Source organism: Actinomadura spongiicola (assembly GCF_003432485.1).
GTDB lineage: Bacteria > Actinomycetota > Actinomycetes > Streptosporangiales > Streptosporangiaceae > Spirillospora > Spirillospora spongiicola.
In genome coordinates this window covers 910341-994235 of record NZ_QVNQ01000001.1, presented here as the reverse complement: position 1 = coordinate 994235, position 83895 = coordinate 910341, and the positions used below count along the sequence as shown (strand labels likewise).

General features: G+C 68.9%; 76 protein-coding genes and 2 pseudogenes (1 of these 78 cut by a window edge). 38 read left to right on the top strand and 40 right to left on the bottom strand.

What is annotated here, in order from left to right; genetic code table 11:
* Nucleotides 1-639: 639 nt before the first annotated feature.
* From D0T12_RS04670 to D0T12_RS04645, 6 genes are all read right to left on the bottom strand, one after another.
* Nucleotides 640-1284, bottom strand: a complete 645-nt coding sequence (locus tag D0T12_RS04670) for a DUF4360 domain-containing protein (RefSeq protein ID WP_117397959.1) — start codon at nucleotides 1282-1284, stop codon at nucleotides 640-642.
* Between the two features lie 30 nt (nucleotides 1285-1314).
* Nucleotides 1315-1968 (bottom strand): DUF4360 domain-containing protein, encoded by a 654-nt coding sequence (locus tag D0T12_RS04665; protein WP_117397958.1) that lies wholly within the window; start codon nucleotides 1966-1968, stop codon nucleotides 1315-1317.
* A gap of 367 nt (nucleotides 1969-2335) precedes the next feature.
* Nucleotides 2336-2776 (bottom strand): hypothetical protein, encoded by a 441-nt coding sequence (locus D0T12_RS04660; protein WP_117397957.1) that lies wholly within the window; start codon nucleotides 2774-2776, stop codon nucleotides 2336-2338.
* A complete protein-coding gene (locus tag D0T12_RS04655) occupies nucleotides 2773-3552 on the bottom strand; it encodes an ABC transporter permease (protein ID WP_117397956.1) in 780 nt (259 codons plus the stop codon). The genes D0T12_RS04660 and D0T12_RS04655 overlap by 4 nt, the downstream gene beginning before the upstream one ends.
* A complete protein-coding gene (locus D0T12_RS04650) occupies nucleotides 3549-4958 on the bottom strand; it encodes an ABC transporter permease subunit (protein WP_117397955.1) in 1410 nt (469 codons plus the stop codon). The genes D0T12_RS04655 and D0T12_RS04650 overlap by 4 nt, the downstream gene beginning before the upstream one ends.
* The gene (locus D0T12_RS04645; protein ID WP_233525839.1) at nucleotides 4955-5902 is read right to left on the bottom strand and encodes an ABC transporter ATP-binding protein; all 948 of its coding nucleotides are present in this window, start codon (nucleotides 5900-5902) and stop codon (nucleotides 4955-4957) included. Before D0T12_RS04645 ends, D0T12_RS04650 begins: the two co-directional genes overlap by 4 nt.
* Nucleotides 5903-6012: 110 nt before the next feature.
* On the opposite strand from D0T12_RS04645, the gene D0T12_RS04640 reads away from it, so the two are divergent.
* The 6 genes from D0T12_RS04640 (at nucleotide 6013) to D0T12_RS04620 (ending at nucleotide 9936) form a co-directional block, all read left to right on the top strand.
* Complete coding sequence (locus D0T12_RS04640; RefSeq protein ID WP_117398057.1) at nucleotides 6013-7275, top strand: sensor histidine kinase; 1263 nt, start codon at nucleotides 6013-6015, stop codon at nucleotides 7273-7275.
* Nucleotides 7263-7910, top strand: coding sequence for a response regulator transcription factor (locus D0T12_RS04635; protein WP_199487279.1), 648 nt, complete (start codon nucleotides 7263-7265; stop codon nucleotides 7908-7910). The genes D0T12_RS04640 and D0T12_RS04635 overlap by 13 nt, the downstream gene beginning before the upstream one ends.
* Nucleotides 7911-8569: 659 nt before the next feature.
* Nucleotides 8570-9037 carry a transposase gene (locus tag D0T12_RS35805; RefSeq protein ID WP_199487278.1) on the top strand — a complete coding sequence of 156 codons (468 nt, stop codon included), beginning with the start codon at nucleotides 8570-8572 and terminating at the stop codon, nucleotides 9035-9037.
* A 9-nt stretch (nucleotides 9038-9046) separates the two neighbouring features.
* Nucleotides 9047-9229, top strand: a complete 183-nt coding sequence (locus tag D0T12_RS35800; protein WP_199487277.1) for a hypothetical protein — start codon at nucleotides 9047-9049, stop codon at nucleotides 9227-9229.
* Nucleotides 9230-9349: 120 nt separating this feature from the next.
* Nucleotides 9350-9748: a hypothetical protein gene (locus tag D0T12_RS04625; RefSeq protein WP_147339377.1), complete on the top strand. Its 399-nt coding sequence runs from the start codon at nucleotides 9350-9352 to the stop codon at nucleotides 9746-9748.
* Nucleotides 9745-9936 carry a helix-turn-helix transcriptional regulator gene (locus D0T12_RS04620; RefSeq protein ID WP_117397952.1) on the top strand — a complete coding sequence of 64 codons (192 nt, stop codon included), beginning with the start codon at nucleotides 9745-9747 and terminating at the stop codon, nucleotides 9934-9936. Before D0T12_RS04625 ends, D0T12_RS04620 begins: the two co-directional genes overlap by 4 nt.
* Before the next feature lie 115 nt (nucleotides 9937-10051).
* On the opposite strand, the gene D0T12_RS35245 is transcribed toward D0T12_RS04620, so the two are convergent.
* The 6 genes and pseudogenes from D0T12_RS35245 to D0T12_RS04600 all read right to left on the bottom strand — a co-directional run bounded on the left by D0T12_RS35245 (nucleotide 10052) and on the right by D0T12_RS04600 (nucleotide 16667).
* On the bottom strand, nucleotides 10052-10342 hold the full coding sequence (locus D0T12_RS35245; RefSeq protein ID WP_158581413.1) for a hypothetical protein: 291 nt from the start codon (nucleotides 10340-10342) through the stop codon (nucleotides 10052-10054).
* 404 nt (nucleotides 10343-10746) lie between these two features.
* A complete protein-coding gene (locus tag D0T12_RS35795) occupies nucleotides 10747-11259 on the bottom strand; it encodes a GNAT family N-acetyltransferase (protein WP_233525849.1) in 513 nt (170 codons plus the stop codon).
* 309 nt (nucleotides 11260-11568) lie between these two features.
* Nucleotides 11569-12099, bottom strand: a pseudogene (locus D0T12_RS36365) (class I SAM-dependent methyltransferase); the annotation flags it as partial.
* Nucleotides 12096-12665, bottom strand: coding sequence for a GTPase RsgA (gene rsgA, locus D0T12_RS04610; RefSeq protein ID WP_117397950.1), 570 nt, complete (start codon nucleotides 12663-12665; stop codon nucleotides 12096-12098). The gene rsgA and the pseudogene D0T12_RS36365, both read right to left, overlap by 4 nt.
* A 966-nt stretch (nucleotides 12666-13631) precedes the next feature.
* Nucleotides 13632-15221, bottom strand: a complete 1590-nt coding sequence (locus D0T12_RS04605; protein WP_158581412.1) for a tannase/feruloyl esterase family alpha/beta hydrolase — start codon at nucleotides 15219-15221, stop codon at nucleotides 13632-13634.
* 237 nt (nucleotides 15222-15458) lie between these two features.
* Complete coding sequence (locus D0T12_RS04600) at nucleotides 15459-16667, bottom strand: MFS transporter (RefSeq protein WP_199487276.1); 1209 nt, start codon at nucleotides 16665-16667, stop codon at nucleotides 15459-15461.
* A 173-nt stretch (nucleotides 16668-16840) separates the two neighbouring features.
* Here D0T12_RS04600 and D0T12_RS04595 point away from each other — a divergent pair, with 173 nt between their 5' ends.
* From D0T12_RS04595 to D0T12_RS04565, 7 genes are all read left to right on the top strand, one after another.
* Entirely contained in the window at nucleotides 16841-18535 is a 1695-nt protein-coding gene (locus D0T12_RS04595) for an AMP-binding protein (RefSeq protein WP_117397947.1), read from the top strand.
* Nucleotides 18532-20070, top strand: a complete 1539-nt coding sequence (locus D0T12_RS04590; protein WP_117397946.1) for an FAD-dependent monooxygenase — start codon at nucleotides 18532-18534, stop codon at nucleotides 20068-20070. Before D0T12_RS04595 ends, D0T12_RS04590 begins: the two co-directional genes overlap by 4 nt.
* A 44-nt stretch (nucleotides 20071-20114) precedes the next feature.
* Nucleotides 20115-20807: a TetR/AcrR family transcriptional regulator gene (locus tag D0T12_RS04585; protein ID WP_117398056.1), complete on the top strand. Its 693-nt coding sequence runs from the start codon at nucleotides 20115-20117 to the stop codon at nucleotides 20805-20807.
* 129 nt (nucleotides 20808-20936) lie between these two features.
* Entirely contained in the window at nucleotides 20937-21692 is a 756-nt protein-coding gene (locus tag D0T12_RS04580; RefSeq protein WP_117397945.1) for a maleate cis-trans isomerase family protein, read from the top strand.
* Between the two features lie 29 nt (nucleotides 21693-21721).
* Nucleotides 21722-22399 (top strand): VOC family protein, encoded by a 678-nt coding sequence (locus D0T12_RS04575; protein ID WP_117397944.1) that lies wholly within the window; start codon nucleotides 21722-21724, stop codon nucleotides 22397-22399.
* A 2-nt stretch (nucleotides 22400-22401) separates the two neighbouring features.
* Nucleotides 22402-22647 (top strand): hypothetical protein, encoded by a 246-nt coding sequence (locus D0T12_RS04570; protein ID WP_117397943.1) that lies wholly within the window; start codon nucleotides 22402-22404, stop codon nucleotides 22645-22647.
* A complete protein-coding gene (locus tag D0T12_RS04565; RefSeq protein ID WP_117397942.1) occupies nucleotides 22644-23900 on the top strand; it encodes an alpha/beta hydrolase in 1257 nt (418 codons plus the stop codon). Before D0T12_RS04570 ends, D0T12_RS04565 begins: the two co-directional genes overlap by 4 nt.
* A 195-nt stretch (nucleotides 23901-24095) precedes the next feature.
* Here D0T12_RS04565 and D0T12_RS04560 read toward each other — a convergent pair whose 3' ends face one another.
* The 3 genes and pseudogenes from D0T12_RS04560 to D0T12_RS04550 all read right to left on the bottom strand — a co-directional run bounded on the left by D0T12_RS04560 (nucleotide 24096) and on the right by D0T12_RS04550 (nucleotide 27380).
* Nucleotides 24096-25964 carry a CocE/NonD family hydrolase gene (locus tag D0T12_RS04560; RefSeq protein ID WP_199487275.1) on the bottom strand — a complete coding sequence of 623 codons (1869 nt, stop codon included), beginning with the start codon at nucleotides 25962-25964 and terminating at the stop codon, nucleotides 24096-24098.
* 198 nt (nucleotides 25965-26162) lie between these two features.
* Nucleotides 26163-26291: pseudogene (locus tag D0T12_RS04555) on the bottom strand (4a-hydroxytetrahydrobiopterin dehydratase); the annotation flags it as partial.
* A gap of 597 nt (nucleotides 26292-26888) precedes the next feature.
* Entirely contained in the window at nucleotides 26889-27380 is a 492-nt protein-coding gene (locus D0T12_RS04550) for a VanZ family protein (protein WP_233525838.1), read from the bottom strand.
* Between the two features lie 413 nt (nucleotides 27381-27793).
* Between D0T12_RS04550 and D0T12_RS04545 the strand changes: the two genes are divergently transcribed.
* The 3 genes from D0T12_RS04545 (at nucleotide 27794) to D0T12_RS04540 (ending at nucleotide 29142) form a co-directional block, all read left to right on the top strand.
* Nucleotides 27794-28102, top strand: a complete 309-nt coding sequence (locus tag D0T12_RS04545) for a hypothetical protein (protein WP_117397939.1) — start codon at nucleotides 27794-27796, stop codon at nucleotides 28100-28102.
* A gap of 141 nt (nucleotides 28103-28243) precedes the next feature.
* Complete coding sequence (locus tag D0T12_RS36965; RefSeq protein ID WP_267900386.1) at nucleotides 28244-28378, top strand: hypothetical protein; 135 nt, start codon at nucleotides 28244-28246, stop codon at nucleotides 28376-28378.
* A 20-nt stretch (nucleotides 28379-28398) separates the two neighbouring features.
* The gene (locus D0T12_RS04540; protein ID WP_117397938.1) at nucleotides 28399-29142 is read left to right on the top strand and encodes a class I SAM-dependent methyltransferase; all 744 of its coding nucleotides are present in this window, start codon (nucleotides 28399-28401) and stop codon (nucleotides 29140-29142) included.
* 89 nt (nucleotides 29143-29231) lie between these two features.
* Here D0T12_RS04540 and D0T12_RS04535 read toward each other — a convergent pair whose 3' ends face one another.
* Nucleotides 29232-32468, bottom strand: a complete 3237-nt coding sequence (locus D0T12_RS04535) for a BTAD domain-containing putative transcriptional regulator (RefSeq protein ID WP_117397937.1) — start codon at nucleotides 32466-32468, stop codon at nucleotides 29232-29234.
* A 158-nt stretch (nucleotides 32469-32626) separates the two neighbouring features.
* On the opposite strand from D0T12_RS04535, the gene D0T12_RS04530 reads away from it, so the two are divergent.
* Nucleotides 32627-33217, top strand: coding sequence for an NADPH-dependent FMN reductase (locus D0T12_RS04530; RefSeq protein WP_117397936.1), 591 nt, complete (start codon nucleotides 32627-32629; stop codon nucleotides 33215-33217).
* 37 nt (nucleotides 33218-33254) lie between these two features.
* Complete coding sequence (locus tag D0T12_RS04525) at nucleotides 33255-34706, top strand: MFS transporter (RefSeq protein WP_117398054.1); 1452 nt, start codon at nucleotides 33255-33257, stop codon at nucleotides 34704-34706.
* Between the two features lie 120 nt (nucleotides 34707-34826).
* Here D0T12_RS04525 and D0T12_RS04520 read toward each other — a convergent pair whose 3' ends face one another.
* Nucleotides 34827-35210 carry a hypothetical protein gene (locus D0T12_RS04520; protein WP_147339375.1) on the bottom strand — a complete coding sequence of 128 codons (384 nt, stop codon included), beginning with the start codon at nucleotides 35208-35210 and terminating at the stop codon, nucleotides 34827-34829.
* Nucleotides 35211-35496: 286 nt separating this feature from the next.
* Nucleotides 35497-36081, bottom strand: a complete 585-nt coding sequence (locus tag D0T12_RS04515) for a carbonic anhydrase (protein WP_117397934.1) — start codon at nucleotides 36079-36081, stop codon at nucleotides 35497-35499.
* Nucleotides 36082-37490: 1409 nt separating this feature from the next.
* Between D0T12_RS04515 and D0T12_RS04505 the strand changes: the two genes are divergently transcribed.
* Nucleotides 37491-37958, top strand: coding sequence for a hypothetical protein (locus D0T12_RS04505; RefSeq protein WP_147339374.1), 468 nt, complete (start codon nucleotides 37491-37493; stop codon nucleotides 37956-37958).
* Nucleotides 37955-40345 carry a trypsin-like serine protease gene (locus tag D0T12_RS04500; protein WP_158581411.1) on the top strand — a complete coding sequence of 797 codons (2391 nt, stop codon included), beginning with the start codon at nucleotides 37955-37957 and terminating at the stop codon, nucleotides 40343-40345. Before D0T12_RS04505 ends, D0T12_RS04500 begins: the two co-directional genes overlap by 4 nt.
* A 316-nt stretch (nucleotides 40346-40661) precedes the next feature.
* Here D0T12_RS04500 and D0T12_RS04495 read toward each other — a convergent pair whose 3' ends face one another.
* A complete protein-coding gene (locus D0T12_RS04495; RefSeq protein ID WP_117397931.1) occupies nucleotides 40662-41156 on the bottom strand; it encodes a hypothetical protein in 495 nt (164 codons plus the stop codon).
* A 342-nt stretch (nucleotides 41157-41498) separates the two neighbouring features.
* Between D0T12_RS04495 and D0T12_RS04490 the strand changes: the two genes are divergently transcribed.
* Nucleotides 41499-42095, top strand: a complete 597-nt coding sequence (locus D0T12_RS04490; protein ID WP_199487274.1) for a class I SAM-dependent methyltransferase — start codon at nucleotides 41499-41501, stop codon at nucleotides 42093-42095.
* Nucleotides 42096-42211: 116 nt separating this feature from the next.
* On the opposite strand, the gene D0T12_RS04485 is transcribed toward D0T12_RS04490, so the two are convergent.
* On the bottom strand, nucleotides 42212-44815 hold the full coding sequence (locus D0T12_RS04485; protein ID WP_158581410.1) for an ATP-binding protein: 2604 nt from the start codon (nucleotides 44813-44815) through the stop codon (nucleotides 42212-42214).
* Nucleotides 44816-44988: 173 nt separating this feature from the next.
* On the opposite strand from D0T12_RS04485, the gene D0T12_RS04480 reads away from it, so the two are divergent.
* Complete coding sequence (locus D0T12_RS04480) at nucleotides 44989-45333, top strand: hypothetical protein (RefSeq protein ID WP_147339373.1); 345 nt, start codon at nucleotides 44989-44991, stop codon at nucleotides 45331-45333.
* A 14-nt stretch (nucleotides 45334-45347) separates the two neighbouring features.
* On the top strand, nucleotides 45348-45689 hold the full coding sequence (locus D0T12_RS04475; protein WP_117397928.1) for a hypothetical protein: 342 nt from the start codon (nucleotides 45348-45350) through the stop codon (nucleotides 45687-45689).
* 272 nt (nucleotides 45690-45961) lie between these two features.
* On the opposite strand, the gene D0T12_RS04470 is transcribed toward D0T12_RS04475, so the two are convergent.
* Nucleotides 45962-46423: a nuclear transport factor 2 family protein gene (locus tag D0T12_RS04470; RefSeq protein WP_117397927.1), complete on the bottom strand. Its 462-nt coding sequence runs from the start codon at nucleotides 46421-46423 to the stop codon at nucleotides 45962-45964.
* A gap of 98 nt (nucleotides 46424-46521) precedes the next feature.
* On the opposite strand from D0T12_RS04470, the gene D0T12_RS34720 reads away from it, so the two are divergent.
* Nucleotides 46522-46896, top strand: coding sequence for a hypothetical protein (locus D0T12_RS34720; protein WP_147339372.1), 375 nt, complete (start codon nucleotides 46522-46524; stop codon nucleotides 46894-46896).
* Between the two features lie 110 nt (nucleotides 46897-47006).
* Nucleotides 47007-47654 carry a CGNR zinc finger domain-containing protein gene (locus D0T12_RS04465; RefSeq protein WP_117397926.1) on the top strand — a complete coding sequence of 216 codons (648 nt, stop codon included), beginning with the start codon at nucleotides 47007-47009 and terminating at the stop codon, nucleotides 47652-47654.
* Between the two features lie 86 nt (nucleotides 47655-47740).
* Here D0T12_RS04465 and D0T12_RS04460 read toward each other — a convergent pair whose 3' ends face one another.
* From D0T12_RS04460 to D0T12_RS04410, 10 genes are all read right to left on the bottom strand, one after another.
* Nucleotides 47741-48445, bottom strand: coding sequence for a hypothetical protein (locus D0T12_RS04460; protein ID WP_147339371.1), 705 nt, complete (start codon nucleotides 48443-48445; stop codon nucleotides 47741-47743).
* A 112-nt stretch (nucleotides 48446-48557) separates the two neighbouring features.
* A complete protein-coding gene (locus D0T12_RS04455) occupies nucleotides 48558-49397 on the bottom strand; it encodes a VOC family protein (protein WP_158581409.1) in 840 nt (279 codons plus the stop codon).
* A gap of 178 nt (nucleotides 49398-49575) precedes the next feature.
* Complete coding sequence (locus D0T12_RS04450) at nucleotides 49576-51084, bottom strand: CocE/NonD family hydrolase (protein ID WP_117397923.1); 1509 nt, start codon at nucleotides 51082-51084, stop codon at nucleotides 49576-49578.
* Nucleotides 51085-51400: 316 nt separating this feature from the next.
* The gene (locus D0T12_RS04440) at nucleotides 51401-52942 is read right to left on the bottom strand and encodes a carboxylesterase/lipase family protein (RefSeq protein WP_117397921.1); all 1542 of its coding nucleotides are present in this window, start codon (nucleotides 52940-52942) and stop codon (nucleotides 51401-51403) included.
* Complete coding sequence (locus D0T12_RS04435) at nucleotides 52924-53742, bottom strand: ABC transporter ATP-binding protein (protein ID WP_117397920.1); 819 nt, start codon at nucleotides 53740-53742, stop codon at nucleotides 52924-52926. Before D0T12_RS04435 ends, D0T12_RS04440 begins: the two co-directional genes overlap by 19 nt.
* A complete protein-coding gene (locus tag D0T12_RS04430) occupies nucleotides 53739-55748 on the bottom strand; it encodes a dipeptide/oligopeptide/nickel ABC transporter permease/ATP-binding protein (protein ID WP_117397919.1) in 2010 nt (669 codons plus the stop codon). Before D0T12_RS04430 ends, D0T12_RS04435 begins: the two co-directional genes overlap by 4 nt.
* The gene (locus D0T12_RS04425; protein ID WP_117397918.1) at nucleotides 55745-56686 is read right to left on the bottom strand and encodes an ABC transporter permease; all 942 of its coding nucleotides are present in this window, start codon (nucleotides 56684-56686) and stop codon (nucleotides 55745-55747) included. Before D0T12_RS04425 ends, D0T12_RS04430 begins: the two co-directional genes overlap by 4 nt.
* 39 nt (nucleotides 56687-56725) lie before the next feature.
* A complete protein-coding gene (locus tag D0T12_RS04420) occupies nucleotides 56726-58330 on the bottom strand; it encodes an ABC transporter substrate-binding protein (RefSeq protein ID WP_147339370.1) in 1605 nt (534 codons plus the stop codon).
* A 157-nt stretch (nucleotides 58331-58487) separates the two neighbouring features.
* Nucleotides 58488-59591 (bottom strand): ROK family transcriptional regulator, encoded by a 1104-nt coding sequence (locus D0T12_RS04415; protein ID WP_158581408.1) that lies wholly within the window; start codon nucleotides 59589-59591, stop codon nucleotides 58488-58490.
* Nucleotides 59592-60093: 502 nt separating this feature from the next.
* Entirely contained in the window at nucleotides 60094-60450 is a 357-nt protein-coding gene (locus D0T12_RS04410) for a MerR family transcriptional regulator (protein WP_117397915.1), read from the bottom strand.
* Between the two features lie 104 nt (nucleotides 60451-60554).
* Between D0T12_RS04410 and D0T12_RS04405 the strand changes: the two genes are divergently transcribed.
* Nucleotides 60555-61202 carry an SDR family NAD(P)-dependent oxidoreductase gene (locus D0T12_RS04405; RefSeq protein WP_117397914.1) on the top strand — a complete coding sequence of 216 codons (648 nt, stop codon included), beginning with the start codon at nucleotides 60555-60557 and terminating at the stop codon, nucleotides 61200-61202.
* 56 nt (nucleotides 61203-61258) lie between these two features.
* Here D0T12_RS04405 and D0T12_RS04400 read toward each other — a convergent pair whose 3' ends face one another.
* The 4 genes from D0T12_RS04400 to D0T12_RS04390 all read right to left on the bottom strand — a co-directional run bounded on the left by D0T12_RS04400 (nucleotide 61259) and on the right by D0T12_RS04390 (nucleotide 65555).
* Nucleotides 61259-61672, bottom strand: a complete 414-nt coding sequence (locus D0T12_RS04400) for a DUF3052 domain-containing protein (RefSeq protein ID WP_117397913.1) — start codon at nucleotides 61670-61672, stop codon at nucleotides 61259-61261.
* Nucleotides 61673-61949: 277 nt separating this feature from the next.
* Entirely contained in the window at nucleotides 61950-63548 is a 1599-nt protein-coding gene (locus tag D0T12_RS04395) for a DNA-processing protein DprA (RefSeq protein ID WP_158581407.1), read from the bottom strand.
* Nucleotides 63538-64161 carry a ComF family protein gene (locus tag D0T12_RS35240; protein WP_158581406.1) on the bottom strand — a complete coding sequence of 208 codons (624 nt, stop codon included), beginning with the start codon at nucleotides 64159-64161 and terminating at the stop codon, nucleotides 63538-63540. Before D0T12_RS35240 ends, D0T12_RS04395 begins: the two co-directional genes overlap by 11 nt.
* A 785-nt stretch (nucleotides 64162-64946) precedes the next feature.
* The gene (locus tag D0T12_RS04390; protein WP_199487273.1) at nucleotides 64947-65555 is read right to left on the bottom strand and encodes a helix-turn-helix domain-containing protein; all 609 of its coding nucleotides are present in this window, start codon (nucleotides 65553-65555) and stop codon (nucleotides 64947-64949) included.
* 111 nt (nucleotides 65556-65666) lie between these two features.
* Here D0T12_RS04390 and D0T12_RS04385 point away from each other — a divergent pair, with 111 nt between their 5' ends.
* The gene (locus D0T12_RS04385; protein ID WP_199487272.1) at nucleotides 65667-66545 is read left to right on the top strand and encodes an MBL fold metallo-hydrolase; all 879 of its coding nucleotides are present in this window, start codon (nucleotides 65667-65669) and stop codon (nucleotides 66543-66545) included.
* A 107-nt stretch (nucleotides 66546-66652) separates the two neighbouring features.
* Here D0T12_RS04385 and D0T12_RS04380 read toward each other — a convergent pair whose 3' ends face one another.
* Nucleotides 66653-67597: a LysR family transcriptional regulator gene (locus D0T12_RS04380; RefSeq protein ID WP_199487271.1), complete on the bottom strand. Its 945-nt coding sequence runs from the start codon at nucleotides 67595-67597 to the stop codon at nucleotides 66653-66655.
* Between the two features lie 411 nt (nucleotides 67598-68008).
* Here D0T12_RS04380 and D0T12_RS04375 point away from each other — a divergent pair, with 411 nt between their 5' ends.
* The 9 genes from D0T12_RS04375 to D0T12_RS04335 all read left to right on the top strand — a co-directional run bounded on the left by D0T12_RS04375 (nucleotide 68009) and on the right by D0T12_RS04335 (nucleotide 75191).
* A complete protein-coding gene (locus tag D0T12_RS04375) occupies nucleotides 68009-68347 on the top strand; it encodes a nuclear transport factor 2 family protein (RefSeq protein WP_158581405.1) in 339 nt (112 codons plus the stop codon).
* A gap of 100 nt (nucleotides 68348-68447) precedes the next feature.
* Nucleotides 68448-68999: a nuclear transport factor 2 family protein gene (locus D0T12_RS04370; protein WP_199487270.1), complete on the top strand. Its 552-nt coding sequence runs from the start codon at nucleotides 68448-68450 to the stop codon at nucleotides 68997-68999.
* 97 nt (nucleotides 69000-69096) lie between these two features.
* Nucleotides 69097-69774 (top strand): GntR family transcriptional regulator, encoded by a 678-nt coding sequence (locus D0T12_RS04365; RefSeq protein WP_117397909.1) that lies wholly within the window; start codon nucleotides 69097-69099, stop codon nucleotides 69772-69774.
* The gene (locus D0T12_RS04360; RefSeq protein WP_117397908.1) at nucleotides 69771-70583 is read left to right on the top strand and encodes a nitrilase-related carbon-nitrogen hydrolase; all 813 of its coding nucleotides are present in this window, start codon (nucleotides 69771-69773) and stop codon (nucleotides 70581-70583) included. Before D0T12_RS04365 ends, D0T12_RS04360 begins: the two co-directional genes overlap by 4 nt.
* The gene (locus D0T12_RS04355; RefSeq protein WP_117397907.1) at nucleotides 70580-71251 is read left to right on the top strand and encodes a DUF2848 family protein; all 672 of its coding nucleotides are present in this window, start codon (nucleotides 70580-70582) and stop codon (nucleotides 71249-71251) included. The genes D0T12_RS04360 and D0T12_RS04355 overlap by 4 nt, the downstream gene beginning before the upstream one ends.
* On the top strand, nucleotides 71251-72732 hold the full coding sequence (locus D0T12_RS04350; protein WP_117397906.1) for a 4-hydroxyphenylacetate 3-hydroxylase family protein: 1482 nt from the start codon (nucleotides 71251-71253) through the stop codon (nucleotides 72730-72732). The genes D0T12_RS04355 and D0T12_RS04350 overlap by 1 nt, the downstream gene beginning before the upstream one ends.
* Nucleotides 72733-72746: 14 nt before the next feature.
* Nucleotides 72747-73091 (top strand): cupin domain-containing protein, encoded by a 345-nt coding sequence (locus D0T12_RS04345; RefSeq protein ID WP_117397905.1) that lies wholly within the window; start codon nucleotides 72747-72749, stop codon nucleotides 73089-73091.
* A 16-nt stretch (nucleotides 73092-73107) separates the two neighbouring features.
* Nucleotides 73108-73650 carry a flavin reductase family protein gene (locus D0T12_RS04340; protein WP_233525837.1) on the top strand — a complete coding sequence of 181 codons (543 nt, stop codon included), beginning with the start codon at nucleotides 73108-73110 and terminating at the stop codon, nucleotides 73648-73650.
* Nucleotides 73651-73817: 167 nt separating this feature from the next.
* A complete protein-coding gene (locus tag D0T12_RS04335; protein ID WP_117397904.1) occupies nucleotides 73818-75191 on the top strand; it encodes an MFS transporter in 1374 nt (457 codons plus the stop codon).
* A 207-nt stretch (nucleotides 75192-75398) separates the two neighbouring features.
* Here the strand turns inward: D0T12_RS04335 and D0T12_RS04330 are convergent, their stop codons facing one another.
* Complete coding sequence (locus D0T12_RS04330; protein WP_117397903.1) at nucleotides 75399-76994, bottom strand: MFS transporter; 1596 nt, start codon at nucleotides 76992-76994, stop codon at nucleotides 75399-75401.
* A 166-nt stretch (nucleotides 76995-77160) separates the two neighbouring features.
* Here D0T12_RS04330 and D0T12_RS04325 point away from each other — a divergent pair, with 166 nt between their 5' ends.
* Entirely contained in the window at nucleotides 77161-80373 is a 3213-nt protein-coding gene (locus D0T12_RS04325) for an AfsR/SARP family transcriptional regulator (protein ID WP_117397902.1), read from the top strand.
* Nucleotides 80374-80478: 105 nt separating this feature from the next.
* Nucleotides 80479-81726, top strand: coding sequence for an MFS transporter (locus tag D0T12_RS04320; protein WP_158581404.1), 1248 nt, complete (start codon nucleotides 80479-80481; stop codon nucleotides 81724-81726).
* Nucleotides 81727-81882: 156 nt separating this feature from the next.
* Here D0T12_RS04320 and D0T12_RS04315 read toward each other — a convergent pair whose 3' ends face one another.
* The 3 genes from D0T12_RS04315 to D0T12_RS04305 all read right to left on the bottom strand — a co-directional run.
* On the bottom strand, nucleotides 81883-82248 hold the full coding sequence (locus D0T12_RS04315) for a hypothetical protein (protein WP_117397900.1): 366 nt from the start codon (nucleotides 82246-82248) through the stop codon (nucleotides 81883-81885).
* Nucleotides 82249-82560: 312 nt separating this feature from the next.
* Nucleotides 82561-83742, bottom strand: coding sequence for a serine hydrolase domain-containing protein (locus D0T12_RS04310; protein WP_117397899.1), 1182 nt, complete (start codon nucleotides 83740-83742; stop codon nucleotides 82561-82563).
* Nucleotides 83739-83895, bottom strand: the final stretch of a protein-coding gene (locus tag D0T12_RS04305; protein WP_199487269.1) for an alpha/beta hydrolase. The gene runs 1436 nt beyond the window's last position; the window shows 157 of its 1593 coding nt (coding positions 1437-1593); its start codon lies off the right edge, out of view; it ends in the stop codon at nucleotides 83739-83741. The genes D0T12_RS04310 and D0T12_RS04305 overlap by 4 nt, the downstream gene beginning before the upstream one ends.

Here is an 83895-nt window from a genome sequence, read left to right as displayed (position 1 = left end):
AAGCAGCACCGTGCGGTCGCGACCCGGTATGACAAGCTCGCCGTCCGCTACCAGGCCACCATCGAGATCGCCGTGATCGACATCTGGCTCCGAGCCATCACCAAGATCACTTACTAAACAGGCCCTAACCCGAACGGCAGCTCCCCGGACCTCCTGCTGAGCGTCACCCCGGGTTGGGCCATGAAGGCTCGACCATCGCCCAGGGGGCCTAACGGTAAGTCCTCCGCTCGCAGCCGAGATCAGGGCGAGCGGTCCAGGGGGCCTGGACGCGGGCCACCGTGTCGGCGCCAGGTGGCATGGCTCCGAAGTCGCTCCCTCGCTACGGGCTGATTTCAACAGTCCGAGCGCTGGACGCTGTCCCCTCGCGCCTAACCTGGCCGTTGGAGGAGCCGAGTGAAGCGCGGGTGGTTCACAACAAGATGATCGGCGCGGCCGGACGAGTGATCGTGTCTGCCTACGAACGTGGGCGGTGATGGACGCACCGAAACCAGAGCATGAATCAGCGACCTGGACACAAGCGAATTATGCGACGGATGGCGGAGGCACCCCCGAGGCGAGGAGCATCTTGCCTGAACGAGGAACCAGGCCGTGCCCCATGTGGGACATGGGGCACGGCCCGGCCATTCTGGGTCAGAGCACTCAGCACTTCTTCCAGGCGAACTGGTAGAGGGTCCTCACGCTGCCGTCGGCGGAGTCGAAGGAGATAAAGCTCGTCGCGTCGGGGTCCGAGGTTCCCTTCTCCACGCGCAGCTCGGTGTTGATGTTGAAGTTCCGGTTCTCACCGCAGGGCTTGTAGACGAGTTCGGCGACCGGGGTGCGGTCGGTGAACTGCCAGTTGTTAGAGAACTTGCCCTTGATGGTGTGGCTGACGGGCGTCGTCTGGGCCATGCCCTGGTGGTAGTAGCTCGCGCGCTCCAGCCCGGTGTCGCCCTTCGCCAGGTTCGCGTAGCCGCGGTAGTCAGCGCTGGCGATCGCGTAGGTGAAGCCCTGCGGAATTTGGACGGACAGGCTGAGCTGGCAGTTCTTGCGCATGTCGGTCGGGTTCGACTTCCCGCCGGCCTGGGCCGTGTAGTCGCTGTAGGTGACGGTGAAGGCGGTGTTGTCGCTCGACGGGGCCACGGCGGCGGTTCCGGCGCGGCAGCCGGAGCCGTTGACCGTGAGAACCTTCATGGTGATCTTGCCCGGGGGCGGCGGGTCGGCCGCGGCCGATGCCGTCGGGGCCACGCCCGCGGTCAGGGCCAGGCCGGACAGGCAGGCCGCCGCAGCGAACACTCCATTGCGCATGGATCGTTCTCCTTCATGGTAAGGGTGGGGTTAGGGGCAGCGCTTCCACGCGAAGTGGTAGGTCGTCTTGATGCTGCCGTCCGTGGAGTCCATGGCGACGAAGCTGACCTTCGACGCGTCCGATGTGCCCTTCTCGACGCGCAGTTCGGTGTTGATGTTGAAGTTGCGCTGTTCGCCGCACTCCTTCCAGACGAGCTGGGAGACCTCGATTTTGTCCGTGAATTGCCAGTTGTCGTCGTGCGGGCTCTTGATCGAGTGTGTGATCGCACCGGTCTGGGAGCTGCCCTGGAAGTAGTAGCTGGCCTTCTGAGTGGCCTTGGCACCCTTCACCAGATTGGCGTATCCGCGGTAGTCCGTCTGCGCGATGGCGTAGGTGAAGCCCTGCGGCACGTGCACCTTCATGGCGATCTGACAGTTCTTGCGGGCTTCGGTGGGCTTCGACGAGCCGCCCGTCTGCGCCAGGTAGTCGCTGTAGGTGACGGTGAAGGCTTCCTTGTCCTTCGAGATGGCGACCGCGGCGGTGCCGATCGGGCACCCGGAGCCGTTGACGGTGGCGATCTCGACCGTGACCCCATCAGGGCCGCGGGCGAGCAGCGGAGTGGACGCGCCGACAGGGGTGGCGGACACTGCGGTCAGAGCGGCCGCGGCCGCTATCGCAGCAGAACCTGCAATTCCTTTGCGCATGGCGTTCCTCTTTACTGGATTGGCCGCTTCCTTCAGCGGCCAGGGATGAAGATGCCCGACAATTTGGTTCCCAGAATCCCGGAAGTGGCCACAGCGCCAGGATCTGAATGGAGGGTAGCTATCACCTCCAGAAGTGTCAATCGCCACGTTTTTGCCTTTCTATGTTCGAATTAACTTAACAGGCGCACCGTGCAATCTTCGACGTCAGGATCGAAAATCGCATCACACAGGTATTCTTTTGACAAGGAACGTTCCACCGCCTGGTTTACATGACGGAGACCATCGGAATGGAGTCAGAGGATTACGGCACGTTGCGCCTCAGTGCCGCTCACGCCGCGTTCGGTGCGACATGGCGCCCACCACCTGGTTACGCCGGGTGGGTGAGTTTGCTAGGGCCCGGCAATGATGGCAGCGCCGCGGATCGGCCGTGATGACCGAGTACGAGCCTTGGGAACTTGACCCCGCCGTCATCGCAGAAGTCGCCGTCGGCGGCGACTGGGCGGCCTTCCTCGACGGATACGTCGAGATGCTGGCCGCGGTGAGCATGACCGGGCGCCGGCTGACAGCCGAAGAGCTCGGCACCCGGCGCGAGTCTTTTCTGCGGGTAGTACGTCATCCTCAACCCGAGTTCCCTGTAGAGATCCGTCTTGTCATGGGGGTGGGCGTCCGCAACGGCGCGAGCGAGTTCGCCGGTGCGGTGCGACACCTCCGCAAGCCCGTAACCGCTGATCGCCTGGTCGGCTGGGATGGCGCTCACCTCGCCTTCCAACCGGGCGCGTTCCTGCTCGGTTTCGTTGATCCATTTCATGTACGCGCGTCGCGGCGATGGAACAGGACGGCGCCGGCGGCCATCACGGCGGTCGCATACGCGGCGAGGACGCCCAGGCCGGCCCATGGGCCGATGGACTGGGCGGAAGGGTGGTCGGTGTTCTGGACGGCGAGTCCGGCGGACATGGGCGCGTACCTGTCCACCAGGGTGTTCCAGCGTTCGTCGGCGATGAACCGGGCGAGGATCCCGGGCATGTAGAGCAGCGCCAAGACGGTCGAAAGGGCTGTGGCGGTATCGCGTAGAGCGGCGGCCAGACCGAGGCTGAACAGCGCGATGAGGACGAGGTAGAGGAGGGTTCCGCTGGCCGCCCGCATCGCGGGCCAGGTGATCGGGACCAGTGGTGAGGACAGGTCGGCGCCGGGCAGCAGTACATGACCGGCGATCAGGCAGCCGGCCACGCTCATCAGACCGGCGCACAGCGCCGTCGCCGTCACGGTGATCGCCTTGGCCGTCAGGACGCGCAGCCGGCGTGGCTCGGCGGTGAGCGTCGGGACGATCAGTCCGGTGCCGTACTCGGCGCTCATGGTCAGGACGGCCGTGACAATGACGGCGAGCTGGCCCAGTTGGACTCCGGTGAGGCTGAGCCGGACGGGATCGCATCCCGTTGCGGCGCCGCAGGCGGTGGTGTCCGGCCCTGCGGTTCCGAGGATCGGAAGGCTCAGCGCCATCGTCAGGACGGCGGCCGTCCACGGGGTCCAGGCAGTGCTCCGCACGGTGCGCAATTTGGTCCATTCGGCGAGCAATGCGCGCCTCATGCGTCCCTCCGGCGCATCAGCAGCCAGCCCATGACGAGCGTGGCCGCCACATAGGCCGTCAAGATCGCCGGCCCGGTCCACGGACGGCCCGTCCACGGCAGCAGGAACGCGTCGTCGGTCTCCTTGACCTGCTGGATCGACAGCGCGGCCAGGGGCGCCAGCCGCTGCGGCCAGGGACTGCCGGACAACGGCGTGACCACCATCGGCGCGAGGGCCACGGCGACGGCGGCGGGCACGGCCGCCGCGGGGCGACGCAGCACCGCTCCGAGGCCCAGGGCGAACACCGTCATCAGCGACAGGAACGCGGCCGTGCCGACGAGCACTCGAAACACGGTCGGGTCGGCGATCGAAGGGTCCGGGAAGGTAGGCGGGCCGAAGCCCTGTCGGCGCAGCAGCGGCTGGCTCGCCAGGAACGCGGCGACGACGGCCACCAGCGTGGCGGCGAAGGTGACGCCGCCGAGCACGACCGCCTTCGCGGCCAGCACCCGGCCGCGCCGCGGGCTGGCGGTGAACGTCGTGCGGATCAGACCGTGCTGGTATTCGGAGGCGATGAAGGACACGCCCAACGCCAGTAGCGGAACCAGTCCCGCGATGCTGCCCGCTACCGCCGCGATGACCCGGCTTCCGTCGTCGGCCTGCCCGAGGATGTCTCCGGACAGGCCGGCCAGGGTGAAGGCGCCACCGTCGTCCGGCGGTCGAGCGGTGGCCGGGGGTTCCGGCGAATCCGCGCGGCCCACGTCGTCCACGCGCCACCGCGACCAGAGGGCGGGACCCGTCACGCTGATGTTGTCGAAGGTGGCCTTCGCGGGCCCGGTCTTCACCAGCGCCGGCCGCATGGGGACGGCGCGCTCCCCGCCCGGTGCTGTCGCGAACAGGCCGATCTCGGCGACCGGCGGCAGCCCGGGCAGGCTGACCGCGCCGACGCGGCGCCACGTGCGCCCGTCGGCGGACTCGTATCCGCTGATGGTGGCACCCGCCCGAACGAGCTTGAGCCAGCGCGGTGCGCGGTGCGCGCCGCCGGCGATGTCGGTGGTGAAACGCGCCTGCATCCGGACGCCGTGCCCGGGGGTGATCGCAACAGCCGCATACGGCGTCCCGGCGGTGGCGCTCTGCTTGATCATGACACCGGCCATGGCCCAGGGATGGGTGGCGTGCTGTTCGCGTACGCGGGTGACGATCGAGCCGTCGCCGGTGAGCGTCTGGTGCGCGAACCGGAACCGGTCGACGTAGGGCGTCTCGGCGTAGGTGCCCGGGTTCCCCGACGAGATCATGACGGCGAACAAGACGATCAGCCCCATCGCGGCGAGCAGCGACCAGAGGTTGGACGGCACCGACCGGAGCTTCGTCCACTCGGCGTGCATCAGACCGCCGAAGCCGGTGCCCGCCGTCCGCCATCCGGCCGTCACCGCCGCTCCTCCGTCGACGCGGTGTAATCGGTAGCCGCGCGGGTGAGGCGGAGATACGCCTCCTCCAATGAAGCCCGGTGCGCGGTGAGCTCCGAGAACGTCACCCCGGCCGCCGTGACCAGCGCCGCGATCCGGTCGGCGGCCAGGCCGGAGACGATCAGCGAGTCCGGGCCGGAGACGGTCACGGCGGCACCGGCGGACCGCAGCGAGCCGGCCGCCTCGGCCGGCCGCGGGGTCCGCAGGACGTAGCGGCCCTCCGAGGCGGCGTCGCATACGTCGCGCACGGCGGCATCGGCCAGGAGCCGTCCCCGGCCGATGACGACGAGGTGATCGGCGGTGTCCTCGAGCTCGCTCATCAGATGACTGGAGACCAGCACGGTCCGGCCCTGGGCCGCCAGGCCGCGCAGCAGCCCGCGGATCCAGTGCACGCCCTCAGGATCAAGACCGTTCACCGGCTCGTCGAACATCAGTGCCGGCGGGTCACCGAGAAGCGCGGCGGCTATGCCGAGGCGTTGTCTCATCCCCAGGGAGAAGCCGCCGGCCCGGCGCCGCGCCACCTGCGCCAAGCCGACCTGCTCAAGGACCTCCCGGACCCGCCGCACGGGCAGCCCGTTGCTGCGCGCCAACCACCGCAGGTGATCGTCGGCGCGCCGACCCGGATGGATCGCGCCGGCGTCCAACAGCGCCCCCACCTCGCGCAGTGGGGTACGCAGACCGCGGTAGGGACGGCCGCCGATGAGGGCGCTGCCCTCATCGGGCGCGTCCAGGCCGAGGATCAACCGCAGCGTCGTCGATTTGCCGGCTCCGTTGGGGCCGGCGAACCCGGTCACCCGCCCAGGCGGGACGGTGAAGGACAGGCCGTCCACCGCGAGGACACGCCCGTACCGCTTGCGGATGCCCTGGACCTCGATCGTGGGCGCGGCACCTCGTCGATTCGCGTTCACGGCAGCCATCAAAGCCAGCGCCGGAGCGTGGCGCAGGAGGCCGTGGCTCCATCTTGGCGGGAGGGCCAGCCCTACCGCCCAGCGGCGGCTACCCCCCTACCATGGCGGGCATGGCGGCCTCCGGCAGGACGAAGGTGACGACCGCGGCGGAGGCGATCCGCCATCGGCCGTTTCGGTTCGTCCTGTCGGCATGGCCGCTGCGGACGTTCGGCTATGCCGTCTCCGGTGTCCTGACCGGCCTGGCCACCGTGGTCTGGCTGCCGCCCGCGCTGCTGGCTGGAGGAGTGATCCTCACGCCTGAGCTGGTCCGGCCGCTGGTGGCCGTCGAGCGCCGCCGGGTGATGTTGCTCGGGGGCCCGGCCTTGCCGGACCCGCACCGCCCACCGGAACGGCCCGGCTTCGCCCGGTGGCTGCACGGCCGCTGCACCGAGGCAGTCACGTGGAGGGAACTGGCCTTCCTGGTGCTGAACGGCAGCGTCCTGCTGGTCATCAACCTGATGGCGTTGGTGGTCGGGCTCGCCCCGGCGCTGATCTTCGCCAGCGGAGCGGCCAGTTTCGTCGAGTCGGGAGCAGGCGACGGGACGGCGTCGGCGGGATCCGGCGCGAGCGCCGGATCGCCCTTCCTCGCGGGGGGAGCGGCCCTCGCCATCGCGGCCACCGTGATCCTGCTCGGCTACGCCACGGCCGCGGCCGCGATGCTCCAGGCGGAGCTGGCCCGGCTGCTGTTGTCCGCCGACGACGGGAGGATCCGGACGCTGACCCGCTCCCGGGCTCGGCTCATCGACGCCTTCGAGGTCGAACGCCGGCGGATCGAACGCGACCTCCACGACGGCGCCCAGCAACGCCTGCTCCAGCTCGGCATGACCCTCGTCAGGGCTCAGATGGAGCTCGACACCCACCCCGAGGCGGCCAGGTCCCTGATCGCCGAGGCCACTGGCGAGGCCAGATCCGCGCTCACCGAGCTGCGCGAGCTGATACGTGGCATCCATCCGCGGGTGCTCACGGACTTCGGCCTCCCGGCGGCGGTCGCCGAGCTGGCCGACCGGTCGCCGCTGCCGGTGGCCGTCGAACTGGACCTGCCCGGCCGACAACCCGCCGCCGTCGAGTCGGCGGCCTACTTCGTCGTCGCCGAGGCCCTCACGAACGCGGCCAAGCACGCCCGTGCGTCCCGCGTTGAAATCACCGCAACGCTGACCGGCCGGCTCCTGCGCATCGAGATCCACGACGACGGGACCGGCGGCGCGGACCCCGCCAAGGGCAGCGGCCTGACCGGGCTCGCCGACCGCGTCGACGCCCTCGACGGCACCCTGACCCTGACCAGCCCCCAAGGAGGGCCGACCACCGTCCGGCTGGAGCTGCCGTGCTCCGGATAGTGCTCGCCGACGACGCGGTCCTTCCCCGCGAGGGCCTGGTCGCCCTGCTCGACCGCTTCGGTCACCGGGTCGTCGCGTCGGTGGGCGATTCGGCGACGCTGGCCGCCGCCGTCGCCGAACACCGGCCCGATGTCGTGATCACCGACGTGCGGATGCCGCCGACCTTCACCGACGAGGGACTGCGCACCGCCGTCGCCCTGCGCGCCGAGCGGCCGGGCCTGCCGGTGCTCGTCCTCAGCCAGTACGTGGCGACCGCGTACGCCGCCAAGCTGCTGGAGTCGACCGACTCGGGCGGCGTCGGCTACCTGCTCAAGGACCGCGTGCTCGACGTCGGCGACTTCGTGGAAGGAGTCGAACGGGTCGCCGCCGGGGGCTGCGTCATCGAGCCGGAGGTGGTTCGCCAGCTGATCACGCGCCGCAACGATCCCCTCGGCCGCCTCACCCCCCGCGAACGGGAGGTCCTCGCCCTCATGGCCGAGGGACGCTCCAACGCGGCGATCACCAAACGGCTGATGGTCAGCGAGAAGGTGGTCGGCAAGCACATCAACGCCATCTTCACCAAACTCGACCTGCCCGCCGACAGCACCGAAGACCACCGCCGCGTCCGCGCCGTCCTCGCCTACCTCCGCGCATGACCCGTGTCCAAGCGGCGCTGTCGCGCGGATCGGTGATCGAGTTCGCCCAGGTCGTGATCGGCACCGCGTTTCGACCAGGCCACCCCTCGCGACCCCGGCCATGCCCGGACTTGGGTGGTGCTGGTCGACGGAGACCCACACCGGATCCATCTGCTCCAAGCCGAAGCGCCCGCTGCGGCGTGAGGATCCATATCGTCCGCGACCCGATCCACGTCCTGGAATACTGCTGGGCGCGCCGCCCGCTGCCTGCACACCGCTGACGATCCGGACGCTGAACAGCAAGCGCCCGCCCGGATGCGCGGCCTGCTGGCCGGCGACACCGAACAAGGTCTTCGACGACACGAACACCCGAGCCGCCGGGGTCGACTGGGCCCGGAGGTCGACGCCGCGGTATTCCAGATGACGGTGCCCGCGCGTTCGGATGGGGGTGATTCCCTACCCTCGGGCGCTGCCAAGCTCCGGGCCAGCTGTTGGTTCCGCCAACCGTCCAGCATCGCCGCGAACACCTGCTCGTCCGGGCCGAGCAGTCGCACCTGTCGGCCGGCTCCAGGGATCTCCCAGCTCACCTCCGGCCTGGGGCTTTCCGGTCAGCTGTAGACGCGGGGGCCGAGAGGCGAGCTGATCTTCAAACTGTACGGGATCCGGTTCACCGAGCCCGGGTGGGCAAGTGCCTCAAGTGGTGGGGGCCGACCCGTCCGGACAAGCGGGCGGTCGAGCAGGGTCCGGAGGCGGTCGACGTCTGGCGCGAGGCGATCTGGCTCGCAATCCGGATGGGAGCGAGGACGGAGAACGGCGATGTCCTGCTCGCCGACCAGGTCGGGGTCCGCTCAGGCCAGGTCACCGGCCGCGCCTGGGGTGGTGAGCAGGGAAATGCTCCGGTCGGCCGTCGCACCGGGAACCGGTTCTCCGTAAGCGGGATGTCCGCGATCAGCACCCGCGGCCGGATGCACTTCACCGAGTTGTTCGACGCGACGGTTATGTGCCGGTTCCTCGCCTGGCTCGTCGGGCGCTTCGACCGGAAGGTCCATCTGATCGTCGGCCGGCACTCGGCCCACCGCTCCAAGAACGTCCGGGCCTGGCTCGTCGACCACAAAGACGAAATCGAGCTGCACTTCTTGCCTTCGTAGTCACCCGTAGTGAGCCCCGACGAGCCGGTCAACTCCGACCTCAAACGGAGCCTGCCCCACACTCACCGGGGCAGGAACCAGGCCGAACTCGCCGCCGAACCCCGAAGGTTCTTCCACCGCCGACAACGCCATCCCCACCTCGTCACCGGCTACCCCAAAGCTCCGCACGTCCGCTACACCCTCGACAAGTGACCCCAGACGCTTCTGCCGAGGACTAACCAGACGGCGCTTGATGTCAAGGACACTTGACATCAAGGCGCGGCGCTTCGTAGCGTGTCAAGTGTCCTTGACACCGCACCGGAGGAGGGCACCGTGCAAGCGCGTAACGAGGCGAAGGCGAGCGCTCGGCTCGTGCTCTGGACACTCGCCTGGGCAGCGACCGTTGCCCTGGCCAAGTTCGGCCCGCAACTCCTATGGGATCCGCCACAGCGGGTGGCGAGCTGGGCCGCCGTTGCCGTCAATCTCGCCGTGGGCATCGGCTGGATCGTCACCTTCACGCGCTTTCTCCACGCGCTCGATGAGCTGCAACGGAAGATCATGCAGGATGCGCTGGCGGTCACCCTCGGCGTGGGGTGGATCCTCGGATTCACCTATGTCGTTGCGGACGCCGCCAGCCTCGTCACCCGCGACGTCGATATCGCTATCCTCCCCACGCTCATGGGAGTCGTCTTTCTGGTCGCCTTCGCCGTCGGCAAGCTGCGATACCGATGAAGAACCGCATCACAGACCTTCGCGCCGAACGAGGCTGGACGCAGGCCAACCTGGCTCAGCGTGCGGGCGTGTCCAGGCAGACGATCAACGCCATCGAAACAGGGAAATTCGACCCAAGCCTTCCCCTCGCCTTCCGTCTCGCCAAGCTCTTCGACCTGAGCATCGAGGAACTGTTCCTCTATGAATGAACCCGGCCCGGCTTCGACCAGCCGGTACCCGTACGGTGGACGGCCGCCGATGTGCGGGGTGGTGGTCTGGGACATCGCGGCCGTGGTGGACCGGACCCGACGTCTTGATCCGGGCTCACTCGCCCTTGCTGATGGATCCGAACGTCGACATGATCATGTCGTGGGCCTCGTTGGCCGGGTCGATCGGCCCGCCGACCTCCGGCACCCACAACGGCACGGCGGACCAGGGCTTCAGGAATGGCGCGAGTGGCTTACCACCCGCCGCGGCGAAGACTGCAACCATGGATGGCACGGCCAGGTCCGCCACATCGCCTTGCCCGCCGGCCCTCCGTGGTGAGGCCAAGCGCATCACGTTCGGCCGGCGGATCGTCGTGCACGGCAGGTACGGCGAGGTCTCCCTCGCCATCGCCGGGGCCTACCACGGCCCTTCCCACCTGTTCGCCGACCAGCGACTGGTCGCGCCCGCCGCGATGGACCGGCTCGACGGCACCAGCCCCTCGCCCGCCCACAAGGAAGGGGCGGGCGAGGGGCTGGTGAGGGCGCACCATTGGCGGCAGGGACCCGCGGCGGTGGAAGCGGTGCCAACCGACGTGAGCGCACCGCGCACCCGGATCTCGCCTTCCGCTGAGGACATGCGATACGGCGATGCCGGTCCACTCGCTCCTCGGACGGGCCGTCCTAGAGAAGCGAACAGGTGTGCTCCTTCGACGTGCCTCGGCTGCACCCGCCGTCGATTACCAGACCCGCCAGGCCGCAGGGGGCGGCAGCGTGGATCGCATGGTGGAACCAGGGGTTATCGCCGGAAGGGGGTCAGACGCCGAACGCCGCCGGGTAGCGGATGACGCCGCTCGGGACAGGTCGTTCAGGGGTGAGGGCGAGCGCCATCATGTACTTGTCCTCGACGTCGAAGGGCGGGCTGATTCCGAATCCGGAGGCCGGGGTGAAGCCGAAGCGCGGGTAGTACTCGGCGTGGCCGAGCACGAGCACCAGGTTCTCGCCCTGCTCGCGTGCGGCTTGCAGCGCGGCGCGGATGGCGGCGGAACCCGCGCCCTGCCGCTGATGTTCGGGCTTGACGGCGCACGGGCCCAAGGTGAGGGCGGGTGAGTCGCCGACGTGGCAGCGGGTGAGCAGTGCGTATCCGGCGAGCTCGCCGCCGGGGGCCTCGGCCAGCCAGGACAGGCCGGGCAGCCACGCCTGCGGGTCGGCCCGCAGCGCCTCGATGAGGTCGGCCTCGTGCGGAGTGGGGAAGGCGGCAAGGTTGATGTCGCGGATGATGGCGACGTCGTCGGCGCGCTCGGGGCGGGTGGTGAGGGAAGAGCTCATGATCGGGTTCGTCTCCTTGTCGTTCTGCGGGTCCAGGACGTAGCCGGTGTACTGGTAATCCGCGCCGTGCTCGCGGCGCATGTTGATCTCTTGCAGGGTGACCGCGACCGCCTCGCGCATCCCGGGGACGGTCGTGTCGGCGGCGTGGGCGCGCTCTGACAGTGGCGTGTAGTACTGGTCGAACCAGTCGCGGTCGGGGAGTGTGTGCTGCGCGACGACGGCGTACCCTGCGGCGTGCGCCGTGGCGATGTTGTGCTCTTGTGTGCGTAGCGGGTACGCCTGGTCCCAGAACACGCGGGCTTCGGCGGACGGGGAGTCGGTGCTCCATTCGCACTCGGTGACGACCAGCCGGCCGCCTGGGGCGAGCAGCCGCCGCCAGGAGCGCAGCGCGGTGGCGAAGCCGATGAAGTACGCGGATCCTTCGGCCCAGATCAGGTCGAAGCTCTCGTCCGGGAAGGGCAGATCCGCCATCGACGCTCGTATGGTGTGGACGGCGAGGCCCCGGTCAGCGGCGGTTCGTTCCAGTTGGTCGAGGTACGGCTGATGCAGGTCGACGGCCGTGACCTCGGCGCCGGCCTGGGCCAGCACCAGCGAGGAGCGGCCCGGCCCGCAGCCCAAGTCCAGGACGCGCGGGCGCTGCGCCAGCGGCCCGGCCAGGGACAGCAGGTGGCGGGTGGTCGCGTCGGAGCCGGGGCCTTGACGTGCCAGGTTGTCGTACAGGGTGAAGAACGCCGCCACTGTGGGGTCGCTGATCGGGTCGTACGGGCTTTCGGGCAGGGTGGTGCGGCCTTCCGGTGGATGATGAGCGGTCGGGGAGGCCGGTGGGACGCGGCCGGTCATGGCCGCTGGTCCTTAACCCTGTAGGTGTCGCCGAGGGTGGACTTGCCCGCGCCCGAGGGGCCGAGCATCTCGGTGGTGCCGTGCGGCGTCGCGGCCGGCACGTCGATGTTGTGACCGGTGTCGACGGTGGTGAGCAGGATGTCCACGCCGGGTGCCAGAGCTTCGGCCTCGGGGCCGTGGGCCGGGTCCGCCTTGGTCAAGGCGATCATCGGCTGTGCTCCGCTCGCCCAGGCCGGGGCGAGCTGCCGTTCCGGTTTGGCCGCGTCCAGGGACAGGGCCATGACGGCCGTGTCGACGTTGGCGGCGAGCGCCTGTCCGTAGGAGGACCTGGACGTCGACGAGCGCACGATCACGCTGTGCCGCGGCGCGGCCCAGTCGCCGGTGCAGGGCGTCAGGAGCGGGTCGGGCGGGCCCGACGTGGTGATCGCCGTGCACAGGCCGCGATCGACCCGGGAGTTCCGGGCCGGTGTGAGGTCCGCTGCGTAGTGCTCGGTGAAGGTTCGGTCGAATGTGCCGGTCCACCCGTACCGGGACAGGCCGGATGGATCGTTGTACGTGTTTGGCAACGTGAGAGACCCTTGCGGAGAAGGGGCCCCGACGAGACGCGGCCATCACCCCGCCTGGCGAGCCCGATGGCTCCAAGGCTGGGGGAAGAAGTAGGTCAGACCGGGGCCCGGGACGTGAGGTTGGTCCGGGCGCTGCGCATGGCAGCGGTCTTCACCGCGGTCATCAAAACTCACTCCCTCCCACGCCGATCTGATACCGAACGAACAGCAGCCTAGCACCCCGACCAGGTCATTCGTACCGCTGCCGTTCCCGCTCTTGTCCGCCGACGCCTCCTACCAACAACTGGACGCCTCCGACCGTCAACAACGTGAAACCGGACGACCGGGTGAAGGCCGAGCATGTGGCCAGGCGTGCCGACGCCTCCCGTTGCGCGCTGGCCACCGATCGTCTGCCGGGCAGCGGTCGGACCATATCGGATGATGGGTTGCGGTGCCCCTGGCTGCGCGTCTACCGGAATGTGCTGGATCGGGCGACCGCGACAGCGTCGCTGCCATCAGCCTGACAGTGCCGCCGGCTCGCCGCGGTTCCTGCCGGAGGACGAGCGGATCGTCATCGCCGAGATGCTCCAGGGCAAGAACTCCCCGCTTGCGATCGCTGAGAAGCTCTGCCGGCCCCGTCCACAATCAGCCGAGAGGTGCGCCCGCAACCGCGGTCCGCGCACCGGAAAGTACCGCCCATTCCCTGCGCACTGACGTGCGGCGGTGGGGCGGGCGCGTTCCAGGGACGGCGAGATCCGGCGCGACCCGGATGTGCAGCCCTTCGGCCATAGCTCCTCCAACCGAGGGCACAAGGCGCACCTTCCTAGAAGACTTGGCAGGGGTCTGTACGGTACAGACCCCTGCCCTAGTGGCCTCGCTGCGCGGGTGTTTCGACTCGGGGCCGGATTTCGATGCGTCCGGACGGCGGATCGAGCCGAACTTCGGCGCAGCGTTCTTTGACCGGATCCGCTGGCGGTGCCTCTCGGATCAGCGCCAAGAGGCGGATGTCACCGCGCGGTAACTGGCTGGATCCGCAGGGTCTCCCGTTCCGCGGTATTTGGGAACAAGCGGATAGGGATAGAGAGGAATCGCCTCGTTCGCGGCGTGCGGAGAGGATCGCCTGGCGACGATCTCCTTCGGCGGCGTTCCACGCTCGACCCAACTTTCCAGTGCAGACAGGGCGTCGAATCTGTCGTAGCCGGCTCCGCCGGAGCAGTGCGCCATGCCCGGTACCTGGAAGAGCCTCGCGAAGGATTGGGTTGTGGCCAAACCGCCACTGGCCGTGACGAGTTGCTTGTAGTAGTCGACGGTGGCTGCAAGTCCGATGCCTTCGTCGGCGGTGCCGTGGGTGATCAGCAATTTGCCACCGAGTTTCTCGAACCGGCGCAGGTCGGTGGCAGTGGAGTTGTAGACCTTTGCCATCGCCTCCATGTCGGCGGGGTCGTGGTCGAAGGTGAAGTTCAGGGCCGACTTGTTGTAGCCGTCGGACTGCCTGGAGTACGCCATGTATCTCAACCACTGGTTGGCGCCGTGTTCCACGAGTGGCGTGCCGGGCACCCCGGGCATCTCGGTGAGCCAGGGAGTGGCGTTCAGTTCCGACCCGGGTGTCTGCGCCGCGGAGTAGATCACACGCCCTCTGGAGTCCGACGGGAGTGCATACAGCTTCCGCAGAGCGTTGATCTGGACGTTCGAGAAGCACTTCTGTGAAGCCTTGGACGGCTTGCATGCCATGGCGGCGAAATCGGGTTTGCACGCGTCTGGGTCATTGAGGACGCCGTCCGCGCGTCCATCCAACCGGTCGCACTGGTTCAGGATGTACCCGTGGAGCACCGTGAGGTCGGCTGGGCTGAGAACTGCCTTCCCGTTCTTCTCGATCGCCTGAGCCTGCCACGAGAAGGAGGTGCTCAAGCGCCTCTGGTAGTCCAGTACCGGCGCGCTGGCCAGGATTCCATCGAAATCGGCGGGGTAGCGGGACGCGTACCGGACCGCGGAGTTGCCACCCTTCGAGCAGCCCGCCACGTAAGAGTAGTCGGCGGGCTTTCCGTAGTAGGAATTGACGATCTCCTTGGACAAGAGTGTGGCGACGTGATTCGCGCGATACGCGAAGTCGTGCCGCGCCGCGTTGTCGCCTTGAGCCCATGTGGCTTCAAAGCCAGGGGAGCCGGCGTGTCCGCCGTTCGTGGTCACCACCGCGTACCCCCGGGACAGACCCGGATTGCATCCGGATGAGCTGACCGACCCGCAGAATCCCGCGCACGCCACCAGCATGAACCGACCGTTCCACGCCTGAGGGTCCGGCATGCGCAGTTCGAATGCCACCTGCGGGGCGATGTACCCGGACACTTCGCAGTGTCGCGGAGTTGGGACGGTCTCGCCCTTCAGATTGGTCATGACGGCGCCACCGGCGTCTTCCGCTGAGATGGGCACGTCCCGGGCGGATACTTCTCGGCTCGTCAGCAGTTGCGCGTCGCCGGCATCATCCTTGATCCACTCACCGGCCATGGCGGCGCAGCTCGGCTTCTTCCCGCCGAAGAGGTTCTTGTAGGCATTCTTGCTCGCCGCGGCTTCGGCTTTCATGAGCGCTAGTTGAGGATCTTGAGTAGGTGGTGCCGCACCGGGTGTTCTGCCCGCGGCGCTCGCACCAGAACCTGACACCGTGAGCAGCGCGACGAGCACAGCAGTGGAGATACTGACGATCCCGCGCCACCAGTGGGATTTCATTCTTCTAGGTACATGGCTGGGAGAAGGTTTTTCATCTGACGTGGTTACAGCGATGTTCATCCGTGTTCTTCCTGTCGCATGTTGCGCTCTGTCTCAGTGGTTGATGGCGGTCGCGGCCGTGGCGGGTTCGACTCTCCGCTCTGTGCGACGTGCTGGGATGACCACGCAGGCCAGGCCGCCGAGAATGGCGATGGCGCCGAAGAATCCGAAGACCCAGGGGTTGTCGAGGCCGTTGGAGAGGAGGACGCCGCCGATGGTGGGTCCGGTGACGGCGCCGAGCCGGCCGATGCCGGTGGTGAGGCCCAGCGCTGTTCCGCGGACGTCGGTGTCGAAGTAGGTGGCCACGTAGCCGAAGACGATCATCTGGGTGCCGATCGAGCCGAAGCCCGCGGCCACCGTGGCGACGGCCATGACGCCGGTGGGCGGCGCGGACGCCATGACCGCGACCGCGACGGTCGCCACCAGGAACGTGATGGGGGCGACGCGTCGGGCCCCGAGCCGGTCGGCGAGGGCGGAGCCGCTGATCCCACCCACGACGGCTCCGAGGTTGAGGAGGAGCTGGAAGGTCAACGCCGAGGAGAGGTCGTAGTCGGCCTTGCGCATGAGCTCCGGCAGCCAGGTGTTGAGGCCGAAGACGAGCAGGAAGCCCGCGAAGTTGGCCACCGCGAAAAGCGCCAGAGCGAGGATCGCCCGCCCCTCGGTGAGCTCACGCAGGGGCGACCTGCCCGCCGTCGGGGTCTTGCTCGACGTGGTGGGGGCGGTTTCGGGGATGTAGCGCCAGGCGAGCGGCACGACCGTGACGAGAGCGATTCCGCCGAAGGCCCACATGCCGCGGAAGCCGACCTCGTCGAGGAACGTCAGCGCGGCGAGTGCGGCGAGTACCCCGCCGACGGGCAGGCCGGCGAGCATGATCGCGTTGAGGCGTTGACGTTCGTGCGGGCGTGCCACCTCCACGACCAGGGCGACGGCGACCGGCGCGACGCCACCGAATCCGAGGCCGGCGACGAACCGGAAGACGCCCAGGATCGCCGGGGTGGGCGCCGTCGCCGCCAACAGCATCATCGTCGAGTACAGGATCAGGCAGCCCAGCAGCACCCTGCGACGACCGAAGCGATCGGTGAGCGGCCCCGATGCCAGCGCTCCGAACATCATGCCCAGGAGCGCGTAGCTTCCGAGCGTGCCGACTTCGGCCGGCGTCAGCGCCCACTCCTCGTAGGCGAGCAGGGAGGGAACGGTCGACCCGTAAATGATCAGGTCGTAGCCGTCGAAGACGATCGCCGCGAAGCAGATGAACACCACCATGTACCGATTGGGTCTGCGGCTGGGTTTGGGGCCGAACACAGTCATGTCACCGCTCCGGAAGAGTGAGGCAGCAGGTGTGGTATGGGCCACACCATGGCGCATGTGCGACACGGATGTCAATATTTAGACGCTCACGTTGTGATGCGGGCTTCCAAGTCGCTATCGTGACTCACATGTCATCCCAGCCGGGGGAAACCGTCCCCACCGAAGACGGGCACGTGCCTTACGACGACGAAAGCGCCGAGCGCTACCGGAGGGAACGGTGGTGGTCGGGCCGGACTCTGCCCGCCGAGCTTGAGCACGCGGCCACGCTGCGTTCCGGCAACCAGGCACTGATCACCCCCGAGGTCGCGTGGACCTACGAAGAGCTGTTCGACAACGCGCGAGCCTTTGCCCGCGGGCTGGCGAACCTGGGTGTGCGGCCGGGCGAGGCAGCGATGTTCCAGATGGGCAACGTCGCCGAGACCGTGGTCAGCTACCTGGGATGCCTGCTGGCCGGCGTGCGGCCAGTGTGCACGCTGCCCCAGCACGGAACCCGAGAAATCGGCCTACTGGCCGATCACACGGGGGCCCGAATCCTGTTCACCCAGGGTGACTACGGAACCGGCCAACTGCTCTCGCAGGCGAAGGAGATGCTCGCCCAAGCGTCGGTGGAGAAGGTGGTGGTCGCCCGCGCACCGACGTTCGACGGCGCAACCGGCTACGAGGAGGTGTTGGCCGCGGGACGCGGGGACACCCCGTTGCCGTACCTGGACGTCGACCCGGGCGGCATCGCGGCCTTCCAGCTCTCCGGCGGCACGACCGGGCTGCCGAAGGTGGCACCCCGGCTGCATGAGGAGTACACCTACAACTCCCGCGCCTGGGCACAGGCGATGCGGTATTCACCGCGGACACGGGTGCTCTACCCGCTCCCAATCATGCACAACGCCGGCATCTCACTGGCACTCCAGCCGGCCGTCCTCGCCGGCGCCTGCCTCATCGTGGCACCCACCGCCGCGATGGGCGACCTGGTGGCGCTCATCGAGGAGCACCGCCCCGACGTGCTGCCCCTCATGCCCCCGGCCCTGGTGATCCGGCTCCTGGAGGCCCCGGGGGTGCGCGAAGCGGATCTTGGCAGCGTGCGCGACTTCGTGGTCGGCGGCCAGAAACTTCCCGTCAACGTCGCGGAGCGGCTCCGCGACGAGCTCGGCATCCGGGTGCGCCAGATGTTCGGCATGGCCGAGGGCATGTTCCTGCTCACTCCGGCCGGGTCGAGCGAGGCTGTCCGGCACCACACCGTCGGTGCCCCGATCTCCCCGGGCGATGAGGTCCGCATCCTGGCCCCCGGCAGCGAGGCCGAGGCCGCCGAGGGTGAGCTCGGGGAGCTCGCCGCCCGCGGCCCCTACACGATCCGCGGCTACTACCGTGCCGAGGCGCACAACACGAACGCATTCACCCGCGACGGTTTCTACCGGACGGGAGACCTAGCCCGGCGGCACGTCACCGAGGAAGGGGTCTTCTACTCCATCGAGGGCCGTATCAAGGAGGTCATCAACCGTGGGGCGGAAAAGATCCACGCAGAGGAGGTCGAGGAGCTCATCGTCCAGCACCCCGATGTGAGCACCGCCGCGTTGGTGGCGATGCCCGACCCGGTGCTCGGTGAGAAGGGCTGCGCATACCTGGTCCTCGAACCCGGAGCCGAGCCCCTGACCGTCGCCGGCCTCGGGGACCACCTCCTCGCCCTGGGATTGGCCAAGTACAAGCTCCCCGAGCGCGTCGAGATCGTGGACGCGTTCCCACTGACCAACGTCGGCAAGATCTCCAAAAAGCACCTGCGCGACGACATCGAGCACAAGATCGCAGCCGAGGCCGCACAGGAGGAGCGATGACCGGGACGATCGAAATCATCGGGGGCGGCCCTGCCGGCCTGTATGTCGCACGGCTGCTCAAGCTCAGGGAGCCCAGCCTCCAGGTCACGGTCCACGAACGCATGGGCGGCGACTCGGAGACCTTCGGCTTCGGCGTCGGCCTCACCGAGTCGACCATGCGCAACCTCGCCGCCGCCGACCCCGCCACGGCCGAGCACGTCCGCGCGGCCTCCTACGCCGGCCACGACCTCCGGTTGAAGGGACACGACGCGACCGTCACCCTCCACGGCGCCCGCAACCTGGCCATTGGTCGAGCGACGCTGCTGGAGATCCTCTCCGCGGCGGCCACCGAGGCCGGCGTGGAGATCCGGCGTGGCTGCGACATCGACGCCGCGCAACTGGACGCGGACGTGGTGATCGCCGCCGATGGGGTGCGCAGTGGCACACGTGAGAAGTACGCCGCCGAGCTGGGCGTACGCTCCAGCCTGGGACGGACCCGCTTCGTGTGGTGTGGCGCCGACTACGCGGTGGATTCGGCGTTCTTCTCCGCCGTCCAGCGCGGCGAGGAGCTCTTCGTCCTACACGCCTACCCCTATGCCGGTGACCGCAGTACTTTCCTCATCGAGGTCGACGACCGCACCTGGCACTCCGCCGAACTGGAGGATTTCGACGCCCAGGCGCCGACAGGAGAGACCGACCACGCCAGCGTCGCCCTCCTCGAGGACGTGTTCGCCCCAGAACTCCGTGGCCGCAAGCTGCTGACCAACCGGACCCGGTGGAGTCGGTTCACCAACCTGACCCTTGAGCGCTGGTCGATCGACAATGTGGTGCTGCTTGGCGACGCCGCGCACACCGCCCACTACACGCTCGGCTCGGGCACCAAGCTCGCCCTGGAGGACGCGATCATCCTCGCCGACGCACTCACCGGCGAATCGTCGACCGCGGCGGCGTTCACCGCCTACGAGGCGGCGCGGCGCCCACCGGTGGAACGCTTCACGAAGCTCGCCCATCGCAGCCAGGCATGGTGGGAAAGCTACCGCCTCCGCGCCCACCTGCCCGCGGAGCGGCTCGCCCTGTCCTACATGACCCGGTCGGGCAACCTCACCCTGACCGACTACGCCGCCGAGCAACTCGACAGCGCCAGGCGTGCGCTGGCCTGGCTGGGCGACGGCGTCCCGGACAACGCGGCGGAACTCGACGCGTGGGTGCTCTCACGCCCCCTGGCCGAAGCGGAGCTCGCCTTGCCTGCACGCCTGCTCACCCGGAACCGCCTGCCCACCGGCACCGCCCTGCACGAGGTCACCTGGGACGACCCGGACGTGTGGAGCGCACCGGCCGATGCCCTGATCGCCACCCTGACCGGTAGTGTCGGCCTCCCCGTGCTGCTCACCGGGCCACGGACACCCGAAGCGGTCGCCGCGCGCATCGACCTGGCCGAACGGCTTCGCTTCGAGGGCGAGCGTCCCGTCGGTGTGTTCCTGGACGGCGAGGATGGCCCCGCCGCCGCCGCTACCACGGTCGCGGCAGGACGTGCGGACTTCGTGGTGACGCCATGACCATCGCGTCCGGCACCCCGAAGACGACTCAGTACACTGCCAGCATGGCCCAGGCACCCGCCCCCAAGGAACCGCGCAGTGCCCTGAGTCGGCAACTGGTCACTTCCGAGCTTCTCGACACCGCCACGGCGCTGTTCGCCGAGAAGGGGTACGAGTCGACCACCCTCCTCGACATCGCCAAGGCGCTGGGGATCTCCCGGCCGGGGCTGTACAACTACGTCAGCAGCAAGGAAGAGCTGCTGACCATGCTGGTGGAGCAGGTCAGCCAGGGGCTGGCCGACGTGCTCGAGCGGCTCACGGCGCGCGCCGACCTGTCGCCCACCGAGAAGCTGCGCGACGTCGTCGCCCTTCTGGTGCGCCAGCGCGCCGAACACCCTGACCAGTTCCGGATCCTCGACCGTTCCGAGACGGTCCTGCCCGAACCTGTCGGCAGCGAGCATCGCGAGGCCAGGCGCAAGATTCTGCGCGAGGTCATGGCGATCATCGAAGCCGGCATCGACAGCGGTGAGTTCCGCCAGGTCGACGCCCGGACCGCGGCGTTGTCCCTGCTCGGCATGTGCAACTGGGTCGCCTGGTGGTTCTCCCGCGACTCCGACGTCGAGGAGACCGTCGCCACCGTCACCGACCTCGCCCAGAACATGCTCCTCGCCCAAGGGTCGGCGAGCACCTCAGCCGAGACCGTGCGCTCCGTCGAGGAGATCCGCATGATTCTCGACCGCATCGCACCCCGCCGCTGAATCCCGGCCACCGCGGCCCTCCTACCCGTCCCAGCCCTGCTGAGAGATCGATCTCGCACACCCTCCGCTGACATTTCTGTTGCAATATCGACAAAGCTGTTTGCCGGGTTGTGCGCAAAAGGAGACACCGTGTCCACACCCCACCGCGTCGGTCTCATCGTGCCGAGTACCAACGTCACCGTCGAGACCGAAATCCCCCGCATCCTGCGGCGGACGGGGATCGAATTCTCGTTTCACTCCTCCCGGATGCGGATGCACGCCGTCACTCGAGAGGAACTGCGCGCGATGAACACCCAGCGGGAGCGCTGCGTCCTCGAGATCGGCGACGCCGGTGTCGATGCGGTCCTCTACGCCTGCCTCGTCGCGATCATGGCGATGGGCCCCGGCCACCACCGCCACGCCGAGTCTCGCATCGCCGAACAACTCGGATCCGGCGGCTCCGAGACCAAGGTCCTGTCCAGTGCCGGCGCCCTGCTCAACGGCCTCGGGGCGCTCCAGGCCGAACGCGTGGCGCTCGTGATGCCGTATATGAAGCCGCTGGCCAAGCAGGTCGTGGCCTACATCGAGGCCGAGGGCGTCCAGGTCGCGGACTGGCGCGCGCTTGAGGTCGCCGACAACAGGGAGGTCGGGTGCATCCCGGGCGACCGGGTGCTCGAGGCCGCACGCCGCATGGACCTGACCGACCTCGACGCTCTGGTGCTCTCCTGTTGCGTGCAGATGCCCTCCCTCGATCTCGTCCAGGCCGCCGAGGACGAGTTCGGACTCCCGGTCCTCTCCGCGGCCACCGCCGGCGCGTACTCGATCCTGCGCAGCCTCGGCCTACCCGTCGAGATCCCGGCGGCCGGCTCGCTGCTGCGCGCCGACAGCGTCCCCGCCACCCAGTGAGCACCCGCCCGATCACCGAAGGAGATCACATGTCCCACGACCGCCCCGACCAGGCCAAGCCGGTCCACCGAGTGCGCGGCGTCGACCACGCGGCCTTCCCCACCTTCGACCCCAACGCCACCGTGCGGTTCTACCGCGACATCTTGCGGTTCCCCGTGGTCCACTCGATCTGCGCCGCCGGCTGGGGACCCGAAAGACACCCCGACTTCGTCCACTTCTTCTTCGACATCGGCAACGGCGACCGGCTCGCGTTCTTCTACTACTTCGGCTGGCAACCCGCCGGCGACCAGACCGCACCCGGCGACGCGTGGGCCAGGCTGCCCCACGACACCCCGCAGTTCTTCAAGAACTCCCGGCACATCGCCCTCAACGTGGCCGACGAGGAGGACCTGCTGGAGTACCGCCGGCGGCTTGACGAGTCCGAGTGGCCCGTGGAGATGCAGGTGATGCACGAGACCATCGAGTCCATCTACACCCACGACCCGAACGGGTACATGCTCGAAATCACTCGACAGCTGCGGCCTGTCACCCCCCAAGAGGACCTCGACGCCCAGCTCACGATCGCGGCGCTGTGCGACGTCACCGCCGGGGAAGCGCCCTCGATGGACAAGCTGCTCGCCCGCAAGGCCGAGCTGATCGTGGAACGTGCCGCCGCATGGGAGATCGAGCAGCCCGGCTGGTGCGACGACGAGAGGGAGCTGATCTGATCATGCCCCGCATGTACGTCCTCGGTGTCCCCGAGAACGAGGGCTTCCTCGACGTCGCCGAACAGGATGCCCGCCTCACCATCGACTCTGTCGGCCCGTACTTCCGGATCAGCTCTGCCGGGCCGATCCTGATCGACCGCCGCGCCACGGGGTGCCGCCACGCGGTCTGGTACAGCGCCGTCGCCGGACTCGAGAACGCCATCATCACCCAGCACGACAAGGACGCACTCCGCGTGGAGTCCCGATGAGCGACGACGCCGACCGCCTGGGCGCCGGCCGGTATCTGGCACCCGCCCAGGTGCCCGACGGTACCCGCACCACGGCCCACGAGCTGACCACCCACGACGGTGCCACTGTCAACGGGCTGCTCCGGGTCGTACCCGGGGCGACCACAGTGGCCTTCCTGATGCACCCACGTCAGGACTTCTCCCACCACGTCCTGGTGCCCGAACTGCTCGTCCGAGGGGTCGCCGTCTGGACCCAAGGCGCCCGCTCGCTCGGCAACGACCTGACCTTGCTGCACGAGCAGGCGCTGCTCGACATGGCAGCCGGTCACCTGTTCCTCCGAGACCGCGGCTTCGAGCACGTCGTCGCGATCGGGCACTCCGGCGGCGCCACTCTGGCAGCCTTCTACCTCCAGCAGGCCGGCCGGGAGCCCGGATCGCGCCTGGAGGCCACTCCCGGAGGCAAACCCGTCCCGCTCCGGGACGCCACCATGCCGCCGGCGGACGGCCTGGTCATGTTCGCCCCGCACCCCGGACAAGGCGCCCTGCTCCAGCGGATGATCGACCCCTCGGTCATCGACGAGGCCGATCCCCTCTCCGTCGACCCGGACCTCGACCCCTACAACCCGGCCAACGGCTTCGCCCCACCCCCGGAAAGCTCCAGCTACGCGCCCGAGTTCATCGAGCGCTACCGCCAAGCGCAACGTGCCCGGATCGGCCGCATCGACGCCGTCGCTTGGGAACGCGTCAACGACTCCATGACCGCCAGGAAGCGCTTCAAGGCCCACGACGACCCCCGCGATCGTCGAGCCTCACTCGCCACCGGAGTCATCGTGGTTCACCGCACCGATGCCGACCTCCGGTCGGTCGACCTCAGCATCGACCCCAATGACAGGCCCTACGGCTCTCTGTTCGGACGGCGACCCGACCTCACGAACTATGGCGTCGTGGGCTTCGGTCGGCTGACCACTCCCGAAGCATGGCTGTCGACCTGGTCGGCCAACGGTACCCGCGCCGACCTTTCCGCCTGTGCACCCGACGTCAACGTTCCCACCCTCATCGTCGAACTCACCGGCGACCAGGCCTGTTTCCCCGCTGACGCGACACGGTTCGCCGAATTGCTGCCTCACCCCGACGTCACCCACGTCCGCATCCCGGGCCGCCACTTCGGAGCGCCCCTGCATAAAGGCATGGTGTCCGGCGCCACACTCGCCGGAAAGGAGATGGCCCACTGGTTCGGCGAACGCTTCCCGATTGGGCCCCTCATATCGGCCTGAGCGCAACCTCATCGGATTCGAGGAGATTCGAAGTCATGACCGTGATTTAGGCCCCGAGAGGCATTCTGGAATACCCGCAAACACCTGGTTATGTACAAAGTGTGTGCCCGACCTCGGACACAAACCCTTTCCCCATATAGTGCGGGCCTCCGGCTGGCCCGCGGCGGGGGGCGCGGGCCAGCCGTTATGCCGGGGTCAGCGGACGGGCGTCGGAATGATCGGCAGCGTGATCGACGACGGGTGCTCCGGGTCGTGCAGGACGGTCTGCGACGCGGGCTGCGTGGTCGTGTCGGCGCCGAACTTCCCGCCCGTGTTCGGGTTCCGGTCGTACATCGGGAAGTTGCTGCTGGAGATCTCCAGCCGGATGCGGTGGCCCGCCTTGAACACGTTGCTGGTCGGCCACAGCTTGATCGTGTACTTGTAGACCTCACCGGGGGTGATCAGCTCCGGCTTCTCCAGCGAGACCCGGTACCGGGCGCGCTGGATGCCGTCCCGGACCAGCATCGAGGTGCCGTCGGGGGACACGTCGGTGAGCTTCGCCGTCCAGTCGGTGTCCTTCGCCGAGGACCTGGCGTACAGCGTGACTGAAATCGGGCCGGTGACCTCGGTGTCCTTGGTGAGCCGCGGGGTCGTGTAGACCAGCACGTCCTGCCGCTGCTCGACGGACCGCTGGTCTCGCGGGCCGCCGGGCACCGAGCTCTGGAAACGGCCGCCGACGCTCGGTACCGGGTTCGCCGGGTCGTACTGGTACTGGTCGGCCTTCTCGTTCGTCGCGGGCGCGGTGTTATCGAGCGTGCCGCCGCCGTTCGCCGTGTTCGCGTCGCCCTTGCTGTGCAGGTAGTACGTGGTGTCGACGGTGCCGGGGATCGGCCAGGAGTCAGCCGTGCGCCACTTGTTGGCGCCCATCACGAAGACCTTCACCGGCGGGTCCTCGTCCACGCCGTTGTCGATCCCCTTCAGCCAGTGGTCGAACCAGCGCATGTGCAGATCGCCCACCGCGACGACCGCCTCCGGACCGAAGTCGACGTCGCCCACCCTGCGGCCCGAGCCGCCGTGCGTCCACGGCCCGATGAGGAGCTTCGTGCCCTTCCGGGCGACCTCGGAGCCGCCCTGGGCGCGGATCCCGGCGAAGTTCTCCACCGTCCCGTTGAGGAAAATGTCGGACCAGCCACCGAAGTTCAGCGCCGGCACCTTGACCTGCGGATACCTCGTGCGGATGCTCCAGCGCTTCCAGTAGTCGTCGTCGCTCGGGTGCTCGATCCAGTCGAAGTAGTACGGCGCGATGCGGTTGTCGTTCGGGTACAGCGGCGGGAAGTTGTTCAGCGGCTGGTGCTTGTACCACTTGGCGTGCAGGTCCCGCGACGCCTGGGTCATTTCCGTCCGCAGCTTCGCGCCGTCCGGGAGCTTGCTGATGACTCCGCCGTTGAGGAAGCTCAGCAGCCAGTCCTGGATGAACGCCTGGTACAGCGCGCCGCCCTCGTAGGTCCATCCGTCGTAGATGTCGGAGGACGTGAACGCCGGGGCCATCGTGACCAGGTGCGGGGGCGTGAGGGTGGCGGGCAGCAACTGCGTGAGCCCCGGATAGGAGAACCCGTACATGCCGACCTTGCCGTTGGAGTGCGGCAGAGCGGCGGACCACTCGATCGTGTCGTAGCCGTCCTCGGCCTCACTCCGGTACGGGTAGAAGGTGCCGTCCGACTTGTACTCGCCGCGGACGTCCTGCACCACGACGATGTAGCAGGCCTTGGCGTAACGGTCGGGGGAGCCATAGACGAAGCTCAGGGCGCCCTCCTTGTTGTAGGGCAGCCGCATCAGGATGACGGGGAACTCGCCGTTGCCCTTCGGCGTGAACACGTTGCTGCGCAATACCGTCCCGTCCCGCATAGTGGCAGGGACGTCCTTCTGGACGCTGAATTCGCACTCCTCCGCCTTCGGCGGGGCGTCGGCCGCCACACCGGGCGCGGCGGCGACGCCACCCAGCAGCACCACGGCCGCCGCTACAAGGGACAGCCGCCAGCTGCGACTTCTTCTGTTCGCCCAGGTCATCCGCCGTCTCGCGCGCATCGCCGCAACTCCTTCCTGGCCGGGGCGACGGGGCCGCCCGGCGGCTGTTCGACGTCGTCGGGCGGAGCATCGCATCATCACGGCGGCTGGTCAGGAGGGCGGTCAGAGGCTGTCGGTCGAACGGTCGATCGGTGCGCCAAACGGTTTGTTTGTGGCGAGTTGCCGGAATCTATCGGACGCTTGAATTCGCCCCCTTCGTCAGTGCATCGCACCGCCCGTCCAGACCGGCTCGAAATCCTTCACGGTGATCCGGCCGCCGGCGTCGTAAGTGGTGATCGTGAACCTGATGCGCTGCCAGATGATGTGGCTGTCCGGGTGGTGGCCGACCTCGCGGGCCTTGGTCGTCCGTCAGCGGACACGGCTACCTCCGCGGTCAGACACCGGACGCGATGATCTCAGCCAGTTCCCGGCCGCGGGCTCGGCGTGGCGCGTTAGCCGTCGGCGGGCGGATCCTCCGCTGGCGCGCACGGCTCGCGGTACGCCTCGTGCAGCTCGGTCGCTCGTTCTCCACGGCGCGATGTTCGACCTCTCCGGTGGGCGACTGCCGCACCGTCTGCGGCGGCATCGCGCCTGCCAGGAATTGGCTCCGTGCGGGTCAGGGGGCCGTGCGGTTATTGCGGTCGCGCGGCGCCCAGGTGAAGGTGAGGCCGCCCGGCGGTGGCTGGAAGCGGCATGCGGGACACCATGGCGCAGCGCCACAACTGTCTTGTCGGTAATTGCGGGTGCGGCCGCCAGCAGGCCCAGGCGGATACCTCGATACACCGCGGTGTTCAGAGTGGCGGTGCTGACATCCTTGGCGGCTTCGGTCAACAGTTCCGGTGGCCTCGTCCAGCACCGCGACGGGCCCTCTACGCGCACGGCGCCGCGCAGGTCGCGTAATGGAAGACGTAAGGGTCGTGCGACGCAACGCGGACTTTGTCCGGATCAGTTCTTCCCGCGGATCAGGCGAGAGGCTCTGCGTCCGATCAGGAAATACGCGATGATCACGCCCGCCGTATTGAGGATGACATCGTCGATATCGAAGGCGCGGCCGGTGACCAGCAAGCCCTGCATCGTTTCGATCGTCAGCGACACCAGACCTCCGGCCAGGGTTATCCGTAGCGGTCCTCGCAGGCGGGTGAAGACGGTCGGGGCCAAGGCTCCCAGCGGCATGAGCAGGGCCACATTGCCGCCGATCTGGATCAGCGCCTCTCGGGCGGGCCGGTCGAGGTAGAAGCGGAGCGAGCGGCCAGGATCCGTGTTGCCACCGGCCTGTCCCTGGTCGTGAACAGAACTGAGCGTCAACTTCGCCGCATAATAGAAGAACACCGACAGCACGCCGATAACCAGTGTGACGGCGGCGACGCGCAACGGCTTGACATACCAGCGCGTCGTCTCGTCAGAGGGTGGAGGGCTCGTCTTTGACGGCGTCGTCACGAATACTCCTTGAGACGCGCTTGCTGCCATCGGGGGTACGCTCACATATGCCCACTCCCTTTGAGATAAACCTGCTTCTCCGGCCACAACGATGAAAATGCGGGCACACCCGGGCGCTGCGGCACTATCGTTACGGCTGACCTGCGAGAACGCACACACTGCGGGACGTGTCGTCCGGCCCCTTGAAGGCCCTGAGTCTCGGACCGGAATGGTGCCGATAAGAAGCTGGCGATGTGCCTAGTTGATCGCATCAGTGCCTGCGGGAGCGACCACCGCCCCGAACCCAGGGCCGACGTCGCCGTGGCAGCGACCGCTGACCGCTCGTTCCCTTGCGACGGCGGCGTCTCGGACGGTGCGCGCCGTCAGGCCGAGCCTGATCGTACGTAGGTCGTAGTGGATCGCCAGGGCTCCCGGTGCTCGCGCGGCAGCCGGTCGACGACGGCGATCCGGGCCGCACCGTGCAGTCCGGCCACCAGCTCGACGGGTACCGACATGGGATCTTCTTCTCGCAAATGAAAATCATTGTCGCTATCATCGTGTCGCGGTCGAGAGGAGATTCGATGACCCGCAACGACCTGCGCGGAAAGAAGGTGTCCTTGCCTCGAAGGCCCGTGAGCTGTCGGCGGCATGTCCGCAAGGCCACGGCGGAGGCTTGTGAACTGTGCGACTACACCATCCATGTCACCGAGGCGATTCCGCGCGCTCGCGGCGGCGTCGGGTGACGACTCACCATTGGAAAGCCATGTTCCGGCGGTTGGCGCCGCCGAGGCCGATCTGGTGGGGCCCCATGCTGTTCCAGGGCGTGCGGCGCGATCCGGCGTCCGGCGGCCCACGGCGGCTGGTGCTGCACACACCGAACTCCTATGCGCCGAGCGGCGACCGCCTGTGACCTGCTCGCCGTGCGGATACGCCCGGGCGCCCACCTGGCCGCCGAGGTGCTCGACACGCTGACGCCGCTGCGCGACGACGCCCTTGTCACCGGCGTCGAACTGGCCTGACTCAGGAAGGAACGCCACCAATGACGATCGACGAGGCCGGACGGGCGGACCGCGGCGAGGGATACGCCGTCAACGCCCCCTACTACGACCTGATCCTCCCGCAGGCCCACTGGGACTCCCTCGCCGCCGCCCTGCGCGAGCTGGTGCGCGACGCACGCGCGGTCGCCGAGGTCGGGGCCGGGACGGGTCACTTCACCGAGGCGATGCTGGGCTTTCTGGCCCCGGAAGCGGAGATTTTCGCGATCGAGCCCGCACGCATCATGCGGGCCGCGCTGGCCACCCGCCTGTCACGCCTGCCGGACGCCGAAAGCCGCGTGACCGTCCTCGCCGACGACGCGGCCACCGCCGAACCGCCCGTTCCCGTTGACGCGGTCGTGTTCTTCAACCTCATCATGCACTTCGCTCCGGACGAGCGGGCACGGCTGTGGAGCCGCTGGGCGGAGATGCTGCGGCCCGGCGGCGTGCTGGTCGTCGAGGCGCAGTACCCGCAGAAGGCCGAGCCGGTGCCGCCGTCGGTGGTCCCCGGGCGCTCTCTGGGACGCCGCCGGTACGAGACCGTCTCCCGGGCGGACGTCGTCGGTGACGAGGCGATCCGGTGGGTGAACGCGTACCGGACGTGGGAGGGCGACCGGCTCGTCTCCGAGGAGGTCGCCGAGTTCGACTGCCACGTCATCTCCGACGAACGGCTCGCCGAAGAGCTGTCGGCCGCCGGACTCACGCCGATGCCGGACGCTCCCCGGGGCGTGCGCGCATGGCGCCGTTAGGCGAGGACGCGGCGCAGCGCCGCGAGGACGGCGTGGCGCCGCGGCACCATTCTTGGCTGAGGCGGTGACCGTCCGATCCTGGACGGGCACTAGTGGTCCGCCCGTTGGTGCGAACCCTGGTGAGTGTGGACGGTCAGGCTGTGGCCCGTGGTGAACGCCGTGGTGAAGGCTTCGTCGCCGACGGCCGATCGTGCCGATTCCGTGATGCGGTCGACGTCCGCGCGTTCTTCGGGTGGCAAGGGCGCCCCCGCCGACTCTCGCAGGGCGGTCGCCTCGCCGAGGAGCCGTGCGGCGTCCGCCGGGGCGCCCGTGCGGGCCGCCACGCCGGCCAGTCCTTCGAGGGCCAGCGCGATCGCCCGGGGGTCGCCGGTGTCCCGGGCGACGGCGAGGGCCTCCCGGTGGAGTTCCGCCGCCGCCTCGGCGTCCCCGCGCTGCTCCGCGGTGAAGCCGAGCTCGGCCAGGGCGAGCGTGATGCCCGGCGCGAACCGCACCTCGCGTTCCCAGGCGAGGGCGGCGCGCATGTGGGACTCGGCCTCGTCGAGGCGGCCCGCCCGGCGGGCGGTGAGGGCAAGGCCGGTGCGGGCGAAGGCCTCGCCGGGGTGGTAGCCGTGCTCGGCGGCGAGGCTTCTGCCCCGCTCGTGGCGACGGTCCGATTCGGCGTGGTCGCCCATCAGCAGGGCGAGCCGGCCGAGCCCGGAGTGGAGCAGCGAGACCTGGAGCCACAGCCCGAGCTCCTCGGCCAGGCGGAGAGCCCCGCGGACGAGCGCGGCGGACCGGTGGTGGTCGCCTTTGATCTCCGCGAGCCTGGCGAGCAGATCGGTGGCCCGGACCTGCCCCCACCGGTCTCCCAACTCGACGAATATCGCGAGGCTCTCCGATCCGGCCCGGTCCAGCGTGCCGAGGTCGCCGCGGACGAGTGCCTGGTTGGCCTCGGTGGCGAGGGCCGCGGCGGTCGCCCAGCGGTCGCCGAGCCGCCGGAACACCGGCAGCGCCCGGCCCGTCAGGTCGCGGCTCTGGGCCAGATCCCCGGCGCCGAGGAGTACGTCGCTGAGAAACCAGTCCGCTCTGGCCCGCTCGCCCGGATCGGCGATGGCCTCCGAGGGCGTGTCGAGTTCTGTGGTCCGTTCGCCCAGAAGGTCCAGGGCGGTCTTCCATGCCTCGGCCCGTGCCCTCAGCGCGGTGGGCGCCCCGCCGTCGACGCCCAGCGCCGTCGCGAACGCGCGCCGCCCTTCGCCGATCCTGCCGCGCAAGTACCAGTACCAGGCCATCGCGTTGACCAGCCGCAGCGCGAGGTCCGCGCGGCGGCGCTGAACGGCCTCCTCCAGCGCCCCGCGCAGGTTTCCCTGCTCGACGTCCAGCCGCTGAAGCGCCCGCCGCTGGTCGGGCCCGCGAAGCCGCCGCTCCGACCGTTCGGCCAGTTCCGTGTAGAAGGTCAGATGCCGCAGGCGGAGCCGCTCGGTCTCCCCCGCCTCCTCCAGGCGGTCCAACGCGTACGCGGCGACCGATTCCAGCAGCCGGTAGCGGGTCCCGGCCGGGCCGTCGACCATCACCACCATCGAGCGGTCGACGAGGCGGGCCAGCAGGTCGAGGACGTCCTCGCGCGCCACGTCGCCGCCGTCCGCGCAGACCTCCTCGGCCGCCTCCAGCGCACAGCCGTCGGCGTGCACCGCGAGCCGCCGCAAGACGAGGCGTTCCGCCTCCGACAGCGGCTCCCAACTCCAGTCGATCATCGCGCGCAGGGTCCGCTGCCGCGCCGGGGCGCCGCGGTGCCCGGACGACAGCAGCCGGAACCGGTCGTCGAGCCGTTCCGCCAGGTCGTGGACGCCCAGCACCCGCAGGCGGGTGGCCGCGAGCTCCAGGGCCAGCGGGACGCCGTCCAACCGGCGGCAGATCGACGCGACCGCGCGGGCGTTGGTGGCGTCGATCTCGAACCCCGGCGCGGCGGCCGCGGCCCGCGCCTCGAACAGCCGGACGGCGCTGAACCGCCGGAGGGTCGCGGGCCCGTTGTCGGACGGGGAGTAGGGCAACTCCAGCGGAGGGACCGGCCAGACCGACTCCCCGGCGAGCCCGAGGGGCTCCTGCCCTGTGGCGAGGATCCGGACCCCCGGCGCCGCCCGCAGCAGCCGCTCGCTCAGCGCGGCGACCGCGTCGATCACGTGCTCGCAGTTGTCCAGGACGAGGAGCAACCGGCGGCCTCGCAGGACCCCGGCGAGCCGTTCGACCGGATCGGCGGGCGCGCCGGAACGCGGCAGGCCCGTCGCGGCGTCGTCACGGATGTCGAGGACGGCGATCACGGTCTCCGCCAGCCGGTCGCCCTCGCGGTCCCCGGCCGTGCGGTCGAGGCCGGCCAGCTCGACGAGCCACACACCGTCCGGATGACGGTCGATCGCCCCGGCGGCGGCCTCCAGGGCCAGCCGCGTCTTGCCGACGCCGCCGGGGCCGGTGAGCGTGACCAGCCGGGCGGACTCCAGCAGCGCCCGGACCCGGGCCACCGCCTCGTCGCGGCCGACCAGCTCGGTGATCTGCGCGGGGAGGTTGGTCCGCGGAGGCGTCCCGGACGCCGCGGTGAGGGCGGCGTCCTGGTCGAGGATCCGGCGGTGGAGTTCGGCGATCTCCGGACCGGGGTCCGCGCCCAGCTCGTCGCGCAGGCGAGCCCGGAGGTCGGCGTAGGTCTCCAGCGCCTCGCCCTGGCGTCCGTTGTCGTACAGGACGCGCATGTACGCGGCGCGGAGCCGTTCGCGCAGCGGATACCGATCGACCAGGTCGCCCAGCTCGCCGAGCTCGCTCGCCGGCACGCCATGCCCGCCGATCCGCAGGCTCGCCTCCGCCCGCTCCTCCACGGCCGTGAGTCGCTGCTCCTCCAGGAGAGCGATGGCGGGACGCGCGAACTCCTCGTCGGCGAAGTCGGCGAAGGCCGGTCCACGCCACAGTCGCAGCGCCTCCGTCAGCAGGCCCACCCGGGACCGCGGATCGGAGGCTTCGCGCGCTCGTGCCAGTAGGCCGGTGAACCGCGTCGCGTCGACGGCCTCGGCGTCCGTCCGGAGCCGGTAACCCAGTGCCTCCTCGAAGGACACCAAGCCCCGGGCGCCCGGCTCGGCGTCGTCCAGGATGCGGCGCAGCTGCGAGACCTTGACCTGGAGCGCCCCCGTCGGGTCGCGGGGCGGCGCGGCGCCCCACAGGTCGTCGATCAGCCGGTCCACGGGCACCGGCCGTCCCTCGTGCCCGAGCAGGACGGCCAGCAGCGTCCGGACCTTCGCCCCGCGCATCGCCACCGGGGCGCCGTCCGCCGTCCACACCTCCAGCGGCCCGAGCACCCCGAATCGCATATCCCCACGATAACGGTCGCTTTCCCAGGAACCGGCCCGGCTTTCCCCCGCCTACCGCCGGGGGAAAGCGCGCGGTAGGCGCCGGGTAAGCGCGCGTCGGCAGGCTCGGCTCACCGAACCGCACAGGACGGAGATCCGAGATCTCGAAGGGAGCGGCGATGACCGCGGCCGGACCCCTGAACATCGTCATCATCGTCGGAAGCACACGGCGCGGCCGGTTCGGCCCCACGGTGGCCGGATGGTTCGCCGGGGAGGCCGGTCGGCATCCCGACCTCGCCCTGGACGTCGTCGACCTGGCCGAGACCGATCTGCCCGGGGTCCTCACCACCGAGGCGGGCGCCCCCGACGCGCCCGCGCCGGTGCGCGAGCTGGGCGGGCGGTTGGCCCGGGCCGACGCGTTCGTGGTCGTGACACCCGAGTACAACCGCAGCTTCCCCGCCCCGCTCAAGGCGGCCATCGACTGGTTCGTGGACGAGTGGCGGGCCAAGCCCGTCGGCTTCGTCTCCTACGGCGGAGCCTCCGGCGGCCTGCGTGCCGTCGAACACCTCCGGCAGGTCTTCGCCGAGCTCCACGCCGTCACCGTCCACGACACGGTCAGCTTCCACTCCTGCCGGGACAAGTTCGACGACCACGGCCGGCCGATCGACGCCGCGGGCTGCGGCGCGGCGGCCGAGAGCCTGATCGACCAGCTCTCCTGGTGGGCGCGCACCCTGCGCGACGCCCGCGCCGCACGCGCCTACGCGGCATGACCCAAGCCTTGATCCCGACTCTGTGAAGGAGCCCGTCATGAACTCTCCTGAGAAGACCGCCACCGGCAGCCGGGCGCGCCTGGTCCTCGGCCTGCTGGCCTTCTCCAGCCTGATCACCTCCCTCGACTTCACCATCGTGTACGTGGCGCTGCCCGACATCGCGCGGGACGTCGGGCTGTCCGGCCACGCCACCCAGTGGGTGGTCAGCGCCTACGCCATCTTCTTCGGCGGTTTCCTGCTGCTGGGCGGGCGCTCGGCCGATCTGCTGGGCCGCCGCCGCATGTTCGTCCTGGGGATGCTGGTGTTCGGCGCCGCGTCGCTGCTGGGCGGCCTGGCGACGTCGCCCGCGATGCTGATCGCCGCGCGGGCGGCCCAGGGGGTCGGCGGGGCGGTGCTGTTCCCCGCGACGCTCTCGCTGGTCACCACCAGATTCACCGAGGGTCCCGACCGCGTCCGGGCGCTGGCCGTGTGGGCCATGGCCGGCGCGGGCGGGCTGAGCCTGGGTGCGCTGCTCGGGGGCGTCCTGACCCATGCGTTCGGCTGGGAGGCGGTGTTCCTGGTGAACGTGCCGCTGGTCGTCGCGGGCACCGCGGGCGCGTTCGTACTTCTCGACCCCGACGGCCCGCGGGAGCGGGGACGCGGCTTCGACATCCCCGGCGCCCTGACCGGAACGGCCGGGCTGACCCTGCTGGTGTTCGCCATCGCCCAGGGCCCGGAGACCGGCTGGACCGCGTCGCAGGTCGTCGCCTCCGCAGTCCTCGCGGCGGCGCTGCTGACCGCCTTCGTCATCATCGAGGCGCGCACCAGGAACGCGCTGATGCCGCTGCGGATGTTCCGCAACCCCAACCTCCGTGCCGCCCTGTTGGTGATCCTCACCTTCGGCATCTCGATGCAGAACCTCGTCTACTTCCTCAGCCTCTACCTCCAGGGCGTCCTCGACTACTCGGCGCTACAGGGCGGGCTGGCCTTCCTGAGCCTCTCGGTGGTGATCGGGATCGCCAACTTCGTCGCCGAACGGCTGATCCTCCGCATCGGCGCCCGGTCGACCCTGGTCATCGCGCTGCTGCTCGGCTCCGGAGGCGGCGCGATGCTGGCCGCCGGGATGCGCACCGACGGCTCGTACTGGACGATCCTCGCGGGCCTCATCGTCTACGGGATGGGCATGGGCACCATCTACCCGACCATGTTCGGCGCCTCCGGGACGGGGGTCGCCGACGAGGACCAGGGCGCCGCCGGGGGCATGGCCAACACCGCCCTACAGATCGGGACGAGCATCGGCCTGGCGGTCCTGGTCGGGGTCTCCACCTCCGGTCTCGGCGACCTGACCGGGGAGGCACTGCACACGGCCACGGCCAGTGGCCTGCGCGACGCGGTCTACATCGCGGCCGGGCTCACCCTGGCGGGCATCTTCGCCGCCCTGGCCCTCCCCCGGCACTCGGCCCCGTCCCCCACCCCCACCACGGAGGAGTCCGCCCCCGCCCTCCACTGAGGTGCGCGGACCCGACCGCCCGGTGGCCGAGCCGACGCACCGGGTACGCGTCGGCGGACGGCGGTCAAGCTTGGTGCAGGTCGGCCTTGTGGGCGGGGTCGGCGATACGGATGTGCTCGGTCATCCCGCGGGACGCGGTTTACGCAGGCGGCGACGCGCCAGGAGGTAACCGATCCAGCCCACGGCGGGAAGTGGCGCGTAGACCTGCCAGTATGCGCTCACCGGCATCTTGTAGGGACCGAACGGCCCCACACGGACCGGCACCTCTTCATCGATGTCGCGTGAACCGACCCCAGAGATGTGGCCGGACGATCGCGCCCCATCCGCGGTGACCCAGGTGCCCTCGCAGTCGGCTTGCAGCGAGCGGCTCCGGTCAGTGTTGGCGCAGTGCTCGACGACGGCTTTCGCCGGCTCTCCCACCGCCGCCGTGACGCCCACCAAAACCGGTCCCACCCCGAGCCCACTGGCCAGGAAGGCGAACAGCCCCAGGATCCACGCCGCCACGCCCACAGTGTTGGCGACCCGTCTCGCCTTGCCCCCTGTCAGGACGGGAGCCGCCTCTCGTTCAGATGGTGGCGGCTCACGTCCCGGCACGCGCACTCCTGGTCAAGCGTTGGGCGATCAGTTCAGGCGGCATTGTTCATGGTCCTTCGAGAGCACGGCAAGGGCCCGGTGTCGAGATCTCGCTCGGCACCGGGCCCAGCGCATTTGTTCGGCACCGTCCTCGGGTCGAGGGATCAGATGATCAGCAACCGTGCGTGCCCGTGTTCGCCGCCGTCCCAAGGCAGGTTCAATCGGAGACGGCGGCGCCCGCGGCGGTGGCGGACGGGACTTCGACCAGGAGGCCGCTCTTGACGTCGTAGATGTAGCCGTAGATGGGGATGCGGGACGGGACCAGCGGGTGGTTGCGGATGCGCCGGACGTCCTCGGTCACGCTCGTCTCCTGGTCGGAGATGGTGAGCCAGTCGATGTAGTCGCCCTCGGCCGAGCCGGGGCCGGTGCCGACGTCGTGGAAGCCGTCCGGGCCGAGCGCCGCGGTCTCCAGGCTGTTGGCGAGCAGGCCGCGGATGACCTCGTCGGTGAAGAACTCCATGCCGCAGTCGCTGTGGTGGATGACGAACCATTCTTTGGTGCCGAGCAGCTTGTAGGAGATGACCAGGGAGCGGATGGCGTCGTCGCTGGCCCGGCCGCCGGCATTGCGGATGACGTGCGCGTCGCCCTCGGACAGGCCCGCGTACTTGGCCGGGTCGAGGCGGGCGTCCATGCAGGTGAGGACGGCGAAGCCGCGGGCGGGCGGCAGCGCCAGCTCGCTCTTGTCGCCGAACTCGGCGGCGTAGTCGGCGTTGGCGGCGATGACCTCGGGCAGGACGGACATTGAGCTACTCCCTTTCCGGCGCGGCGTTCGGGGTCGCCATGAGCCAGGTGTCTCGGCATCGTGTGGTGGAGTCGGTGACGGTCCGCAGAACTTGCGATGCGTCCGGTGGCATGGGGAAGGCGCCGGCCAAGGCCTCAACAGCCGAGGCGACGCGGGGAGGCCAGGTTTCCTCCCAGCCGAGGATGTGGCCTCCTTCACCGCGCGAACCTTGTTTTCCTACTGAATAAGTAGACAATTGGCCTTGGGGGAATGTCAAGGACTCCTAAGCATCCCGCCTCGGCGTGCAATCGGAATGGCTGGTGCGGTCGGGCCGCTAGCTCACCTCGCCCGGCTGGGCCGCCGGCGGCGTGCTTCGCGATGCAGGGCACCGGTTTCGCCGCCGTCATGGTCACCGCCACCGAAACCGTCGTCGGTGACGCCCGCCCGGGCATGCCGGAATCGTCGGCGGACTCGAACAGACCGTCATGAACGTGGGTCCGACTCTCGGCATCGCCATAGCCGCCGGCTTGACGCAGACGGGAGCGTCCCTGTCCACCAGCCCGTCGTTGCACACGGCCTCGGCGTCCTCTCCCGCAGCAGATCAGGCGCTGCTCGCTCTGGCAGCGCTCGCGGCATTCGGACTTCTCGCCGCCCTACGGCCGCCCACACGACCGACTGTTCCCGTCCCCGCGTGACCACCAAAATCAAATCGCCGCCGCTCTGTCTCGGCGTCGCCCTGGAGATTGGTCACCAGAAGTTCCTCCAGTCCGTGCCTGATCGAATAACTGGTGTCCGGGGCGAGGGACTCGAGGACCTGAAATGAGGGCCGTCACAATCTCGGGTCATGGGTCGGGTGGTCGAGGTTTGTGAACGGCGCCGATCCGGCCGCCCGAAGCAAGTAGGGCGGCAAAATACACCAGCTGTCGAGCGCCGCCGGCGGTCGCCGTCTCAGCCGCCGATGTGCCAGGGTCAACCGCCAGGTACCGATGGATGGGCGAGCGCACCCTTGGCCTTGCCGGCGCTCGTTCGTCCGTCACGAATGACACGGCCACCTGTTCGCCGCGGTCACCTGTTACAAGAAGCTCGCTGCCCACCCGGCCCGGCACCTGATCAGAAGTTTGTATCTGGTGCGCGACGATTTATGCACTCATCGTGATCATCCCTGGGCGCGGCACGATTGAGTTGACGACATTTGGCGGTCTGTATGTCCAGTAATGGCCGACCGGGGACATCGCACGAGGAAGTGGTCGGGCGGGCGACACCTTGACGGGGACCTGTCATAGGTTCATGATCATGGTCAACCTTCCTGGAACTACCGTAGTCAGGATCTCGAAAACCCGTCGTCAGGAGATCTTATGTCTGGGCCTCGTACCCTCGGCGCCCCATCGTTGTTAAAGGTCGGTATCGTCGTCGTCCTCGCGGCTCTGCTCATGTTCGCCTGGCGGGCCGCCGCTTCGGCCGGCTCGACGCAGGAGCGGCGGGCGTCCGCTCCGCCGCCGGGGCAGCATGGAATCATCGAGACCGGCCTGCACCCCGACGGTCAGAAAATCGGCTCCGAGCGGGGCATCGAACTGGTCGGGGGCAACGGTCTCATCGAATACTCCGAGTGCGGACCGGGCGAACTGCTCCAGGTCCGCTCCTCCACCAAAGGTCTGCTCTGTTTCACCGTCCGGGCCTGGCCGGGCACTGACGGGTTTCTCCAGGTGAAAATCCCCGAAACCTACTACATCAAGGGTGACAGCGTTCGGCACCAGACGAAAGCGACCCTGATCACTGAGGGGGGAGACAAAAAGACCTACGACATCCGTCCGGACGAATGGACCCCCGTCGGCGAGGGCGCCGATCCCGACAACGGCCCGGAGACGCTGATCGAACTGCGCACGAAGGCGGCGTCATGACCGGCGGCGTGGCACGCCTCTCGCGCCGCTGGGTGGCCGTCCTGACCGGGCTGGTGCTCGCCGCGACGCTCGTCGCGCCCGCGCCCCCGGCACGGGCGATCGGCGGCGGGCAGGAGCTCACCGATCCCGACTTCACCGTACGCCTGGAGTTCGGCGCGCAGCGGGCCTGCAGCGGGGCCCTGGTGCGGCCGAACTGGGTGCTGACCGCCAAGTCCTGCCTTCCCTCCGCGACAGGGGCCCGTGCCGATCGCGGAGGCCGACGAGCCGAGGTGCCGGTGCCTGCGGCGACCTTTGCCACCGTGGGCCGTCACACCCTGGCCTCCGCTGCCAGCGGCCTCAGAAGACCGGTCCTGACGCTGGTCACGCACCCCGAGCGTGACCTCGTCCTCGCCGAGATCGACGGCTGGGCCGCCCGGCGTACCGTTCGGATCGCCGGTACGCCACCGTCCGCGGGCGAGACGCTCACCGGCTCCGGGTACGGGCGGACCAACACGGACTGGGTGCCGGACAGGGCACACGTCGCGAACTTCACAGTACAGAGCGTGAACGGTGCGACGGTCGGCCTCACCGCTGGCGGCGGAAAGGCCGCCATATGCGAGGGCGACGCGGGAGGGCCCGAATACCGTGTCCGTGACCGCCAGCCCGAGCTGGTCGCCGTGCACACCTCATCCGGGCTGCTCGGCTGTCACGGCGCACCCGAGGGCGCCACCGCCGAGGCGACCGGCACCCGCGTCGACGACCTCGCCGGATGGGTGGAGTCGTCCACCACGCGCACCTACCTGGACGCCAAGCACGACCGCTGGTGGGACATTAGCGCCGGCAAGGTCGTCTACCCCTGCTACAGCCCCAACGGCGGCGCACGTCTGCGCATGGGCGAAGGGCTCCTGAAGGTGCTCGACACCTCGATGACCCGGTACCGGCTCGCCGCCGCAGACACACCCCAGTACCTGCACTTTCACGCCGACGGCAACCTGGTCATATGGAAGGGTGGTAAACAGCTGTGGTGGTCGGGCACCAACGGCCATCCCAATGCCCGTCTCGAATGCCGTGACGACGGCGACGTCCGCATCACCGAAGGTGGAAGGCTGCTCTGGCGCAGCGGCACCGGCAACAGCCTGGAGGCGTCCACGGGTTACAGCCGTTCCTACAGCGACCGTTTCGAACCGCTGTGCATCAGCGAGAACAATCGCGAGTTCTTGTGGTGGTTCGAAGGCGGCCTCGTCGCCCGATCCGGCTGGCGGACCGAAGGCCACGGTCGCCACCACAGAGACTGGACGCTGCGGTTCGGCACAGACGGGCAGCTCGTGGTGGCCCGGGGTGACGGCACCGTACGGTGGGCCTCACCGACGAAGGGGCATCCGAATGCCCGACTGACCTGCAAGAACGACGAAAGCATCAGCATCGAGGAGCAGGGCGTCACGCTGTGGAGCAGCGCCGGCCATCCGACCGGGCTGCTCATGTCCTCCGCCGGAGACGGCTACATGTGCGCCCGCGACTTCGACAAGATCGGAACGCTGACTGGACGGTGCTACGGCGAGGCCGGGTTCAGGCTTCCCGGCACGGGCGGCCAGGGCCAGGTGCAGGCGCTGGGCATCGACGACAGGAACGTCTGCCTCCAGGTGGTGCCGAGCAGCCCGGTCAAGGACGGCGACAAGGTCACCGGCGGCGGCTGCGCGGCCAGACCCGAGACCACCTGGACGCACCGGGCCGACGGGTCGCTGTACAACCCGCTCACCAACCGATGCCTGGACGTTCCTGGTAACCAGGCCGTAGAGGGTGTTCAACTCCAGGTGTGGACGTGCAACGGCACCGGAGCTCAGAAATGGTCCCTGTGGAACGCATGGTGGGAGGGTCGCAAAGCCGACGTCGCCGCGAAGAGCGCCGGATTGCACGACCGCACCGCACGCACCGACCCGCCGAAAACCAATAAGCGGCGGTACACCGCGTACAACCCTTCGACACGAACGCGGCTCAACGTGGAGTGCACCTACTACATGCACATACCTGGCCAGTGGCACTGGTCGGAGTTCATGCTGACCGGCAGTGACACGGCGGCCCAAAGCGAGGTGACCTGCGACAGCGGATGGATCGACCAGATCAAGGTCGCCGCACGGCTGCAGTCGCAGAACCAGTGGGTCGGTGCGCAGAAGAGCGCCGAGTGCAACCGGCGCTGGTGTACGACTCTGAAAGTCCAGCAGCCGCATTCGTGCCGAGGCGCACCCCACGAATGCGCGGGCCGACAGTTCATGACCGGGATGATCAGCATAAGGATCGCCAAGGACAGCGATTGGATCTGGACACCGTTCGAGACCTGCGCCCTACGCCAGGAAAGAAAGCTGCTCGAATGCCCCGGAAACGAAACCTGGGTGTTCCCACCTGCCCTCTAGCGGCTCACCGTTGAACCCCCGGATGCGGACGCGCCCGGGGGTTCAAAGTTCTTGGCCAGATCGGCGGCGCGGAGAGCTGCGCCGCCCGAAATCGCACGAAACCCGATCCGGCACGAGACGGGCCCGCGCAGTCGCCGCGCTCAGGTCAGCCTGTCCGGCGTCCGGGTGCTGGGCGACTCTGCCGGCGGACACCCAAGCACCCGGTTCGAGGACGGAAGCGCCGAAGTAGCTCGTCAGGAACCCCACCAATGAGATCGCGAGCGCCAGGCCGGCCGGCGCGATGAGGAGCTTGCGGACGATGGCAGCCCCCGCGGCATCAGGTTTCCGGCCAGAACTGGATCAGATACCTCTCCTTGCCGGTGAGTCGCTGGTAAGCGGCAGCGAACTCGGGATCGGTGCGGTCGAAGTCGCTACGCTCACCGGCCTGCCGGTACTCGAGGGCGGTGGCTTGACGATCCCATGACGATATGCGCACCACGTAGCGGCCTGGAGGGATTCGAAAGACGTCGTGCTCGATCCCGCCGGCAAGCAAGGAGTGGCTGATCGAACCGGTTGGTAGAGCCACCGTGGAGATTTCGGTCATCTCATGGCCGTCCGGGTCGGGAGGTGGGCCACCGCAGTATTCAAGGCGGACTTCCTTCTCCGGCAATTCGGTGATGACCGAGATCATCAAGCCATGCTCTCCCCAGCCGATCCATGAGCCCTCATCGGGCAGCAGCTCCGACGAGCCAACGGTTTGCTCGTCCTCGAACCCGAACATGTAGTGGTCGGCAACGGTGAGCAAACTGGCGATCTTCAGTAGCTGGCTCATATCTTTCCCTTGTCAACAGGAGAGCACGAGGGCGAGCCCTGGAAGCTTGGTTGGCAGGCTCGTCGACTGATCCAATGCTTACCCTGAAGCCGTCCCGCATCGAAACCTGTCACCCGCGACGACATGAGAATTCATGGCATGAGCGCATGTCCTCCCAAGCGACCTCGGTAGCGGGGACAGGCGGCTGATGCAGGGTCGCACCGCCACCACAGGACAAAGCCCGGACGTCTCATGCCGCTTCCGAAGCATCTCGTCCGGCTATGCACTACAGTCCGTAGTACTATGGGTTGTAGTTGATGGCGGCAGGTGACCGGCGCGCGACCCCTGGCACGAGGAGCCTGGATGACGAACTACTCCCGTCTGTACCGTCTGGGGTACACCCCTTGGGAGCGCTATGGGAAAGCGGCCGCCACGAGCATCGCGGCCGTGTTGGACCGCGAGGAGGGCGACCGGTCGCGTCCCCTCGGTCGTGCGCTCGACCTCGGTTGCGGACGGGGGCAGTTCACCCCGGACCTCGCGCGGCGCGGTTGGGAGGCGGTGGGCATCGACTACGTGCCGGCCGCGATCGAGGCCGCCAAGAGCCGCGACACCGCGGGGATCACCTATCTCGTGGGTGACGTGACGGATCTGCGGTCGGCCGATCTTGGAACGTTCGATTTCTTCCTCGACATCGGCTGCTTCCAGGGTTTCGACTCCGGTCGGCGCAGTGCTGTGGGACGGGGAGTCTCCGCGCTCGCCAGGCGCGACGCCACCTTGCTGATCCTCGCCTTCGGCCCCAGCCGGATGCGCTCCCGCATAGGCGGGGTGTCCCAGGCGGAGGTCGAGGAGGCGTTCCCGCAGTGGGAACTGCTCACCGTCGACCCCGCGGAGACCGCGGGTCTGGGCTGGCCGATGAACAAGACCGAACCGCAGTGGTACAGGCTCCGCCACCGGGCCTGAAAGTGTTGCCGGACTTTTTGGCCGCTGGCAGAGTTCCCGAGATCGGCTCGTCCGTTTGCCGCGCTCATAGTTGTCGGGACTGCTCGGCGTTTCGAACGACGGCAGCGGGTTCCGGTTCAGGGCGTCTCGGCATGGGCGCCGTGCAGGGCGGCGGCCTCTCGGCGTGAGCGGACGCCGAGCTTGCCGAGGATGGCCGAGACGTGGTGGTCGACGGTGCGGACCGACACGACGAGTCGGTCCGCGATTTCGGCGTTGGTGAGGTTCTGTGCCAGCAGTCGCAGGACGTCGGCCTGCCGCTCGGTGAGGCCTGCCGGATGGGTGCGGGTGGTCACGGCCGGTCCGCGCGGCAACCGGGACACGCCGAGCGCGCGCAGCCGGGCCCGGACCTTGCCGGCGGCAGCGGTCGCGCCGAGGCCGCGCAGGATGTCCAGCGCCTCCAGGACCGGGCCGGGCTGATCGGCCTCGGCCAACTCCAGGGCGGTTTCGTACGGGTCTCCGATCCGTCGCCACGCCGCCGCCGCGCTCTGCCAGTCGCCTCGCAGGCCGCTCGCGTACGGTTCGGGACAGCCGGGGAAGCCGGTCTCGCCCGGGTCGATGCGCGCCAGGTACCGGACGAGCTCTGCCCGGAGCGGTGCGGCCCCCTGCCGTTCGGTTCGAGGTAGGAGGACGTCGCGGACCTGATCGGCGACCTCCGGCGCTCCGGCCAGCCACGCCCATTCGACATAGGCGATTCCCGCGTACGCGAGCCCGAGCAGCGACCGATGCCGCCGTGCCCTTGCCCACGCCTCGCCGAGCAGCGGCCCCGCCTGCTCATCTCCGCAGCGCGCCAGCAGCCTCGCGTACGGCGGCACGCTGTACAGGTAAAGCATTCCGGGATCGCCCGCGTCCTCGATAAGTCTGCGCAGTCCCTCCCGCGCGGTGTTCCAGTCCCCTCGTCGCATATGCAGCAGGCAGCGATGCGCTTCCAGGTTGTACGCGTGGGACCAGAAGCCGTGGTCGTCCACGAATGCCAGCCCTTCCTTCAGGGAGGCGTCCAGTTCGTCATAGCGTCCGAACCGATAGAGCAGTTCGCCGAGGTTCGTGTAGGCGCGAGCGGTGTGTTCGTGGTGACCGCCGCCCTTGGCCAGGGCGAGGCTTCCGCGCAGCAAGCGCAGGCCACCGTCCGGCCCGTACACCTCGGTCGCGGCCATTCCCAGGTAGTTGGCGGACAACGCGACGACATCGGTTCTGCCCGCGTTCGTGGCCTCCTTCATGGTCTGCCGCAACAGGTGGATGGCTTCCTCCGCCCGCTCGGTGAGAGCCAGGAACGCTCCGTGGTTGGCATGCGCCTGCGCCAGCGCGGACGGTGAATCCGCGTCCTCAAGCACTCGGACGGCTCGCACCACGGCCGCTTCGGCCTCCTCCGTGCGACCCGTCATGAAGATGTGCCGGGACAGCCTTACCAGCGCCTCCCCTAACAGCACCGGATCGCCCGGCCCCTCATACAAGGTGACCGCCTCGCTCGCGGCGAGGACGGCCTCGGGATAGCGATGGGTGTTGTAGAGCTCCCAGGCATAGTCGTCGACAAGCGCGGCCCTTTCCCGAAGGGAGAGTTCGCCCGCGTGTCGCAGCGCCGCCTCGTAGTGCGCGATCGCCTGCCGACGCGATCCGGCGCGGGCCGCCCGGCGCCCCGCCTCGGGAGCGAAAGCCAGGATGACGGCCACGTCGTCGGCCTCGACCGCATGGTGCACCAACCGGTCCAGGTCGGGGTTCTCCTGCTCGCGGAGCACCGCGACCACGGCTCGGTTGAGCTCGCGCCGCCGGAGTGCGGGAACGCTCTGCGCGATGGCCCGCCGCGCCAGTTCGTGCCGGAACGCGAGCCCTTCGTCCCGGACGAGCAGAATGCCTTGCTCCTCCGCCTCCGCCAGGACGTCGAGTCGTCCGCCGAGCAGGCCCTCCGCCAACGCGAACCCCACGTAGGTGGGCACCACGGAGAGTCGCTCCAACGCCGAGCGGCAGGCATCCCCCAGGCGCCGGAGTCTTGCGAGCACCGCATCGCTCACCGTCTCCGGAATCACTTCGGGAGGCACCGCCAACGCCTCGGTCACGTAGAACGGGTTGCCACCGGTCAGCTCGTGAACGGCCGCGCTGTCGCGTCCCGTCCCCTCAGCGAGCGCCTCCACGGCCGCGGGCGTGAGCGGCCGCAACGGCACGCGCCGTACCGCGACCCCGGCCAGTTCCCCGAGGAACTCCTGGAGGGGGTGGCCGGCACCGACCGCCTCGTTTCGGAACGTCAGGACGATCACGACCCTGAGGTCCACCAGCCGCCGCGCCAGGTATCGCAGCACGTCCAGTGTCCCGTCATCGGCCCAGTGGACGTCCTCGACGATGAGCACGGCCGGATCCGGCCCGCCGAACTCGGCCGCCGCGGCGGCGAAGACCTCCTCCCTCGGTCTCGCCCCGCCCAGCGCCCGTTCCAGCGGGCCACCCGTACCGCACGCGGCCTCCCGCAACGGCCCCAGTCCGCATGGCGCCATCAGGTCGTCGCACGCTCCCACCAGCACGCGCAACCCGTCGCGGTGCGCCTCCTGAAAGGCGCGGACGAGGCTCGTCTTGCCGATCCCGGCTTCCCCGGTCACCAGCACGATCGTCCCGCCCGCGGCGCTGTCGGCTCGCAGGCCCCGCACTGCCGCCGCGAGAACTCCCAGTTCGAAATCACGCTCGATGATGGCCCCCGCCATGTGCGCAATCGTGACACCCGGTCGCGTCCGCTCGCCATCCGTGAGAACCACGAACTCTGATGTAGGCACCCCGTACGCCGGCATATGGGCAACGCTCACCGATGCCCCGCCTCGCCCCCGGTCCGTAGACATGTGTCCGGCACATCGACACGACAGGAAGGTCCTCAATCGTGATGTCCAGAGTCAGGAAAGCGGCCCTGTCGGCGGCGGCGCTCAGCACGGTCGTCGCCGGCGCCACGGTGGTGGCGAGCCCATCCGCCGAGGCACGCACCTGCATCACGCGCAACAACCTCAAGCTCTTCCAGGGCGCGGTACTGGGCGACCGCTCCATCTACTGCAACCCGCCCGACGTGCTGTCCCCGCTGCCCACCACGATCCAGAAGAAGAGCGGCACGACCTGGGTGTCCGTCACGCCGACCGGCGATGGAGGTGCCAGCTACGTCTGCAAGGGCACCGCCACCAGCACCTACCGGCTCAAGGAAGCGCCCAGCAAACAGACCACCGTCCCCTGCTCCTGAAAGGACACCGACACATGTCACGCATCATCCGTACGGGACTCGCCACGGCCGTGCTCGGCACCGCCATCACCGGCATCGCCCTGTCCAGCGGACCGGCGCAGGCACGAGCCTGCTTCCTGTCGATCGAGCTGGAGCACTTCAACGGCTCCGTCGTCGGAGCGCGGTCGCGATACTGCGAGCCCCCTGGCGTGGACAACCCGTTGCCCACGACGATCCAGCGCAAGTCCGGCACTTCCTGGGTGAACGTGACCGCGACCGGCACCGGCGGCGCCGCCTACAAGTGCGTCGGGACGTCGAGCCGCACCTACCGGCTCAAGGAGACCCCGACGGCCGTCAAGACCTTCCCCTGCTCCTGAGAACCAGTGACCGGGTGCCCGAAGACATCGCCAGGGTCTTGGCGGCGCTTCGGGACACCCGGTCTCTGCGAGCCCGGACGTGGAGCCATCTCTCATCTTTGAGATCATTTGGCCGATCCCGGAAGCGACATATCATCGCGCTATCGTGATTGATTCTGATTTTGGAATGACATTCTTGAACGGGCCGGCGCCGACGGCAGGGGCCACCGGCTGACACGGGAGCGGGCGGCGTCATCTTGCCGGATGATCCACGGGGTCGCGCGGGTCGTCGGTCACTGGAGCGGGATCTCGCGGCCGTATTCGTTCTCGGCGCGGGGGCCGAACCAGCGACGCTCGTCCTCGGTGATGGCGACGTCGTTGATCGAGGCCTCGCGGCGCCGCATGAGGCCGTTCTCTTCGAACTCCCAGAGTTCGTTGCCGTAACTGCGGAACCACCGCCCTTCGGAGTCGTGCCACTCGTACTGGAAGCGGACGGCCATGCGGTTGTTGCGGAAACCCCACAGGCTCTTGCGCAGCACGTAGTCCAGTTCGCGCTCCCACTTGGCGGTGAGGAACTCGATGATCTGCTCGCGGCCGGTGACGAACGTGTCACGGTTACGCCACACCGAGTCGGGTGTGTACGCGAGGCTCACGCGGTCCGGGTCGCGCGTGTTCCACGCGTCCTCGGCGGCCTGCACCTTCTGTAGTGCCGTTTCTTCATCGAAGGGCGGGAACGGCGGGCGGCTCTCGGTCATCACTGGTCCTTTCGTTGTACGGAGCGGTCGCGCGGGTCAACGGGGGCGGCTCAGGCGTCGTGGGCTCGGAGGGGAAGGCGTGGGCCGGTGGTCTTGGCGTGGAGGTGGAATCGGACAAGCCGACCGGTGTGGACGTCGTCGCCGCCCGTCGCGGTCGTCTCCATGACGGCCCGTCCGGCCAGGTGCAGGGTTCGGCCGGTGGCGAAGTCGACGAAGAGGAGCGACGCGGTGGGGTCGGCGATCGGTCCGGCGTGGCATGCGCCTTCCTCCTTGAGCTTGTGCTGCTGGGTGCCGAGCGGACATGTCCGAGCGGTCCGGTGTCGGACGCGACCAGGCTGGCCGTCGTGTGTGGACTCGTCGCCGTTCCATCTCGGCGCCGGGTGTGTCTGTGCGGGCTGGACGGGTCAGGCTGCGTGTTCGCGCAGGCTCACGACCGGCCGGTCGTCGCCCCCTACATGGCTGCCTTCCCTTAGCTTTCTAATGGTTGCAAGCATCTTCACCCGTTAAGCATCATGCAGACCGACGTCCGGGTTGTCAAACGGGTAGACGCATCTCTTTCCGTTAGAACCAGTAGGATGTCGGTATGCCGACCGGCACTGCTACACGCGCGCCGCTCCTGGGCGAGCCCTTGGCGGTGGAGTTCATGAACACCGTCTGGGCCGAGCGTTCAGGGGTCCACGACGCCCTCACCACCGCTGACGAGGTCGCCGCATGGCTACGCGCGGCCCCACGGATTCCCGATTGCGCGGACCGCGAGCCGCACCGCTGGCTGGCGGTTGCGTCGACGCGCGACCTGGAGGAGACCGGGAAGCGGCTACGCGAGCTGCGCGACGCCGTACGCCGCCTCGCCGCGACCCAAACCGAGGACCCGCGAGAGCACGCCGCCTCAGCGGTCGCGGACCTCGTTCAAGCCATCAGCGTCATCAACCACGCCACGGCGCAAGCCCCTCACTGGAGCCGACTCGACTGGCGCGACGGTGTCGAGCCCAGGCGCCTCGTCCAGACCGGGTCGAAGACGCCAGCGGCGATCACAGCCGGTATCGCAGAGCAAGCGATCCATTTGTTCACCAGCGAGCAGCGTCACGAGCTACGCGCATGCCTGGCACCCGGCTGCGTCCTCTACTTCATCAAGCAACACCCGCGCCGGGAGTGGTGCTCCGCAGCGTGCGGCAACCGCGCCAGAGCCGCACGCCACTACCAACGCCACAAGGCAGGCGACCGCACACGTTGACGCGCCCCTGCGAGAGGTTCGTCTGCGGCAGACATTCGCCACGTCCGACTTAGGTGTTCGACCAACACCCACTGACTCCGCAGCGCTCAGAGGGCGACCGGCAGTGTTTCGATCCAGCAGTCGGTGAAGCGCGGCGCAAGCTGCTCGCGGGCGTCTTCGGCGTCTTGCGGGGTGAGGAAGACACCCGCCCCGGTGAACTCCGGGCCGTCCCGCATGTCCATTCGGGTCATGACGACATGGACGGTGCGGAATCGGTCTCGTCGTGCCGTTGTCGGCGACGAGATGGCGTTAATCAGGTCCTCTGCGGTGGCTTCGTTGAACCCCGGATTGACTCCGCCCAAGGGCTGGGTGGGCCAGTGTGGAGCCCAGGGACCGGCGTTGTTGAAGAAGCTGCGGCGGGTCGGACCGAGGATTCCTTCGCGCCAACCGACGGCCGCGCTGACCACATAGCCGGTCGTGTCACGGCTGTCGAGCAGGAAGACGCGGGCACTCGCCGACTTCAGGTCTTCGGCGAGCGAGGCTTTGATCTGCGCTTCCTCAGCGGTGGTGGCGCGGTGGATGACAAGCCCGTGGAAATCTGTTTCGACCTTGAGGGCGTCGACCGGCTTGAACAGGATGTCGATCGTCGTCCCGTCGCCTTGGCCGGGCCTTCTGTCGTCCCGGATGCTGCGCAGCAGCAATTGGCTGTGGCTTGCGGAGTACGCCTCCAGAGCGAAGCGGCGGTTGCTGCGGAAGATCTCCGTCCCTGGTGCCATCTGGTGTTCTCGGTTCAACCATGTCCCCTCGGTCATGGGCTAAAGGATCTCGACGAAGGCGAGTACCGGTCAATCAAGATCGGCTGGGCCTTACCGGGCGTAAGGAGCTGCGGGATCTTCGATGAGTACTCCGCCTCCGGCCTGCCAATCAGGCGGGTCGGCGAAAACCGTCCCTGACCTCGGGGTCGTTAGGTGTAATCAGACCCAGCCGGGCCCCGCGGGGGTCGCTCAGAATGGCGAACCGTCCGGGCGGGACGTCCGTCGGCGCTACCTGAACCGTGGCGCCGAGCGCGACGGCTCGGGCCGCGGCGTCGTCGCAGTCGGCCACCTCGAAATATGGCATCCAGTACGGCGCCGGCCGTTGCTGGTCCTGTGCCGCCGGCTTCTTCGGCCACAGTCCTCTGCGTCGCGGGCCTAGGGGTAGCAGGCCCGCCATCGGCTGCTCGCCGACCCTGAACTCGGTGTAACCGCCGCCGCGGTCCACGGGCCGCCAGCCGAACACCGCATGGTAGAAACGGCGAGCCGCGGCCACGTCGCGAGCGGCCAGTTCGATCCAGCACGGCGCGGAAGGCTCGTCCACCACACCGGCCCCGGCCAGATGGTAGGGGTTCCACACGGCGAAATCGGCGCCTTGGGAGTCGGCGCACAACGCGAAGCGGCCGAGGTCGGCGACGTCGTCGGGTTCGGCCAGTTCCAGTCCGCCCGCCGCCAGCACCGCGGCGATCGTGTCCTCGAGGTCGTCGCTGCGGAACCAGCAGGTCCACGACGCCGGTTGGGTGTCATCAGCCAGCGCCCGTGCGCTGGCGACCTCCGGGCCTTGGATGCCTCCCAGGGTGAAGACCTCCAGTTCGCCCTGGGAGGTGAGGGTGAGGACGTAGAAGTCCCAACCGAACAGGCGCCCGTAGAATTGCTGGGACTCCGTCAGGTTCGGCGTTGCCAGCTCGATCCAGCACGGCCACCTCTCAGGGTGCCCGCTCACCTGCGGCATCGCACCAGCCTCTCCCCCATCGCACACCTCAACCGTACGCGGCGCACGACACGCCAAAAATTCCTCCGCACCAAACATCGGTTGATCATTCTGCTGATTGATCTACTTCGCCCGGGAAGTCGCCGCCTGGAATATCTCATTTTCCCAGCGGCCCATTCTGGGTGCCAAGGCGCGGACGTCAGCCCTTCTCTGGTTCGGACACGCTGAGTGGGAGGAGGACGACGGTCTCCGGGAGGAGCATCGCGTCGACCGGGACGTCGCTGTCGTCGCTTCTGGTGAGGGTCAGCCCCAGCCGCAGCCGTTCTCCGGGCGCCAGTTGGAGGTAGATCGGGTAGATCTCGACCACGAGCCGCACCGGTTCGTCCTCCGGCACCGGTTCAGCCGCCTCGTGCGGGTGCCAGGGCAGGACGATCTCGCCGTCGGGCGCATGCTCGCTGCGATCCTCGTCGAGCGCGCGGTGCGATGCGCGGAGCCGCCCTTCGGTCAGTTGCCGGACGCCGCCGTCGGCCTTCACGATCGACAGTCGCGCGTTGAGGTCGAAGTCGGAGCAGCCCTTGGCGGCCAGCGCCGCGTGCAACGCCACCGGTCCGAGCAGGCGCACCGGCTCCTGGTAGGGCTCTGAGTCGAACGTGGTCGCCTCTCCCCATAGCCGGAAACCGGAGTTCGTCGAGACGTCCACCACCGGGTGAATCCGGGTGGGTGGCGGCGGTGGGACGCCGGCGGCGGTCGGCAGGATCGGCACGGTCGTCGGCTCGTCGACCGGCGCCCAGCGCCGCCACCCGATGTCGGAGGTGGCGGGCCATCCGCCATGAGTGTGGAACTCCTCCGCGCCGACGCACCACAAGACGGCGTTGGCCTCGGGCGTGCAGGGGTTGTCGCCGATGTCGCGCAGCCAGTAGCCGAGCCACCGCGACAACTCCTCCCGACGCTCTTCGGTGAGGAAAGGTTCGTGGCTCCACGGGCCGATCTGCAGGCGTTTCGGGCCGGAGAGCGATCGGAACGCGCGGATCGTGCCGGCCAGGAAGTAGTCGAACCAGCCGGTTCCGAAGAAGGCGGGGGTTCGGATCGACGCCAGATCGGGTGAACTGGCCCGGAAGAGCTCACCGTCGAGCCCGGTGCCGACGATGTCCCGATAGAACGCCTGGAGGATGGCCGCCTGAGCCTCCGGTCGCTGGCTGTTCAGGAACGTGCCGGCTCCCCACGCCGTGTGCGACGGGATGCCACCTCGCTTCCACATGTCGCGGTAGGTGTCGGCGGGCGCCACCCACGGCGCGATGCAGCGAAGGCCTCGGGGGGCGCGTTGTGCGATCAGCAGCTGGTTCAAGCCCGAGTAGGAGCCCCCGACCAGCGCGGTCCGGCCGGTGCAGAAATCGGCGGCGGCGATCCATTCCAGCAGTTCCACGCCGTCGTCGATCTCACGCGGCGACAGGACACCGCCGTAGGCACCGGTGGAGCCGCCGAAGCCGCGGACATCCGCCACGAGCACTTCGTAGCCTTCGGCGATGGGACGGGCGAGCAACTCCATGTGCAACGCCGTTTCCTTGCGATACGGGGTGATCACCACGACGGCCGGAGCCGGTGCACCGGTCGATGACGGATAGCGGAGCATCGAAAGGCGCGCTCCGTCGCTCATCTCGACCGTGAGCAGCAGCGGCCGGGGAATCTGACGGGACTGCGCGGTCTCCATCAACGCGAACCCTCACCTTCGATCGAAATCTCTCCACCAGGGGCCTCGCCCGATTTCTCGGCGAGGAACGCCCCCGTCTGCGCCATCTGGTCGTCCGCCCCGGGGACGATCGCGGGGCGGCTGTCCGCACCGCACCACGCAGGCGCGGGGTGGAACTGCTCGCTCTGCCCGACCGGGACCAACCGGTCCCCAGTTACCGGACTGGTGGCCTGGGCCGCGCTTAGCGCTGCGGGGGTCGCCGCACCAAGGAGGAGGGCGGACGGTGCCGCACCCGTGACCCACCGGGCACGCGGCGGTTCTTTTGTGAGTGCCCCGGTCATGCGCGGGACCTGGTCGGAAGGTCGTGCGGGTCCTGGCCCGTCTGCCGGCTCCAGGTGCTGTCGATGTGCATGGTCGCTCTGCTTTCCGGGGTGTAGGGCTCCCAGGTCGGAATGTCGGCATGCCCGGGTTCGCCGTTCCGCGCGAAGGACGTCCACGCCAATGCCATGCGTGTGGAGACTTCGCCACGGTCGCCGCGGTCGCCCGCGAACGGTGACAGTCCGGCGTTGTGGAAGACGAACGGCAGGTCGAGGCTGTGCGTCGCTCCGAGCAGCCCGCCGAGAATCGGCGTCCGGTAACCGAATTCGTAGCAGTAGACGGTGTGGCTCGCGGACAACTGCGTGGCGAGGTCGATCGCGGCAGGGGCGAAGGTCGTGTCGGTGACGATCCGGGCCAGGCGCAGCCGCGCCGGTTCGGGGCCGACGCGATCCTGGTAGGCGGTGGCGAGGGCGTCGGCGCTGATGTCGAACCGGCCTTCCGTCCAAGCGCGCAGTCGGGAATCGGAGAACGTCGCGTACTCCGGCGCGTTGCAGAGGATGAGCGAGGCGTCGTGGCTGGTGTGGCCGATGAGGACGGGGACCTCGGCGCCGTCCGGAGCGGGGGACGGGTCGAGGTGGGGCGCGAACGACGCCTGTGCCGCGTCCAGAAGGTCCTGGTCGAGGGTGAAGCCGCCCATCACGTCTCCGGTGAGGGTGCGTTGGAGTTCGAGGAGCGACCCGGTGTCCCAGGTGGTCAGCTCCCGGGCCCGGGACGGCTCCAGCCCGGCGAGGCGGACAGCCTTCGCGGCGAGGTCGTGGGCGGCGTCGGCCGATGTCGCCAGCGGGCCCGGCGAACTCTGGATGATCGCCTTGTGGAACAGGCCGGACGCGGACGGCATCGACATCAGGTTGCGTACCTTGTCGCCGCCGCCGGACTGGCCGAACACGGTGACGTTGCCGGGGTCGCCGCCGAAGCCGTCGATGTTGTCGCGCACCCATTCGAGGGCGAGCACGAGGTCGAGCAGCCCGACGACCCCGGCCCGCTCGAACTCCGCGCCGAGGAGCGCGTCCAGGGCCAGGTAGCCGAAGATTCCGAGCCGGTGGTTGACGGTGACGACGACGACGTCGCCGAGCCGGGCGAGGCGGTCGCCCAGGAACATCGACTCCGATCCGGCCCCGTGCTGGTAGCCGCCGCCGTGGAGCCAGACCATGACCGGCCGCCGTCCTGACGGCTTCGCGTCCGGGGTCCAGACGTTGAGGACCAGGCAGTCCTCGCCCATCGGGACGCCTTCGAGCGCCGAGCCGGTCCGCGGGTAGAGGTAGTCGATCGCCTCGATCCACGAGCCGGTCGCCGCCAACCGGATGTCGTTCTGCGGCGCGGCGCGGCCGAAGACCGTCGCGTCGCGGACGCCGAGCCAGGGCTTCGCCGGTTCCGGTGGCCTGAACCGCGCCGCGCCGCCGGTGGGCGCGCCGTACGGAACGCCGAGAAACGACGTGACGCCACGGTGCCGGACGCCGGCGACCTTCCCGGACGTGGTCTCGGCTAGGACTCGCTGCTGCATGAAGGGACTTTCTCGTTCGGGATGGTCTGCGCGGCCCTGGGAATCGCGGCGATGAGCCGCTTGGTGTAGTCCGCGCGGGGATGGTCGTACACCGACCGGGTGGCGCCGGACTCGACGACGCAGCCGTGGTACAGGACGACCACGTCGTCCGCGAGGTACCGGACGACGCCGAGGTCGTGCGAGATGAACAGGTAGGCGACGCCGAGATCGGCCTTGAGCTCGTTGAACAGGTTGAGGATCTGCGCCTGGAGGGAGAGGTCGAGGGCGCTCACCGGCTCGTCGCAGACGATCAGCCGCGGCCGCATGACGAGGGCGCGGGCGATCGCGATGCGCTGCCGCTGCCCGCCGGAGAACTCGGCCGGGTAGCGGTCCGCCGCCGTGGCCGGGAGACCGACGCGTTCCAGCGCTTCGAGCACCCGGGCCCGGACGTCGCGCGTGCCGATGGCCCGCTGGACGCGTAGCGGTTCGCTGAGCGTCCGGCCGATCGGTTTGACCGGGTTCAGTGAGCCGTACGGGTCCTGGAACACGACCTGGATCTGGCGGCTCAGTTCCCGGCGTTCGCGCCGTCCGGCCCGGGTGATGTCGCGGCCGTCGAAGGTGATCGAGCCGCCGTCCACCGGGACCAGGCCGAGGATCGCCTTGCCGAGCGTCGACTTCCCGGAGCCGGACTCTCCGACGAGGCCGACGGTGCGTCCGTGCCCGGCGGTGAGCGAGACGCCGTCCAGCGCGGTGACCGGCCCGCCGCGCCGCCGCGGGTAGCGGACGGTGAGGTCGTCGATCGAAAGCAGCGGGTCGGTCATGGTTTTGCCTCGATCATGTGCGTGGGCCGCGTGCGTAGGCAACGGCTGCGGTGGTCGTCCGTCCCCGCCACGGCGATCGGGTGCGCGATGCAGTCGTCGGTCACGTAGGGGCAGCGCGCGGCGAAGTGGCAGCCGGACGGCCATTCGCCCGGCGCGGGGACGCCGCCCGGCATGACGTGGAGCGGCATGCCCGGGGTGCCGAGCTGCGGGTTCGCGGCCAGCAACCCCTCGCTGTAGGGGTGCTGAGGCGCCGCGACGATCGTCGCGGTCGGCCCTGATTCGACGACCTGTCCCGCGTACATGACGAGGGTCCGCTCGCAGAGTTCGCCCACCGCGCCCCAGTCATGGCTGATCAGCAGGATCGCCATACCCGTCTCCCGCTGGAGCGTGCGCAGCAGCCGGAGGATCTCCGCCTGGACGGTGACGTCGAGCGCGGTGGTGGGCTCGTCGGCGATGAGCAGCCGGGGGCCGCCCGCGAGCGCGAGCGCGATGGCGACGCGTTGCGCCATCCCGCCGGACAGCTGGTGCGGGTACATCTTCGCGACGCGTTCCGGGTCGGAAATCCGGACCTGGCCGAGCAGTTCGACGGCCCGCCGCCGGGCCGGGGCCCGTCCGGCGCCGGTATGGACGCGGACGGCCTCGGCGATGTGGCCGCCCACGGTGAAGAGGGGGTCCAGGGCCGCCATCGGCTCCTGCGAGACGAACGCGATCGTCGAGCCGCGCAGCCCGGCGCGTTCGCGGCCGCCCATGGTGGTGGCGTCGACGCCGTCGATCCGGATCGAACCGCCGGTGATGTGCGCGCCGTCCGGCAGGAGTCCGAGGACGGCGCGTCCGGTCATCGTCTTGCCGCAGCCCGATTCGCCGACGATGCCCAGCGTCTCGCCGGCCCGCAGGTCGAACGACACGTCCTCGATCACCTGCGCCGGTCGCCCGCCGGGTCCGGGGACGGTGACGGTCAGGCCATCGACGCGCAGCAGGATCGGCGGGTTTTCCGCCGGGACGGCGTCGTCCGGCCGCCGGTCGCGAGCACGTCCCGCCGCGGCGTCGCGGGTCGGCCGGGAACGTGCGGGGGTGGCCGGGCGGGCCCAGCCCTCCGCCGTCGCGTCACGGACGCCATCGCCGAGCAGCACCAGTGCGATCACCGTGCCCGCGACGACCGCGCCGGTCGGGATCAGCATCCAGTTCTGCTGGTTCATCGCCGCGGAGGCGTCGGCGACCATGCCGCCCCAGCTGGCCTCCGGCAGGTGCACGCCCAGTCCGAGAAAGTTCAGCCCGGTCTCGGTGAGCAGGGCGGTCGCGGCGACGAGCGACAGGTTGACGAGGATCGGGCCGGTGATGCGCGGCAGCACGTGCCGCAGCGCGATGGCGAACCGGCCGAACCCGTACACGCGGGCGGCGGCGACGTACGGCTCCCCCGCCACGGTCAGCGCGGCGGCGCGCACGACGCGGACGAGGCCGGGCGCGGTGAGCACGCCGAGCGCCGCCATCGCCGCGAGGAGCTCCTGGTCGAAGGTGGCCAGCACCATTAGCAGCACCACGATCGCCGGGATGGACATGAGCAGGTCGACCAGCGGGGACACGATCCGGTCCGCGCCGCCCGACAGCGCCGCCGACAGCCCGATCGGGATCGCGATCACGGCCGCGACCAGAACGGTCACGAGCACGCCGGTCAGTGCCGGACGCGCCCCGAACATCAGGCGGGAGGCGATGTCGCGTCCCAGCGAGTCCGTCCCGAGCCAGTGGTCGGCCGTGGGGGTCGCGAGGACGCGGGTGAGGTCGGCCTCCTGCGGCCCGTACGGGGCGAAGACCGGCGCGAAGATCGCGAGCACGACGACGGCGGCCAGGTAGAGCAGCGCGCCAACCGCGAGCGGATGGCGGAGCAGCCGCCGCGCCAGACCGGGACGCCCGGACGGCGCGACGACGGGTTCGGCGCCTGGCGGGGCACCGGCGGGGTCCGCGCCGGTCAGTGCGCGGGCGGCGGGCTCCGCGCCGGACGGGGCGGTCATGACGCCCGCACCCGTGGGTCGATCAGCGCGTACGCGATATCGGTCAGGAAATTGGCCGCGACGACCAGTAGCGTGAAATACACGGCGACACCTTGAATCACTGGAATGTCCTTGGAGCCGGTCGCGCTGACCGCGAGGCCGCCCAGCCCGGGGAGCCCGAAGACCTGCTCGATCACGACCGAGCCGCCGAGCGCGCCGACGAGCAAGATGCTCGACATCGTGCAGATCGGGATGGCCGCGCCGCGCAGCGCGTGCTTGAACACGACGCGCCGCTCGGGGACACCGTTGGCCCGCAGATTGTCGATATAGGGACGGCGCAGGACGTCGAGCATCGCCTCTCTCGTCTGCTTGGCGATCGCCGTGACTCCGCCCAGGGCGAGCGCGCTGACCGGGAGCAGCAACGATCGCGCCCATCCGTCCGGCGAGTCCGCGAACTTGACGTATCCGGTGGCCGGGAGGAGCCCGAGCCGGACGCTCAGCAGCGAGATCAGCAGCAGGCCGAGCCAGAAACTGGGAATCGCGAGACCGCCGACGCTGAGCAGGTCGACCAGGCGTCCGGCCAGGGAGCCGGCCCTGCTGCTCGCGACGCCGAGGACGACCCCGAGGACGGTGGCGAAGACGGTCGCGCCGAGCACGAGGGAGAGCGTGACGGGCAGCCTCGTGCCCAGCGCGGTCGTGACCGCCTCCCTGTTCGTCAGTGAGGTGCCGAGCGAGCCGTGGAAGACGCCGTTGAGCCAGTGCCAGTACTGCGTCCATATCGGCTCGTCGAGGTCGAGTTGCCGCCGCAGCCGAAGGACGTCCTCCTGTGTCGCCTGAAGCCCTGCCAGTTGGCTCGCGGCGTCTCCGGGAATCAGCGACTGGAGAACGAAGACCACGACCGACACCACGAACAACAACGGCACGGACAGCAGGAGCCTGCGCATCAGAATGCGTTTCATCGAGCATCCCTCCCTTCACCTAGAAGGCGTCCCGAAAGGTCAGTGCTTGGCGGCGGTGAAGAACACCGGGTTCGGGTCGAGGGCCCGCGGTGCGGTCGTGACGCCCTGGAGCCCGGGGCGGGCGACCGTGACCTTGTCGATGCTCGCGAAGGGAACGAACCACGCCTGTTCGACGAGCACCTTTTGCAGCCGCTTGTAGATCGCCGGACGCGACGCGTCGTCCGCGGCGGCTCCCTCGCGCATCAGCTGGGTGATTTCGGGATGGGTGTTGCCGAACGGATTGAAAAGGCTGCCGGTGCTGAGCAACTGGTCGGCCACCAGATGCATCGGTAGCCCGCCGTACTCGAACATCTGGGCCTGGTACTTCTTGCCGGTGAGCCCGCTCGTGTAGGCGGTGATGCTGACCGGAACGTCGATCTTGGCCTTGACGCCGATCTTCGCCCAGTAGCCGGCGACGGCCTGGGCCGCGTCGGTCTCACCGGGCTGGAGGTTGTAGGCCGCCATGACCAGCGAGAACCCGTTGGGGTAGCCCGCCTGCTTGAGCAGACTCTTCGCCTTGGCGGGGTCGTAGGGGTAACGGCCGTTCAGGGACGGGTCGTATCCGTCCGCCTTGGGCAGGAGAATCTGGTCGCTCGGGGTGGCGTACTTGCCGAAAAGCGCCTTCGCCAGCGCCTTCCGGTCGATGGCGTAATTCAGCGCCTGGCGGACGCGGACGTCGCCGAGCGCCTTGACCTGCGCCCCACCGCGGTCGAGGAGCTGGATGTGGCCGAACAGGTACGGCCAGGTACTGACGTTGAAACCCGCCTTTTTCGCGGCGTCGGCGCCCTTGGTGTCGCTGATCATGTAGTCGACCTGCCCGGTGCGCATGGCGCCGAGGGCGGCGTTCGAGTCAGGGATGACCTTGACGACGATCTTCTTCCAGTTGATCGCCGCGCGATTCCAGTAATTCGGATTCGGGGTGAACACGTACGTCTGGTTGGTGACGCTCTTGCCGGTGTTGAGCACGTACTGGCCGGCCCCGGCGGTCGAGGTGCCGAGCCTGTTCGGGTTCTTGAGCCCGAGCGGGCTGATCACGTCGCCGATCGCGAAACCCTGGGTGAGGATGTAGGGCAGTTCGGGATTCGCGGATCTCAGCTCGATTCGCAGGCTGAGCGGTCCGGTGACGCTGACCTTTTCGAAGTTCTGAACGCGGGACGCGCCCAGACCCCCGGCCTTGGCGAAGTAGGCGAAGTAGTCCGCCACCCCTTGCGCGGTCAAGCTCGATCCGTCGGCGAACTTCACGCCCGGGCGCAGCGTCAGCTCGAACACCTTGTTGCCGGAGCCGACGAACTTCCACGCGGTCGCCAGACCGGGGGCGAGTCCTCCGTCGCTCTTGAGGTAGATCAGCGGGTCGTACGCGAGTTCCACCGGAATGATCAGCGGGTCTCCGTTGCCCGCCAACGCGGGATTCAGGCTCTGTGGCGGGGCCGCGACCGCGATGGTCAACGTCTCGGGATTCTGCCGCGCGGGCGTTCCCGCGGCTCCGCCGCCCGCGCCTCCGCAGGCGGTCGCCAGCGCGGCCATGAGCAGCGCGCCGCCCACAACGCCCGCCGGGCGGCTACGGCGCGGCGCCGCACCTCGGTGGATTTTCGGTGTACCGACCACGATCTCTCCATACTTTGAAGGTAGTCGATGAGTTCCTACACGCACATGACCGGGCCTGATGCTCCTGTCTGCGCTGGTAACTCACTGTTCGCACACCGTATGGCGCGTGCGGCGAAAACCGCAAGCTCTAAACTGATAAAAAGTCTGAACTAGCGCATCACTTCAAATTCTGAAGACAAAGGTCGCCGCCATCGAAGGCGTACCGCGCCGCCCCCCGCGCGATGGCATGGCCGCCCAGTTCGGCCAGGACGACGCTCCCGCGCCAGTTCCGCGGGCTCGCCATCCTCCGCATCCCGCGGCTGACCGGATCAAGCAGCGCGGGACCGGCGGCCGCCAGCTCACCGCCCAGGACGAAACGCTCGGGCGCCAGCACCGCGACGACGTTCGCCAGCCCGGTGACGATGTCCTGCGCCGCGTCCGTGACGATCCGGACACAGCCCGGGTCGCCGGAACGGGCCAGTTCGGCGAGCCGGCCGAGCGTGAGGTCGTCTCCGTGGAGGTCGGCGACGTGACTCAACAGCGCATCTCCACCGACCTTCGTCTCCAGGCAGCCGCGGTTCCCGCAGAGGCAGAGCCTGCCGCTCGTATCGGTGGACGAGTGCCCGAGCTCCCCGATCCCGCCCGGCCCGCCACGGTGCAGCAACCCGCCGAGCAGGATCGCGCCACCGACCCCCGAACTCAGGTGCAGATAGAGCACATCCCGGCAGCCGCGCGCCGCACCCCACCGCGCCTCGGCCAACAGGGCGGCGTCACCGTCGTTGATCAGCCGGACGGGAAGGCCGGTCTCCTCGCCCAGCTCACCCGTCACGTCGGCGCCGTACCAGGACGGATCGAACGCCGGCAGATGTCCGAGCCCCTCCGGGACGGTGTCCGAGACGGGGTCGATGGACACGCACAGCGCCAGCCCCACACCGGCCAGCGGCCGCCGCGACACCCCGTCAGCGGCGCGCACGGCCTCGATCAACTCCACGATCGTCGCCCGCTCTTCGCCATAGGGAGACTCCGGGACCCGCGGGCGTGACCGTTCGACCAGGACTGAGCCCCCGTGGTCGACCGCCGCCGCGGTGATCGCCTCGCGTGCGACCGTGACCGTCAGCGCCAACTCCCCGGCGGCCGCGTCCAGTTCGACCAGGTTGACGCTTCGGCCGTTCCGTCGTCCCTTCGAGAGTTTGACTCGATCGTCCTGGACGAGTACACGGACAAGATTCGAAACGGTGGCCTCCGACAGCCCCGTCACCCGCGCCAGCTCCGACTGCGACAACGTACCGCCCTGCCTCAGTGCGGAAACGACCTTCTCCAGGTTCGCACGTCGCAGCTCAGCGAGAGCCCCACCGGCCGGCGCCATCCCATAACCCCTTACTCACGTCCACAACCTTTGAACCGACAGCGTAACTCCGATGCCCCTGGGGACATGCCGCACCAGCCGTGTACATGGCAGCCCGTGACGCAGGCGCTGCCGAAGCGTGCGAGTGAAAAGACCGTGGACGCGCGGGCCGAATCATCGCCCGGTTTCGCCGTGGTACGCAAACGCGCCCGGCGCCGTCTCCAATCGTCCATCGCTGTACGGCCGGCTCGGCGACGATCTGAGCGGTCTGCCGGTCGGAATCCTCCCCAACCAGCCAAGATCACGCCAGCGGGACTCCATTCCTCGCCATCATCCGCCGCACCGTAGACCCCCGCCCGCTGCCTCACCGGCGACACCGCCGTGTGCTGTTCGAAGCGTGTTGAGGTGTTCCCGGCTCTCAACCTGCCCTTTGACCTCGTCAGGTCGCCAGCGAGGTGAGCCAGGCGTCGAGCGCTCGTTGGGATCCTTGGAGTTGCGTGATCGCATCGGTGATGCGGTCGCGTTCGCGTCGTAGATGGTTGATCATGCCTGGGCAGGCTGAGGGGACCAACTGCTCGCCGTCGTCGTGGACGCAGTGCAGCAGCTGGGCGATCACACTGGTGGGCAGGCCCGCGGCGAGCAGTGCGCGGATGTGCCGTACTGCGACGACATCCGACTCGCTGTACTGACGGTAGCCGTTGGGAAGCCGGGTCGGCCGCAGCAGACCTTGTTCCTCGTAGTAACGCAGCAGCCGCCGACTCACCCCTGTCTTGTCGGCCACGTCACCGATCCTCATACCCGGATCCTTTCGACCTGCTCATCCACGCGGTTGACCTTCACATGATGTGACGCCATAACGTCCCCACCACCAGCGATCATCCATAGGGGAAGGGGGCACCGATGCCCGGAGCCGTCGTCATCGGGGCAGGACCGGGGCTCGGCCGGTCGGTCGCGCGCAGGTTCGCGCGGGAGGGCCTGCCCGTCGCAGTCATCGCCCGGACGTCCCGAACGGTGCAGGCGGTCGCCGACGATGTCGCCGCCCTGGGAGTCCGGGTCGTGCCCGTGACGGCCGACTGCGCCGACGAGGTGTCGTTGCGCGCAGCCCTCGATACGGCGACCGGCGAACTCGGCCTCCCCGACGTCGTGGTGTACAACGCCGCGATCATCCAGCCCGACGCGCCAGGCGAATTGCCCATGAGCGCGCAACTGGACGCCTGGGCGGTCAACGTGCTCGGAGCACTGACGGCCGCCGCACAAGTGGGCCCGCCCATGGCGCAACGCGGCACCGGTACATTCCTGATCACCGGTGGAATGCCCGACCCAAAGCCACAGTATGTGAGCCTGTCACTGGGCAAGGCCGGAGTACGAACGCTGGTACGACTACTGGACGCGCAGTACGGGCCCTCGGGCGTGCACGTGGCCTCGATAACTGTGGCCGGCCCCGTCACCCCCGGCACCAGATTCGACCCGGACCGAATCGCCGAGCACTACTGGCACCTGCACACCCAACCGCGGCACCAATGGCAACACGAAATCCTGCACGGCTGACGCAGACGTCGTCCAGCCGGTTATCGACCCGACCCGCCGCACCGCTTTCCTGAGCGTTAGGAGCGAGGGCGGCGGTTTTCCTTGCGACGGACGAATTTGAGCCCCGACCAGTCTTCGCCCAGCGCGGCGACCTTGACGTCGACCACGCCCGTGGGGAGGAACAGGTCACGCAAGCCGTTCTCGGTGATGTCGCTGTCGTGTCCGGCGGCCCGTCGTGGCCATGCGATCCAGAGCGCGGACTCGTCCGCCAGGTCCGGGACGAGCCGGGGCCCTTCGGCGGCCAGGTCGTCGAACGTCCGGTAGAAGGCCACGGTGACGTCGGCGTCCGCGGGTCCGCCGTCGGAGACCGCGCACTTCTCGGGAAGGTCGGGGATCGTCCAGCCATCCGGGCGATGGGTGAGATGCACCCGGTGGCCTGGCTTGACGCCGATCTTCTTGCCGAGCGGAGTGCCCGAGTACCCAGAGGCCATGGCGCCACCCTAGCCCGCCTGAATCCACGACGGCAGGTGGTGCATTAGCTACGCGGACGCCACGGGATGCCAGAACGGGTTTCTGATGTTGTACCCACGCCTTGAGCGACCTCTAAAGAGCCCGGTGATCGTTATGGACCACACGACCGCTTGTGTTGCCTACCCGGGCGGGGGCGCCAGCGGTGTGACCATGACGGCGGTGTGAGCGATTTTGCCGTCGTCACCCTTGTCATGGTGATGCTCTTCGGCACGGCCGATGGCCTTCCGGGCGACCGGATCATTGCGGAAAGAGCCGGCGGATCAGTTCCGGACCGACCATGCGCTGATCGTCGAGGAGAAGGTCGGGAGACCAGCGACGGAGTTGCCCCTCGTTCGAGAACCCCCAGAGGACCCCCACTGACTTGACGGCCGCTTTCCGAGCAGCTTCCAGATCCTTCGGGGTGTCGCCAACGTAGAAGGCTCTGTCGCGCGAGACGCCGAGCCCATCGAGCACTCTTGCGATCCCGACCTCCTTCTTCCCTCCGGTGTCATTGTGACAAAGAAAGAAATCAAGGAGCTGCCGAACCTCCCTGGGCACTAACATTTCGGCTCTCCTGGCAGGCTGAGCGGTCACCGCACCAACGCGAATCCCGTGTCGCTTTAGATCTCGGATTCCGTCGACCACCTGCCGGAATACTCTGACAGAACCAAGAGCTTTTCGCAGCTCGGCATCGTACTCCGCCCGGTAAATATCGCGAGCGTTTCTGACGCCGAGTCGACCGAGCACTGAGATGGGGCTTCCAACAGGGTCTACGTCGCCAGGATGGACGATGGCCGGACCATGTCGACTTGCAATGTTCGCGAGAGCAACGGCTGTGGCCTCACGGGTATCTATGACAACACCATCCAGGTCGAACAGGGCTACGACATCGCTGTGTTGCGCCAACGCCCCGCCCATCAACTGATGGTCGCCCACATGGAAAAGAGTTTGGGCCTCCATCGGAGCCTTCGCATTCGACGATTCATCCAGAGTGGCCTCGATCACTTCTAGGACCTGATCAAAGCGCTCAATGACATGGGCACCACGCTTCACGAGCTGCTGCGCCCACTCCGCGTTGTCGGAACGAAGGTTCCTCGACAACAGGAAAACAGGGCGATCATGCTTGAAGGAGAAATCAGCCTGGATCAGGGACCCACACCCCGGCTTCCCCTCGACGATGACCGTTCCCAAGGCCAGCGTGCACATGACCTCGTTGCGCGCGGGGAAGGTCCACCGCTGAGGTCCCACTCCGGTCATGAACTGGGAGATGAGCGCTCCGTGTCGTGGGATCTCCGCATACAGCGCGGCGTTCTCCTTGGGATAGGCGTGCTCTATCCCGTGACCGAGGACTGCGTACGTGCTTCCAGAGGGTTGCGCGAGCGCTCCTCGATGCGACTCCCCATCGATGCCTCTTGCCAGACCGCTTACTACAACGATTCCATGCTCCACGCATTTGCGTGCGAACCGATGAGCGGACTGGACCCCAGTGCCCGTGGGATCGACTCGCCCTACCAGTGCCAGGGCGCGTGGCTTCAGCCTCGACAGGTCTCCCTTGTAGAAGAGGACCGGTGGACGCCCCTTCCAGCGACGCAGGTTGGCCGGATAGTCACTGTCATTCCAAAGTTTGAAATCGCCGCCGAGCTCATGGGTTTTATCGAGGCAGGTGATGTACGGGTCGATGACCGCCTGCTCAAGATACTGCCGTACTCGTTCTGAACCGCTCCCTAGAAGCGCGCCTTTGGCTGCGGCCGCGGAGCTATACTCGTCGAGCAGCGACATGATGCGAGCCGGCCCGATGCCTGGCGCGTCAAGCAACATCAGAAGTGTCGCCGCTTCAAGTTCACGTTCACTGTGCACAGATAACACACCTCCCCAGCGAGGTTCTGCGGGATTCGACGGCCTCGATAAGGCTGTCCGATGTACCCCAGCCGGGCTTGAGTTGCCGCCCGATCGTGAAGGCCACCACCCGCCGCGCGCCGGCGGAGCGGAGCACGGACGCCGCGCTCGCGATCGTGGAACCAGACGTCCATGTGTCGTCAAAGAGTAACACGCTTCTTCTGCTAATGCGCCGAACATCAGCAGCCCGGTATAACGATGGGTCTATTACACCACGTAAGGGACGGCCGCGTTTCGCCTTTTCAAGAAGTTGAAGATCCCAGTCCACACTCCAGGAGCTTACCTTGGAAATGATTTCAGCCATATGATCGAAACCCCGATAGGTGGACCCGCTCGGAACCGTGGTGGCCAGATCGATGGCACCATACCTGTCTACGATGCATTCGCAATGCGCGGCTAAGAAGCCGTGGGCCAGATTGGCCAGCGGTGACGCCATCCAGCGATGCTGCGGTCCGAAGTCCTTGTATCGGTGCAGCATCGACTCAAGTCCGAAATCGAGAGAGTAGACAGTTGGAATGAAGCCCGCGAGGACACGGGTATACTTCGAGCAATTCTGACAGCGCGAAAACGGCATACCATCGCCTCGATGGTTAACCGCTCCGTAGCACAGTGTGCACGATGATTCCGGAATTGGAGTCACAGACTGCGCCAGGCCGGAGTCGATTGCCCAGCGCGCCCACTCCGCAGTGGCCCATCGATCTGAGCCTAATGGTCGGGGGATGTCACGATATGTCATAGACAACAACCATACGCGCATCAAGCCAGTGGCGCTCGGCAGCCGTCGGGAGAGCGTCTCCAGGCACATGGTCGCGATAGTTACGAACATACGTTCGAAGATAGTGGTGAGGTCTGACAGATTGCCCCTGGCCAGCGAGGGGCCTCTATTCCACCGGGGCCGCAGCTCCGGCACATTGCTGGCCGGCTGCGGGTGCGACTCGGTGTATAGCGGCCGAGGTGGCTTGCTGAACTGCCTCGCCGGCCTCAGGCTCACTGTCTTATGGGAGCGATCCACTACGGCCGCCCTGTTCGGTGTTGGTCACGTTATCCGCTGGGGTGGATTCGGACGGGCAAGAATGGCCGATATGTGTTGTCGCGGTCTCCGGGCGCGGCCAGCGCGGAGCAGGTCGGTCACGAGCGTCCGGTCTGGTGTTGCCGGATCGTCCACCAGTTCGGTCAGAACGGGATGACATGAGAGCCGGTCTACCAGCGACATTCCCGCATAGCTGTAATGAGCCTGGTGACGATCGCGGCCGAGTCCTGTTCCATGTAGCCAGGTAAGGATGCCCGGAAGCGCCACGTGCGGAACGGCCGCGCCGGCCGCAGCCGCGTTCGGTGAGGGGTCGGTGGTGCTGTGGGCGATCAGGTTCTGCGTGAGATGACCATGATGTATTCGCAGGGGGCGTTCGTTCGGTTGGCGAAGCCGTGGTCGGCGTCGGCCTGGAAGTACAGGGAGTCGCCTGCGTTCAGGGTCTCGCTGATCCCGCCGATCGCAGCGGTGAGGGTTCCTTCGAGCACCACGAGCTGTTTCTCTGTGCCCGGCGGGTACGCGGGCAGCAGCCCCGTGGACACCTGCGCGGGGAGGTGGTGGACGATCAACTCGGCATCTCCCGCACCCGGGGCCGCCGACACCATGTGCCGCTCGAAGCCGGTCTCCGGGTCACGGAACACGGGACGATCGTTCTTGCGCATGACCACGGCCGCACCGGACGCGGCTGCGGCCGGCGCACCGATCAGGTCCGAGAGCGACGTGTCGAGCGCGTAGGCGATCCTGGACGCGACGCCGATCGTCGGGCTCTTCTCACCGCGTTCCACCTTGGACAGCATCGCCCTGCTGACCGATGACCGAGTGGACAACTGCTCCAGCGTCAGGCCCGCTTCCTCGCGGCGGCGCCGTACGTTGGCGCCGAACGTGCCGGCCAGGTCGTCGCCGTGCTGTGGTTCGGCCGCGTATCCGTCTTGCTCGACCACCGTGCTCCTCGATCGCCAGGTACCTCGCCGGCACAGTGTAGGGTTTCTTCTAAAGAAGAGATCGTCTTCTATTGAAGATGCACGCTGTGCGTCCAGCATGACGGAGGTTCCATGCGGTTGATCTCAACGGGTCGGCACCATGCCGCGTTCGAGTTCGGCGATCTGCGGGTGGTCTCGTTGCGAGACGGGTACATCGACATGCCGCCGACACGGCTTCGTGGCGAGGATGGGTGCCCGCTCGACGAGTTGCCGGCCGCCGTCCCTCTGGTCGGCGACAACCTGCGGCTGTCGGTCAACGCCTTCTACGTCACCGACGGCGCGCGCTCGGTTCTCGTCGACACCGGCGCGTCCAACGTCTGGCACGACCCCACCATGGGGTTGATCTACGACGCGCTCGACGAGGCGGGAATCGACCGCGCGCAGGTCACCGATGTGGCCATCACCCACAGGCATGAAGACCATGTGAGCGGCCTGATCATGCCGGACGGTTCAGAGGCGTTCACCGGCCTTGAGCGCGTGTGGATCGGCGCGGGCGACATCTCGGTGTTCACTGGGCGGCTCGGACCGATCCGCGAACGGGTCGTACCCGTGTCGGAGAAGGTCGCGATCAACGACTGGGCCACCGCGATCCCGACACCGGGCCACACACCCGGTCACACCGTCTACGAGATCAGGAGCGACGCCGGCCACCTGCTCGCCTGGGGCGACACCGTCCACGTCCCCACACTTCAGTTCGATCAGCCGCACGTGACCTGGGAGTTCGACGGCGACCAGTCCCAGGCCCGCACCGCGCGAGCGGGCCTCCTCGACCGACTGACCCGGCCCCACCACTTCGTGGCCGGCGCCCACCTCGACTCACCCGGCATCGCCCGCGTGGCCCCTCCGGCGACGGATACGCGCTGGAGTACCTCGCACCACCGATCGGCTGATCGGGCCTGTCGCCTCCGGGCCGCGCTCGCAACGGCGGCCAAGGAGGGCAACGTCATCTGACGCGGTCGGGCACCACCTACGGAAGGGGGATGTGATGCGCCTTGGTCGTCCTGAACGCAGTCAATCGTGCGGCTCACGGCGAACCATCCTGCTCGTCCAACGCAGCTTCAGTCGCCGATCTCGCAGGCTTCTCCGGGGATCGGGTCGCGGGGTGAGGTGGGCATGGTTTCCCTGGACAGGTGCCTGACCACGGAGGCGAAGGCGGCGACGGACTGGTTGGTGGTGCTCAACGGCCAGCAGAGGGCGATTCGGAGCGGTGAGACGTCGTTCAGAGGCACCCAGGTCAGGTCCGGACGGCTGTAGTGCAGTGTCATCGACTCGGGGCTGATGCAGATCGCCCGGCCGGAGGCCACGTGTTCGAGCATTTCCTCGACGTTGTCGTTCTCCGGTCCCCACAGCGGTTCCCGTCCGTCGGGACGCGGGTTCACCGCCCACCAGTCGACCCACTCCTTCGGTGCCTGCCGGGTCCAGACGATCGGGTCGTCGTTCAGCTCCAGGACCGAGATCGTGTTCCGTCCGGCCAGCGGGTGTTCGGTGGCCAGCCCGGCCATCCGTCGTTCGACGGCCACGATTTCGGTGTGCAGTCCGGTGGTGTCGGCGGGCAGCCAGACGAAGGCGACGTCGACCAGGCCTTCGTGCAGCGCCATGACCTCCCCGCCCCACTCGAAGCGCTTGGGCTCGACGGAGGAATCGGGGTGTTGCCGCATGAACTCGGTGTAAGCCTGGGTGGCCATCGTTCCGGCGCCCGAGGCCTCGAATCCGACTCGCAGGGTTCGGGCTCGGGCCGCGGCCACCACGCGTGCGGTGCGCTGGGCCGTTTGCCAGTCGACGACGAGTTGCCGGGCGAGTGGGAGGAGCGCCTCGCCCGCGGCGGTCAGTAGGACCTCGCGACCGGTCCGCTCGAATAGCGGTGTGCGGAGGCCCTCTTCTAGCTGACGGATCCTTCGGCTCAGTGCGGGCTGAGAGACGAAGAGCCGTTCGGCGGCGCGAGTGAAGTTCAGTTGTTCGGCAAGCTCGATGAAGTACCGCAGGGACCGCGTGTCCACGTCCATGCGCGGGTCCTCCCTGGCGACGGGCTGCTCCAGGCAACAACTGTATGGGCACGGGTCTCAACGCTCTCTCGCCGTCTGCGGGTGCCCTTGGGCGTCCATGCGCTTCTTGCATAGGTAAAGGTCTTGGACTCGCGCGGGCGGCGCACGCTTTGCTGAGCCCAACGGACGACCTCCGGCGGCGGCGGCCTTCCCCAGCGTCGCGGGAGACCCTGCGCTCGCCGACGAGGCAGCGGAGGGACGAACATGGCAGGAGCCAGTGATTTTGTTGTGCGCTTTCGTGAACACGTCGGCCTCACAATCGTTGCGGCGGCACTTCTCACGGGTTGCGGTTATGTGGGGGACGCCGGTGGTACGCCGGAACAGTCCGCGGGGGCGGGTGCATCGGAGTCTCCTCGGGCGTCCACCCTTGCCGTGCCCGTCGACAAGGCGGAGGCCGAACGGGTCGCGCGGCGCTTCTTGGACGCGGCCAACGCGGGCGACCCGAAGAGGGTCGAGGCCACCTTCGCGGAGAACGCCCGGTTCGACAGCGTCGGCCGCATCTACCCCTCACGCGCGGACATCATGAATCGCTTCCTCATTCCCGAAGTACTGGACGTCGGCGGCCGCTACAAGGTGACGGGGAGCCGCTGGGACGGCGACCGCTACGTCGTGAACTACGACTTCAAGACGAGTGGGGGCGCTGCCGAGAGCTTCTCCTACGCGTTCCTGATCCAGGACGGGCTAATCCGCGACGTCGTGGGCCGTTACTGAGCCGACGGGTCATCTCGTCGGAGGCCCTGGTCCTCGCCGTCCTTTTCCTACGACCACCACATGAGCACAAGCGTTGTGCCCCTTTCTCAAGGAGTTCCTCTTGACCGAGATCACTCGCGCGAGCCTGTTGCGCGCCGCCGGTGTCACCGCTGCTGCCGCTGCGGCGGCGACCATCGCGGGTACCGAGCCCGCCGCGGCGGCGCCTGCCGGTAAGCCTCGCGAGCATCCGAACGTCACCCTGATCCGCAAGTACTACGAGGCCTACGGAGCAGGCGATCTCCAGGCGCTGCGCTCGAGGTTCTTCGCCCGGGACATCATCTGGACCATCCCCGGACACCACCCACTGGCCGGCACGAAGAAGGGGGCGGACGAGGTGCTGGCCTTCTTCAGGGCGCTCGGCCGGGCGGGCTTCAAGGCCGAGACGATCTTCTTGGCGGCGGACGGCGACTGGGTGGTCGACCTGCACCGCGGGTGGAGCACGACCCCCTCGGAATTGGACATCATCTGGGCGCTGGCCTTCCGCGTCGAGCAGGGCCGTATCGCCGAGGCGATCAACTACCCCGGCGACCAGCACGCGGCGGATGCCTACTTCTGGAAGGTGTTCGCGCTGGCCGACCTGCCGGACCGGCTCCACCCTCGGTCGCGAGGCTGACCAGCGCGTCCCACACGGCCATCTGGGACGACGCCCGCGGGAACGTCATGATGGGACCCTTGTCCCGTCTTGTCGACTTGATGTATACAAGCTACCTATGAGTGGTCTACAAGAAGAATCCGCCCAGGATCTCGCGTATCGGTGGCTTAAGAAGCACATCGCTCGGTTCCCGCGGCATGAGGGGGCGTTCCTGAGCGAGGCGGAGGTGGCGCGGGAGACCGGGACGTCCCGCACGCCGGTGCGCGAGGCGCTGCTGCGGCTGGAGGCCGAGGGCTTCTTGCAGATCGTGCCGAAGAAGGGCGTCTTCGTGCCGCCGATCACGGACGCCGAGGTGCGCGCGGTGATGCAGGCCCGGGAGCTGGTCGAGGACTGGTGCGTCCGGCAGGTCGCTCCCGCGAGCGACGGGCTCGTCGGCGAGTTGGAGTCGGTGCTGGCCGAGCAGGAGCGGGTGATCGGCGACGCCGTCACCTTCATCGAGCTGGACCGGGTTTTCCATCGGCTAATCGTGCGCCGGGCGGGCAACCCGGTCCTCGCCGAGTTCTACGAGTCGTTGCGGGACCGGCAGGTCCGTATGGGTATGTACGCGGTGGCCAACGAAGAGAACCGCTCCCGGGCCGTCCTGGACGAGCATGCCGCGATCGTCGCCGCGCTCAGGACGGGAGAGGCGGCCGGTGCGGCGCTGACCGCGCACCTGTCCAGCACGATGGCGGCCCTGCACCTTCCGGACGTCGCCGACTGGGACGGTAGCGAACACTCGGTGGTGGGCCTGTCATGAAGGTCGCGCTGATACAGGTCGCCAGTCCCCCGGAGGAACCGCCGGCCGAGCGCCGGGACCGGGTCGGCGCGATGGTCGCCCAGGCCAGGGGCGCGGACCTGGTCGTGCTGCCGGAGCTGTGGGCGGCCGGCTACTTCGCGTTCGACCGCTACTCGGAGCGATCCGAGCCCCTTGACGGCCCGACGGTGACCGCCGCCCGCGCGTGGGCCCGGGACCTGGACGCGTACGTTCACGCGGGCAGCATCGTGGAACGTGACAACGCGGGCCGGCTGTTCAACACCGCGGTGCTGCTCGCGCCGGACGGCCGGGTCGCGCACACCTACCGCAAGGTGCACGTGTTCGGGTACGCCTCGCGGGAGGCCGAGCTGCTCACTCCCGGGGACGCGCTGGAGGTGTGCCCGACGCCGTTCGGACCCCTGGGCGCCACCACGTGCTATGACCTGCGGTTTCCGGAGTTGTGGCGGGACCTGGTCGACCGGGGCGCGCGGGTGGTCGTGGTGCCGGCGGCGTGGCCTGACGCGCGGCTGGAGCATTGGCGGCTCTTCACCGCCTGCCGTGCCGTGGAGGAACAGGTGCTGCTCATCGCGTGCAACGCGGTCGGCGTCCAGGACGGCGGGGTCGTGGTCGGTGGGCGCAGCCGTGTCGTCGACCCGTGGGGGACCGTGCTGGCCGAGGCCGGTACTGAGGAAGGCGTCACCTTCTGCGACGTCGACCCGTCCGTGGTCGAGATGGTGCGCGCCGAGTTCCCGGTGCTGGCCGACCGGCGTTGGCCGCACGCGACGCAGAGCCGGCTGGTGGAGACGTCATGACCGGCCGTCCCACTCCGGTGACCGTGGACGTCGCCGGCACCGGTGAACGACTCGCGCTCGCCCCGGAGAAGCTGATCGTCGCGGGGTACACCGCGCGGGACGAGGCGTCCGTGGAGGCCCATATCGCCGAGTTGGAGGCGATCGGGGTGCCGCCTCCGGCGAGCGTGCCGGCCTTCTACGACCTCGACACCGCGCTGCTGACAACCGCTTCGGTGGTCGAGGTCGACGGCTCGTCCACCTCGGGTGAGGTCGAGCCGGTGGTGATCCGCGCGGGCGGGCGCTACTTCCTCGCCGTGGGGTCCGACCACACCGATCGGGAACTGGAGCGTACGGGCATCGCCGAGTCGAAGGCCGCCTGCCCGAAACCGATCGGGAGCACCGTGGTGGAGCTCGGTCCGGACCTGTCCTCGCTGGACTGGGACGCGCTGAGCGTCGACTGCGCGGTGGACGAGGTGCCGTACCAGCGGGGCGGTTTGTCCGTCCTGCGGCATCCCGGCGAGTTGCTGGAACAGGTGGGCGCCGTTCCGCCGGACTTCGTGATGTTCTGCGGCACGCTGCCGCTGCTCGGCGGGTCGTTCCTCCACGGGAGCCGCTGGCGGATTCGCCTGGAGCCGCCCGACGGACCAGCCCTGACGCATGAATACGAGATCAAGCAGAGGAGCCTGTGATGCGTTCCGGATCCGATTACCTGGCCTCCTTGAAGGACGCCCGCCGCATCTATGTCGACGGTGAGGCCGTTCAGGACGTGGCCCACCATCCGGCGTTCGCGCCCATCGCACGGACGATCGCCGACCTGTTCGACGTCGCCGCCGACCCGGCGTCCGGCCTGACCCGCACCGACCCCGACACCGGCGCGACCGTGAACCGCCTGTTCACGGCCCCGCGCAGCCGGGAGGATCTGACCGCGTTCCGTGAGGCGGCCACGACGTGGGCGCGCCGCACGCACGGCTGGGTGGGCCGCAGCCCGGACCACGTCGGCGCGTTCATGGCCGCGTTCGCCGCGCACCCGGAGGCCTTCGCGGGCGGCGACCACGATTTCGGCGCCAACATTGCGGCCTACCACCGGCGGATCGTCGAGGAGGACCTCTACGTCTCCTACGCGATCATCCCGCCGCAGGTGTCGCGGGCCACCACCGCCCACGCGTGGGAGGGCGAGCTGATCCAGGCGGGGGTGGCCGAGGAGCGTCCGGACGGCATCGTCGTGCGCGGCGCGCAGATGCTGGCCACCGGCGGCGCGGTCGCCGACGAGATCTTCGTGTCGTGCATCAAGCCGTTGTCCCCCGAGGACACCGACTTCGCGATCAGCTTCGCCGTGCCGGTCGGCGCCGAGGGGCTCAAGCTGTACTGCCGCCGCCCCTACGCCCCAGCGGCCACCAGCCACTACGACTATCCGCTGACCACCCGGTTCGACGAGTCCGACGCGCTGGTCGTCTTCGACGACGTGTTCGTGCCTTGGGAGCGGGTGTTCGTCTACCGGGACGTCGCCGGGCTGCGGCGGCAGTTCTTCGACACCGGCGCCCACGCGCTGGGGAACTGGCAGGCGCAGATCCGGTTCTCGGTCAAGCTCCAGTTCCTGACCGGACTGGCGCGCAAGGTCGCCGCGGTGAACGGGGTGGACAAGTTCCCCGGCGTGGTGGAGAAGCTCGGTGAGGTCGCCAGCCTCGTGTCCCTTGTCGAGTCGGCCGCGCTGGCCGCCGAGTACACCGCTACTCCGGACGAGCAGGGCATGTGGCGGCCCGGCGCGCGGGCCCTCTACGGGGCGATGGGCATGCAGTCCGAGCTCTATCCCCGCGTCCTGGCGATTCTGCGGGACCTCGTCGGCGGCGGCGTCCTCCAGGTTCCGTCCAGCAGCGCCGACATGACCAATCCGGAGACCCGCGCCGACATCGACCGCTACGTCCACAGCCCGAACGCGCCCGCCGAGGAACGCGTGAAGCTGTTCAAGCTGGCCTGGGACGCCATCGGCAGCGAGTTCGCCGGACGCCACCACCAGTACGAACTGTTCTACGCCGGCGCGCCGTTCGTCGTGAAGGGCTACGCCTTCCGCAACTACGGCTTCGACCAGCCCGTGGCGGACGTCGAGTCATTCCTCACCGGTTACGACGTCGCCGACCGTCCCGACGACAGCCCCGGCCCTCAGGCGGCCTGACATCGAGGAGCATCATGAGCAAACCCGAGCGGGAGTTCTTTCCGGTCACCGACGTGGAGTACACCGTCTGCCCCGGCGACGACCCGAAGATCGTCGAACGGATCCTCGCGGCGGACCCCGCGACCGGCGTCGCCACCCGCATCCTGCGCTACGAGCCGGGCGCCGACTCGACCCCGATGGGCGTGCAGAAGCACGACTTCTGGGAGGAGGTCTACATCCTCGAAGGCTCGTTCACCGACCTCACCCTCGGCGAGACCTTCACCAAGGGCATGTACGCCTGCCGCCCGCCGGGCATGCCGCACGGCCCCTGGCGCACCGACGAGGGCGTGCTGACGTTCGAAGTGCGCTACCGCGCCTGATCACCTGGAGGCCCCCATGCCTTCCGCCGACCTTGTGGACACGGCCGACATGACCGCCGCGATCGACCCGTTGACCATGCGCCGCGCCATGGGCCGCTTCGCCACCGGTGTGGCCGTGGTCACGACCAGCGTGGACGGCACGCCGCACGGTATGACGGTCAACTCGCTGACCTCGGTCTCCCTCGACCCGCCGCTGCTGCTGGTGTGCCTGACCATCGGCGCGCGCAGCACGGACGCGGTCGTCCGTGCCGGACGGTTCGCGGTCAGCATCCTGTCCGCGCGCCAGGAGCAACTGGCCCTGCGTTTCGCCCGGCGCGGGGAGGACCACTTCGCCGGGCTCGAAGTGACCCACGGGCGGCACGAGGTGCCGGTGATCCCCGGCGCCTTCGCCCATCTGGAATGCGACGTGGAGCGAGACTTCACCGCCGGTGACCACGTCGTCGTCATCGGCCGGGTTCGCGGCGTCTGCGAGCGCGAGGGCGAACCCCTCGGCTTCCTCAGAGGCAAGTTCAGCGACATCGTCGACCGCGGGCACGAACCCATCCACTGGATCTTCTAGCGCCCGCACGCCGGGGCCGCGTCCCAGGCCCCCGACGCGATCGTTCTTCACCGGACCCTGAGACCCCGGCGGCTGCGCTCACAGCCGCCGGGGCCGACGGGCACCGGTTCACGTCCCAGTGCCTCAGTCACCACCAACGCGCCAGGACTCGACCTCAGGAGGTCGACATGACCGATACCACCGTCCAACCTAGCAAGCGCAGAACGCACTCCAGCCTGCCCGTCATCGCCGGGTCCAGCCTCGCCGGCACCGCCGTGGAATGGTACGACTTCTTCCTCTACGGCACCGCCTCCGCGCTGGTGTTCAACGAGCTGTTCTTCCCCAAGACCGACCCCCTCATCGGCACGATGCTGGCGTTCGCGACGTACGCGGTCGGGTTCGTCGCCCGTCCCGTCGGCGCGGCGGTCCTCGGCCACTACGGCGACCGCAGGGGACGGCGCGCCACGCTCATCGCCAGCCTGCTGCTGATGGGCGGCGCCACGTTCCTCATCGCCCTGATCCCGCCCTACGCGATGATCGGCGCCGCCGCGCCCGCCCTGCTGGTGCTGCTCCGGCTGGTCCAGGGATTCGCCCTCGGCGGCGAGTGGGGCGGCGCGGTCCTCTTGGTCTCCGAACACGGCGACCGGTCCCGCCGGGCGTTCTGGGCCTGCTGGCCCAACGTCGGGCCGCCCCTGGGGAACCTCATGGCGGCCGGTGCCCTCGCGGTGCTGGGCGCGGTCATGTCCGAGGACGCGTTCCTGGACTGGGGCTGGCGCATCGCCTTCGCGCTCTCCGCGCTGCTCGTGCTCGTCGGCCTGTGGTTGCGGCTGTACGTCGCCGAGTCGCCGCTCTGGCAGGAGGCGGAGGCGGCCGAGAAGGCCGAGACGGCCGTTTCGCCACGGCTGCCCGCCGGCGTGGTGCTCCGCGACCACTGGCGCCAGGTCGTCCTCGCCGCGGCCACCCGCTTCGGCGAGAACGCCGGCTTCTACATCTTCTCCCTACTGGTGATCACCTATGTCACCAAGATGCTCGATCTCGACAAGTCCACCGGGCTCACCGCGGTCATGATCGGGCAGGGCGTCGCGGTGGTCACCATCCCGGTGTTCGCGATCCTGGCCGACCGCGTGGGGCGCCGTCCCGTCTACCTCGCCGCCTCGGCCGCCACGATCGTCTGGGGCTTCGCCTTCTTCGCCCTGCTCGACACCAGGAACACCGGGGCGATCATCGCGGCGGTCTGCGGCGGGCTGCTCATCTTCGCCGCCTTCAGCGCGGTCATCGGCGCGTTCTTCAGCGAACTGTTCCCCACCGAGGTCCGCTACTCCGGGGTCTCGCTGGCGTACAACCTCGCGTCCGTGCTCGCCGGCTCGCTGGCGCCCATCATCGCGATCGCCCTCTACCAGCGGTTCGACACCGGTTACGCCATCGGCGCCTACCTCTCCGCCATGGGCGTCGTCTCTCTGATCGCCTCTCTGATCGCCAAGGAGACCCGGACCACCGACCTGGCGAACGTCGAAGCGCCGAGCGCACCGAGCTCACCCGGCATGCCGACACCGCAGAGCTAGCCGGTCTCGCCGCTGAAGGAGGGCAGGCTCCCATCCTCCCCATCCCGGCCTGCCGCGGACCGTCCAACCTCATCCTCATCCGACCCGGCAACGGGACCGCGCGACCCGGTCGATTTCGTCGATCCGTGGTCGCGCGGTCCGTTTTCGGGGGCACACCGGCCGCGGTCCTGATTCGTGGCCGGTCGGGGGCGTGTCCCCGGATTTTCCTCAATGGATGGTCGTGGGCAGTTCGTCTTCGGTGGCGGCGATCGCGTCGTCTTCCTCGTCCGCCTGGTCGGAGGTCGGGACGTGCCGGAGCAGCACCATGGCGGCGACGGCCAGGGCCGCCACGATGGCGCCGCCGACGCCGCTCGCGAGGTTCAGGCCACTGGTGAACGCCTCGCGTGCCGCGTCCACTATCTGCGCGCCCTGCTGGCCGGGCAGGGAGCGTCCCACCTCGGCGGCGCCGGCGAGCGTGTCGCGGGCGTTCTCGGACGCGGTGGCCGGAACCCCGGCGGGCAGCGCGTCGGCGATCTCGCCCCGGTAGACGGTGGTCACGATGCTGCCCAGCCCGGCGATGCCCAGGGCGATGCCGAACTCCATGCCCGTCTCGGACATCGCGGCGGCCGACCCGGCCTTCTCCGGGGGCGCCGAGCCGACGACCAGGTCGGTGCCGAGCACCATCATCGGGCCGATGCCGACGTAGACGAGCACGAAGCCGCTGACCAGCATCGGCAGCCCGTCGGTGCTGCCGACCTGGGTGATCAGCGAGTAGCCGACCACCGAGAGGCTCAGGGCGCCGCCGACGACGAAGCCGGGACGAACCCGGCGGACCAACGCCGGCGTCAGCGAGGAGGCGACGATCAAGGCGACGGCCGCGGGCACCAGCCACAGACCGGCCTTGACCGGCGACAGGCCCCCGACCAGTTGCAAGTACTGGGCGATGAACAGGTAGAGGCCGCCCATGATGCCGAGGCCGAACAGCAGGACCAGCAGTGAGGCGCTGAACGCACGGCTTCTAAACAGGCGCAGGTCCAGCAGCGGGTCGGCCAGTCTGGTCTGCCGCTTCACGAACACGACACCGAAGACGGCGCCGACGACGATGGACCCGAGCGACAGACCGTCGGCGCCGTGCTCGGCCAGCAGTTTGACGCCGTAGATGGCCGGCAGCACTGTCACCAGGGACAGCACGACGCTGGCGAGGTCGATCCGGCCCGCCTCGTCATCGCGGTACTCCGGAAGCAGCAGCGGCCCGGTCACCAGGAGCACGACCATCACCGGCACGCCCAGCAGGAACACCGAACCCCACCAGAACCACTCCAGCAGGACGCCGCCCAGGATCGGTCCAACGGCGATGCCGACCGAGAAGCAGGTCACCCACACGCTGATGGCCACGCCGCGCTGCCGCGGGTCCTTGAACATGTTGGTGATGAGGGCCAGCGTGGACGGCATCAGCGTGGCACCGGTGACGCCGAGCAGCGCGCGGGCGAGGATCAGCGTCTCCGAGGTGTTGGCCGTGGCCGCCAGCACCGAGGCGGCACCGAACCCGAGTGCTCCGATCATGAGCAGCCGGCGGCGGCCCATCCGGTCGCCGAGCGTGCCCATCGTGACCAGGAAACCGGCGACCATGAAGCCGTAGATGTCGGCGATCCACAGCAGTTCGGCGCTGGTGGGCCGCAGGTCCGCGCTGATGTGCGGAACGGCGAGGTTCAGGACGGTCGCGTCCAGGGCCAGCAGGATGGTCGGCAGGGTGAGGACGAACAGTCCGAGCCACTCTCGCGGACCGGCCCGCAGGCCCGCGTCTGCCTGAGTTCCTAGCGTCATGGAGACCTCTTCGTGGTTCGGCTGGGTCAGTGCGGTTTCCGGGCGTCTTCGCGCCCGTCCGGTGCGCTGTCAGATGGCAGGACGGGTCCAGCATGTGTCAGGGCGCTCTCGGTCGGGTCTCGGTCGACTCTTGGCGTGGCCCGGCACCGGCCATACGGTGACGATCATGCGTTTCGGGGTGCTGGGGCCGCTCGCGGTGTGGACGTCGGACGGACGTCCGGTCAAGGTGCCGGGACGCAAGACCCGTGCGCTGCTGGCCGACCTGCTCGCGCACGAGGGCCGGCCGGTGCCCGCGGCGCGCCTGATCGCCGACCTGTGGGGCGAGGAGCCGTCCGGCAACGCCTCCGCCGTCCTGCAGACCAAGGTCTGGCAGTTGCGCCGCGCCCTGGAGCAGGCCGAGCCCGGCGGCCGGGACATGGTGGTGTTCCAGGGGAACGGCTACCTGCTGCGCACCGACCACGGCGCCGTCGACCTCGGCCGGTTCGCCGAGCTGACGGGCCTGGCCCGCGGAACCGACGACCCGCGCGGGAAGGCGTCGCTGCTGGCGGACGCGCTCGCGCTGTGGCGTGGGCAGGCGTTCGCCGGTTTCGAGGACGAGGAGTTCGTCCGGGCGACGATCGTGCGCCTGGAGGAGGAACGGCTGGCCGCCGAGGAGGAGCACGCCGCGGCCCGGTTGGAACTCGGCGAACACGCGGCGGTGGCGGGTGAGCTGAGCGAGCTGGTCGGACGCCATCCGCTGCGCGAGCGGCTGCGCGGGCTCCAGATGCGCGCCCTCTACCGCGCTGGACGGACGAGTGAGGCGCTGGCCCAGTACGACGATCTCCGGGCCCGGCTGGCCGAGGAGCTGGGCCTCGACCCCGGTCCCGAACTGACCGCGCTGCGGCAGGCCGTCCTGACCCAGGACCCGGCGCTGGACGCCGACTCCGCGCCGCCGCGCCCGCAGACGAACCTGCCCGTCCCGGTCACCGAACTGGTCGGCAGGGACGAGGCGGTTGCAGCGGTGAAGGCGCTGTTGCCCGCGGCGCGCCTGGTGACCCTGACCGGGCCGGGCGGTGTGGGCAAGACCCGGCTGGCGCTGGAGACCGCGGCGCGCCTGGTGGACGCCTACCCGGACGGCACCTGGCTGGCCGAGCTGGCGGCACTGGGCGACGACGGCCATGCGGGAGCCTCGGTCGCCGAAGCGGTCATGACGGTGCTGGGCATCCGGGAGGAGAGCGGACCGAGAACGGCGTCCATCGGGCCTGCCGGCCCCGCCGCCCCGGCGAACGAGCGGCTCGCCGAGGCGGTGCGCGACAGGCGGCTGCTGCTGGTGCTCGACAGCTGCGAGCATGTGATCGACGCGGTGGCCGACCTGGTGTCAGTGCTGCTGCGGCGTGCCCCCGAACTGCGCGTCCTGGCCACCAGCCAGGAGTCGCTGGGCATCTCCGGCGAGGCGATCTACCCGGTGGCGCCGCTGGACGTCCCCGCGACCGCGTCCGATCCGGCGGCCGTCGAACGTTCCAGTGCCGCGCGGTTGTTCGTCGCGCGGGCCGCCGCCGCGTCCCCGGGATTCCGGTTGGACGCCGGCAACGCCCACGACGTCGCGGTGATCTGCCGGCGGTTGGACGGCATCCCGCTGGCGCTGGAGCTGGCGGCCACCCGGGTCCGGGCGCTCGGTTTGCCCGGCCTGATCGCCCGGCTGGACGACCGGTTCCGGCTGCTGGCCCGCGGATACCGCGGCGCCCCTCCCCGCCAGCGGACACTGCGCGCGATGATCGACTGGAGTTGGGAGTTGCTGACCGGGCCCGAGCGCGCGGTGCTGCGCCGGCTCGCCGTGCACGCCGAGGGCTGCACGCTGGGCGCGGCGGAGATCGTGTGCTCCGGTGGCGGCGTCCGGTCCGAGGACGTGCTCGCCCTGCTCGCCCGTCTGGTCGACCGTTCGCTGGTCGTCATGGCCGACCACGCCGGTGGTCCCCGGTACCGGCTGTTGGAGTCCGTCGCGGAGTACAGCCTGGCGCGCCTCCAGGAGGCCGGCGAGAGCGAACGTGTGCGCCTCAAGCACTGCCACTACTACATCGAGCTCCTGGAAGACGCCACGTCCCACCTGCGCGGCAGTGACCAGCGCGAGTGGTTGGGACGTCTGGACGCCGAGGCCGCGAACGTCCGGCGGGCGCTGGAGAACGCGCTGCACCACGGCAAGGCATCGCACGCGCTGAGGTTGTGCAACGCGGCGGCCTGGTACTGGTTCCTGCGCGGCAGGTTGAGGGAGGCCGAACGGTCGTTCCAGCGGGCCCTGGCGATCGAGGTCCCGCCGACGGCCGCCTCGACACGGGCCCGGGCCGAGGCGTGGCAGGCGGGCTTCGCCGCCCTGGTCGGCGACACCGTCGCCCCATGGAGCCGGATCAACGCGAACCTGCCCGAGGACACCGAGAGCCTCCGCACGCTGTGGTTCCTCGGTTTCGCATTGTTCGGCGGCGGTCACCAGGCCGCCAGCGAGGAGGTGATCGGACGGGTACTGGACGGCTTCCACGGGTTGGACGACCGGTGGGGTGTCGCCGCGGCCCTGAGCGTCCGCGCCAACCAGGCCCACGTCCGCGGGGACCTGGTCACGTTGGAACGCGACGGCCACCGAAGCGCGGAGATCTTCGGCGAACTCGGCGACCTGTGGGGACGGTTGCAGACCGTCGAACCCCTGGCCTCGCTCGCCGAGATGAACGGCGACTACGACCGGGCGGAACGGCTGTTCCAGGAGGGACGGCGCATCGCCGAGGAACTCGGCATGTGGTCGCAGGTCTCCGACACCCTGAGCGGGCTGGGCAACCTGGCGATGCTGGCCGGTGACCACGCCAGGGCACGCGAGTTCCACCAGGACGCCCTGCGGGTGGCGGCCGAGCACAGCTTCAAACCGGGCGAGATCCGCGCCGAGGTCGGCCTCGGCCTCGGCGCCCGGCGGGAGGGACGGCTCGACGCCGCCGAAACCCATCTGCGCCACGTCCTGGAGTGGCTCACCCGGCTGAACTTCGAACCCGGCCGCGCACTGGTGCTGGCCGAACTCGGCTTCATCGCCGAACTGCGCGGCGACGCGGCGACGTCCCTGCGCCTGCACCTGGAGGGCTGGGCCGCCGCGCGCAACACCGGCGACGCGCGGGCCATGGCCCTGGCACTGGAAGGCCTGGCAGGCGCACACACCCTCGCGGCCCGCCACACCTCCGCCGCCCTCCTACTGGGCGCGGCGGCCGCAGCCCGAGACTCGGTGAACATGCCGCTCCCCCCGGCCGAACGCGGCGACGTGGACCGCATCACTCGCACCGTCCGCGAACACCTCGACGAGGACACCTACCGCACCACCTTCGAACACGGCCGCACCATCCAGCTCGACGAATCAACGCTGGGTGGATGAGTTGCCCTCGTGACAGATTAGAGTTATATCGATACTCTCCGTGCTTGGACGAGGGAGCTCGGTTTCGCGTGGAGAGAGACACGCTTGAGATCTTGTGTGTTGGTCGTGCCCGCTGTGGTCGGGTTCTTCGCTCCACTGGCCCTGTTGAAGAATCGTTCGATCGCTCCCTTGTTCGCGTCGCGGCTGGTTTCCAGTGCGGGCGTCGGGTTCGGGCAGTTGGCCCTGGCGTGGGGCGTGATGGGGCTCGGGTACGGTGCCGCGGAACTCTCCGTGGTGCTGGCCTGCAAGGCGGCACCCGCGGTGCTGATGGTCGGCGTCGGGGTCGCCGGTGACCGCTTCCGGCGCCATCATGTGCTGGTCTCCGCCGAATTTCTGGCCAGTGCGGCGTGGCTGGGTTTGGGCGCGTGCTTTCTCACGGACAAGGCGTCGCTGCCATTGCTGTGCGGGCTGGCGGTCCTGTCGGGCGTGGCGACGGCGATGTTCCTGCCGACGATCCGGGGAATCGTCGCCGACCTGCTCACCGGACAGAGCCGTCGTGGTGGCAACGCGCTGGTCAGTCAGACCGAATCAGCCGGGCTACTCATCGGGCTGGCATCGTCCGGAGTGGTGGTCAGCACGGTGGGCGCCGGGTGGGCCGCCACGGCGAGAGGGCTTCTGTGCGTGGTGAGTGCCCTGCTCCTGGGGCTTCTGAAGACCTTGCGGCACCGCCATTCCGGTGGAATCACCGGGGACTTGCGGGTGGGCTGGAGGGAGTTCTCCTCCTGCCGCTGGGTCTGGACGATGGCCTTGCAGTTCACCGTCCTCATCGTGGCCGCGGCCTCGTTCATCGAGGTCATCGGACCGCTCTACATGGCCCAGGGGCGTGGCGGGGCATGGGGCTGGGGAATCGTCACCGCCTGCGAGGCCTTGGCGGCATTGGTCGGTGCCCTCGTCGGGGCCCGGCTGAGGGTGGACCGGCCGATCCTGGTGGCGACGGCGTTGCCCGCGACAGCGGCCATTCCCATGCTGTTCGTTTCGAGTGGGTGCTCCTGGACGATCATCGCTTTGGCGATGGCCGTCCCGGGTCTCTGCCAGGCCGCGTACTACGTCATCTGGACGACCGCCCTGCAGGAACACTTCTCTGCCGAGGTCCTGGTACGGGTCAACAGTTGGAGCATCGTCGCCAGTTACCTACTCGCACCGGTCGCCCTTCTCACCATAGGCCCGGCGGTCGAGGCGGTAGGCCCCGCCAGCGCGGCCTTCGTGACCGGGATCTCGGTATTGGCCGCGACAGCGCTGGCCCTCCTGTCCGTGTACTCGGCTCGCCTCAACCGGCCCGCCTCGGCGAGTCAGCCTGAACCCGCAGCCTCATAACTTCCCCGGGCCATGTGTAGTGCACGGCACTAGAGGGCGGGCCTTTTTCGGCGGTGAGTTAGGGCTGGGGCACCTGTGCCAGGTGGACGGGTGGCCGTCAGGGTGGGTCTTGTCTTCAGGCCATAGTGGCCGTGCCGCGCGAACAGGTCCAAGCGGTCATCCGGGGGTGGGACGAAGCCGCGCCCGTCGTCGTCTCGTCGCCGCCTGCCGGGCCGCTCGGGAGCCGGGTCGCCGCCGCGATGCCGGTCCGTTGCCCGGTCCGCGGCCTCCTGTCCGGTCGCGCCTGCGGATGCCGTAGTAAAGGGACAGGACGCCGCGCCAGGCCAGGCAGGCGATCGCCGTTACGGTTGCCACGGCGACGACCGCGAGCATCAGCGACGGGTCGTGCCAGTCGTCCGGGACGAGCATGACGGTCATGGCCAGCACCAGCCCGCGCAGCACCAGGAGCACGCGGAAGGCGACGCCGAGCCGCTCGCGGTCGGGTACCGCGACCGCGTCGCTTGATTGCCTGACGGTCAGCACTGGGGCGGGTTGCAGCGCGCATCAGATCGGAGTTGCGGAACAGCTCCTCGATTCTTTCCCTGATATCGCTCAGATGGCGTGCCAAGCCACCACGGAAACGCATTTCCGCTGATCACGTCGGCGCGGCTCATTGATGAATCGATACGCGCATCTCGTCTTCACGCGGTGAGAGCGGCGCGCATGGCCTTCTTGTCGATCTTGCCGGTTCCGCCACTGTGTCGGATGCCACCCGGGCCCGGACGCGTCCCGCGCGGCGACGGCCCGGCGGGCGGTGAGGCGCTCGGCCGGGCCGTCGGTGCTGGACGCGGTCGGTCAGGGGGTGTCGCAGACCGCGCGGTCGACCAGGCGGAGTGACGCCTTGTCCTGGGCGTCCTGGGCGGGGTCGCCGGGGCGGAACGTGGACACGGCGACGCTCGCGGCGCGGTGGCCGTCAGCGCTCGCGCCGGACTCCGAGATGACGCCGTAGGAGGTGCCGCCGTGGAACCAGACCCCGCCCGTGCAGTCTTGGACGGGTCGCCAGGCGATGCCGAGGCCGTACCGGACGCCGTCCGCGGGGATCCAGTCGTCCACCGGGACGGTCTGTTTCATCTGCGCGAGTTGCGCCGGTGGTAGCAGCCGTCCGCCCAGGAGGGCGCGGAGGAACGTCGCGTGGTCGTGCGGGGTGCTGATGATCCCGCCCTCGGGACCGGCGCCGACGTTGATCGAGGTGTCGGTGAGGTCCTTGCGCCCCGGGAATTGCGTGTAGGCGGTCGCGCTCGGCTGCGGGACGTACGCCGACGTGCCGGGCGTGATCGTGTGCCGTAGCCCGACCGGTTCGATGATCCGCTCGTGGATCTCCTGCTCCCAGGCTCGTCCGGTGACCTTCTCGATGATCAGTCCGGCCAGCACGTAGTTGGTGTTGGAGTAGCCCCAGCGGGTCTCCTCGGCCGGGTTGGACGTGTTCGGCACCCACTGCGGCGGCCGCGTCATCGCCGTCGCCACCTTCTCCTGCGGGGTGGAGACACGGAAACGGTTCTTCTTGAAGTTCTCCGGCGTCCAGTCGCTGCCGTCGCCGAGTTCGACGGCCACATAGTCGTTCAGTCCGCTGGTGTGGCGGAGCAGGTTCTTGACGGTGATTTTCCGGCCATCGTTCCCCTTTCCTCGGACGAGGCCGGGCAGCCACTTCTCGACGGTGTCGGTCAGCTGGAGCTTTCCCTCTCCGACCAGTTGAAGTGCGACCACTGATGTGTACGTCTTGGTGTCGCTGCCGATGCGGAAATAGGAGTTCCACGGTACGGGCCGGCCCGTGCGCAGGTCGGCGACGCCTGCGCGGGCGGCGTGTGCGCCGGTGGACGTTCGCACCTCGGCGAGCACGCCCGTCGCGCCGGTAGTCCGGATCGCGTCGACGTCGCGCTGGAGTGCGTCGCCATGCGGTTGGGCGGCGGCGGTGGTGGATGGCAGCAGGGCCGCCAGCAGCGCACCCGCGGTCACCACGGCGGCGGTACGCCTGGTCATCGGGTCCTCCGGGGTTGCGGGCAGTCGATGTCGGCGGCGGGCAGGGCGCCGGTGCGCAGGTACGCGTTGACGGCGTCGTCCGCGCAGGGCACGGGCGTCAGCCCGTCGATTCCGCGGGCGTACACGCCGTGCGAGCGGATGTCGGCCGAGATC

Excerpts from the sequence above, each read along its gene's own strand:
- D0T12_RS04620 (WP_117397952.1), top strand. The coding sequence starts at position 9,745 with ATGAAGAACCGCATCACAGACCTTCGCGCCGAACGAGGCTGGACGCAG.
- D0T12_RS04505 (WP_147339374.1), top strand. The coding sequence starts at position 37,491 with ATGTTCGCCTGGCGGGCCGCCGCTTCGGCCGGCTCGACGCAGGAGCGG.
- D0T12_RS04455 (WP_158581409.1), bottom strand. The coding sequence starts at position 49,397 with ATGCCGCAGGTGAGCGGGCACCCTGAGAGGTGGCCGTGCTGGATCGAG.
- D0T12_RS04495 (WP_117397931.1), bottom strand. The coding sequence starts at position 41,156 with ATGAGCCAGCTACTGAAGATCGCCAGTTTGCTCACCGTTGCCGACCAC.
- D0T12_RS04490 (WP_199487274.1), top strand. The coding sequence starts at position 41,499 with ATGACGAACTACTCCCGTCTGTACCGTCTGGGGTACACCCCTTGGGAG.
- D0T12_RS04435 (WP_117397920.1), bottom strand. The coding sequence starts at position 53,742 with ATGACCGACCCGCTGCTTTCGATCGACGACCTCACCGTCCGCTACCCG.
- D0T12_RS04325 (WP_117397902.1), top strand. The coding sequence starts at position 77,161 with ATGCGTTTCGGGGTGCTGGGGCCGCTCGCGGTGTGGACGTCGGACGGA.
- D0T12_RS04655 (WP_117397956.1), bottom strand. The coding sequence starts at position 3,552 with ATGAGGCGCGCATTGCTCGCCGAATGGACCAAATTGCGCACCGTGCGG.
- D0T12_RS04385 (WP_199487272.1), top strand. The coding sequence starts at position 65,667 with ATGCGGTTGATCTCAACGGGTCGGCACCATGCCGCGTTCGAGTTCGGC.
- D0T12_RS04360 (WP_117397908.1), top strand. The coding sequence starts at position 69,771 with ATGAAGGTCGCGCTGATACAGGTCGCCAGTCCCCCGGAGGAACCGCCG.
- D0T12_RS04660 (WP_117397957.1), bottom strand. The coding sequence starts at position 2,776 with ATGAAATGGATCAACGAAACCGAGCAGGAACGCGCCCGGTTGGAAGGC.
- D0T12_RS04500 (WP_158581411.1), top strand. The coding sequence starts at position 37,955 with ATGACCGGCGGCGTGGCACGCCTCTCGCGCCGCTGGGTGGCCGTCCTG.
- D0T12_RS04480 (WP_147339373.1), top strand. The coding sequence starts at position 44,989 with ATGTCCAGAGTCAGGAAAGCGGCCCTGTCGGCGGCGGCGCTCAGCACG.
- D0T12_RS04355 (WP_117397907.1), top strand. The coding sequence starts at position 70,580 with ATGACCGGCCGTCCCACTCCGGTGACCGTGGACGTCGCCGGCACCGGT.
- D0T12_RS04405 (WP_117397914.1), top strand. The coding sequence starts at position 60,555 with ATGCCCGGAGCCGTCGTCATCGGGGCAGGACCGGGGCTCGGCCGGTCG.
- D0T12_RS04430 (WP_117397919.1), bottom strand. The coding sequence starts at position 55,748 with ATGACCGCCCCGTCCGGCGCGGAGCCCGCCGCCCGCGCACTGACCGGC.
- D0T12_RS04670 (WP_117397959.1), bottom strand. The coding sequence starts at position 1,284 with ATGCGCAATGGAGTGTTCGCTGCGGCGGCCTGCCTGTCCGGCCTGGCC.
- D0T12_RS04330 (WP_117397903.1), bottom strand. The coding sequence starts at position 76,994 with ATGACGCTAGGAACTCAGGCAGACGCGGGCCTGCGGGCCGGTCCGCGA.
- D0T12_RS04460 (WP_147339371.1), bottom strand. The coding sequence starts at position 48,445 with ATGACCGAGGGGACATGGTTGAACCGAGAACACCAGATGGCACCAGGG.
- D0T12_RS04570 (WP_117397943.1), top strand. The coding sequence starts at position 22,402 with ATGCCCCGCATGTACGTCCTCGGTGTCCCCGAGAACGAGGGCTTCCTC.
- D0T12_RS04595 (WP_117397947.1), top strand. The coding sequence starts at position 16,841 with ATGTCATCCCAGCCGGGGGAAACCGTCCCCACCGAAGACGGGCACGTG.
- D0T12_RS04335 (WP_117397904.1), top strand. The coding sequence starts at position 73,818 with ATGACCGATACCACCGTCCAACCTAGCAAGCGCAGAACGCACTCCAGC.
- D0T12_RS04485 (WP_158581410.1), bottom strand. The coding sequence starts at position 44,815 with ATGGCGGGGGCCATCATCGAGCGTGATTTCGAACTGGGAGTTCTCGCG.
- D0T12_RS04475 (WP_117397928.1), top strand. The coding sequence starts at position 45,348 with ATGTCACGCATCATCCGTACGGGACTCGCCACGGCCGTGCTCGGCACC.
- D0T12_RS04530 (WP_117397936.1), top strand. The coding sequence starts at position 32,627 with ATGACCGCGGCCGGACCCCTGAACATCGTCATCATCGTCGGAAGCACA.
- D0T12_RS04310 (WP_117397899.1), bottom strand. The coding sequence starts at position 83,742 with ATGACCAGGCGTACCGCCGCCGTGGTGACCGCGGGTGCGCTGCTGGCG.
- D0T12_RS36965 (WP_267900386.1), top strand. The coding sequence starts at position 28,244 with ATGCGCCGAGCGGCGACCGCCTGTGACCTGCTCGCCGTGCGGATACGC.
- D0T12_RS04470 (WP_117397927.1), bottom strand. The coding sequence starts at position 46,423 with ATGACCGAGAGCCGCCCGCCGTTCCCGCCCTTCGATGAAGAAACGGCA.
- D0T12_RS04590 (WP_117397946.1), top strand. The coding sequence starts at position 18,532 with ATGACCGGGACGATCGAAATCATCGGGGGCGGCCCTGCCGGCCTGTAT.
- D0T12_RS04340 (WP_233525837.1), top strand. The coding sequence starts at position 73,108 with ATGCCTTCCGCCGACCTTGTGGACACGGCCGACATGACCGCCGCGATC.
- D0T12_RS04450 (WP_117397923.1), bottom strand. The coding sequence starts at position 51,084 with ATGGAGACCGCGCAGTCCCGTCAGATTCCCCGGCCGCTGCTGCTCACG.
- D0T12_RS04560 (WP_199487275.1), bottom strand. The coding sequence starts at position 25,964 with ATGCGCGCGAGACGGCGGATGACCTGGGCGAACAGAAGAAGTCGCAGC.
- D0T12_RS04575 (WP_117397944.1), top strand. The coding sequence starts at position 21,722 with ATGTCCCACGACCGCCCCGACCAGGCCAAGCCGGTCCACCGAGTGCGC.
- D0T12_RS04525 (WP_117398054.1), top strand. The coding sequence starts at position 33,255 with ATGAACTCTCCTGAGAAGACCGCCACCGGCAGCCGGGCGCGCCTGGTC.
- D0T12_RS04585 (WP_117398056.1), top strand. The coding sequence starts at position 20,115 with ATGGCCCAGGCACCCGCCCCCAAGGAACCGCGCAGTGCCCTGAGTCGG.
- D0T12_RS04425 (WP_117397918.1), bottom strand. The coding sequence starts at position 56,686 with ATGAAACGCATTCTGATGCGCAGGCTCCTGCTGTCCGTGCCGTTGTTG.
- D0T12_RS04600 (WP_199487276.1), bottom strand. The coding sequence starts at position 16,667 with ATGGTGGTGTTCATCTGCTTCGCGGCGATCGTCTTCGACGGCTACGAC.
- D0T12_RS04665 (WP_117397958.1), bottom strand. The coding sequence starts at position 1,968 with ATGCGCAAAGGAATTGCAGGTTCTGCTGCGATAGCGGCCGCGGCCGCT.
- D0T12_RS04640 (WP_117398057.1), top strand. The coding sequence starts at position 6,013 with ATGGCGGCCTCCGGCAGGACGAAGGTGACGACCGCGGCGGAGGCGATC.
- D0T12_RS04400 (WP_117397913.1), bottom strand. The coding sequence starts at position 61,672 with ATGGCCTCTGGGTACTCGGGCACTCCGCTCGGCAAGAAGATCGGCGTC.
- D0T12_RS04515 (WP_117397934.1), bottom strand. The coding sequence starts at position 36,081 with ATGTCCGTCCTGCCCGAGGTCATCGCCGCCAACGCCGACTACGCCGCC.
- D0T12_RS04540 (WP_117397938.1), top strand. The coding sequence starts at position 28,399 with ATGACGATCGACGAGGCCGGACGGGCGGACCGCGGCGAGGGATACGCC.
- D0T12_RS04440 (WP_117397921.1), bottom strand. The coding sequence starts at position 52,942 with ATGCAGCAGCGAGTCCTAGCCGAGACCACGTCCGGGAAGGTCGCCGGC.
- D0T12_RS35240 (WP_158581406.1), bottom strand. The coding sequence starts at position 64,161 with ATGCCGTTTTCGCGCTGTCAGAATTGCTCGAAGTATACCCGTGTCCTC.
- D0T12_RS04535 (WP_117397937.1), bottom strand. The coding sequence starts at position 32,468 with ATGCGATTCGGGGTGCTCGGGCCGCTGGAGGTGTGGACGGCGGACGGC.
- D0T12_RS04465 (WP_117397926.1), top strand. The coding sequence starts at position 47,007 with ATGCCGACCGGCACTGCTACACGCGCGCCGCTCCTGGGCGAGCCCTTG.
- D0T12_RS04380 (WP_199487271.1), bottom strand. The coding sequence starts at position 67,597 with ATGGACGTGGACACGCGGTCCCTGCGGTACTTCATCGAGCTTGCCGAA.
- D0T12_RS35245 (WP_158581413.1), bottom strand. The coding sequence starts at position 10,342 with ATGGCGAGGGAGACCTCGCCGTACCTGCCGTGCACGACGATCCGCCGG.
- D0T12_RS04365 (WP_117397909.1), top strand. The coding sequence starts at position 69,097 with ATGAGTGGTCTACAAGAAGAATCCGCCCAGGATCTCGCGTATCGGTGG.
- D0T12_RS04410 (WP_117397915.1), bottom strand. The coding sequence starts at position 60,450 with ATGAGGATCGGTGACGTGGCCGACAAGACAGGGGTGAGTCGGCGGCTG.
- D0T12_RS04350 (WP_117397906.1), top strand. The coding sequence starts at position 71,251 with ATGCGTTCCGGATCCGATTACCTGGCCTCCTTGAAGGACGCCCGCCGC.
- D0T12_RS04605 (WP_158581412.1), bottom strand. The coding sequence starts at position 15,221 with ATGAAAGCCGAAGCCGCGGCGAGCAAGAATGCCTACAAGAACCTCTTC.
- D0T12_RS04565 (WP_117397942.1), top strand. The coding sequence starts at position 22,644 with ATGAGCGACGACGCCGACCGCCTGGGCGCCGGCCGGTATCTGGCACCC.
- D0T12_RS04345 (WP_117397905.1), top strand. The coding sequence starts at position 72,747 with ATGAGCAAACCCGAGCGGGAGTTCTTTCCGGTCACCGACGTGGAGTAC.
- D0T12_RS35795 (WP_233525849.1), bottom strand. The coding sequence starts at position 11,259 with ATGAGCTCTTCCCTCACCACCCGCCCCGAGCGCGCCGACGACGTCGCC.